The organism is Candidatus Poriferisodalis sp., from assembly GCF_965198245.1.
GTDB lineage: Bacteria > Actinomycetota > Acidimicrobiia > Acidimicrobiales > Poriferisodalaceae > Poriferisodalis.
Genome location: NZ_OZ240249.1, coordinates 1,892,662 through 2,008,004, shown reverse-complemented (window position 1 = coordinate 2,008,004; position 115,343 = coordinate 1,892,662). Strand labels below are relative to the sequence as shown.

Below are 115,343 nucleotides of genomic sequence, written 5' to 3'. Positions count from 1 at the left end.
ACCCCGAAGAGTTCGTCTGCGCCGCGCTCGCCCTGCGTCTGCGCCGGCCCACCAAGTGGATTCAGGACCGGTACGGAGCCCTGCTCACCGATGTGCACGCCCGTGACAACCACTACCGGGTGCAGGCCGCAATCGATGACGAAGGCATCGTCCTCGCGCTGAAGGCCGAGATTCGAACCAACGGCGGCGCCTACTCAGCGCTGCCCTTCGGCTGCACCCTGGAGACCACTGGCGGCGCCCGCATGATCGTCGGGCCGTACCGCATCACCGAGTACTCCTACACGGCCACCGCCGTCGCAACCCACACCGCGCCTGTTCTCGCCTACCGGGGCGTGGCCCAACCGGTCTGCTTCATGGCGATCGAGGGCATCATGGACCGGATCGCCCGCCGGCTTGAGCTCGATCCGGCGGAAGTCCGGCTGCGCAACATGGTGCCGACCTCAGAGCTTCCGTGGACCAACGTCGTCGGTGTCCGCTACGACACAGGCAGTTTCATAGAGTCGCTCAACCAAGCGATGGAGATGGCGAAATACGATGAGTTCCGCGCCCGCCAGAGGAAGGGCCGACTCGTCGACGGCAAGTACCGAGGCATCGGCATCTGCACGTTCACCGAGGTGAGCGGGACGGGCGCCCCAGGGTGGCGTGCCCGCGGGCTGACCCGTCTGCCCGGGTTCGACAGCGGGACCGTGAAGGTGGAGCCCACCGGCAAGGTGACGGCCTTCGTGAGCCACGCTCATTCGGGGCAAGGCCACTTCACGACGTTCGCGCAGGTCGTCGCCGACGAGCTCGGGGCCCGATTGGAAGATGTGACCGTTGTCGAGGGCGACACCGCCGCCGGGCCCTATGGCACGAACACCTTCGCCAGCCGCAGCGCAGTCACGGGCGGCGGCGCGCTGATACGGGCGTCGGAGAAGGCCAAGCTGAAGCTGGCGCGGCTCGCCGCGGCCATGCTCGAGTCCACGCCCGAAGACATCGTGGTCACCGACGGCCAGTTGCACGTCGCCGGCGTCCCGAGCCGGGCCCTTTCGTTCCAAGAAGTCGCCGAGACCGCTTACGCGATGAACACATTCGACCTGCCCGTAGGCGAGAGCTTCGGCATCGAGGAGACCGATTTCTACGACCCGCCCCTGGTCACCATGGCCAATGCCACCCACATTGCACAGGTGGCTGTCGATGCCGGAGACGGCACCGTCGACATCGAGGGCTACACCGTCGTGCACGACTGCGGTCGCGTCATCAACCCGATGATCGTCGACGGTCAGGTGATGGGCGGTGTGGCACAAGGCATCGGCGAGGCGCTCATGGAGGAATTCGTGTACGACCCCGACGGCCAGGTCCGCACGGCCACGCTGGCCGACTATCTCCTGCCCAGCTCGGTGGACGTTCCCAGCTTCCAGATCGCCCACATCGAGTCTCCCTCGATCGATGCCGTCGGCGGGTTCAAGGGCGTGGGGGAAGGCGGTGTAATCGGAGCGGTACCCGCGCTCGTCAACGCAGTCGCCGACGCTCTGTTCGATCTCGACGTCAACGTCAACACCAAGCCGCTCCGACCCGCGCTGCTGTCACGCCTCATTCGAGAGTCCGGAGGCTGACCACGCTTCTTCGTGTCGGAGGGGGGACTGTGTTTCCGCAGGTCAGAGGCGGGGTTGAGTCTGAAGTTCCCCCTAGCTCCACCCGAGAGACTTGCCAGGAATTCTCAGAAGTTCCCAAAACTGCAGGTCAAAGAGCATTTCTGGCAAATTGCTTGCTTCGGCAGTTCCCATGCCATAGCGTCAGTTCCCTAGAAAAAGGGAACTGAAAAAGGGAACTCGTGCGACGCTCCAAGCGCCTCACCGCCAAGACAGTCCAACACGCACCGCCTGGCAAGCACGCGGACGGGGACGGACTCACGCTCGTCGTCAAGCCCAGCGGCACCCGATCATGGGTGGTGCGCTTGACCCTCGACGGCAAGCAGCGCGACATCGGGATAGGCGGCTACCCCAGGGTAAGCCTCGCCGATGCCCGACTGCGGGCGGCAGAGATGCGTGCTGACGCCATCGAAGGAAACGATCCGACAGGCTCCGAACGCACCGGCGATGCCCCAACATTCGCGGCCGCTGCCAAGGTCGTCCACGAGATGAACCTGCCTCGGTGGCGCAACAAGCACGCCGCGAATGAATGGCTCGCCAGTCTCGAGCGCTACGCATTCGACCGAATCGGCAACGTTCCACTGCAACACATCCAGCGCAGCGACATCATCGCTGTTCTCTCGCCGATCTGGACCGCAAAGCCGGAGACGGCGCGGCGCGTGCGACAGCGCATCCGCAAGGTCATGCAGTACGGCATGGCACACGGATGGGTGGAGACCAATCCGGCCGGAGAGGCCATTGACGGCGCCCTTCCGTCGATGCCGAAAGTCAAGAACCATCAGCGAGCACTCCCGTACTGCGAGGTACCCGCAGCACTGGACAAGATCACGCAAACCCAAGCGAGCGAGGCATCGCGACTGTGCCTGCGCTTCTTAGTACTCACCGCAGTGCGATCCGGTGAAGCCCGCGGCGCCCGATGGACCGAAATCGACGTCGATAGCGCAACGTGGACGATTCCCGCTGAACGCATGAAGGCCAACGGTGAGCACCGCGTGCCCCTAAACCGCCAAGCCCTCGATGTGCTCGGAAAGGCCAAGTCGCTGGACGAAGGCAGCGGACTCATTTTCCCGAGTCCACTCCGGCAGGGCGTACCACTGAGTTGGCAAGCACTGCTCAAGCTGCTGAGCGCCCATGGAATGGACACGACGGTGCACGGCTTCCGGTCGGCATTCAAGACCTGGTGCATCGAGCAAACCGCAACTCCGTGGGCGGTCGGTGAGGCAGCTCTCGCTCACGTCGTAGGCAACAGTGTCGAAGCTGCCTACGTCCGCTCCGACCTATTCGACCAGCGCCGACAACTCATGCAGGACTGGGCCGACTACGTCGCACGATGACCGGCTAGCTGGTACGACATCGGCCTCGCTTGAGGCACCGAAGCCACCATGAACCGGTTGCACGCCGGCCACGACCACCACGTCATCTCCGAACTTGGCCCCAAGGTGGGACGCAGCTATTCCGTCCACCTTGAATTCGCCACCGTCTGTGAGCGCTCGCACCGTCGCCCCCACCTAGGACATCCGCGTCAGATTCGCCATTGACCGCCGCAACCACTCCACCAACAATCGCACCGTCGAGAACTGCAACCACGTCACCGAGCTGATCCCTCGCTGCCCCTCTGGCCTCGCCTGCTGAGAACCATTGGCCCCTTCGAGCAGGGACCATCCAAGTTCTGTTGTTACAGGGTCCGAATACAGTGGGCGCCTAGGAGGAGCAACTGATGGCAGATGAGATGCCCTACATGGCGTCGGTCAGCAATGTCGACGACATCATTCAGAAGATGCGTGGTGCTGGAACGCCGCCGCGCTTCACCCATGAATTCCTCAGCTCCACTCTGGGGTTCAGAAGTTCGAACGACCGCGGATTCGTCAAGGTCCTTCGCGCGCTCGGGATGCTCACATCGGACGGAACCCCGACGGGACGGTATAACGCGTTCAAGAACCAGCACAGCGGTGGGCGAACCATGGCGGACGCCCTACGCGACGGCTGGTCCCATCTCTATCTCGCCGACCAAGCGGCTCATGAGAAGAGTACCTCGGAGCCCCAGGAGATCTTCAAGACAGTGACGGGCAAGGGTGACGCGGTCGCACGAAAGATGGCCCTTCGTCTTTTGTTGGGATGAGGGTGGGTTGAGGGTCCGTTTGTAGGGGTCGAGGCCCTGCTGGGATCGGTGTTTGGAGACGCCGAACCCTGGAGGGCCTCGATGGCGAGTGATGTTATGTCGGTGCGGCTGTGGCTGCCGCGCATCAAAGTGGAGGGGGTCGTCGTCGACGCGCCGGAGGAGCTGGTGGTGCGGGTGTGCTCGACGGTGCGCCGCCCCGGATGCCCCGATTGCGGGGTCCCGAGCGGGAAGGTTCATGACCGCCGTGACAACAAGATCCGCGACTTGGAGGTGTCGGGGCGGCCGGTGACGCTGGTGTGGGATCGGCGGCGGCTGGTGTGGGTGCCGTGCGGCCGGCGTTTCGTCGAGGACCATCGGGCGTTCGAGGGATCGATTACGGCGCGTCTGGCGCGGCGGCTGGTGGCCGATGCGCGGGCGATGACGGTCAACGCCGCAGCCCGACGTCACGGGCTGAGCTGGAGGCTGGTCAACGCGCTGGTCGTCGCATGGGCGGGCCTGGTCGCCGACCGCCGCCGCCGTCGGCGATGTCGGGTGCTCTTGGTCGATGAGACCTCGATCCGCAAGCGGCACCGCTACGTGACGGTGATCGTCAACGGCGACACCGGCGAGGTGCTCGCCATGGTGCCCCACCGCGATGCCCAGGCGCTGTCGGGGTTTCTGGCCGCGCAAGGGCCCCGATGGTGCAAAGCCGTGAAGGTCGTGGTGTCCGACGGCTCCAAGGCGTACAAGGCCGCGATCGATAAGCGGCTCGGCCGCGCCCGCCATGTGCTGGACCGCTTCCATGTGATCCGCTGGTTCGCGGCGGGGCTCACCGCGGTGCGCCGCGACGTGCAGCGCCGCCCCGAGGGCTCAGTGCCCGCGTTCGACCGCGACGTGTTCAGGTCCAGGTTCTTGCTGATGCGCCGACCCGACAAGCTCGCAGCGGCCGAACAGGCACGCCTCGACGCGTTGTTCGCCGCCCATCCGCGGCTCAACCCAGCCTGGGAAGCGCTCGGCGAGCTGCACAACCTCTATCTCGCCACCGACCCCAAGGGCGCCCTCGAGGCGCTCGACCGGTTCGCTGACATCTACCGCACCGGCAACATCCCCGAGTTCAGCAGCATCGTCGACACGTTCTTGGCGTGGCACAACCAGATACTCGACTGGCACCACGCCGGGCGGCCCAGCAACGGCCGCATCGACCGCACCAACAACCTGCTCCAAGTCCTTCGTCGCCGAGCCCACGGCTTCACCAACTACGCCAACTTCGAAGCCCGCGGACTCCTCCTAACATGAACCCCGCCGAACCCAGCAGCCCGAATCCCAAAAAAAGACGAAGGCTCAGTTTGTTGGCGCTGTGGGTCGCGAACCGCAAGGTCTACGGGGCACGCAAGCTGTGGAAGGCCGCCCGGCGCGCCGGTCACGAGATCGGCCGGGACCAGGTCGCCCGGCTGATGCGCCGGCTGGGCATACGCGGCGTCAGCCGGCGACGCAAGATGTTCACTCCGCGTCAGAACCCGGACGCTGTTCGGGCCGCGGACCTGGTCAACCGCGACTTCACTGCTGTTCGCCCCGATGCGTTGTGGGTGACGGATCTGACCTATGTCCCGACCCGGGCGGCCATGGCCTATGTGTGCTTCATCGTCGACGCGTTCAGCCGTCGCATCGTGGGGTGGCGGGTCGCAGCCCACATGCGCACCGAGATGGTCCTCGACGCGCTCGAGATGGCCAGACGCTCACGCGGCGGCCGCCGCCTGGTCGGGCTGATTGCCCACTCCGACGCGGGGTCGCAGGCCGGATTCAATTGGTCGTCGCAACACCGGGTTGTTGGAGATGTGCGATGGCGACGATTCGGGAGCGCCAGCGGGAGGTCCAGCTGTATCGGGGGCAGATCCCGTCGCCGGGTCGGCCGACGGTGGCATGGCGAGAGGATCGGGTCCGGTTCTGGGCGGCGATCGCCGAGGGAGCGAAGACTGAGGATGCAGCTGGGGAGGCTGGGGTGTCGTCCCCGGTTGGGTTCCGGTGGTTCCGCCGCGCTGGAGGGGTGAATCCTTGTCTGTGCCCGTCAGTGTCGGGCCGTTGTCTGTCATTCGGCGAGCGCGAAGAGATCGCGCTGTTGCGGGCTCAGGGCCTCGGTGTGCGCGAGATCGCCCGTCGGCTGGGCCGGAGCCCGTCGACGGTGTCGCGGGAGCTTCGCCGCAACGCGTCGACGAGAACGTGGCGTCTGGAGTACAAGGCGACGACCGCGCAGTGGCACGCCGAGCGGCGCGCCCGCCGCCCGAAGCCGGCGAAGCTGGCTGTGAACGATCGGCTCCGCGGCTACGTGGCCGATCGGCTCTCGGGGGCTGTTCGAGTCCCAGACGGCCGAGCTGTCGGTCCGCCAGGGCCGGCGTGGCAGGGCCGCAACAAGCCACACCGTGGGGATCGCCGCTGGGTGCAGGCGTGGAGCCCCGAGCAGATCTCGAACCGGCTGCGGGTCGATTTCCCCGATGATGAGTCCATGCGGATCAGCCACGAGGCGATCTATCAGGCCCTGTATGTGCAGGGCCGCGGGGCGCTGCAGCGCGAGCTGGTCGCATGCCTGCGCAGCGGACGCGCCCTGCGGGTCCCACGAGCCCGGGCCCGCCAGAGGGCGTGGGCTCACGTCACACCCGAGGTGATGATCAGCCAACGCCCCGCCGAGGCCGCCGACCGCGCCGTCCCCGGGCACCGGGAAGGCGACCTGCTCATCGGCCTGAAGCGCTCCGCGATCGGCACCCTCGTCGAGCGCACCACCAGGTTCACCCTGCTGATCCACCTGCCACGCGAACACGGCTACGGCGTCATCCCCCGCACCAAGAACGGCCCCGCCCTGGCCGGCTACGGCGCCACCACCATGAAAGACGCTCTCGCAGCATCGATGACCACACTGCCCGAACAGCTCCGCCGCTCGGTGACCTGGGACCGCGGCAAAGAACTCTCCGCCCACGCCGCATTCACCGTCGAGACCAACATCCCGGTCTACTTCGCCGACCCGAAGAGCCCCTGGCAGCGAGGCACCAACGAGAGCACCAACGGCCTGCTGCGCCACTACTTCCCCAAAGGCACCGACCTATCCCGATGGGTCGCCGAAGAGATCAACGCCGTCGCCCACACCCTCAACACCCGGCCACGCAAGACCCTCGGTTGGCGCACACCCGCCGAAGCCCTCAACGAGCACCTACGCTCCCTCCAACAACCCGGTGTTGCGACGACCAGTTGAATCCGGCCTGGGTGCCCTGGTCGCTATGAATCACGGTCTCGCCGACCGTCGGCCGGCGGTTGTCGATCGCCATCCCCAAGGCGTTGGCCGCCAGCGAGGCGGTGGGCCGCGAGTCGATCGACCAGCCCACGACACGGCGGCTGAAGGTGTCCAACACCACCGCGCAGAACACCTTGCCCTCGCGGGTCGGGTGCTCGGTGATGTCGGTCACCCACAGCCGATCGGGCTCGGCCCGGGCGAAGTCGCGGTCCACGAGATCCGACACGGTGGCCATGTTGGGGACCTTGCGATGGGTGGGACGGCCCGAGACACCTCGCAGACCCGCTTGCCGCATCAGGGTCTCGACGGTCTGGCGGCACACCGCAATGCCTCGGCCCAAGGTGAGCTCGGCATGCACCCGAATGGCGCCATAGGTCTGCCGGGAATCGGCATGAACCTCGCCGATGACCCCGCTCAGCCAGGCGTGACGGATCGACCGCGCGGACCGCGGGCGACCCAGCCAGCCGTAATAGCCCGACACCGACACGCCCAACAGCGCGCACGCCCGCTCGACGGGAAGTCCTTCCGCGGCCATCACCTTGATGGCCGCGAACCTCCTCTTGGGTCGACGTCCCCCTACCCAGCTCAGACGCCCGGCGTGGATCGCCAGCTCGGTCTCCAACTCGCGGACCCGTTTGCGCAACACCACCAGCTCCGCGTGCTCAGCGGTGCTCATGCCTGGCTCGACCCCGGCGTCGATGCGCGCCTGACGGCGCCACGCATAGATCGACTGCCCGCTGATCCCCAGCTCAGACGCCACCGCAGCGACCCGACGGCCAGACTCGACCAAATCGATCACACGCCGCCGGAACTCTGCCGGATATCCCCTCGGTGCCAACAAGCCTCCCAATGGCTCATGACAGCAGAATCCAGCATCGCCCCCGCGCGAAACAGTGAAGATGTTCGCCGGGGGCGGGCCGTCGGCGTCTGACTTAGCGCGAAACTGGCCTCGAGCGTTTCGGGTGCCTTGCTTGGGACTCGTCGTCGTCGTCGGCCGGCTCCTTGGACTTGTCAGCTGCGGCCGGTCCGGAACGAGCGACGTGACCTCATAGGAACCTGTGCCCACAGATGCCTCATCACTGTTATGTCCGTCCCGTCCCGGCACGCGAGCCGCTCCGAGATGAAGGACTTCAGCATGCCAGACTCACAGCAGGCGGTGATCGGCGGGATTGACTGCCATACCGACTTCCACGTCGCCGCCGCGCTCGACCCTCTGGGCCGGGTGCTGGGCACCGAGTCGTTCCCCGCGACGTGTGTGGGCTATCGCTCGACTCACGGGTGGCTCGCGTCGTTCGGCCCGGTCGCCGCGGTCGGCGTCGAGTCGACCGGGTCCTACGGGGCGGCCCTGGCCCGCTCGCTGGCCGAGCGCGGCTGCCGGGTGATCGAGGTCAACCAGCCGCACCGGCACCTTCGCGCCCGACGCGGCAAGGACGACGCCATCGACGCCGAGGCCGCTGCACGAAAGGTGCTCTCGGGCGAAGCGACCGCGTCCGCGAAGGACACCACCGGCATCGTCGAGGCGATCCGCCAGCTCAGCGTCGCCCGCAACAGCGCCGTCAAGGCCCGAACGGCTGCGCTGTGCCAGATCGGCGACCTGTTGGTCACCGCCCCCGCCGCGCTGCGCGCCCAGCTCGACACCCGCCGCACCCTCGAGGGCAAAGCTTCCGCGTGCGCCCGGCTGCGACCCGACACCGACCGTCTCGCCGACCCCGCCCAGGCCGCCAAAGCCGCCCTGCGCAGCCTCGCGCGACGCATCGCCCAACTCGGCGCAGAAGCCGACGACCTCGAGCGCCGCCTCGACAAGCTGGTCGCCGCCGCCGCGCCCACAACCCTGTCGCGCCTCGGCTGCGGCACCCACCACACCGCAACCCTGCTCGTCGCCGCCGGCGAGAACATCGACCGGTTCAGCTCCGAAGCCTCCTTCGCCCACCTCTGCGCCGCCGCGCCGGTCCCCGCGTCGAGCGGGCGCACCAGCCGCCACCGGCTCAACTTCGCCGGCAACCGCGACGCCAACCGCGCCCTCTACATGATCGTCATCGTCCGGCTCCGCTACTGCGAACGAACCCGCACCTACCTCAACCGCCGCGTCGCCGAGGGCAAGACCAAAAAAGAAGCCATCCGCTGCCTCAAACGCTTCATCGCCCGAGAGCTCTACCGCACCCTGCGAGCCGACCTCGCCACCCTCACAACCCGCACTTGACATCTATAGGAACGTCCCAGGATGAATCAACATCGAGCCTTCTGTCGGGTACCGGAGGCAACTCGCAGCCGCCACACTCGCACAGGCGCCTCAGCCCATCACGCGGCCGCTGCTCCCAGTGTCCAGAACTTTGAGCGCAGCCCGGTCATGGCAAACCCCAGATCATGAGATTGGCCGCGATGTGCCTGCGCGCGTTCTCAGGTTGGGCTCCGTTCACCACGTCGTGTACCAAAGACGCACAGTCTTGCCGACGGCCTCAACGACGGCTTCCTCCATCCAGCTCCGATCGCCGAACGCCGGCAGATACTCGGGGTCTGCGTAGTTGTCGTGAGTGCCCGACACGTCGAAGATGCTGATCTCGTGATCGGGATCGGGATCGAAGCCGTTGCAGATCGGATCTTGGATGTCGCACCATGAGCCGATTCGCGAAGTCTCGCGGGAGCCGTACTGGCCTGTGATCATGTCCGCGGGCAGATAGATGTTCCGGCGCTCGAAGAAGGCGAGTACCCCGAAGTGCCCTTCGCATGAGACATTGCCTCTGCGGTAGGGCACAGAACCTTCGGCACAGTCACCGGACGGGCGAGACGATGGTGGAGCCGTTGAAATCTGTGCGGTCTGATGTTCGGAGCTCTTGGGGAGGAACAGCGTCGGATCGCCGAACAGGGCAACGAAGCCGACGCGGTCTCGCACCCACTTCGGGATCTCGACATCAACGTCAGCGGGATAGGTCTCAAACGTGTGACCGCTGAATGCCTTTGCGACCACGTGAGCGCCCTGCGAGTAGCCGCCGAGGACGAACACCTCGTCGGGACACGCTGTCGCTCGCAGCACAAGGAAAGACCTCAGCTCTTGCATGCCCTCGACCACCGAATCGACGTAACCGCCGGGCCTGATGAACTCTGCAGGCCATGCCGGCCGGCCGCGTTGGCGAAGGACTGCGATCACGTCGTCGCCCGTCAGCTCGTATGCCGGATAGCTGTAGCTGATCCCAAAGTCGTCGTTGTCACGGCCGAGTTCGTAGATGGCTCCGATCGACAGCCACTCCGGCAATCCGTAGGCAATTTCGGATTGGAATCTCAGACCTTCCCAGAAGGCGTCGTGATCTGGCCCGGAGACGGTGGGCTGGCCCGATCCGCGTGCCCACACAATGGTCACTTCGCCGCACTCGGGTTGTTCCGCGAGGGCTTGGCGGGCCGACCCGAACAAGGTGGCCGCGACGACGGCCGCAATCAGCAGCAGTGCACGAGCCCGTGGAATCCCCCGCTCACGCCTGCCGGAATCTGATGCGTTCAACGCCGACATAACCCACGATACCCTCGCCTGCCGACGCGACTTGGGCGGTATGAGGCGCCAGGAGCTCGAATCCGCCGACTTGGCAACTCAACAGCGCAGCCTGTTGACCATGGTTGACGGCGAGCGCCGCCGCGACCTAGCTGTGCTGCTGACGTAGGCGGTTGACATCAGGGTTGGCTGGTTTTCTGTTTGAGTCTTTCATAGGGGGTCTGGCCGTCGAGGCCTCCGTGAGGCCGTTCGAAGTTGTAGTAGTCCTCCCATTCGCGGAGGCGGTCGTTGAACATGTCGGTGTCGTCGATGGTGATGCCTTCGAGGAGTCGGTAGAACTCTTCGGCGTCGATGCGGTGCGAGCGTTCGACCTTGCCGTTGAGCCTGGGTGTGGCGGGCTTGATGTAGACGTGGCCGATGCCTCGGTCCAGGACATGCCAGTGGAAGCCGGCCCGGGAACTCGGCGCCGTTGTCGGTCTGGATCACTTCGATCGGGAACGGGAGCCGCTCTGTGAGGTAGTCCAGGAACGCGATTGCGGTGCGCTGATTCGCTCGGGGGTAGATGCGCAGCACTCGCAATCGGGTGCAGTCGTCGATGGCGGTGAACTGGTAGTGCCGCTTGGTCGTGACCCCGTCGATGGGGGCGACGGAGCTTGACGTCGATCTGGACCCGGTGGCCCGGCCGTTGCTTCTCGTAGCGCTTCCAGCGCTGGGTGTGGCGCTGGTAGCGCTGGTTCGCCGGCAGGCGGCCGAGCCCGAGGCGGTGCAGGACCCGCCACACCCCAGAGGAGGAGATCTCGACGTCGTGGTAGCGCTTGAGGTACATCGCGATCCGTGCTGGCCCGAAGTGGTAGTTCTGGCGCAGGTGCACGATCCGCTCGACCACTTCGCCCTTGGTGGCGGTCGGGCTGTGATGGGGTCGCGAGCTGCGGTCACGCAGCCCCTCGGCGCCCAGCTCGTCGAATCGGTTCCGCCACTTGTAGAACGTGGGCCGGCTGATCCCGTAGTAGCGGCACGTCGCCGCGACGTTGCCTGAGACTTCCTCGGCGTGGCGAAGCACCGCCAGGCGATGCCGGATCTTGCGTTGCTGCTCTCGATCGTCCATCAGGACTTCCTCTCACGAGAAACCCCGAGTGTCAACAACCTCCGTCAGTTTTAGAACTAGGGCCAACGACGGCGGCCTGACACGGATCGGCGAGGCAACCCACAGCGATCCGGTGTTGACCAACGAGCTCGTCGGCGACAACCTCCTCACGTTTTCCGAGTCGGAAATGGTCACAACGAACCTGCGGACGATGGAGCTCGCGGCGCGCTGGGAGTGGTAGCCGCGAACGTTGCCCGAAGCCATTTTCGAGAAGGGCGTTAGGTCCCACCACTGCGTCAGACGTTCAACGGTCTGTCCGCTCTCCCCTGCTCCCGTATCGAGGACCAGCTCATCGTGAACTCGCTAGGCGCAATAGGCGACTGCATAGGCTCGACCGCTCCACCAGGCCAACGACACGGATCGAGTACATGCACATTGAACGAGTCACGCTTACCAACTTTCGCTGCTTCGGGGCCGAGCCGACCACCATCGACCTCAACCCAGGCCTTACCGCATTCGTCGGCGCCAACGGCACAGGAAAGACCGCTGTCTTCGCTGCCCTGGGCCGCATATTCGGTGTCACCCGCGGCGATCGACAAGTTGTGCCCGAGGACTTTCATGTTCCGACCGACGAGCCGGAGGCGACGCTTGAGAGAATTCTCTCGATTGAGGTGTTGATTGCCTTCCCTGAGCTCACAGGGGCCGACGGTGCGGGCACCGTCGGCGGGGTCGATGACATCGGCACGGAGAAACCTCCGGACGAGGGGTCGGCGTCGGTGGCGGAGTTCTTCCGGCACATGGCAGCGTCTTGCGACGGCAACGTGAAGTGCCGATTCCGCCTCGACGCCACCTGGAACGACGACGATTCAGTCGCAGGAACAGTGACCGAAACGCTGTCCGTTGTTGAGACACTTGACAGCGACTATGGCGATGAAGACTGCAAACCGCTTAGGGCATTGGATCGCAGCCGGATACAGATGGTCTATGTGCCGGCATCCCGAGACGGCGCGCGGCATCTCACGACGTTCCTGAGATCACGGCTGTGGAGAGCAGGACGGTGGTCTGAAGAGTTTCGGACCGCCGTTGACGACGCAGCCTCCGAGATCGGTGATCAGTTCCGGGACGAACCCGTCGTGACCGCAGTCGAACAGGCACTGAGCAAGCATTGGACGCAGCTGCACAAGGGCGCCTTCGCTTCGGAGCCAACCTTTCGCCCGATCGACCGTGACCTCGTGCAGCTTGTCAACAAGGCACAACTCCTGTTCGCGCCGAGCGAGTCTGGTCGCGAGCAAACCGCGGACCAGCTCAGCGACGGCCAGCGCTCGCTGCTGCACATTGCCTTGACGGCGACGACGATCGACATCGAGAGCAAGATCGCTTCACGCGCATATCTCGACGAGTTCGACGACGAAGCCGTGCAGTTGCCATCTCTCACGCTGCTCGTCGTGGAGGAGCCAGAGAACAGCCTCTCGCCGCACTTCCTGTCGCGCATCATCTCCCAGATGCGCGACATCGGTGCCCAAACGCGAGCACAAGTTCTGATGTCAAGCCATTCGGCGAGTGTGCTCGGCCGGGTTGAACCTCGGTCTGTGCGTCACTTCCGACTCCATTCGAAGTCGCGCACCGCAATGGTCAAACCGCTTGAGCTTCCCGCCGATGCCGAGGCGGAGGCCACCTACGTTCGAGAGGCTGTTCAGGCCTTTCCGGAGCTGTACTTCGCCCAGTTCGTCGTCCTTTGCGAGGGGAGCTCCGAACAAGTCGTGATCCCCAGGTTGGCCCAGGCCGAAGGTACGTTGATAGATCAGTCCTTCGTCGCGGTGGTGCCGCTCGGTGGGCGCCACGTCAAACACTTCTGGAAACTCCTGTCCGGACTCGGGATCCCGTTTGTGACGCTTCTGGATCTTGATCGCGGACGGTCGGGCGGCGGCGAAGGACGGCTTCGGACGACATGCGATCAGCTCGAGGCGATCGGCCGCGACCCGCTTCGCGATCTCGACAAGTTCAAGAACGCCGAGGACCTCGTCGACCTTGACGATGGTGATCTCAAGGCGGTGCTGGCGGCCTTGGAGGCGCACGACGCATTCTTCAGTTCGCCGCTCGACCTGGACATGACCATGTTGACCGCGTTCCCCGACGCCTACAAGTGTCTCGAGGACGGGCGGACCGGGCCCAAGAAGACGCAGGCGTTCGATGCCGTCCTCGGAGCGAACGGTGACCGTGACTACTACAAACACAAGGGCTGGAAACGGAAAATGCGGTGGTACCGCTACCTCTTTCTCGGCCGTTCGAAACCGACCACGCACCTGCGTGCGCTGCACAGACTCGACGACGCCAGCCTGCGGGCCAATATGCCCGAGGAGTTGAGACACGTGATCTCGCACATTTCCAAAGCACTCGGCGACTGAAGTGAGCCGTGTGGCACCGGTCGACTGGCGGCCCGTCGGCATTGACCAACTCGAGCCGAACGCGTGGAACGCCCTGCGGCACGAAGGTTCTTCGTTCGTGGTCGCCGGCCCAGGAGCCGGTAAGACCGAATTCCTCGCCCAGCGAGCCGACTACCTGTTCTCGACTAGGCAGTGCCCACCTTCCCGCAGCATTCTTGCCATCTCCTTCAAGCGCGACGCCGCCCGGAATCTCGCCGCTCGAGTAGGAGCCCGCACGCCCGACTCAACTCACCGATTCGACTCTCTAACCTTCGACGCCTTCACTAAGGGCTTGGTCGACCGCTTCCGCTCTGCCTTGCCCGAACCGTGGCGGATTGAGGGCGACTACGAGATTTCGCTCCGGGAATCTGGGGAACCGCCGGATCTCGACGGGTTGGCTGCCAGACATCCGAAGCTTGCGGCCGAGTTTGCCGCTATTCCGCGCGACAACTTCGTCAACAAGGTCGTCGGGACGTATGCGCTGCCCATCGGCGGGTCGAATGCAAAATCGGCCCGCGAACTCGCGTCGCTCGCCTGGTGGAATCAGCGCTTCGGATCCACCGAGACGAAGCGCGTCAGTTTCGTGATGCTCAACCGGCTGGCCGAACTCATCGTTCGGGCCAATCCGGCTATCCGCCGCGCCCTCTTGGTGACCTATCCGTTCGTCTTCATCGACGAGTTCCAAGACACGACGTTCGCCCAATACTCGTTTCTGCGCTCGGTCTTCGGGTCCGGCCGGACGGTTGTGACCGCGGTCGGCGACGACAAACAACGCATCATGGGCTGGGCCGGCGCCCTCGACAACGCGTTCGCGGAATTCCAGAACGACTTCACTGCACAGCGATTCGAGCTCAACTGGAACTTCCGATCATCTTCTGCAATGACAAGAGTCCACCACGTCGTCGCCAAGGCCCTCAACGACGACGTGAGCCCGGCAGTCTCCCAAGTCGACGCCGACGTCGAGGACGATGCTGTTGTGGTCTGGCACTTCGACGACCTTGACGATGAGGCGCGTGGAGTCGCCCAGTGGATCAGCGAGGACACCGCTTCGTCGGGCCGCTCACCCGATCGCTATGCGCTCCTCGCCCGACAGAAGACAGTCGACCTTCAGCAGCGCCTCGAGGCAGAACTGGCGCAGCGCGGCATTCCGTTGCGCAACGACGATGAAGAGGTGGGTACCGTGCGCTTGCAGGATCTCTTGGCCGACGAATTTGCCAAAGGGATGCTCGACCTTCTCCGAGTTGCCGCCAGCTACGGCGGTAACGGCGACGCCTGGATGCGCACGTCCGGTCTGATCTCGCGGATGCATGATGGGCCCGCTGACGACGAGACTCTCTCTCGATCGCATCGCTCACTGGATGCATTTGTCGCGCGGCTTCGCCGGTGCATGCTCAGCAACCCGCCGGACTCACCAGCCATCGGGCAGGCCCTCGGAGACATTGTCTCCTACCTGGGAATTCCGGCGATCCAATCGGCGTTTCCTGCCCAACGACAACGGTCGTACCTCGAAGACACGGTCGCTGCGCTTACGGCCAGACTCGAAAAAGTGGTCGGCGGCGCCGAAGGCTGGGAGGACTTGTGCGACCGAGCCGAAGGCCGTGGGGCGGTGCCGCTCATGACGATCCACAAGAGCAAGGGTCTTGAGTACCACACCGTCATCGTCCTCGGACTCGACGATCGTCAATGGTGGTCGTTCGGAAAAGACCCGATCGAGGCAATCCGAACATTCTTCGTCGGCTTGTCGCGCGCCGAACAGCGGACGATCTTCACCCACTGCACAGCTCGCGGCGGGCGAAAAGGCATCGAGGCTCTCTACAGCCTCCTCGCCGAAACCAACGTGGCACACATGAGGCCGCAATCCTGAACTGCGCACTGAGTGCCCGCATCCAAGCGTCGGAGTGGTCCCTAATCCACGCCGGAAGATCGAGACAGTGTGTCTCGGTTCAAGCTGCATTATCTGCTGTCGAAGAATGGGCGGAGGATCGGCTCAGGCTGGCGCTAGCTGGGGACGTCGAGTGCTGCCACCAGCAGATTAAGCAAAGCCGGCACGAGCAGCACGGTAGCAAGGGCAGCCCAGCCAGCAGCCCGAGCGCACCATCGCACCAGAAGCCTCCAGATGACCCAGGGGCGCGGTTTTCTGGGGCTCTGTGCGCTCGGGCGGCACGCTGATTCCCCTCGCCGGAGCCTCTGCGTCGCGATACTGCTCGCAGCACTGTCCTTCGAAGGGCGCGCATGGCCGACAACGGAATCGTGGACTACCTGAGCTCCTCGGCTGGACGTGTCCAGGTCTTCTTCGGCGTGCTCTCGCTGGTGTCCGTGCTGCCGGTGGCGTGGAGACTGCTTGCGAGGGCGGGGAGACGGCTGGCGAGACGCATCCTCGGCATCGGGCGCCGACCGCGTGCCGACACGAACGGGGGCGCTGCTCGGCCCAGTGATCGGGTGCTCGCCCGACCGGCTCTGCGATGTGCGGGCGTGTCTGGCGAGGAACTTGCGACGCGGATGCGGCTGTCGGGCCGAGTGCCGCTGCGACGGCGCCGTCAAAGGCCGCGTCGGCCGCAGTTCTGGTCCAAGTTCCGGCTCAGCGCAGTCGAGTCCCAGACCGCCCCCAAGGGCGCCTTCGTTGTCTCGCAATGGCACTACCGGCCCTGCTCAGAACCCGACGCGCAGGACAAATCGCCGCTCGTCGGCGACTTCGAGCTCGAAGCAGTCGTGCATCCCAACGAAAACCGTCGGCACCTGAGGCGGTCGCTGATGGCGACGAGCCTCAAGGGGCGCACCAGACGCGTCGTCGTGATCGCCTCGGCATCGGATCTGCTGAACCCGAACGCCCCGGTTCGCCACCTCGTGATCGACGCCGCCTACAGGACCACCTTCGATCGCGATTCACCTGGCCGCATCACCATGCGTGCCGCGGCCGGGGCGTGCGATGCCGCCGAGACGGCCTACTCAGCGCCTGCGGTCGCCCAATACGACGCGATCTGGCTGGTGGTCCCCGTAGCGAACCATCGTGCGCCGTCCCGCCACTGGGGACTGCTGCGCGAGAGGTTCAGCGTGAGCGATGCCGTCCCCCAACACAGCGACCAGGCCCTCGAGGCGCACAAAGACGTAGAAGCGCGATTCCGCAGGGAACTGCGCCGCGAACGGTGGCTCACGGTCGGAGCCTGGATCTTCTTCGGGCCAGTCGCGCTCGTGGTCGCGGCGCTGTCGTATCGCTTGATCTTCGGCCTCATCGACGAAGATGCTCGCACCGCCAGTCCTGCAGAGGCCGTCGACACCGCCGTGCTGTGGATCCTGTCGATCTACACGAGCCTCTATCTGTGGGCCTCGGCTGCGGCGGTAGTGCATCTGTGCTGGGAGTCGATCGTCGCCCGCTATTGGTGCCGCAAGGAGGGCCAGTCGGCGCGGCCACAGTCCGGGGGAGGCGCCGCAGCGATCTTCGAGGCACTGGCGCCGAGACGCTGGCACGGTCCTCGCGACGCACCGACCTGGCACGGAGGCACGCGGGCGGGGCTCCTGTATCGCCGGATCGTGACCCGTAGTGCAGCAGGTCGCCGAGACGGGCACTAGCGCACGCCGCCAAACACGCTTCGCAGCGCGCTGATCCGCCGACGCCACACTGGGGTCGGCGGCCCGACTGCACGACTTCACGCGCACCGACACGGGTGCCGGCCAAGTGTCCCAGCTCGTGTCGTTCTGAGGCGACATGTCGCGGTGGGCCGGCTCGGCGGACGATCCCTCGACGGTTGACGGCCCAGTTGTCCCTGTAGCGCTGCCGATGCTGCATGACTCCGTTTCTTGGAGTTCACCGGCAGCCGCCGTGGTGGGGGTCCCACCGGCAGCTCTGCGTGTCACCTGCCACGTCGATCGTGTCGCCGATCGTTTGCCAAGCTCGGGTGCGGGCGTCATACCTGGAGATGTCCGATCCCTCGATGGGGAACGGGTCGGCGTTGCCGTCGAGTCGGAACTTGATGCCGTCCATCAACATCGGATGGTCAATATCGAGGGCGCGCACTGCGAGGATGAAGTTCGTGCGGGTCAGGCCTCCGGGAAGATCAGCCGCAACCCGTAACGCTTCCACATAGGGAAACGCGTACACATAGCCCACTCCATAGAGCGAGAGATTCGCGTCGAGTCCTGCGCTTCGCAGATTGCTGTTGACGAACTCAATGAACGGCTCGGCGGAATACGCGGGATCGGTGCAGTCCTTGGTGCCGCCTCCGACGATCAGCCAGCCGTCGCCTGCCATGCCTGCTGGGGCCATGTAAGCAGCGACTCCCTTTCCTACCGACGACGTGAACAGGGCCCCACCCCGCGCGCGGATGTCGTGGGTCAGACCACTCGCATGGGCTTCTTGGACAGCAAGCAGACACGGGTTGCCGGCCGTCATCGAAATGTGCACATCGGGACTCAATCGCCTGATGATCTCCATCTCAGGCAGCAGAGTCGCGGCTGCCGGATCGTGACGCACCGGAATGAACTCCGCCACTATCTCCGGATTCATGGCCGCCCATCGGTCGAACGCCTGCTCGTACGCGAGGCCGAAGTCATTGTCCGTCACCGCCGCCGCAACCCGCACCGGCAGCTCGCTGCCCATGTTCCGCTTGATCCACTCGCCCCACAGGATCGCCTCAGTGGAGTAGGACATCTGCAGGCCGGTAGTCCAGGGGTGATTCACAGGATCTCCCCAAGCAGGATGACCGCTCATCACGAATGGATGGGGAATGCATGCGCGATTGATCTTGTCGTACACCGCGAGAGTGTTCGGCGACCCGAGCGTCAGGATCGAGAAGACGTTGTCGGCTTGTATCAATCGGTCCACCAGAGCGATGGTGCGCACAGCCGCGTATCCGTCGTCCCGCACCACGAGCCCGATCTCGCGCGGTCTTCCGTCGACGACGATCGGGTCATTAAGATTGACCCAGTCCAGGTAATTCTTGAAACCGTCGGCGATCAGGCCATAGGCAGCAAGGTTTCCCGACATCGCGGTGGTGTAGCCGATGCGGATCTCTGCGCCAGCAATGCCCGACGTGTTCGACCAGCTGTCAGGACGAGACCTGAGGTCGGCCTTGAACGCTGACGGGCCGAAGAGAGTGTCGTTCTTGATTCCATAGGCACCGTTCTCGATGCCGGCGGACAGCAGCGAGACGATCTCGTCTCGGCGCACTGCTGCGGCCTGCAGGACGCCGTCAATCGTCAACGGCTCGCTTGCCGCGCCGCTTGCCGGCGCAACGCTCGTCGGGCTGTTCGTGCGCAACGCGGCGCTGCCCGACTGCGCAGCCGGGATTCTTGATCCGATAGCCGATTCGCCGGCGGCCCCGAGCGCGGTGTTGATGTCATTCGCCAGCCGCGTGACGCTGCGCCGATAGCCGCTCGAGTCCGGGTCTTCATGGCGAAGCTCGGTCCAGTCGGCATATTGAATGCTCCTCAAGTAGCCGGCCACAGCATCGTGCTCGATGTGCGGGCCGAACGCATCGATGTAGAGAATTGGGAAAATGGGAGGCGGCGCGCCTTCGTGCTGTCGAAGACTGCGGAAGCGCGCGATCTCCCTGCGGCAATAGGTGCTCGTCAGCAGCGACGGCGTCACGAGCACCAAGAGCGCATCCGCGCTGTCAAGCACCGAGCCGATCTCGAGGTCGAACGACGAGCCGATTCTCAGATCCGCTGTGTCTTGCCAGATCCTGAAATCGCGTCCGCTGACTGCCCGAACCTCGCCTTCGATGCGACCGCGAAGCTGCGAGACACGGCCGCTCTCATTGTCATCGTCATGCCTCGCGTAGCAAAAGAACGCCAGCAGCGGAGGCGGCAACTCGATTGAAGGAAAATCCACGAAACTCATGCTGCCTTTCCGCTCGACGGCACCGTGGGCGACGGCATGCGCAGGCCGCACCGACACCGCATCGCAGCAGCGAGCGCCTCGTCCCGGCGGGGCCTCGCGCCCATTTCAAGCCTGCAGCGCCCGGCGACACTGCAATCCCCGTCGGCACTTATACCACCGTGGGTTATATCGGGTGCCGGCATTCGTCGCCCAGCTCCTGATCGACCCACGCCCAGAATCCCTCGCCGCTGTGCAGCACAACCCAGAAGCGCCCCCAACGCGAGCGCCGTCGTCAAACAGACGAGCCACAGTCCGCATCGCCGCATCAGCGTGCACAGCCACCCCTCGTCGCTGCATTGCTGTGCGCGAGAAGCCGGGACCATCAGCCAGCACAAGCGAAGCCCGCGCGACGCCGCTTCGTTCTCATTGCCACAGGTAGCCGCACTTGGTGGACGATGACGGCCGGTGTCGGTCTTTCGGTCGAGCCTTATCGCTAACAGCGCCACTTGATGCCGCAGCAAGACTCCTTCTCCCGACGCTCTATCCAAAGCGTTCAAAGGGAACTTCTAGGGAACTGGAGACATAAATTGCTGCTGGCCAGCATCTATGCGTTCCCCTTAGCTCCACCCGAAGAACTTGAGGGAGACGATCCCGCAGGCGCTCATCGCACCGGTGATGCCCCGACATTCGCTGCCGCCGCCAAAGCCGTCCACCAGATGAATCTGCCTCGCTGGCGCAACAAGCACGCTGCCAACGAATGGCTCGCCAGCCTCGAGCGCTACGCGTTCGCCAGCATCGGCGAGGTACCACTGCAATGCATCGAGCGCAGCGACATCATCGCCGTCCTCTCCCCGATCTGGACCACAAAGCCGGAGACGGCACGGCGAGCCGTTGAGCTGGCAAGCACTGCTCAAGCTGCTGCGCACCTACGAACTGGACACGACGGTGCACGGCTTTCGATCAGCGTTCAAGACATGGTGCATCGAGCAGACCGCTACCCCGTGGGCCGTGGGCGAGGCAGCTCTGGCTCATGTCGTGGGCAACAGCGTCGAGGCCGCATATGTCCGCACGGATCTCTTTGATCAGCGTCGCCATCTCATGCAAGACTGGGCGAACTACGTCGCCCCCTGACCGACACAGCCGTTCACGGCCCGGCCAGCACCTTTGCTCCGCGACGAAGCCGGCATTGAACGCTGCACGGGGTTCCTGGGCGGCTCCGCGATCCGCGCGGCCGCGCGCATCGCGGTGATCGGACCCTCGATCAGGTCCAGCCTCCTAGCTGCAGCAGGTGTCGGCCAGGGAGTCGGCCCGCCAGGTGGCGACGGCCGCATAGGCCGCGGCGGCGGCGATGCACAACCCGGCCAGCGGGTCGGCCCACCACCAGCCCAGCGCGGCGTTGGCGCCGAGCCCCACGAGCAGAGCGCCCGACATCAGCGAGCACAGGATGGTCTGGTTCGCCTCGGCCTCGACGGCCCGCGATCCCATGAGCGGGGCCAGCCTCCGCTTGGCCCTGGACAGCAGAGGCATCGTCGCCAGCGACAGCGCCGCCATCACGATTCCCACCAGCGATTGGCCGGGATGGTCGGCCAGTACCAGGTCGCGCACCGACTCCACCCCCACATAGACGGCCAGGGCGGCGAAGCTGACCGCGATTAGGCGCTGGGCCAGCCGGTCCGCTTCCTGCTTGCAGCCCGTGCGGCGCTCCTGGGCCAGCCGCCAGGCGAGGATCAGCGCAGCCGACACCTCGATGCCGGAGTCCAGGCCGAAGCCGATGAGGCTCACCGAGCCCGCGGCCAGCCCTGCGGCGATGGCGATCACGCCCTCGACCCCGTTCCAGCCGATGGTCGCCGCGGTGAGCCACTTCTGGCGGGTCACGGCCTGTTCTCGAGTGGTGGGCTCAGTAAGTGCCATCAAGTCGCCGTCTCTTCGCGAGTGCTCTCTTCGCGAACCGTACTGCGGCCGCCACTATTCCATTGGAGCGGTGGCGCCACGGGAGGCGTCCTCGGGTTTGCCTGCTCCACTGATCTCGATCAGCGACTCCGCAGCCGCGGGATCGACCTCCTGGCGATCATGGGGACCACCGCGGACTGCTGCGTGAGCGCGACGGTTCGCGAGGCCAACGACCAGGGCTACGACTGCCTGGTGCTCACCGGCTGCGTTGTCGACGTGTCCGAAGCCCGCACCGCGTCGACTCTCGAGTCCTTCCGCATCAACCCACTCGGCGCAACGGCGGAACGTTCGGCCCTGCTGGCCGCGCTCCGATAGCCGCGCGGGCCTCCCTGGCCTGCGCGGTTGCGAAGCTAGGCCTTCTCGGTCGTTGGATCGATGATCTTGCCGATCTCGGTGACCACCGTCGCCGGAAACCCGCTGCGTTCCGCGTGCTCGTCGATCAGCTCCGGGCCGTCGGAGACATAGATGCAGAAGGTCTTGTCACCGGCCACGTAGCTGTGCTCCCACTGGATGTGTTTGCCTTCGGACTGCATCGCCCGCAGAACCGCGTTGGATTGTCCGGCCGCGGCGCGCAGTTGCTCGCGTTCGGCAGAGCCGATGTCAGGGATGTCCCGTTCGATGACGAAGCGCCGCATCGTCCCTCCCTTGGTACTTCTGGCCTCTGACTCTAAACCCTCTGGGGGTGTCCCCGGGGGCTCGACAAGCGCGCCGAGCACCTCCCCGTCGGCCGCGCGCCGAGCCAGTAGCGCCCTCGCAAGTATCGAGTGCCTTCGAGAAGCTGCGCCCAGCGGCACGGACCGCAGACCCCGCTGGCTCAGTGTCGGAGGGGGGACTTGAACCCCCACACCCTTTCGGGCACTAGATCCTTAATCTAGCGCGTCTGCCAATTCCGCCACTCCGACGTGTGGTCCGAAATCGCTCTAAGCGCAACCATTTCGGGGCGCATCAGCATAGCGCTGCGCGCCCGTTTCTTCGGCGGGTTCAGGCCTCGTCGATTGCCGTTGCCAGCGCGTCGAGGCGCACGGGATCCAGCTCGCCTCGCCACGACCAGACGGCGATGTCGACACCCGCGTCGAAGAATTCCTGCGCCTCTGCTACTGCTTTGTCGACGTCGTCGGCCTCGAAGCTGAGGTGGATCGACCGGTCGATCTCGGCCTCGTCTCGTCCGACGCGTTCGCAATGCGACCGCAGCACCCCGTCGAGCTCCCGCCATGCATCGACATCGGCGGGAAAGAGCATGTCCCACTGGTCGGCGTACTTGGCTGCGGTTCGCAGTGTCCGCACCCGGCCCAGGCCGCCGATGACGATCGGGATGCGCTCTTGGAGCGGCTTGGGTTCGCACCAGGCATCGGTGAGCTCGAAGAAGCGTCCCTTGTGGGTGGTCGTCGCCTGGGTCAGCAGCTTGACGATCACCTCCATGCCTTCCTCGAGCCGGTCCGAGCGATCCCTCAGCGGCCCCAGGTCGATGCCATAGGCGTCGCTCTCCATGAAGTTCCAGCCGGCACCCATCCCCAGCTCGAAGCGGCCGTTCGAGATGTGATCCAGCGTGGCGGCCATGTTGGCCGTGACCGCCGGATGGCGGTGGTGCATGCCGTTCACCATGGCGCCCAGACGGATTCTCGTCGTCGCCTGCGCCAAGCCCGCCAGCATCGTCCAGCCCTCCAGGTTGGGACCGTCATAGGGGGGTGCCAAGGGATAGAAGTGGTCCCAGTTCCACGCCGACTCGAAGACCTCCATCTCGTCGGCCGCCTGCCAGATGGCCAGATACTCGGGCCAAGTGGCGTGGTGCGGCGCTGTCTTGATTGCGTGACGTCCCATGAGGGCTCCTTGTTGCGGGCGAGCCGAACGATACGTCGCCGATCTGTGATGAACTCGCGCACTTGACCGAGTTGGGAAGGGGCCAACGGCAGCAGTGATCGACACAGCGGACCTGATCATCCGCGACGCCCGCTTGATCGATGGAACCGGCGCGCCGTCGACCCATGGCGACATCGCAGTTACCGATGACAGGATCGTCGGGCTGGGCGACCTCGGCCACGCCCAGGGCGCCGTGGAGATCAATGCGGGCGGCAAGGCGGTGGCACCCGGCTTCATCGACGTGCACACCCACGACGACCGAGCGCTGCTGGTCGATCCCCTCATGACACCCAAGGTCAGCCAGGGCGTGACCACGGTCATCACCGGCAACTGCGGGGTCAGCTTGGCGCCGCTGCGGACCACCGGACGGCCGCCGGCACCGCTCGATCTCGTCTGCCCCGACGGCGAAGGGTTCTTCGCCGACTTCGGTGACTACCTCGCGGCTCTTGACAATGACCCGGCGGCTGTCAACGCACTCTGCCTGGTCGGCCACGCCTCCCTGCGTGTCGAGGCCATGGACACGCTGGACCGACCGGCGACCGGCGACGAGATCGCGGCCATGCGCAGCCGCCTGGAACGGGCGCTGGAGGCCGGTGCCATCGGCCTTTCGACGGGTCTCTACTACGCCCCGGCCGCAGCTGCGCCGACTCCCGAGATCATCGAGCTGGTCACAGCGGTCCGGGTAGCGGGCGGCATCCACACGACGCACATGCGGGACGAAGCCGACCGTGTCAGCGAGTCGTTGGAAGAGACCTTCACCATCGGCCGCGAAGCGGGCGTGCCGGTGGTGATCTCACATCACAAGTGCTCCGGGCAGGCCAACCACGGCCGCTCAACCGAGACCCTGGCGCTGATCGAAGCGGCTCGCCATCGCCAAGAAATCGGCCTCGACGCCTACCCCTATATCGCCAGCTCGACCACTTTGGGCTCAACCAAGCTGTCGGACGCCAGCAAAGTGCTGGTGACGTGGTCCAAAGCGCAGCCCGAGGCGGCAGGACGGGATCTCGCCGAGATCGCGGCCGAGATGGGTCTCGACCCCGAAGCCGCCGTGGACGCCTTGATGCCCGCCGGCGGGATCTTCTTCATGATGGACGAGCAGGACGTGCGCCGGATCCTGGCCTACCCGGGCACCATGATCGGCTCCGACGGCCTGCCGCACGACGAGTTCCCCCACCCGCGCCTGTGGGGCACCTTCCCAAGGGTGCTCGGCCACTATGCGCGCGAGCAGGGCCTGTTCTCTCTGGAAGAAGCAGTGCACAAGATGACTGGGCTGCCGGCCCAACGTTTCGGTCTGGCGGATCGGGGCGTGCTGGAGGCCGGAGCGATGGCCGACCTCGTTCTCTTTGACCCAGAAACCGTGATCGACACCGCCACCTTCGAACAGCCGAAGCAGCCGGCCCGCGGCATCGAGCTCGTCATGGTCAACGGCAGGGCGATCTGGCGAGACGGCGCCAGCACCGATGCTCGGCCGGGCCGGGCAATCAGGCGAGGAGCAAGCCCAGAATCAGCGTGGTGAAGCCGAACGAGACGGCAACCACGACCGTGATGCGGCTGAGGTTCTTCTCGGCAACGGTCGAGCCCGCAGCAGCGGTCCCGACGCTGCCGCCGAACATGTCGGACACGCCGCCGCCACGGCCGCTGTGCAACAGCACCAGGCCAATCAATCCGAAGGCCGACAGCAGGTGAATGCTGCCGACGATCCACGTCATCACGGGCAACGAGGCTACCGGCGCACAGGCGCGGCACCCATGGCCGGCAGGTTGTTCGGGTTGTGTCGCTACGGGCGGATCGGGTGGGTGATCGGAATGCTGCCCTTCGCGCCTGGCACCCAGCCTTCGAGGATGGCGCTGAAGCCACCCGCTCCCCCGCCGGCACGCACCACCATTGGCGACCACGGGGGCAGCTTGCGCAGGTTCCCGCCCGAGGAGCCTTCGGATGACCCGAACACGAGCCCACCGTCAGCGGACCCGCCCCCATCGTCGGCACCTGCGGTGCCCTTCAGGTGCTGCAGGAACTCGGCGGGAAGGCCCTCTTCAATGCCTCCCGCGTCGCGGGCTGCGAAGTTGAGGTCCATCTGCAGCAGTGGCTCGAGTTCGTCGTAGAAGCGCTGCTTGGTCCAGCCCGAATCGGCGAACGTCGCCATGTGCTCGGGCGTCATCACCAGCATCGCCTCGCCCGGCAGCTTGCGATTTCCGACGCACAAGAGCTGCTGAGCGATCGTGCGGATCAGGGAGTCCGGCGTGCGTGAGATCTGGTCGATGCAGCCGATCGGGCCGTGCCCAGCGAACAGCGTCACCGTGTCCTGGCCGGGCTCGAAGTCCTGGGTCACCGACAGCGGCGGCCAGCCGTCGGGCAGGCCCTCCTCGTCCTCGGCGAAGCACCACCCCATTTTCGACGGCGACCCCAGTGCGGAGCGGTCGATGCCGCCGATGCCGGGCTTGCCGCCGCCCACGTTGCGGATCACCAACTGCAGCGCTCGCCCGATGGTGGAGTTGGCGCGATTGCCCTGGCCGAGCGCGTTCTTGTCGGTGTTCATGCCGATGCGGCGCCGGATCGGCCCGTTCACGATCACGATCGGTCCCGAGAACCACAGCGTGCACAGCAGGCCGTGCATATTGAACGTGTCAGTACACACAGCCTCGACGGCCGCAAGTACCACCGGCAGGTACTCGGGCTTGCAGCCGGCCATGACCGCGTTCACCGCGATCTTCTCGACCGTGCACTCGGCCAGCGTCGGCGGCACGACGGCCACGATCTCGTCGGGAGCCCGAGTGGTCCCCGCCAACATGGCGGCCACTCGTGCCTCGGTCGGCGGTACCACTGGCAGCCCGTCGGACCAGCCGCGGTCATAGGCCACCTCGACGGGATCTTCAGCAGAGGCCAGCTCCACACGGCGGCTCGTGAACGACGTCGCCCCGAAGCGCAACGCCAGCTCGTCGGCCAGCAGCGGGTCAACCGAGAGCGAACCACAGCCGGGTCGCATCTCGGCCAGACCGGGGCCCAGATCTTCGGCCCCGCTGAGCGCCTCCCAGCTGCGACGATCCCACCCCACCGTGCGGGCCATCTCACGGCCGTCCATCACCGCCATGAGCGTGGGCACCGTCTCGATCTCGTGATGCCACGACACGGAGAGGTCAGCATCGTGAACAACATCCGCCGACGATCCCGTCACACCCGCCGGAAACTCGGGGTCGTCCTGGGTGAACACGGTGAGTCGGATTCCGCTGCGTGCCGCATGGTCGACGAGCTCGGCGAGCACCGGCTCGATATCGCGGCACGTCGGGCAGTCGCGTTTCACGAATGCCACGAGGCCGTCCGAAAGGGACGGGCGCCCACCACCGGAGTCAGCGGCTGGAAACTGGCTTTCAGGAGACACGCCGTGACTCTAGGTTCGGCCCCCTGGCCGCCGCTGCCGGCGCCGCACACGCCTCATTTCGTTTGCGATCCGCGCGCCGTGCAGGCACTATCTGGCCGCGTTGACGATTCGGGCGAATTGGGTGGCGTCAAGGGAGGCGCCGCCGACGAGGGCGCCGTCGATATCTGTCTGGCCGAGCAATTCTGGGGCGTTGACGGGCTTGACCGATCCGCCGTATTGGACTCGCACCAGCGAGCCGGTGCCGGGGCGAATCTCGTCGATGACACGACGCGCCCTGGCGCACATGTCCTGGGCATCCACGGGTGACGCATTGCGGCCCGTACCGATTGCCCACACTGGCTCGTAGGCCACCACCAGCGTTTCGAATTGCGCCCGCGTGAGCTTGGCGAGGCTGCCCCGGAGCTGTGTGGTCACGACGTTGGTGGCGCGGCCGGCTTCGCGGTCTTCGAGTGTTTCGCCGACGCAGACAATCGGGGTCATGCCCTGCTTAGCCACTGCTGCGGCTTTGGCTGCGACGATCTCGTCGGTCTCGCCAAAGAGGGCTCGCCGCTCGCTGTGGCCGACGATGACATAGGTCACGTCGAGCTTGGCCAGCATGGTTGGCGAGACCTCGCCGGTGAAGGCGCCCTGATTCTGGTCGTGGCAGTTCTGTGCGCCGAGCTTGAACTCGAGGCGGTCGACGTCAATGACGGTCTGGCATGATCGCAGGTCCACAAATGGCGGATGGAGGCTCACTTCGACCTGGTCGTAACGATGCCGGGCCAACTCGTAGCTCAGCTTCTGGCAGAGCTGGATGGCCTCGAGGTGGTTGAGGTGCATCTTCCAATTGCCCGAGATCAGTGGCGTTCGGCTCATCGTCTACCCCCTCACTTCGATTGCCCGCCGAGACGGCGGGTCGTGCCCGAGATCAGTGGCGTTCGGCTCATCGTCCCTCTCCCCGACTGGCTCACCGCTGTGGCGAGTCTCGCAGCGCCGCTAGGCCGGGCAGGTCGCCGTGCTCGATGAGTTCGAGGCCTGCGCCTCCCCCGGTCGAGATGTGATCCATGTACGGCGCCAGGCCGAATTGGGCCACGGCGGCCGCGCTGTCACCGCCCCCGACCACAGTGAAGGCCCGGGAGTCGGCCATCGACTGGGCGACCGCACGGGTTCCGGCGGCAAACCGGTCGTCTTCGAACAGCCCCATCGGGCCATTCCAGAACACCGTCCGGGCTCCAGCGATCACGTCGTCGAATTCCGCCGCCGAACCGGGTCCGATGTCGAGGCCGCGGCAGCCGTCGGGCAGGCTGCGCCCCATCTGGCGGACCGTGCCGCCGGCATCCAGCGCAGTGATGTCGTTGGGCAGAACGATGTTGGCGCCGCCCACAAGCAGGCGCTCGCAGGTCTCGATGAAGTCGGGTTCGCAGAGCGAGTCGCCGATGGGGTGGCCCATTGCGGCCAGGAACGTGAAGCACATGCCCCCGCCGATGACCAGCGTGTCCACCACCGAGAGCAGCGCTTCGACCGCGCCGAGCTTGTCGCTCACCTTGGCTCCGCCCAGCACGGCCACGAACGGCCGCTTGGCGTCGGTGCGCAGGCCGCCCAGTACTTCGGCTTCCCGGTGCAGCAAGCGGCCAGCTGCGCTCGGCAGGTACTGCGGCGGACCGACGATGGAAGCGTGCGCCCGGTGGCTGACGCCGAAGGCGTCGTTCACGTAGCCATCGAAGGGAGCGGGGCTACCAGCGCCGAATGGGGCAGTGACTGCGCCGCCTACCAGAGCGTCGACGAACGCGGGGTCGTTGGCGGTCTCGCCGAGGCGGAAGCGGAGATTCTCCGCCAAGGCAATGCTGGGCGCCAGCTCTAAGAGACGCTCGGCGACCGGGGCCAGCGAGAAACGCTCGTCGGGTGCGCCGCCGGGGCGGCCCAGGTGCGAGCACGCCGTGACGGCAGCGCCCCGCTCGATCAGCCAGCGCAGGGTCGGCAGCGCCGCACGGATGCGCAGATCGTCAGCGATCTCAGGCGTGCCGTCGGGTCCGTCGCGCAGCGGAAAGTTGAAGTCGCAACGCACGAGGATCCGCCGGCCGTCGAGGCCACCGAGCCGTTGCTCGAGATCCTCGAGCAACGGCAGCGTGCCGACTTCGCTCATCGGCTGCAGATGATGTCCACGAGATCCACCAGCCGGTTCGAGTAGCCCCACTCGTTGTCGTACCAGCCGAGGACCTTGACCATGCTGCCCATCGCCATGGTCAGGCCGGAATCGAACACGCAGCTGGCCGGGTTGCCCACGATGTCGCTGCTCACGAGCGGGTCCTCCGAGTAGTCGAGCACTCCTGCCAAGGGTCCGTTGCCAGCGGCGGCGGCGAAGGCCTCGTTCACCTCCTCGACGCTCGGGCTGGCGTCGAGGGTCGCTGTGAAGTCGGTGATCGAACCGTCGGGAATCGGAACACGCAGCGAGGTTCCGTCCAGCCTGCCCGCCATCGACTGCAGCACCAGCCCAGTCGCACGGGCGGCACCGGTCGAGGTCGGGATGATGTTCACCGCTGAGGCGCGGGCCCGGCGCAAGTCGGAGTGCGGTCCGTCCACCAGCGACTGGTCGCCTGTGTAGGCGTGAATGGTGGTCATGAGGCCCTGCTGCACACCGAAGGCCTGATCGAGCACCTGCACCATCGGCACGAAGCAGTTTGTGGTGCAGCTCGCGTTCGAGACCACCTTGTGCGCTTCGGGGTCGAAGTCGGCGTCGTTCACGCCCACCACGAAGGTGGCGTCGGCGCCCGACGCAGGCGCCGACACGACCACGAGCGGGGCGCCAGCTTCGAGATGCATGGCCGCTTTGTCGCGGGACGTGAAGATGCCGGTGGACTCCACCACCACATCCACCCCGTAGTGGGCCCACGGCAGATCGGCAGGGTTCCGCTCCGACAGCACCGGCAGCACCTTGCCGTCGATCGAGATGCCGCCTTCCGTGGCGGCGATGTCGTGCGGCAAGTTGCCCAGCACCGAGTCGTACTTCAGCAGGTGGGCCATCGTCGCCGTGTTTCCGAGGTCATTCACCGCCACGATCTCGATGTCGCGGTCGGGGCGGTTGGCCGCCCGGTAGAAGTTGCGTCCGATCCGGCCGAAACCGTTGACGCCCACGCGCACGCTCATCTGCTGCTATCCCCTTCGCTCCACGAACCTCGCGGGCTGCCTGTGCCCGGGCCCGATCTACCGTTAGCTGTCTAGCGGGCTGGCGACGCTTAGCGGGCGATGTCGCGGTGGCGGCAGTGGAGATCGTGGCCCTGTTCCGCCAACAGGCGAGTCACTTCTTCGGCGATGGCGACGCTGCGGTGCCGACCGCCTGTGCAGCCCAGCGCAATCGTCAGGTACGACTTGCCCTCGGTGCGATAGGACGGCAACAGTGCATCGAGCAGCGGCATGAGATGCTCCAAGAAGGTGCCAGTAGCCGGCTGGCCGAGCACCCACTCCCGTACCCCGGGATGTAGCCCGGTGTACGGCCTCAGCTCGGCCACCCAGTGCGGGTTCGGCAGGAAGCGGCAGTCGAACACCAGGTCAGCTTCCCGCGGCACACCGTGCTTGTAGCCGAAGGACATGATCGCAGTTCGCATCTGAGGCTCGTCGCCGGATGCCCTGAACTCGTCACGCACTCGGTCGCGCAGCTCGTGGACGTTGAGATCACCCGTGTCGATGACCACATCGGCGGTCTCGCGCACATCGGCGAGCAACTCCCGCTCGAGCTCGATGGCATCGAGGACCGAGTCGGCCACCGGCTCGGCGCCAGACGGTTCCTCTGGAGGGTCCACCGCGGGCAGATCGCCGGTGTGCAGGGGATGGCGGCGCCGAGTGTCGTCGTAGCGCCGCACCAGCACGTCCGCGGGTGCATCCAGGTACACGACCCGCACCGACGCGTTCCGCTCGCGCAGCTGCGTTATCGCCGTCACCAAGTCCTCTCGGTATTCCCGGGTGCCTGCCACCAGCGCGACGCGGCGCAGCCGGGCACCAGGGCGGGCCACCATGTCGGCAACATCGCCGATGAGATGCGGCGGCAGATTGTCGATGACGAACCAGCCGACGTCCTCGAGCGCATTCGCCGCCGTGGAGCGGCCTGCACCCGACAGGCCAGCCACGATCACGAACTCTGGCCCCTCAGCCACGATGCCGATCGTATTGGGCCGATCGTATTGGGCCGCGGGTACGGGTTACGCCGCGGGCCTCAGGAGTCCGTCAGCGCCTCGGCAGGGTGCGTAGCGGCGTACACCGCCTCCCCAACAGCGTCCGGCAGCCAGCTCAAGGCCCGTAGCTCCTCCAGGGTGGCCGACTTGACTGCGCCGACGCTGCCGAACTCACGCACCAGGCGCGCCCGTCGCTTGTCCCCTAGGCCCGCGATCCCGTCGAGCACCCCGCGCTTCATCGCCTTGCCCCGCAGCCGCCGGTGATACGACACGGCGAACCGGTGGCTCTCGTCGCGCACCCGCTGCAGCAGGTACAGCGCCTCGGACTGGCGAGGGATCCGCAATGCCTCGGACCGGCCCGGCACGAACACCTCTTCGAATTGCTTTGCCAGCGCACACACCGGGATCTGCTCCCGCAATCCCAATTCGTCGAGAACCGCGGCCGCAACGCCAAGCTGCCCCTTGCCGCCGTCCACCACGAGCAACTGGGGCGGGTACGCGAACCGCCCCTGTTCGGATGCCGGCAGTTCCCGTTCGGTCAAGTAGTTCCGCAACCGGCGGCGCAGCACCTCGTCCATGGCGGCATAGTCGTCATTGCCCGGGACGTTGCGAACGCGGAAGTGGCGGTACTCGCTGCGGCGGGGCAGGCCGTCTTCCAGCACCACCATCGAGCCGACGTAGTTGGTGCCCTGGAGGTGGCTCATGTCGTAGCACTCGATGCGCAGCGGCGGCCGCGGCAGCTCCAAGTGCTCCGCCAGCTCGTTCAGTGCACGGGCACGGCTGTTGTGGTCGGTTCCACGGCGCAAGCGGTGCCGCGCGAGCGACTCACGTGCGTTGTGTCGCGCGGTTTCCATCAGCGCTCGCTTGTCGCCGCGTTGCGGGATGCGCAGCGTCACCCGAGATCCGCGCTGCCCGCTCAGCCATTCCTCGTAGAGACCCGCCTCCGCGGGGGCCTCAGGCACCAACACCAGCTTCGGCCAACCGAGCGGATTCTCCTCGTGGTACAGCTGCTCCAGCACACGTGCCACCAACTGTGGACCGTCAAGCGCTTCCACCTTGTCCACCACAAAGCCCCTCTGGCCCATCACCCGACCCTTGCGCACAAAGAACAGCTGCACGGCTGCTTCGAGCTCGTCGTCGCTGATGCCGATGACGTCGAAGTCTTCGTTGCGGGTTCCGGCGAGCTGCTGCTTCTCGATCGCCCGACGAACGCTGGCGAGGCGGTCTCTCAGCCGGGCGGCGAGTTCGAATTCGAGTTCCGCCGAGGCGTCGGCCATGCGCTGTTCAAGGTCGTTGACGATGGCGTCGGTGTCGCCTTCGAGGAAGCGAACTAACTCCCGGACAAGCCGGTCGTATTCGTTCCGCCCAATTTCGCCCACACACGGTCCGGCGCATTGCTCGATGTGGTAAAGCAGGCAAGGGCGGCCGAGCCGCTGATGGGTTGCCAGCTTGCTGTCACTGCACGTGCGGATCGGGAAGGTTCGCAAGAGCAAGTCGAGTGTTTCCCGGATGGCGTACGCATGGCCATACGGTCCGAAGTACCGATTGCCTCGCTTGCGACGCCCGCGCATGACCATCGCTCGCGGCCACTCGTCGAGCAGTGTCACCGCCAGGAATGGATACGACTTGTCGTCGCGCAGCCGGACGTTGAACCTTGGTTGATGCCGCTGAATGAGGCTGTACTCGAGCATGAGCGCCTCGACCTCGGTGGAAACCTCGATCCACTCGACCGAAGCAGCCGCGGCGACCATCTGGGCGGTGCGATGGTGCATCCCCGCGGGATCGCCGAAATAGCTGTTCAGGCGCGAGCGCAGGCTCTTGGCCTTGCCTACGTAGATGATCCGTCCGTCCGCGTCCAAGAACTGGTAGCTCCCCGGCGTATCCGGTACCGATCCCCCCTCAGGACGCAGGCCCACACTCGCAGGCTAAGAGACGGGGGCGCACGCCGCGAATCCCCGGTGAGAAGCGGCCCGCTCCGTTCTCTGTGCAGAAATGCCGCCATAGGCGGCAAAATTGCGCAGAGAAGACGTGGAACACCCGTGCAGCCACGCATAGGTGGATACCGCGGGGGCGTGTAGTAAGTTGCGCCGACGTAAGGCCGAGTCTTGGCGCGCCTGCCTTGGCGTGCCCAGGGGTTGGCATGGTGCGGTCATTCCGCATCACGTAGCTGCGCAGGAGGCTGCAAAATATGGAACTCGCACAGGAGCGGGACGCAGGCACGAACGTGATCAGTCCCGCGGGCCGGGTGGATGGATCGAATTCCGCCGAATTCCACGAGGCGCTGATGGCAGCTCTCTCGGGCGATGACAGCCGCGTCATCCTCGACATGGGCGGCATCGACTACATCAGCAGTGCCGGCCTGCGTGTGCTGCTGCTGCTCGCACAGCATCTCGGCAGCAGTTCGACGCCATTCGCCGTTTGCTCCCTTGCAGCCTCGGTCGACGAAGTGTTCCGGATCAGCGGTTTCAATCAGATCATCACGGTGCACGGGACGCTCGACGAGGCGAAGGCACAACTGGCGTAGTCGCGCCCATGTCCCAGCCCTGGCGCATCCTCGTCGTCGACGACGAGCCTGATCTCGAGCCGCTCGTCCTGCAGCGGATGAGAAGGCACATCCGCAGCGGCAAGTACGAGTTCGTGTTCGCGGGCAACGGCCTGGAGGCGCTGGCGAAGCTGCGGGCGGACGACACCATCGACCTGGTGTTGTCGGACATCAACATGCCGCAGATGGATGGGCTGACCCTGCTGTCGCAACTCGGCTCGCTCGATCACGACCTGCGAGCAGTGATCATCTCCGCCTATGGCGATATGGCGAACATCCGCACCGCCATGAATCGCGGTGCCTTCGACTTCGTCACGAAGCCTGTCGACTTCGACGACCTGCAAATCACGATCGAGCGCACCGTCGAACACCTGAGGCAGTGGCGAGACGCCACCGCATCACGCGACAAGCTCGTCACGCTCCAGAACGAGCTCGACATCGCTTCGAACGTGCAGCAATCGATCCTGCCCGACGATTTCCCTGCGACGTCGGCATATGAGATCAACGCCAACATGGTGCCGGCTCGCAACATCGGCGGCGACTTCTACGACTACGTCGCAGTGCCGAACGACCGGATGTTCGCAACGGTTGCCGACGTGTCCGACAAGGGCATCCCTGCAGCGCTGTTCATGATGTCGAGCAGGACAGCCCTCAAGGGCGCTGCCATCGGCACCGGCTCGCCACGACAAGCACTGATCGAAGCGAACCGTGTCCTGCAAGCGGACAACCCCACCTTCATGTTCGTGACCGTGATCATGGCGGTCTACGACCCCAATAACGGCGAGGTGGTATACGCCAGTGCGGGGCACGACCCGCCAGTCGTCGTCCATGCTGACGGCAGTGCGCAGCAGATGCCCGCAACCGGCGGCATCGCCTTGGGCATCGCCCCCGAAGCGGTCTTTACGAAGAACCTGGCAGAGAACAAGATGACACTGGCCCCCGGCGAAACCCTGGTCCTGTACACCGACGGCGTCAGCGAGGCTATGAACGTTGACCAAGAAGAGTTCGGCACCCAACGACTCCTGCAGATCTTCAACGGCAGACCGCCCCAGAACGCCAAGAAAGCAATGACCGCGATCTTCGACGCGGTAGCGGAGTTTGCCGGCGAGGCTCCCGCCTCGGACGACATCACCTGCCTGGCCTTGCACCGGAGCGCGTCGTGAAGCACGCGAACCAACCCACCGAGGACTCGACTGTCCTGCCCCCAGGCGCCCCGCGCTGGGGGGCCGCCATCACGGAGCATCACTCATGCGGCGTTCGTTGAACATCACCCCCGTGCCGGGCGCTGCGGCGGCCGAGGCGCTCCCACGAATCGTCGCGTTCGTGGAGGAGATGGCCGAGCTGGACGACTGGGCGCCGGATCTCGTCTTGAGGTCCAACTTGATCCTCGAGGAACTCATCCTGAACACGCTCACGCACGGGCGCACCAGCGGGCTCAGCGATATCGAGATCACGTTGGAGAGTGGCGAGAACTCGGTCACCATCACGATTGTCGACGACGGCGCAGCGTTCGATCCCCTGACCGACGAGCCATCACCGGATACCGAGTTGCCCCTGCAGGAGCGGTCAATCGGCGGGCTGGGCCTGCACCTGGTTCGCACCATGGCAGAAGATCTCGCGTACAAGAATGCCGATGGCAAGAACCACCTGACGCTGGTCGCCCGGGCTGGTGCCTGACAGAGCGCCGCCGCGCCTGCGCCTGTCATCGCTGTGGCGTGCCGGCGCCTCGGCTGCGGTCCTTGCAATCTTCGCCGCCGCGCTGCTCGGCGCCTGCAGTGGATCGGAACCAGGCGCCCCAGATGACGGCGGGAGTTCCGGCGACGTGACTGCGACACTGGCTCGCCCAACCGTTCCGGAGACGCTGAACATCGAGACCGGTGTGTACGACGATCGGGTGGTGTTCGGCCAATCGGCCGCGCTGAGCGGACCTGCCCAAGCACTTGGCCGTGGAATGGAACTCGGGATTCTGGCGGCGTTCAACGAGGTCAACCGGGCTGGCGGCGTGAACGGGCGCCTCCTCGAACTCGTGTCACTCGACGACGCCTACGAGCCCGAAGCAGCCGTCGCCAACACACGCGAGCTCATCGAACGCGAGGGAGTGTTCGCCCTGATCGGCGCCGTAGGGACGCCGACGTCCCGTTCAGCAACCCCTGTGGCTGCTGGGGCCGATGTGCCGTATGTGGCGCCGTTCACTGGGGCCGGATTCCTGCGGAACGACGACTGGACGAACATCATCAACCTCCGTGCCTCCTACGCCCAGGAGACCGAGGAGATGGTGGAGCGGCTGACGGTGGATCTGGGCATCGAACGCATCGCCGTGCTCTTCCAGGACGACTCGTTCGGTCGGGCTGGTTACTTCGGCGCGCTCGCCGCCTTGGACCGGCGTGACATGGAGCCCGTAGCGATCGGCTTCTACCCCAGAAACACCATGGCCATCAAGTCGGCTCTGCTGGACTTGAGATCAGGCAACCCCGAGGCCGTGATCATGGTTGGCGCATACGGACCCGTAGGCACTCTCATCACCTGGGCGCGAAACACCGGGTTCGACCCCGTCTTCATCACGCTCTCGTTCGTCGGTGCGAATGCACTCGCAAACCAGCTCGGTGCCGACGGCGAGGGCGTGCTCGTCACCCAAGTCGTGCCGTTCCCGTTCGACGAATCCACGCCGATCGTGGTCGCCTATCAGGCCGCCTTGCGTCAGGAGGACTCCGAGGCAGTACCGGGCTTCGTGTCGCTTGAGGGCTACATCGCAGGCAGGCTCGCGATCGCAGGATTGGAGCAATGCGACGGCTCGGTGACGCGCGAGTGCTTCCTGAAGGCGATCTTGGGCGCCGACGAACTCGACATTGACGGTTTCACCATGAACTTCGGCGACGGTGAGACGATCACCGAGGACAACCAAGGCTCCGACGCCGTCTTCGTCACTCAGATCGGCCCCGACGGTTTCTACCGCTCCCTCGACGCGTTGACGAGCACAGATCAATGACCGACGCAGCGACCACCGAAGAGACACCGCCACCCAACGGCGCCGCAGTCGAGCCTGACGCGGCCTCCCAGACCGACGGGTCTGCTGTTGACGCGCAGACTCTCGCCACATCCGGCGACGGATCTGGAGGCAACAACGGCGCACATGAACACCGCAAGCCCGCAATTCACCACCGGATCTCGACCCAGATGTACGCGGGCATCGCCGCCCCGCTGTTGCTGACGCTGGCCGCCAGCGTCGTCGCCTGGATCTCGTTCACCCGTGTCGGTGAAGCAGAGGAAGAGGTCACCGAAGGAGCCATCCCAGAGCTGAGCGCAGCGTTCGGCGTTGCCGAGTCCAGCAACCGCCTCGTGGCAGGCGGCCCGCGGCTGGCGTCCTCGACGCCCGAGGACTTCGAGACAGTGGTTGGTGAGATCGCAGCTGCGCAAGGCGAGTTCGAGACGCAGCTGGACTTGCTGTGGCAGCGCGGCACCGGCTCGATTTGGCTCGGCGAGATGCGCGGATTCGCCGCGCAGCTCAGTTCGAATATTGATGCCATCGAGTCCGAGATGCCCGAGTACTTCGCGCTCGGGCAGCAGGCAGACGAGCTCAGGTCCGAGGCCGATGCCGCCGTGCGAGACCTCGAGCGCCTCATCGTGCCGGCGCTCGACGACCAGCTCTTCTACCTGGTCGCCGGACAACGGGATCTGGACACACCGCCCGTGTCCGAGGCCATCCACAGGTCCGACGAGGAAGTGCGGCTGTACCGCCACTGGTCCGCCTTGGGCGGCGACGTCGCACGGTCGGCAGAGCTGCTGGCCAGCGCATTCAGTGCCTCCCAGTCGGCATTGATCGAGCCGCTGCGAGAGAGCTTCGAATCAGCGAGGGATCGCATTGAGATCAGCGTCGCCACGCTCGACGACGCCGCTGGCCCCGAACTGCGACCAGCGGTCGACCGCCTGTTCGCTCTGGGACTCGATGAGGGGAGCGTCTTCGACGTCACGCAGCGACGCCTGCAGATCGAAGAATCCCAGCGCCGGCTGCTCGCAGAGAACCAGGACTTGGGAGTGGCGCTGGTCGGCGAGATCGAGTCGCTCGTCGGCGCCGTGGAAACCGATGTGGATTCGGCCACCGAGGCCTCGGCTCAAGCCGTCAGCACAGGGCGCCTGCTGCTGGTCGTCATCAGCGTCGTCGGCATCCTCGGCGCGCTGGCAATCAGCTGGCTGTTCGTCGGCAAGCGGATCCTGCGACGCGTCGGCCAGCTGTCCAACCGCATGCGGGCCCTGGCGGGAGGCGACCTCGAAACTCCCGTCGACACGCGGGGCAGGGACGAAGTGGCCGAGATGGCCGACGCGCTCGAGCAGTTCCGCAAGGCGGCGCTGGAGGTGCAGCGGCTCAACCTCGTCGAAGAGCTCGCCAACCAGCTCAGCGAGCGCAACGAGCAGCTGTCCCAGACACTCGCCGACCTGGACCGTGCGCAGGACCAGATCGTGGCCAACGAAAAGCTGGCGGCCCTCGGCGAGGTGACTGCTGGCGTCGCCCACGAGATCCGGAACCCGCTGAACTTCGTGAAGAACTTTGCCGAGTCGTCCGACGAGCTTCTCGAAGAACTGCTCGAGGCGGTCGCCGACCCCGAGCCACCTGACGACCAGGCCGACTACATCACCGAGATCACAGGCGACCTCAAGCAAAACCTGAATCGCATCCGCTCACACGGCGACCGGGCCAATCGCATCGTCGAGAGCATGCTCATGATGGGTCGGGGCGGCGGCGAGTCACGCCCCGTGGAGATCAACGCGCTGCTCGACGAGCACGCCATGCTCTCGTACCACAGCGCGCGGGCGCAGGATCCCGACTTCAACGTAACCATCGAGCGGGACTTCGACCCCGAGGTGGGCGAGTTGCAGGTCATTCCGCAGGACATGGGCCGGGTGTTCCTCAACTTGGTCACCAACGCTGGCTATGCCGCGAACCAGCGGTGGCGGGAGCTCGGCGGCGAACCGGGCAAGATGATCTCGATTGGCGACGCTGACGACACGCCCTATTTCCCGACCATCTGGCTCAGCACCCGCCGAACCGATGAGTCGGCGGTGATCTCCGTACGCGACAACGGCACCGGCATCCCGCCCGATGTTGCTCAGCGGATCTTTGAACCCTTCTTCACCACCAAGCCCACGAATGAAGGCACGGGGCTGGGCTTGGCGATGTCGAACGACATCGTGCGAGGTCACGGCGGTCAGATCACGGTGGACAGCGAGCCGGGCGAGTACACCGAGTTCACCGTGGAACTGCCGCTCGTGCCCGTGGCGCGATCCGAAGCAGAGGACGCCACCGCGGCGACCTGATCAGAGCGAACCGATCAGGTCTCGTCCCCGAAGGGATCCTCCCACCCGGGCGGCAGCGGGATCTCGAAGACATTCAGCGTCAGCGAGATCAAGCAGTAGTAGCCCACCGTCGTCACGAGTTCGATGACGCCCTCAGCCCACCAGCGGCGCCAGATACCGGCCGGTGTGAGATTCCGGTGTCGCCGCCACCTGTTCGGGAGTTCCCGCTGCAACGACGGTGCCGCCGCCGATGCCTCCCTCGGGTCCCATGTCGATGATCCAGTCGGCGGTCTTGATGACGTCGAGGTTGTGCTCGATGACCACGACGGTGTTGCCGCCGGTGACCAACCGATCGAGCACGCCCAGCAGCCGTCGGATGTCCTCGAAGTGCAGACCGGTCGTGGGCTCGTCAAGGATGTAGATGGTGTGGCCTGTCGAACGCTTTGACAGCTCGCTGGCCAGCTTGACCCGCTGAGCCTCGCCCCCCGACAGCGTGGTTGCGGGCTGACCCAACCGGATGTAGCCGAGGCCCACGTCGACGATCGTCTGCATGTGACGCCGGATCGGCGGCTGCGCCGAGAAGAACTCGAGGGCGTCCTCGCACGGCATATTGAGCACGTCGGCAATCGTCATGCCCTTGAACCGGATCTCGAGCGTCTCTCGGTTGTAGCGAGCGCCCTTGCACACCTCGCACGACACGTACACATCGGGCAGGAAGTGCATCTCGATCTTGATGTTCCCGTCACCCGAGCAGGCCTCGCACCGGCCGCCCTTGACGTTGAAGCTGAACCGGCCCGGCAGGTAGCCCCGCACCTTGGCCTCGTTCGTGGCGGCGTACAGCTTGCGGATGTGGTCGAAGACGCCGGTGTAGGTGGCGGGATTGGACCGAGGCGTGCGCCCGATCGGCGACTGGTCGATGTCGATGACCTTGTCGAGAGCCTCGACGCCTTCAATCGACGTATGCAAGCCGGGCACCTGGCGGGACGAGTAGATCCGCTGCATCAGCGACTTGTAGAGGATCTCGTTCACCAGCGTGCTCTTGCCCGAACCCGACACACCGGTCACGCAGATGAAGCAACCCAGCGGGAACTCCACGTCGATCTTGAGCAGGTTGTGTTCCCGTGCGCCGCGCACCAACAAGCGGTCGGCGCGGCGCGGGCGGCGCTGCGACGGCATCGGGATCTCGCGGACACCTGAGAGGTACTCCCCCGTCACCGAGCCCGGTGCGCCGCTGAGCCCGTCCACCGGCCCGCTGTAGACGATCTGCCCCCCGTGTTCCCCGGCGCCGGGGCCGATGTCGACGACCCAGTCCGCCACCGAGATCGTCTCGAGGTCGTGCTCCACGACCAGCACGGTGTTGCCGAGATCGCGCAGATGCAGCAACGTGTCGATCAGGCGGCGATTGTCGCGCTGGTGCAGCCCGATCGACGGTTCGTCCAGGACATACAACACACCTTCGAGCCCGCTGCCGATCTGGCTCGCCAGACGGATGCGCTGGGCCTCGCCCCCGGCCAGCGTCGCCGCCGAACGGTTGAGCGTGAGGTAGTCCAGGCCCACATCCAGCAGAAAGTTCAGCCGAGCGTCGATCTCCTTGACGATCGGTGCCGCAATGATGCGCTGGCGATCGGTGAGTTCGAGGCCGTCGATGATCTTCGCCGCTTCGCCGATGGAGGCTGAGCACAGCTCGAAAACGTTGCGACCGGCGACGCGTACCGCCAGCGACACCTCGTTGAGTCGTGCACCATCGCAGGTTCCGCATGGAACCTCGCGCATATATCCCTCGATGCGGTTGCGCGACCAATCGCTTTCGGTATCGGCGTGGCGGCGGCGCAGGAACGGGATGACGCCCTCGTAGCGAGTCGTGTAACTGCGCGAACGGCCATACCGGTTGCGATAGCGAACTGTGATCTGCTCGCCGGGCGGTGCACCTTCAAGCAGCAGCTTGCGCTGACCCGCTTCGAGCCGGGACCACGGCACGTCAAGGGGGATGCTGTGCTGTTCGCCGACCGCCTCGAGCAGCCGGATGAACCACTTGCCGGTGGCGCCAGCCCACGGGGCAAGCGCTCCGGCGGCAACCGACAGCTCGTTGTTCGGAACGACCAGCTCGGGATCGACTTCATATCGAGTGCCGAGGCCATCGCACGTGTCGCAGGCGCCGTACGGGGAGTTGAACGAGAAATTGCGCGGCGCCAGTTCCTCGAACGAGCGGCCGGAGGTCGGCGAGTACAGGTGCTGGCTGAAGGTCAGGATCTCCGATTCGGCTGTTTCGCCGTTTCGGGGCGGGACCATGTGAATCCACACGTGACCGTCAGCCAGGCCCAGCGCAGCCTCCACAGACTCCGTCAGGCGCTGCTCAATCTCGCTGCGCATCACGAGTCTGTCGACGATGACCTCGATGTCGTGGTTGACATAGCGGTCCAGGCGCTCGATCTCGTCGGCGTCGCCGAGGTCCAGCACTCCGCCGTCGACCCGCACCCGTGCGTAGCCCTGCCGTGCAAAGTCGCCCAGCTGCGTGTGGTAGTCGCCCTTGCGCCCGCGCACGACCGGAGCGAGCACCTCAAAACGGCTGCCGGGGGGCAACTCCATGATCCGGTCCACGATCTGCTGCGCCGTCTGGCGCTCGACGATCTCGCCCGTCTGCGGATCGTGCTGGATGCCGATACGGGCGTACAGCAGCCGCAGGTAGTCGTACACCTCGGTGATCGTGCCCACCGTCGAACGCGGGTTGCGGCTGGCGCTCTTCTGATCGATGGAGATTGCCGGCGAGAGACCCTCGAGGAAGTCCACGTCGGGCTTGTCCATCTGCCCAAGGAACTGCCGCGCGTAGGCAGACAGCGACTCGACATAGCGCCGCTGGCCCTCGGCGTAGATGGTGTCGAAGGCGAGCGACGACTTTCCGCTGCCCGACAATCCGGTGAAAACGATCATGCGGTCGCGGGGCAACTCCACGTCCACATCGCGCAGGTTGTGCTCCCGCGCGCCGCGGACGATCAGTCGCTCACCCATGCAGGGCGATCCTACCCGTGCCCCTGCCGTGCATCCCGGGAACAAACAGAAGTTCGTCGGGCGCCATGTGCACGCCTTGAACGTTGCGTCAATTGGCAGAACTAGGGTCGCGGTCATGTCATACGAAGTACGAGGAGTCGTGGCGAAGGCTGTAGGCGAGCCGGTCAGCGTCGAGACCATCACGGTTCCCGACCCCGGACCTGGCGAAGTGATCGTCGACGTGCAGGCGTGCGGTGTGTGCCACACAGACCTGCACTACCGCGAGGGCGCCATCAATGACGAGTTCCCGTTCCTGCTCGGGCACGAGGCGGCAGGCGTGGTGTCCGAGGTCGGCGAAGGCGTCACGAGTGTCGCCGTCGGCGATTTCGTGGTCCTGAACTGGCGAGCGGTCTGCGGCAACTGCCGGTCGTGCGAACGGGGCCGCCCCTGGTACTGCTTCGCAACGCACAACGCGTCGCAGAAGATGACGCTCGACGGCGTCGAACTCTCGCCGGCGCTGGGCATCGGAGCATTCGCTGAGAAGACCCTGGTGGCAGCAGGACAGGCCACCAAGGTGAACCCTGCCGCCCCGCCCGAGGTGGCCGGGCTCATCGGCTGCGGGGTGATGGCCGGCTTGGGCGCAGCGATGAACACCGGCGGCGTCGGTCGCGGCGACAGCGTGGCCGTCTTCGGCTGCGGCGGCGTCGGCGACGCAGCCATCTGCGGTGCACGGCTCGCCGGAGCGCACACGATCATCGGCATCGACATCGACGACCGAAAGCTGGAATGGGCCAGCGAGTTTGGCGCCACCCACACCATCAATTCTTCGGGCATGAGCAACGACGAGGTCGTCGAAGCGATCCGCGAGCTGACCGACGGCAACGGCGTGGATGTTGCCATAGAGGCAATCGGACTGCCCCAGACCTACGAGCAGGCCTTCTATGCCCGTGACTTGGCGGGGACCGTCGTGCTGGTCGGCGTGCCGAATCCCACCATGAAGATCGAACTGCCGATGATCGAGGTCTTTGGCCGGGGAGGCCAGCTGAAGAGCTCGTGGTACGGCGACTGCCTGCCGAGCCGGGACTTCCCGATGCTCATCGACCTGCACCTGCAAGATCGGCTGCCGCTCGATCGGTTCGTCAGCGAGACGATCGGCATCGAGGGCGTCGAGGAGGCTTTCGAGAAAATGGAGCGCGGCGAGGTCCTGCGCTCAGTGGTCGTCCTGTAGCCCGACCTACTGTCGCCCGTTGTGGAGGGCGGAGGAGCCCTCTGCTCCGGGAATCCAGCAGGTTCCAACCTCGCAGAGTTCTCCTCCGCCCTCCACAATTATTCGCCTTGCTCTAGTGTCTCGAGTGTTGAGTTGGTCGCGTTTTGGGGTTTGGTGCGCCTTCATGGGGTCTTCGGCGTGGATCGGAGGCTGTGATGGGTGCTCGACGGGGACGGCCGGCGGTGCCGGCGGGGACGGCCGGCGCGGAGCGAGAGACGCTGGAGCGGTGGGCGCGGCGGCAGGCGTTTCCCAGACGGCTGTGAGCCAGACATGGCGCGCGTTCGGCCTCAAGCCCCATCTCGTCGACGAGCACAAGGTGTCCCCCGACCCGCAGTTCGTCGACAAGGTCCGCGACGTCGTGGGCTTGTACCTGAACCCGCCCGACGCGGCCGCGGTGCTGTGCGTGGACGAAAAGACCTCCATACAGGCCCTCGACCGCACCGCGCCGATCCTGCCGCTGATGGCGGGCACGCCCCAACGACAGACCCGCGAGTGCCGCCGCCACGGCACCACCGACCTGTTCGCAGCCCTCGACACAGCCTCGGAGAAAGCCGTCGCCTCCATGACCGCCCGCCACCGAAGCGAGGAGCTCCGCAAGTTCCTGAACCAGATCGACAAAGAAATCCCCGACGGCCTCGACATCCACATCGTGCTCGACAACGTCTGGCCCACAAGACCCCCGCCATCGGGCGCTGGCTCGTGCGCCACCCCCGCTTCAGCCTGCACTTCACCCCCACCTACAGCTCCCCGACGGACCTCGTCGAGCGCTGGTTCTCAGAACCCGCCACCAAACGGCTGCGCCGCGGAACCCACAGCTCAGCCGCAGAGCCCAAGGACTCCATCAACGCATGGATCCAAGACTGGAACCACAACCCGCGGCCCTTCACCTGGCACAAGACCGCCGACGAGATCTTCGACACCATGGCCGCATATATGCAACAAATTCCCCACTCAGGACACTAGATCGGCTCTTCGCCGGGCTGCGGACTCAACAGGACGTGGTCGTCCGTCACGACCCGTCGGGCGTGTTCTGCGAGGGCAACAGGTTTCGCTCGTGAACCAGCGGACCGATGTCGGCGAGCACCCAGCGATCAAGCACAGCCTTGGAGGCACCGGCGTGAATGTCTCATAGTTTGATGTGAATGGCACATAGAGTGGGCCGGCGACGAGGGGGGTATCTGCATGACGCTCGACAGATCGGTCCATCCAGTTGAGACGGGGGACGCAACGATGGTTCCGGCCATCGCTTCTGCGTTCGCGCTGACCCCCCCCCCCCCGCGAACTTGGGGGTAGGTCATGACCGCCTCCCGGCGTCTTGTGACGCTCCCGCTGCTGGCCTTGGCGCTGGTCGCCGTGCTCCTCGTGCCGGTGCCGCCGCCGGCGGAAGCGCAGACGATGAGCATCCTGACGACCACCCTGGTCAGCAACACGGGCAAGAGCGTGTCGGGCAGCCGTCAGCCGTCGAATGTCGGCCATTTTGCCCAGTCTTTTGACACAGGGTCGAATCCTCTCGGCTACAGCCTGGAGAGCATCGTCGTGAGAATCGGAGTTGCTGGGTCTTCTGCTGACAAGACATTTACTCTCACGGTGAGGGAGGATGCGTCAGGCAATCCGCATTCGACCGCGCTCTATACGCTGACAACTCCCGCAACGATGGCGATCGGGCTGAACGAGTTCGCTGCTCCGTCAGGCGCGACGCTGGATGCGAACACCACCTATCACGTGGTCGCGCAGGGCAGCTTTGGCGGGGAGCCCCAGTGGGCCAGAGCATTGATAGCCGACGGTCTGGACTCCGGCGCCGCCGAGGGCTGGGACATGACAACACCGGCCAAAACAACCAGCGACTCAGGCGCGAATTGGTTTACCCACAATTTCGCCCGAACCTTTCAGATGCAGGTCAGAGGCGAAGCTGTCGCTGTGTCGCCGGAGCGGGTGACGGGCTTCGGCCTGGACAGCGGCAACATTGCTCCTACCGGCATGTGGGGCAACGAAGACACTTTCTGGGTCGCCAACGACGGCGGTTTCTTCGACAACAAGATCTACGCCTACAACCGCTCCGACGGATCCCGCGACAGCGCCAACGATTTCGACAGCCTGAGCGGTGCCGGCAACATTGCTATCGCCGGCATCTGCTCTGACGGCACGACCATGTTCGTGGCGGACGACGACGACGGCAAGCTCTACGCCTACAAGATGTCCGACACCACCCGCGACTCGGCCAAGGACATCACGCTGGACTCGGACAACGGCGATCCCAGGGGCGTGTGGTGCGACGGCACGACCGTGTGGGTGGCCAACGACGGCTCCGCCAGCGCGGACAACAAGGTCTTCGCCTACACCATTTCCAGCGGCGCCCACGACTCCGCCAAGGACTTCGAGGAGCTGTACGTGTCGACCGACACCGCGGCCCAGAACGCCGAGGAACCGTTCGGCATCTGGTCGGACGGCACCACGATGTTCGTGGCGGACAGCGACGACGACAACGTCTTTGCCTACAAGCACTCCGACGAGTCCCAGGACTCGGCCAAGAACCTCGCCCTGAGCAGCGACAACGACGATCCCACGGGCATGTGGTTCGACGGCCGGGTGCTTTGGGTGGTCGACGAAACCGACGACAAGATCTACGCCTATGACCTGCCCGGCGCTCAGCCCGACAACACCCCCGCCGACGGCGCCCCGGCAATCAGCAGCCCGTTCACCCACGACGTCTTCACGGCAACGGTTACGCCTGCGGAAGTGATCGTCGGTTCGTCATTCGAAGCAAGTGGATACGCCACGGCGGAAGCAACTGCGCACTCTCTCGGTTTCGGATCCATCTCTGAGTCGCTGTTCACCGTGGATGGGGTCACGTACACCGTTCTCGCCGTATTCGACGATGAACGCGCCGTCAACTCCGGTGATCTGGTCATTGTGCTGGACAGGGAACTGCCAAGCGGGTTCACCTTCACGGTGAACAGTGTGTCTTACTCCTCCGACGACGCCGCTGAGAGCGAGCCGGGCGCAGGCCTCTATCAGTACCAGTGGGCCGCCAGCCCCCTCCACTGGCCCGGCAACGTGACGGTGGTTCTGAGCGTCGAGACGCCGAAGGAGGGCGTGGAGGTGTCCGCCGACGTCTCGGGCATCACCGACTCCAGCGACGGTGTCGCGAGCGCTGCCTACGACTACCAGTGGATCCGGGTGGACGGTACCGACGAGGCCGACATCGACGGCGAGACCGGCGCCGCGTACACGCCGACCGCCGACGACGTGGGCAAGCACCTCAGGGTGCGGGTGGTCTTCGACGACGACGCGGGCAACCGGGAATACCCCCGCACCAGCCCCCGGCTCGGCCCCGTCGCCGGCCCGCCGCCGGAGATCACATCGGTTGCCATCACCTCAGACCCGGGCCCCGACAAGACCTACGCCATCGACGACGACATCGTCGTGACGTTCACCTTCGACAAGGACATCACGCTTACCGACGCCAGCCCACACTCACCGAACATCTTCCTCTACTTGGGAATCGGATTTGCAGATGAGAAGGAACCGGAATGCGCGCTCGGCACGGCGCCGACGAAGGTCTTGACCTGCACCCACACCGTCGGGGAAAACGACGAGGACACCGACGGCATCGTCGTGAGCGGCGTCGCCGTACAGCACTTCAATCGGATCGTCGGTCCTCTCGGGCAGATAGCGGACGGCAGTCATTCCGGTCTCGCCGCCGACTCGGGCCACAAGGTCGACGGCGTGCGGCCGACGCTGACGGGGGCCAGGGCCTCTGCGGACAAGACGAAGATCACCCTCACCTTCAGCGAGGCCATCGCCAGCGTCGACAGCACGGAGATCGCCTTCGCGTCGGACGGGACGACGCTGGCCCACACGGCGGCGTCGGCGAGCGGTTCCGAGGTCGAGGTCACCCTCGCCGTGGCGCTCGCCGCCACCGACACCGACGTGACCGTTTCGCTGGGGGCCGACGCGGTCACCGACGCGGTCGGCAACGGCAACGCCGAGCTGTTGGGCAGCCCGATCGTCGACGAGACCCCGCCCACGTTGTCGATGACGTCCACGCCGTCCAACACGGAGGTGCTGCTGGCCTACGACGAGCCCCTGGATCCGGATTCGGTCCCGGCGGCGTCGGCGTTCACCGTGGTGGTGAATACCGGCAGGACCGCCCGGACCGTTTCCGCGGCGGCGCTCAGCGGGACCTCGGGCATCGTGCTCACGGTGAGCCCGGCCTTCCGCCCCGGCGACATTCTGACGGTCGACTACACCGTGCCGGGGACGAGTCCCATCCGCGACATCGCCGAAAACGAGGCCGCGGCCCTGGACATCCTGTTCGTCGACAACACCCTCGCGCCCACCGCTCCGGAGGCTGTGACGGGGATGTCGTCCGCGAACACTTCGACGTTCGGCGAGGTGGGTCTCCAGTGGGACGGCGGCACCTGGGCCAACGGCAGCGCCATTACCGGCCACGAGGTGCGCTACCGGACGCCGCCCATATGGTCGGCAACGCTCACGGTCGGCGACCTGGGCTCCAGCTTCCTGGGATGCGACACCTCGTTGGGCAATAAAGGTTGCGAGCCGAGCGAGCTTCTGACCGACGCTGCTTTCTCCTATGACTCGGTGAACTACCGGATCGTTTTAGTAGACCTCATCGGCGGGCAGCTGAGACTCGAAATCAACCGCGCCAGCATCCCCGCGGCGGCGCTCGCCGACCTGACGTTCAACGTGGGCGCCTCCTCGTTCGCGTTCGCGGACGCAACCCACTCGGCGGGCAGGCTCACCTGGGCCGGCACCGGCCTGAGCTGGAGCGAGGACGATATGGTCTCGCTGGGGATCAGCGTTCTCTCCGGGTGGACCGCGGTTCCCGACAGCGCTCCGGGCGGGGCCAACGAGACCAGCCACACGCTGGAGGGCCTGGTTCCGGGCGCGCAGTACACGTTCGAGGTCCGCGCCGTGAACGACGTCGGCGGGGGCGGTGAGGCCAGTGACACGCTGAGGCTGCTCGCGCCGGTGTGGGAGTTCACGTTGCGCGACTCTGGTGGCAGCGACGTGACAGGGCTGGTCGAGGGCGGCGCTTCGGCGACCGCGACGGTGACGATCGCCAACGCCGGCGAGGCCACGTTCGGCGCCGACCAGGAGATCGCCTTGGAGTGGGGCGGCATCCCGCTGACCAGCCGGATCCGGGGCGCAGGCGACACCTCGGCCATCACCATCGCGGCCGGAGCGTCGTCCGGCAGCCTCGTCGTCAGCGCGCCCGACAACGACGTGAACCCGGTCTATGTCCCCGAGACCCACGACCTCACCGCCAAGTGGGCGGGCGCGGTCATCGGAACCATCGAGCAGTTCCGCCGCATCGAGGACGAGAGCCCGCCCGTGGCGCGCATCGCCGACGCCCCGGAGTCGGTGAACGAGGGCGACACGTTCGACATCGACATCGAGCTGTCCGTGCGCTACCCGGCGCCGGGAGCGCTCAAGTTCGCCGTCACCGACAGCGACAGCGCTCTCAGCGGGACGCTGCCCGACAGCGCATTGCTGGTCTCGGGCCTTTTGGACGCCACCGTCACTTTGACCGCGGCGGAGAACACGACTCAGAACGACGGCGCCCGCGAGGTGACGTTCGCCCTCGGGACGAGCACGGATATCCCCTACACCCTCGGCGCCCCCCACACGGTGACGGTCATCGTGCGCGACGACGACACGGCGCCGCTGGCGGTGGGGAACCTGCGGGCGCAGGCGGGCAACACCGAGGCGACCCTGAGGTGGAGTGCGCCGGCGGCGCCCGCGCCGGACCACGGCCAGCCCGTACTGCATTATGAGTACCGGGTGAAGGAGGGGACAAACGCCTTCGGCGCCTGGACGATGGTCCCGGGCAGCGACGGCGCCACGACGAGCCACAAGTTCACGGGCCTGACCAACGGCACGGTCTACGCCTACGAGGTGCGGGCCGAGAACGTCGCCGGCGACGGGGCCGAGACGTCGGTGACGGTGACGCCGCGGGTCGGCGTTGCGGTCTCGTTCGCCTCGGCGACGGCATCGGTCACCGAGGGCGGCGCGTATTCGGTGGTGGTGCTGCTGGACGAGGCGCCGGCGACGGGGGTGACGGTGGTGGTGCCGATCACCGCGACACGCGGCGCCGGGCTCGGCACGACCGAGTATTCGGGCGTGCCGGCGAGCGTGACGTTCAACGCGGGCGACACCTCCGAGGTCTTCGCGGTCACGATGTTGCAGGACATGTTGGACGAGGACGACGAGGTGCTCACGCTGGGGTTGGGGACGCTGCCGTCGGGTTACGTGCCGGGGACCAACGACGAGATCGCCATCACGGTGGCAGACGACGACACAGCGCTGTTGGGGCTCACCCTTCGCGACTCGGCGGGCAACGACGTCACGCAGCTCGTCGAGGGCGGCGCTTCGGCGACGGCGACGGTGTGGATCACCAACAGCGTGCGGTTCGAGACCGACCAGACGGTAACCCTGGAGTGGGGCGGCCAGGAGATCACCAGCGGGCCCCTCATCCAAGGCGCCGCCGGGAGCGCGACCGTCACCATCGCCGCCGGGCAATCGAGCGCCACGCTCGCCGTCAGCGCCCCGCAGCGCCCGGGCGACCTGTACCGCCCGCCGGTGACCGAGACGCTGACCGCCGCGCACGGCGGGACCCGGATCGGCGGCGGCATCGACCTCAGATACGTCGACGACGAGGACCCGCCGGTGTTCACCATCAGCCTGGAGGACTCTTCGGGACGGAGCGGAACCAGAGTCGTCGAGGGCGGAACAGTGCGCCTGGTCGGAACGCTCTCGCGGGGATACGACCTGGGCAACGTCTTTCTGCACGCCTTCGCCATGGGGGCGACGACCAGGATCCCCGCGCTCGGGGCCGTCCCCATCGACGGGCAGCCGAACGCTGTCTTCGCATTTTCATCAACAGAATCCGGCTACGGTCTGACGCCTACCGGCAACTCGGCGGCGGGGGACCACGCCACGGTCACCTTCGCGATCCCGTCGAACCCGGACTACTACACCATCGGCACTGCGTCGACGGCGACGCTTTTGATCCTCGACGACGACGCCGCGCCGGGCGCTCCCCGCAACATCGCCGCAAGGCCGGGGGACACCGAGGCGACGCTGGGCTGGGACCGCCCGACGACCTACGACCAGATCTGGGCCGGCGACTACCAGTACCGCCGACGCGCCGGGACCGGCCCCTGGACGAGCTGGGCCGCGATCGGCGGCAGCGACGGCGAGACTGTCGGCCACACGTTCACGGGCCTCACCAATGACATCGAGCACGCCTTCGAGATCCGGGCGCGCAACGCCAACCACAACGGTGCTGTTGCCCAGGTGCAGGTCACGGCGCGCGAAGGGATAGCGGTGTCGTACGGCGCGGCGTCGGCGTCGGTGGTCGAGGGCGGCTCGGCTGTGGTGACGGTGACGCTGGGCGAGGCGCCCGGCGCGGGCGCGACAGTCACCGTGCCGATCACGGCCACGCCCGGCACGGGGCTCGACGCGAGCGGGTACTCCGGCGTGCCGGCGAGCGTTGTGTTCAACGCGGGCGATACCTCCAAGACCTTCACGGTGAGCACGGTGGACGACACCGACGACGAGCCGCACCGCGCCTTGACGCTGGGCCTGGGGACGCTGCCCGACGGCTACGTGGCGGGGACGCACCACGAGTTCGTGCTGACGCTGCTCGACGACGACGTGCCGGTGGTCTCGGCGACGTTCGACCCGGCGTCGGCGTCGGTGCCCGAGGGCGCCCAGGTGAGCGTCACGGTGCGCCTGAGCCAGGCGCCCGAGCGCGAGGTGGCGCTGACGCTGTCGGCGGCGCGGGGCGCGAACCTGGACGCGGACGAGTTCTCCGGGGTGCCCGCCGGGGTGACCTTCGCGGCCGACGCCACCGAGGCGGCGTTCACGGTGACGTTCGGCGACGACGCCGCGGTGGAGGGCAACGAGACGTTGACGCTGGGCTTCGCGGCGCCGCTGCCTGAGCGGGTGACGACCGGGGCGAACCCGCAGATGGTGGTGACGGTGACCGACGACGACGGCCCGCCGGCGGCGCCTGATGTGTCGGTGGGGACGTCGGGGGACGGGTTCGTGGTGCTGTCGTGGGCGCCGGTCGTCAACGACAGCCCGGTGCTGCGTTATGAGGTGCGCTGGCGGCGCACCGACGGCGCGACGTTCAACGCCTGGGAGTCGGTGGGGCTGGTGACGGGCTACCGGGTGGAGGGGCTGACCAACGGCGTGGCTTATGTGTTCGAGGTGCAGGCGGTGAACGCGCACGGCGGGGAGAACGCGGCGCAGGTGCAGGCGATGGCGACCGAGCGGCTGACGGGGACCCCGAAGGGGATTCAGGGCCTGTGGGTGCGGGCGACTGACAGCGGCCGTGCGGAGCTGAGCTGGGGCCGGCCCTCCAATGCCACCGACAGGGTCACCGCGGACAGCGCGACGGCGACGTTCTCGCAGATCCAGGGCTACCGGATCGAGGTGTGCCGCACGACGTGCGTGGGCGATGAGGCCCACTGGTATGCGCTGGTGGCGAACACGGGCCGCTTCGAGCACCGCTACACCCACCAGGTGCTGGCGCCGGGCGTGATCCGGGAGAACCGCTACCGGGTGCGGGCCATCAACATCAACGGCGTGGCGGGGCCGTGGTCCAACGTGGCGACGCTGGATGACACGGTGGTGGAGGGCGTCTATTTGGCGACGCCGGACGACTCGACGCTGTGGGTGCGCTTCGGGGTGCGCAACCCCGACGGCAACCCGCTGTATGTGCGCTACACCGACACCGGCACCGGCGCGGTGGGCTACGCCGACCCGTACCCGCTGTTGAGGAAGGAGGCGTGGCAGGCCGTGAGGCTGGTGCTGGGCGGTCTGGACGCGGACAGCTGGTACCGGGTGGATCTGGACTTCTCGCCGGACTTCGACTCTCCGCGCCGCCAGACGTACTGGCACGCCACGGCCCGTGAGGGCCAGACGCCGCTGACGAGCCCTTATGCGCGTGACCTGGTGGAGGCGCAGGTGTTCAACGACGGCGCCTGGCACGACGCGTCGACCACCGCGCTGCGGATCCGGATGGGCGAGGAGGGCAAGTACCGGGTGCGCCTCAAGCCGTGCACCAGGAAATACAACGTGAACCCCCAGCGTGTCTCGTCGCCGGCGGGGCGGCTCGCGACGAGCCCGATCGACACCGCCCCGACGCTGTTCACGAACCTGTGGTGCGAGGTGGAGGGCATCGGCTTCCGCACCGATGAGAACGGCAACGAGCTCACCATGAGCGATGTCTACGACATGACGAACTTCCCGGACCGGGCCAACGACCGCATCCCGATCTTCGGGGGCACCCCGAACGACTGGCACGAGGTGACGGTTACCGCGGCCGCCCTGGAGGACTACCCGTGGGACCGGCGCTACGACGCGTTGTTGAGCGCGCCGTTCGAGGTGAAGTACAACCACCGGGTCTCCTATGCCCGCGACGACACCCGCTCGGGCCTGGTGTCGGGCGGCACCGGTTGGGTGCGGATCCTGGTGGACCGCCCCGCCGATGCGGTGCTGGCGGTGCCGGCCGGTGTGGAGATCGGCTCGGACCGGGTGATGAGCTGGGACGCGGTGCCCGGCGCGTGGGGCTATCTGGTGGTGTGGCGCCACGGATTGCATTACAGCAACCGGGCGAACCAGAACCGCAGCCTGCAGGCGGGCACGAGCATCACGCTGCCGCCGGGCCCCTCGGGCCGGGGCCCGGTCACTGCCCGGGTGCGCGCCTACAGCAACGCAGCGGTGAGCGGATGGTCGTCTGAGCACACCTGGGACTCCCGGGCGCCGACGCTGAGGGTGTTCGACGCGGCGGCGAACGAGGCCGACGGCTCGGCCGGGTTCCTGGTGACGCTGGACCCGGCTGCATCGGGGACGGTGACGGTGGACTACACCACCGCCGACGCCACCGCGGTGGCGTCGGCGGACTACACGGCGACGAGCGGGACGCTGACGTTCGCGCCGGGCCAGACGCGCAAGACGGTGTGGGTGCCGATCGCCGACGACGGCGAGGAGGACAGCGGCGAGACGTTCGGTCTGGTGCTGAGCAATCCGGCGGGGAGCGATGCGAACAACGGGGCGGCGGTGATCGGAGACGGCTCGGCGGTGGCGACGATCCTGAACAGCGAGCGCGAGGTGGCGTGGCTGACGGGGTTCACGCTGGTGGACGCGGGCACGAACGCGGACCTGATGGCGCTGGCGGACGGCTCGACGGTGCAGCTCGGCGAGCTGGCGGCGGCGAGCTACGGGATCCGGGCCGACATCAGCCCGGGCGTGGTGCCGGGGAGCGTGCGGTTCGCGCTCTCGGGCGCCAAGACGGCGACGCACACCGACGACGCGGCGCCGTACTCGCTCTACGGCGACGGGGCCGGCAGGGTCAACGGGCAGGCGCTGCCGGCGGGCGCCTACACGCTGCGGGCGACGGCGTACGCGGATCCCGGGGGCCAGGGCGATGTGCGGGGCTCGCTGGAGGTGTCGTTCACGGTGACCGCGGGCGCCACGACGGCTGCGACGCCCGGCGCATCGGACACCGGCACCGGGAACACGGCGAGCGGGTCGACCCCGGTCGGTGCGGACGACGACGGCGATGCCGGCGGCGGCGGCTCTGACGGCGGCGGCGGCGGCGGCGGCGGTGATTTCGATGTCGGTGTTGCGACGTTCGTGGTGGCGAACGGGTGGAGTGCTGCCGATGTGGGCGTGGCGTCGGTGCTGGCGGCTCGTACCGACGGCGCGGTGGTGGTCTATACCGCGGGCGGCGAGCTGTCCTCGGAGACCAGGGCGCTGTTGAGAGAAGCACTGCCCGCTGAGGTGGTGATCGTGGGCGGCAATTCGGCGGTGTCGCGTGATGTGCGGACCCAGATCCGTGCTGCGTCGCCGGATTCGGGCATCTCGCGGGAGTCAGGGGTGGATCGCGCTGACACCGCGGCGGCGACGGCGCGACGCATTCTGGGCGCGCCCGCTGCGGCGGGTCGGGTCACGCTGATTGTGGCCAACGGCTGGTCGCCGCCTGATATCGGTGCCGCGGCGGCGTTGGCTGCGCGCAGCGGCCGTGCCGCGGTGCTGTACACCGAGGCCGCCACGCTGTCTGAGGCGTCCGCTGCGCTGCTGCGCGACTACGAGGTGGCGCGGGTGATCCTGGTGGGGGGCACCGCCGCGATCGGCCCTGACGTGGCCGACGCGGTCGCTGACGCGGCAGACGGAGCCAGCATTTCGCGGCTCACCGGCGATGACCGCATCGACACTGCCGCACAAGCAGCACGCCGCGTGCTGGGCAACCCCGCTGCGGCGCCCGCCGACGTCACCTTGGTGATCGCGAACGGCTGGTCCGCGCCCGACGTGGGCGTCGCGGCTGCACTGGCGGCGGCGACCGACAACGCCGCGGTCGCCTACACCGCGCAGGGCATGCTGCCCGAGGCGACAGCAGCGCTGATACGCGACTACCGGCCGACCCGGGTGATCATCGTGGGCGGGCGCACAGCAGTCGCCGAAGACGTGCGCACCACCGTCACCCAAACAGCGCCCGACAGCGCCGACATCCGACGCATCACCGGCCAGACCCGCACCGACACCGCCGCACGAGCAGCCCGACGCACCCTCGCTAACCTCTGACTCCGACTCAGCAGCGAAGGCACCTGCTCAGATCTGCAGGCTGCGAATCGGTATTGCGTGGGTGTGAGCCGCGTCGATGAGCGGTTCGTTCTCGTTGGCCTGCGCGTAGCAGATCTCCGCATCCAGAAAGCGAGCGGCAGCCAGTGCTTCGAGTGAGAGCAGGTTGAGGCGGGCCCCGTCTCGTACGAGTTCGCCCATCGGCCAGCCGATCGTGCGAAGCGGCACCAGCTCGATTGATTCCGGCAGCTCGATGACGGCGGCGATGACCTCGGCTGCGACTTCGGGCGACACACCTCCGAGCCGGCGCGACATCGAGCCGACGACAGCCTGATCGGCGAGTGCACGGCAGAGACGGTGGTACCACAGCCCCGTCGTGGCGACGCCGCCGCCTCGGGGCCGCAACTCGCGTGGCTCCTCGCCGAGCAGCATCCTCAACAGGATGTGGTCGTCCACGAGGACGCCTTCGCTCATGGAAGCTGCGGGCTCATCGAAGCTGCGGGCTCATCGCAGATGCGGGCTCATGGAAGCTGCGAGTTCATGGAAGATGCGGGGCGAACTCCATCGGTGGATGCTCCTATGTTTGTCAACTCCCGGTGTGTGCGAGATGGTGAGTTCCAAGGGGTGGGGTCCACCGGTTGTGGGGTGAGGGTGTCCAGGCTCGGGGTGTGTATTCACGCTTCGATCTTGGAGGTTCTCAGCATGGGCCCGGACTTGGACACCCTCGCGACCGCACTGTATGTGAGGATCGATGGCCTGTTGGCGCAGAACCCTGGGTGGGTTCCCGAGCGGCCTGTGGTGGGGTTCGCCCCGAAGCTGACCGACGCGGAGCTGGTCACCTTGGCGGTGATCTCGGCGCTGCTGGGGTTCGACAACGAGTCGCAGTTCGTGCGCTTCGCGCACGCGCATCTGGTGCCGTGGTTCCCCTGTCTGCCGAACCGTGACGGCTACAACAAGCGGCTGCGGCGCAGCGGCGAGATGATCGCTCGTGTCATGGGATGGCTCGCACGCGAGTGGTGGCACGACGACGTGTGGCTGGTGGACTCCACCGCGGTCGAGTGCGGCACCAGCCGCGAGACCCAGAAGCGCTCCGGCCTCGCCCGATGGGCCCAATAGGGCTGGTGCGCGTCGCATTCGCGGTACTTCTGGGGTCTGGGGCTGCACCTTGTCGCCACCCCGGCGGGGCTGCCGATCGCGTTCGCGGTCGCCGGCGCGAAAGCCGACGAGCGCGACGTCTGCGCCGACATGATCGACGCGGCCCGGATCGCCCGGCCGGGCCAGACCCTCATCGCCGACAACCGCTACCGCTCCACAGCGTTCGAAGCCGACCTCAGCGACGTCGGCATCACCGTGGCGCGCCCCGCCACCCGATCCGAGGCCCCACGGCCCGGCGCAAGATTCCTGCGGCCCCTGCGCCAGATCATCGAATCGATCAACGAGACCCTCAAAGGCCAGCTCAGCCTCGAACGCCACAAAGGACGCACCAAAGCCGGCGTCGCCGCGCGCATCGCGACACGGCTCCTCGCCCTCACCGCCGCCATCTGGCACAACGAGACCTACCGAGTGTCACTGTTGGGTTTGCCGGCGCCTTCTGCCAGGGGGTTACGGTCCGGTTCCATGCTCGACGGTGACTCCACCAGACTTGTGGCCTTGTGCCTGTTGTCAGACGTGTCGCGTCGAGTGTGGGGCCGGCAGGAGCGCTCCTGTCTTGAAGGGAGCCTGACTGTCTCGACTCGGTTGTGACGAAGCGCCCCTGCCGTTCCCGGACCCACCGGAGTTTCACTTCCAGCAGGAGCACAGCATGACACCGCCAGTCGGGGGAATCGACCCCCACCAGGACACCTTCACCGCAGGGATCGTCGACCATCGCGGCGTCGAGATCACTCACGAGACGTTCGACAACACCGCCGCCGGGTACGGCGAAGCGATCGATCTGCTCGACGCTCACGCCGTCTGCCAGGTCGGCGTGGAGGGATCAGCCAAGTGGGGAGCGCACGTCGCGATCGCGCTCACAGCAGCCGGGTTCGACGCCCGTGAGGTGCCGGCGTCGCGCTCAGCGGCCCAGCGCCGCTCGCGTCAGCTGGGCAAGACCGACGCTGTCGACGCGGTCGCCTCGGCCCGGGCGCTGTTGGCCGAGCCGACGCTGGGACCCGTCCAGACGCTGGAGGTCTATGACCCTGCCGTGGCCGAGATCGAGGCTGTGCTCGAGCATCGCCGGGCCCTGGTGGCCGCACGCACGCTGGGTTTGCACCATGTCGCGGACCAGATCTCCAAGCTGCCGACCGAGATACGCGACCAGCTCACCACGAACGGCAAGATCGAAGCCAGGCTGCGCCGCCTCGAACAGATCGACCCCGACACCTGCTCGACCCCCGCCGGCAAATATCGGCTCGAATGGCTCCAGGCGTTCATCGGCCAGGACCGCACAGCTCGCCGCGAGATCCGCCGCCTCGAACGCCTCATCGACGAGCTGCTCGACCGCCACGGCACCACCCTGCGCGACGAACCAGGCATCGGCCCGATCGCAGCTGCCACCCTGCTGTGCGAAGTCGGCGACCCGACCCGGTTCGACCGCGAGTCCAAGTTCGCCCGCTGGTGCGGCACCGGCGCCGTCGCCCTGTCCTCAGGCGAAGGCGCCGCCAGCCCCGTCAAGCACCGGCTCGACTTCAGAGGCAACCGGCGCATCAACAGCGTGCTGCACATCGCGTCGGTCACCCAACAGCGCAGCCAGCCCCAAGCGATTGCCTACCTCGCCAAAAAAGCCACCGAAGGCAAGACACGACGCGAAGCCAGACGAGCCCACAAACGCCAACTCGCCAACCGCGTCATCCGACGAATGTGGCGCGACGAACAGACCCAAAAACAGTCGCACGCACTCGCCGCTTGACAAGGGAGCGTCCGACACACCCGACCAGCACGCTCACTCACCGCCTACGACCACCAAAACCTTGGAACTAATCATCTAGGAGGGTGGTCGGCAATAGCTGTCAGACCCGGATCGCAAAGGCCCTGACCTGCGGTTTCGCGTGCATCAAACACCCGAAATGCGACTTTCCGACCACGCTCCTAGGCGCTGGCGTCGCGTGGATCTCGGCGGAGTTCGCTCGGAGGCGGGCAGTGGCCAGCCCGGGGGTGGGGCTATGGGCTGCGGGCGGTGGCTGGTTCCCGGGCGGGCGGCCCGTTGCTGTTTGGAGCGGGTGGCAGCAGGCGGGGTCGGCCGTCGGGTGGGGTGTGGATCTTTCGGTCGTGCTGGTGGAGGTCTGTGTGGCAGTCCCAGCACATCGATGCCAAGTTCGGAACTTCGGTGAGACCGCCGTTCTCGAAATAGTCGATGTGGTGGGCTTGGGTGTGCTCAGAGGTGAGCTCGCAGCCGATGCAGCCCCCGTCGCGTGCGGCGAGGATGAGCCGCTGAGCATCGCTGGCGTTGCGGGTACGCCCCAGGGCCAGGTCGGACCAGTCGGCCTTGAACACCGCGGGCAGCACCTTGGCGTCGATGGCGTACTCGGCGAGCATCTGCGCTGATAGCGGCGTGCCGTCGTCGAGACGAGGGTTGACGAGCCGGTCGTTCACGACGTCGTAGTCCGCGATGATCATCAGGCTGGTGTTCGCCCGCCGCGCTGTGGATGTGCCGGCGATGAGGTCGCTGATCGCGTCAGCAGTGAGCTGCGTCTGCGTGGGCTCGACATCACCGCTCACGTTGCCGTCGACATCGATGCCCACACGGCCTCCGCTGCCGCCATTGCTGCCGCCGCCGCCATTGTTGCTGTTGTCCTGGGCGCGGCGGCGCGCCGAACGCACGGCGGCCTGGATGGCGCTGTTGAGGTGGCGGCCGGTCATGAAGTCGAACGTGGCGAACAGATGCCACATGCCGTCGCTGCCCTGCCGCATCGACCCCGACCGTTCAGCGCGCTGCAACTCGAGTTCCGCGTCGATCGGACCGAGCCCCTTCGCAGCGGCCTCTGCCTCAATGTCGGCGTACACCTGCTGGCTCACATAGGCGAACGGGTGACGCGCCACCTTGTCAGAGGGATACGCCCGGCACAGCTCCAAGAAATCTTCCTCGCTGCGACGATGCTTCTTGGGCGCCTCACGGGCGATCACCTTCGCATGAGACGCCAGGATCTCTCCGGACTTGAGCGCATCGAGCGTGGCTGTCATCTCGTGGGAGACGAGGCTCTCGGCCAGTCGGGACTCCGACCGTGCCTGCGGAGAGTTCATGCGGGTCAGTTCTCGCAGCTGATGCGCCGCCGCCTGAGCGCCGACTCGCGACGTCATCTCGCCCAAAGCAGCCAGATACTCCCCCTCGACACGGGCCCGCTCACCGGCCAACGCCATCACCCGATCCTTCAGGTCCCGATAACTCAGCTCACCGAGATCGGAATCGCCAGCCGCAGCCTGATGCTGAAATGGCTGAACGTCCGGGACCTGATAGCTGAGCCCGCCGAGTTCGGCATCGGCCGCGCTGTCGTGCCAGGCGTCAACCTCACGACAAGAGCCAGGGTCATGCCGCCCGGCGCCTGTTTCATCGACAAAACCGGGCGTGCCGGTTGCCGATGTTGCGCCGCAATTGCGGTGTGCAGACGGGTCGATGAACACAAAGAAAGCATACACTCGTACGCCAGCGATCGCAACCATTTGCGCGCACCAATTTCAGGGACTTTCCGAGAACTACGGCGAGATTCCTGGAAATAACAGATTGCAGAACTCAGATGCTTCATGCGTCGAAGTACGAGTCTCAATACGTTTGACAGTGCTCTAGCGAATGCCGACAATGACGCATGACTACAGGACATTCGCTTCCGCGATCAGTGGGAGGTCGTGAATGGCCGGACGTGATGGCGACAACCGTGACGGTGATACCTCACTACACCCCCCAACCTCCGAACCGCATATGAATTCGCCAGCGAGTCGCCGCGACTCAGAGCCGAACTGCTATAAACCATCTCAACGTTTTGCTCTGAAACTTAGAATAGCTCAGACTCGCCGCCCCTCATTACGTATAAATCAGGGCGGCGGGTCATTCGGAGCGTAGCTGAATGAAGAAGTTGATTACTGACGCCAGCATACTATTCCGGCTAGCCACCAGCCTTCAGGACAAGCGAGTCTGTTCCTCAACTCAGTGAGTTCTCCAAGACTCATATCAGAGCACTTACCGAACTCTATAGAGAAATCACAGCCATAGAACTCGGACTTCATTTGCTCCAGAGCCCGAGTGTCTTCGGGATCATCACATTCTCTGTAATCAGAATTTGTAGTGTCATGCCAGCCATATTCTTCCGCAAACTGAACTGACGCAGCACTGCGCGCAATATATGCTGGGGATGCCGCTATGGACTCCTCCTCGGTCACGGTCTCTTCTTCAGAGCCGGTCTCCTCGGGTTGAGTGGTAGTCGGTACAGCGCTGGTTGTCGGCACCATCTCGACCGCCTCGGAAGTGTCCGTCTCGACCTGCTCGCTTGACGGAGTCGCTGCGTCGGTTGTCGGCGCCGGCTGGGGCACGGTCGTCGCTGAGGGCCGCTTCGACCGATTCCTGCGCATCCTGTCCCCCGCCGCTCTGGCCTGTGATCACTGGCACAGCCGGAGCGGCGTGGCCAGCATGTTCAGATGAGCGAGCCTATTCGCGAGGTGCGACAGCCAACCGGTCTTCGATTGCGATCGGACTATCTGCGGTAGTTCTCAATCCAAGAATTCAGCAGTGGCAGCGGCGAATTGCAGCAGCCGTCGTGCTCAGGCGCTGGCGTCGCGTAGGTCTCGGCGGAGTTCTCTGAGTTCGTCTCTGAGGCGGGCTGCGTACTCGAATCGCAGGTCGGCGGCGGCTTCGGCCATCTCTTCTTCCAGCGAGGCGACGAGGCGGGTGAGATCGTCGGGCGGGAGGTCGCCGTAGGCGGCTCGCATCCGCTCGGCGTTGACGCGCCCTGACGCCAGCTTCTCGGGCACAGGAGCGGTCTGGGCAGGGCCCCGCAGAACCTCCAGGATGTCGGTGACGGCCTTGCGAATGGTCTGCGGATCGATGCCGTGCTCGGCGTTGTACGCCTGCTGGCGACCGCGGCGGCGATTGGTCTCCGACACCGCCCGCCGCATCGAGGGAGTGAACTGGTCGGCGTACATCACGACCTGCCCGTCGACGTTGCGTGCGGCTCGGCCGATGGTCTGGATGAGCGACGTCTCGCTGCGCAGAAAGCCTTCCTTGTCGGCGTCGAGAATTGCCACCAGGCTCACCTCGGGCAGGTCGAGGCCCTCTCGCAGCAGGTTGATGCCCACCAGCACATCGAATTGCCCAAGCCGCAGGTCCCGGAGAATCTCGATCCGCTCGATGGTGTCGATCTCGCTGTGCAGGTAGCGAACCCTCACACCCAACTCCAGCAAGTAATCGGTGAGATCTTCCGCCATCTTCTTTGTGAGCGTGGTCACGAGCACCCGCTGGCCCTGCGCAGTGACCCGCTCGATCTCGCCCATCAGATCGTCGATCTGGCCCTTGGTCGGACGCACGACAATCTCGGGGTCGACCAAGCCGGTCGGCCGGACGATCTGTTCGACCACTTGGGAACTCGTGCGCAGCTCGTAGTCCCCCGGCGTGGCCGACAGGAAGACGACCTGGTTCAGCCGGTCCATCACCTCGTCGAAGCGCAACGGCCGATTGTCCCGGGCCGAGGGCAGCCGGAAGCCATGTTCGACAAGGGTGTCTTTGCGCTTCCGGTCGCCGGCGAACTGCCCGTGCAGCTGGGGCACCGCGACATGACTCTCGTCGATGACCATCAAGAAGTCATCGGGGAAGAAATCCAGCAATGTGTACGGCGGCTCGTCGTAGGTCCGCCCGTCCAGGTGCATCGAGTAGTTCTCGACACCGTTGCAATAGCCCAGCTCGCCCATCATCTCGAGGTCGTACTCGGTGCGCATGCGCAGGCGCTGTGCCTCGAGCAGCTGGTTGTTCTTCTCGAAGAGCTGCAATTGCTCTGCGAGCTCGACCTCGATCTTGCCGATCGCGACCCGCAGCTTGTCCTCCCCGGTGACGTAGTGCGACGCAGGGAACACGGTGACCTCTTCGAGTTCGCCCAGACGCTCACCAGTCAGCGGGTCGATTCGGCTGATGCGGTCGATCTCGTCGCCGAACAGCTCCACCCGCACCAGGAACTCCTCGTAGGCGGGATGGATTTCGAGCGTGTCGCCGCGCACCCGGAACCGGCCTCGAACAAGGTTCATGTCGTTGCGCTCATACTGCATATCGACGAGACGACGCAGCACCGCACGCTGGTCGACCACCTCGCCCACACGCAGGTACAGCATCTGGCGCAGGTACTCGGAGGGCGCGCCGAGCCCGTAGATGGCCGAAACCGATGCCACCACGATGACATCCCGGCGGGTCAGCAGTGCCGCCGTGGCCGAGTGGCGCAAGCGGTCGATCTCGTCGTTGACGCTGGAGTCCTTCTCGATGTAAGTGTCCGAGGCCGGCATGTAGGCCTCGGGCTGGTAATAGTCGTAGTAGGAGACGAAGTACTCCACACGATTGTCGGGGAAGAATTCACGGAACTCATTTGCAAGCTGCGCCGCCAAGGACTTGTTCGGAGCGAGCACCAGCGTCGGACGCTGCGTGCGTTCAATTGTCCACGCGATCGTGGCGCTCTTGCCCGAGCCGGTGATGCCCAACAGCGTCTGGAACCGGTCCCCGCGGCTGACGCCGTCTGCCAACTCTGCCACCGCGCGCGGCTGGTCTCCGGCGGGCTCGAAGCCCGCCTCGACCCGGAACGGATAAGCGGCGGTTGGCTTCGGCAACCAGGGACGGGTTTGACCGGTCTCGTCCCATCCTGGATCCCCGCGTGTCGGGGCCGCCGAAACCGATGCCATGATTCCGAGGCTAGGGCCGGGACGCGTCGCCATCCCGCCAGCGCCAGCTCGTCCGAAGGGGGACACTGTTGCGGCGACCCGCGCCGTGGTGGCCCCCTGCGGCCAGCCGGCGTGGTTATCCTGCCGCGCTGACCACCGACCTGATGAAACTCGACCACACCACCGCACGAGACCGCCCATGAGCCGCGACGAATCCGACGCCCCTGCGCCACCCGAGGACGCGCTCGACGACGCCTCGATCGACGACGTCATGCTCGACGACGACATCGAGCCGATGGAGGAGGATCTCGAGGCCGCAGAGCTGGGGGTCGGGGATCCCGACGATGACCTGGCCGACGACGTCGACGACTTGGATGTCGATGGGACGACCCCTGACGAAGAGGACTCGGAGTCGAGCCGCGAGGTGCCCGCTGGTGTGGGCCCGGCCGACGACGAAGACGACGACGATGACGACGAGGAACTCGAGGCCGACCTCGGCGAGATTCTCAAGGAACGGCTGGCGTCCGAAAACGACGACGAGGACGACGAGGACGACGAGATCGGCATCGTCACCGGCTCGCGTTCGTCCTCCAAGCAAGAAGACGAGATCCTCTGCGAGGGCTGCTTCCTGCTCGTCAAGCCGTCGCAGTACGACACACGGTCGCCGGAACCCAGCTGTCCGCACTGCGGAACTCCGCTCGCCTACTGAGTTGACGCGAGGGCCTGGTCGACCGGGGACGGCCCTCGTCGAGCGCTTCAGGCCGCAGGTTCGCTATGCGGCAGCGCCTTCGCCCATGCGAAAGCCTCATCGATTGCGGTCTCCAGCTCAGCCAGACCACTTGAGTTGTCGATGACCCAGTCGGCGATGGCGAGGCGCTCTGCCCGCGGCAATTGCGCGGCGATGCGCGCACGTGCGTCATCGGCAGAGAACCCCCGAGAGCTCACGAGACGCTCGACCGCGACGTCGGTCGGTGTGTCCACGACCAGGATCCCGCTCGTGCGATAGCGGGGCCGTTGCCCCTTCGCCAATCCCTCTCCGAGCAGCGGGATGTCGAGCACGACCAACCGGTCCGTCCCGTCCAGCTCGCTGAGCCGGCGACGAATCTCACGACCGACCGGCGGATGGGTGATCGCATTCAGGTCAGCGAGCGCGCCAGGGTCAGAGAACACGATTGACGCGACTGTGCCGCGGTCCAGCGTGCCATCGGGAGCCACGATGTGGTCCCCGAAGCGCGCCACCATCTCAGCGAAGACCTCGCCCTCGGGATCTTGCTGCTCGCGGACAATTGCGTCTGCATCGATCAGCGCAGCCCCGCGCAGCACAAACCCTGTCGCGACAGTGCTCTTGCCACTGCCGATGCCGCCGGTCAGTCCGACTGCGATCATCAGACCGCGTTCGCAGGGGTGCGGACGGGCTAGCCGTCACCCTCAGGGGCGGCCGCGGCGGGCTCACCGTCGGGACCCTGAGTCTCATAGTGCGCGAGGGCCTGGCGGTAGGCCTCTTCGCCATGTTCCTCGTAGTACTCGCGCCACGCCCGCTCGGCTTCTGATTCCTCGCCTGCGGCCGGCGTCTCATAGCTGAACTCGCCGATGAAATTGCCTTCCTCGTCGTAGGCATGATCGCCGAACGCTTCGCGGTATTCCTCCGCAACCACGCCGCCCTCAGCCGCTTGCTTGATCGACAGGCTGATGCGCCGGCGCTGCAGGTCCAGATCGATGATCTTCACCCACAGCTCCTCGCCAGGGGTGACGACCTGCTCAGGAAGCTCGACGTGGTGCGCGGACATCTCGGAGATGTGCACCAGGCCCTCGATGCCGTCGCCGACCTGCACGAATGCGCCGAAGGGCACCAGCTTCGTGACGCGGCCATAGACCAACTCTTCCACCCGGTGGCTGCCGGCAAAAGCTTCCCAGGGATCCTGCTGTGTCGCCTTGAGCGAGAGCGAAATGCGCTCGCGGTCGCGGTCGATCTCGAGTACCTCCACCGTCACCTCGTCGCCGATGCTGACGACCGAGCTCGGGTGATCGACGTGCTTCCACGACAGCTCCGACACGTGGATGAGGCCGTCCATGCCGCCGAGGTCCACGAATGCGCCGAAGCTGACCACCGAAGAGACACGACCGGTGCGTCGCTCGCCTCGCTTGAGGTCGCGCAGGAAACCCTCTCGCTCCTCCTTGAGGCTCTCTTCGAGCCATGCACGCCGGCTGAGCACCACGTTGTTGCGGTTCTTGTCGAGCTCGATGATCTTCGCTTCGAGTTCGCGGCCCACATAAGGGGCCAGATCGCGGACTCTCCGGAGCTCGACCAGCGACGCCGGCAGGAAACCCCGCAAGCCGATGTCGACGATCAGTCCGCCCTTCACGACTTCGATGACTGGGCCCTTGACAACGCCGTTGGACTCGCGAATTTCCTCGATGCGGCCCCACGCTCGCTCGTACTGAGCTCGCTTCTTGGATAGCACCAAGCGGCCGTCGGGGTCTTCCTTCTGGAGGACGAGCGCTTCGATCTGGTCGCCGACATCGACGACCTCGGACGGGTCGATGTCGTGTCGGATGGACAGCTCCCGTGACGGGATGACGCCCTCGGACTTGAAACCGATATCCAGCAGCACCTCATCGCGGTCGACTCGCACGACGGTGCCGGCCACGATGTCGCCGTCGTCGAACTCGACGATGGTCTGCGCGACGGCGTCCTCGAAGGAGATGTCAACCAGGTCGTCGAGAGTGACGGTTCGCGGCACGTACTCGCCTGCATCGGTAAAGGTGCCGAAGTCGCTCTTCGAAGCTCCGTTGGCCCCTTCGTCGCTTGCACCGTCACCGCCCGGCCCCTCCGGTGGGGCCTCGGCAGAATCTTCGAGTTCGGGAGCGGGGGCAAGTGCGTCGGTCACGGAGGGAATGCTCAGGTCGGCAATACGGGCGCAGGCGGCCGAGCGAGCCGCACACAGCGCACGGGAAGGCTACCGGTTTGGTGCTGTTCAGCCCTTGGCGTCTGCCCAGGTGGAGCCCATCGCGACGTGAACTTCCAGCGGAACCGCCAGATCGGCGGCATGCCGCATTGTCTCAACCGTCAGCTCGGTCACTTCGGCGGCCTCAGCGGGGCGCACTTCGAGAATCACCTCGTCGTGCACTTGCAGCACCAACCGGCTCGCTGGGGAAAGGTCCCTCAAGGCCGCATCAAGCCGGACCAGCGCGACCTTGAAGATGTCCGCGGCGAGTCCTTGGATCGGAGCATTCATTGCCTGACGCTCAGCAGCCTGGCGTACGCGGAAGTTGCGAGAGCTCAACTCGGGAAGCGGGCGGCGACGTCCGAAGGCCGTCTCGGTGTAGCCCCGCTCACGACTCTGCTTCACCACCCCGTCCATGAACGAACGCACACTGGGGAACGCTTCGAAGTACGCGTCCAGTATCCCTGCCGCCTCGTCCGTGGGCACGCCGAGGCGCTGGGAGAGGCCGTACGCCTCCATCCCGTAGGCCAGGCCGTAGCTCACCATCTTCGCCGCCGACCGCTGCTGCGGGTTGACATCGCCCGCGCCGATGCCGAACAGCGAGGCCGCCGTTGCGCTGTGGATGTCTTGTCCCGCCTCAAAGGCTCCCACCAGGCCCGGGTCGCCGGACAGGTGGGCAATCACGCGCAGCTCGATCTGGTTGTAGTCGGCGATGAGAAGCTCGAATCCATCGGCAGGCACGAACGCACGCCGGAACAACCGGCCCTGTTCGGTCCGCACCGGGATGTTGTGCAGATTCGGGTCTTCGGAACTGAGCCTGCCGGTGCGAGCGACCGTCTGGTTGAACGTGGCGTGGATGCGATCATCCGGGGCGACGCACTCGAGCAAGCTGACGCCATAGGTGGATCGCAGCTTCTCCACTTCCCGGAAAGCCAGCAGTCGGTCCACGATCAGGTGCTCCGCCCGCAGCGACTCCAGCGCTGCTGCGCTCGTGGAATACCCGGTCTTCGTCTTGCGCTGCGGCGTCAGCCCGAGGTCCTCAAAGAGCACCTCAGCTAACTGCTTGGGCGAATTGACGTTGAGTTCGTCTCGGCCGGCCAGCTGTCGCACTTCGGCTTCCAGCGCGAGCACTTCGCCGGTGAGATGATCACGCAACGACTCCAGCTCGCCGCGGTCGACGCCGATCCCGATGGTCTCCATGCGAGCCAGGACTGAGATGAGCGGACGCTCGATGTCCTGATACAGGTCGGACATTCCCAGGTCTGCGAGTTGCCGGTCGAGCATCGGCGCCAGCATCGCCACCGCCAAGGAATCTTGAGCGGCGGCGATGCCGCCTGTCGACCCTTCGGCTTCGACCTCCTCGAAGCCCAGCTGGCCCTCGGTGTCGCCTCCGGCAAGCTCGATGCCGCAATGCCGGGCGAGCAGCGTGCCCAGCTCGTCGCGTCCCTCGGATGGCTGGATGAGGTAGGCGGCAATCGCGGTGTCCACGGCGAGCCCCGCGAGCGTCGCTCCGGCATCGAGATCGCCCGCAAGGCGTGCGAGTGCGCGCATCAGCGACTTCGCCTGGTGAACGTGGACGCCTGGTCCATCGCTCCCGACCAGATGCGCTACTGCCCGAGCAACGTCGGGCAGCACGAGATGCTCGGAACCGAGAGCGAGCACGGTCCCCTGCGAGGGGTCGATGGCGACCGCAAGCACACCCAACGTGCCAACACCCTCGATGGCGAACCCGAGTGCGACAGGTTCGCCTCGTTGGGCCAGTTCGCTCAGCAGTGCTGTGGCGTCGGCGCTTGAGGCGATCGGCAGCAACTTCGCGTCCGCAAGCCGAGCCGTGTCGGGCGAGCTCGTGTCCGGCGTCAGCAGGCCGTCCAGCGGTGTGCCGACCAGGGCGTCCCGGAGTCGGGTCTGCAGGCTGCCGAACTCCAAGAACTCGAACGTGCGCGTGACGAGCTCGGCGTCGAAGCTGTCCCATTGGAGATCTGCTGATGTCACTTCGATCGGCGTATCCATCCGCAAGGTCATGAGGTCGATGTTGCGCCGCACGACATCGTTGTGCGCCGCAAGGTTCTCGGCCAGCTTCGGGGTCTGCTCGGCGGCCGCGGACAGCAGCGCCTCGACGCTGCCGTACTTGTTGAGGAGCTTGGCGGCAGTCTTCTCTCCGACCCCAGGCACCCCTGGCAAGTTGTCGGACGGATCGCCACGAAGTGCGGCGTACTGCACGTACAGATCCGGGGTGACGCCGGTGCGTTCGGCGATGCCCGCTTCGTCGTAGAGCGCATAGTCAGTGACGCCACGCCGGTTGTACAGCACCCGGATCCTGGGATCGTGCACGAGTTGGTACACATCGCGGTCCCCGCTGACGATCAGCACCTCGTCGCCGCGTTGTTCGGCCTCAGACGCGAGAGTGGCCAGCAGGTCGTCGGCCTCGAAGCCGGCGCAGTCGACGGCCGAGATGTTGAGCGACTCGAGAACTTGCCGCACCAGACCCATCTGGTCGATGAGCGTCGAGGGGGTTTCATCGCGGTGCGCCTTGTACTGCGGCTCCGCGGTGTGGCGGAACGTCGGCTCGCGACGGTCGAAGCACACTGCTATGGCGTCGGGACGGTGATCCCGTATCAGGTTGATGAGCATGGACGTGAACCCGAAGACGGCGCCGGTGGGCTGTCCCGAGCGGGTGGCCATGTCCTCGGGGACGGCGAAGAACGCCCGGTAGGTGAGGGAGTTCCCGTCGAGCAACAGGAGCTTCGACATCGGAAATCTCCCAACGGGGTCGGTGGCGGTCGCCTCAGGCTGGCAGATCCGGCTGGCAGCTTCAGACTGGCAGCTTCAGGGGGTCAGCAACCCATCGACGATCTGTTGAGCGATGTCCCGCATCTTCGCGCGGTTGGCCATCGCCGTACTCCGGATGAACTCGAACGCGTCCTGCTCGGAGAGCTGGAAGTCGTCCATCAGCAAGCCCTTCGCACGTTCCACGGCTTTGCGCGTCTCCAGCTTCTCCTCGAGGCTCTCGACCGTGTCTTCGAGCTCTCTCATTTCCGTGAAGCGACCCCATGCCACCTCGATGGCCGAGACCAGCTCTTCACGCTGAAACGGCTTCACCAGGTACGAGAGCACGCCGGCGTCTCGGGCTTCGGAGATGAGATCGCGCTTGCTGAACGCGGTCAGGATGAGCACAGCGGAGGTGCGGTCGCCCGCCACCTCCCGCGCTGCGTCCAGACCGTCGCGACCGGGCATCTGGATGTCGAAGATGCACACCTCGGGCTGATGTTGGCGAGCCAACTCCACTGCCTCGTCACCGCGACCGGTCTCGGCCACGACCACGTAGCCCTCGTCTTCGAGCATCTCGCGCAGATCGAGCCGGATGATGGCCTCGTCCTCTGCGATCACGACACGCTTGGACACTCGGCTCCCCTGGCGGAAGAAGGTCGCACCGGCGGGCAGGACCTGCCGGGCTGCTGCGGATCGGCCAGCCTACCGGCGCGCCCCGGCAGCCTCCCTGAAAATCCTGCCGAAGGGGGCTCTTGGGCTCGCATAGGCTTGGAATGCGCGCACTGGTGAGACGGTGCCGCACTTGGCAGACACCACCCGGGTGAACCGGCGCAGTCTCGCAGCGCACCCTAGAGATGCGCGCGAGATGTACTCGCTGTTTTTTCGCGGGTGCCCGGGGCGGGCACCAATACCCGCAGGTCAGCCCGTTTATTGCGAACCGTTACCCATCTGCTGCCCATAACCCCGCTGGCTTAGCTCCTAGGCCACCTACAGGCACCCGACGACGCGCCGCGTGCCTCTGCTGCGCCCCACCCCCTCCCCGGTGCCTGCCCCGAGGCGTTCGCCGGTCGGTGCCATACGTGGCAAGTCATGCGCGGCCTGCTTCGACTGCTGCTCGGCGTCGCTCAGAAGGGCTGACGCCGCGAACACCCCGCCGCTGGCACGCCAGCGGCGAGGCTCGGTGACACGTCCGTGAGCACCAATCCGATGCGTTACCGCGGCAGCGCGTCGGCCTGGCCGTAGTCGTTGCGGCCCCAGCAGACAGCGGTGGCGTCGCTGCGCACCCCGCACGAATGCAAGCTGCCTCCTGCGGACACCGAGGTGAACTCGCCCGACGGCGCATCCGCCTACACATAGATGACGCTGCCCCAGCAGACCGCCGCGCCGTCGCTGCGGACCCCGCACGAGTGGTAGTACCCGGCCGACACCGAGGTGAACTCGCCCGACGGCGCATCGGCCCGGCCCTGGCTGTTCTTGCCCCAGCAGACCGCGGTGGCGTCGCTGCGCACCCCGCACGAATGGTAGGCACCGGCCGACACCGAGACGAACTCGCCTGCGGGCGCGTCGGTCTGGCCGTGGTAGTTGTAGCCCCAGCAGACCGCCGTGGCGTCCGTGAGCAGCCCGCACGAATGGAACCCCCCGGCGGAAACCGACACCGAGTCGTACCAGTGCCTCGACGGCGGGCTCGCCTGCCTGTTGCCGTCGTCGCCCCAGCAGACCGTCATGGCGTCGCTGCGCACCCCGCACGAGTGGTATTGCCCGGCGGAAACCGACACGAACTCGCCCGACGGCGAACCCGCCTGCCCGCTCCCCTCGCCCCAGTTGTTGCCCCAGCAGGTCACGGTGCCGTCGCTGCGCAGCCCGCACGAATGCCACAGCCCGGCCGACACCGACGTGAACTCGCCCGCGGGCGCGTCGGTCTCCCCCAAGCCGTTGTTGCCCCAGCAGACCGCCGTGGCGTCGCTGAGCACCCCGCACGAATGCGCCCGCCCGACCGACACCGACGTGAACTCGCCCGCGGGCGCGTCGGTCTGCCCTTCGCTGTTGTCGCCCCAGCAGGTGACCGTGGCGTCGCTGAGCACCCCGCACGAGTGGTACCGCCCGGCGGACACCGAGGTGAACTCGCCCGCGGGCGCGGTGCGCATCGGCGGCACGTCGGCCTGTCCGTGGCTGTTCAAGCCCCAGCAGACCGCTGCGCCGTCGCTGCGCGCCCCGCACGAGTGGTACCCCCCGGCGGACACCGACACGAACTCGCCCGCGGGCGCGTCGGCCCGTCCGTGGTCGTTGTAGCCCCAGCAGGTCACCGTGGCGTCGCTGAGCAGCCCGCACGAGTGGAACTGCCCGGCTGAAACCGAGGTGAACTCGCCTGCGGGCGCGTCGGCCCGTCCGTGGTCGTTGTTGCCCCAGCAGACCGCCGCGCCGTCGCTGAGCACCCCGCACGAATGGTCGTGCCCGGCGGACACCGAGGCGAACTCGCCTGCGGGCGCGTCGGCCCGTCCGTGGTCGTTGTTGCCCCAGCAGACCGCGGTGGCGTCGCTGAGCACCCCGCACGAGTGCCACTTCCCGGCGGACACCGAGGCGAACTCGCCCGACGGCGCGTCTGTCTCCCCGTAGCCGTTGTAGCCCCAGCAGACCGCGGTGGCGTCGCTGAGCACCCCGCACGAGTGGTACCGCCCGGCGGACACCGAGGTGAACTCGCCCGACGGCGCGTCTGTCTCCCCGTAGCCGTTGTAGCCCCAGCAGACCGCGGTGGCGTCGCTGAGCACCCCGCACGAGTGGTATCCCCCGGCAGACACCGAGGTGAACTCGCCCGACGGCGCGTAGGCCTGGAAGTTGTCGTTGTTGCCCCAGCAGACCGCCGTGGCGTCGCTGCGGACCGCGCACGAGTGCCCGTACCCGGCGGCCACTGTGGGCAATGGGGGCGATGGGGTTTGGTCTGGCGGGGTCGTGTCCTCGGTGGCGGGGGTTGCTGGGGGGGTCGAGGCGAACTCGCCTGCGGGCGCGTCGGCCTGGCCGTAGAAGTTGTTGCCCCAGCAGACCGCCGTGGCGTTGCTGCGGACCCCGCACGAGTAGTAGTGCCCGGCGGACACCGCGGTGAACTCGCCTGCGGGCGCGTCTGTCGCTCCGTGGTCGTTGCTGCCCCAGCAGACCGCAGTGGCGTCGCTGAGCAGTCCGCACGAATGCCAGACCCCGGCCGACACCGAGGTGAACTCGCCTGCGGGCGCGTCGGCCCGTCCGCCGCGGTTGTTGCCCCAGCAGACCGCGGTGGCGTCGCTGAGCAGCCCGCATGAGTGGTAGGCACCGGCGGACACCGCGGTGAACTCGCCTGCGGGCGCGTCGGCCCGTCCGCCGCCGTTGTTGCCCCAGCAGACCGCGGTGGCGTCGCTGAGCACCCCGCACGAATGCGCCCGCCCGGCCGACACCGAGGTGAACTCGCCTGCGGGCGCATCGGCCCGTCCGCCGCCGTTGTTGCCCCAGCAGACCGCGGTGGCGTCGCTGAGCACCCCGCACGTGTGGAACCGCCCGGCCGACACCGACGCGAACTCGCCTGCGGGCGCATCGGTTTGCCCGTGGCTGTTGCCGCCCCAGCAGACCGCCGCGGCGTCGCTGCCCAGCCCGCACGCGTGCAGCTCCCCGACCGACACCGCGGTGAACTCGCCTGCGGGCGCGTCGGTCGTCGGGTGGTCGTAGCCGTAGTTGCCCCAGCAGGTCAGCGTCGCGTCGCTGAGCACCCCGCACGAGTGATACCGCCCGGCCGACACCGCGAGCAACGGCGAGGGCAGCGCCGACGCGTCCGCCTCGGGCAGCACCTCGGGCGCCTGGAGCACCGGCGAGGTCTGCGCCGACACCGAAGCGGGCAGCACAAGCGGGGTCAAGACCAGCACAGCGAACAGTGCCCCGACCAGCCGCCGGGACAGCTGCGACCCCTTCCTAGACGACGCCCTCACAGCCCGTCTGCGCCGCAGTGCACACAAACGGAGGGGGGGGGGGGGATCAGACATCAAGAACTAGCTCCAAAACGACTTGCGGGCCCGCACAGACACCGCCCGCCACCCAGCCGAACAGCACCAGACACGAACCGACAATGGCGGCTGACCACCGGACACTACAACGCTCATGAACGACACGCCAACAACCCATGAAACGCATGCAACCGCTCCCCAAGGCTCGCCGGGGCAGCGAGCCCCCAACCCCAAAGAGCCCCCAAGCAACGACGCGGCCAGCCCCCAAGCCCGCCCCGCTGCGGGTCTAGCAACTCGGTGCAACCCGTGATGCGCAAGCCGGTGCCCGGGGCGGGATTCGAACCCGCACGCCCGCGAGGGCAGAGGATTTTGAGTCCCCCGTGTCTGCCGTTTCACCACCCGGGCTACGGGTTGCCCAGCGTACTCAGCGACGCGGTCGCCCTTGCGCCGGATCGCCACCTACCCTTTGCGCTGAACCCCGATGAATGTTCACCGCGTCGTTGCCCGGGCACGCGCCCGTCTCGCTGCACCGGCGTTCCCGAGGAGGCCGAGTGCTCGCATTCACATTTCCGGGTCAGGGCTCTCAGCAGCCCGGCATGGGTGAGCCCTGGACTTCGCACGAGTCGTGGGAGCTAGTCGAAGAATCATCTGACGCCTGCGGACGCGATGTCGCGACGCTGTTATGCGAGGCCGACGCCGACGAGTTGCGCCATACCCGCAATTCGCAGCTCTCCACCTTCGTGCTGTCGATGGTCGTGCTCGATGCAGTCGAGCGCACCGGTGCGACCTTGTCGTTCGCCGCAGGGCACTCGCTCGGCGAGTACAGCGCGCTGACCGCGACCGGCGCCTTGGCCTATGACGATGCCGTGCGACTCGTCGCCGAACGCGGCGAGGCCATGCAGGTTGCCGCCGATGAGCAGGAAGGAACGATGGCGGCGGTGCTCGGTCTCGACGACAACCTGGTGGCGGAGGCGTGCGAGGCGACCCCGGGCGACGTCTGGGTCGCGAACTACAACGCTCCGGGACAAGTCGTCATCGCAGGCTCTCCTGACGCCGTCGCCGTCGCTGGCGACGAAGCGAAATCGTCGGGGGCGAAGCGCCTCATGCAGCTGCCCGTCGGCGGCGCATTCCACACACCGTTCATGCAGCCCGCCCGAGACCGGCTGCGCAAAGCGCTGGCAGAGGTCGAGATCCGCGCTCCGAGCGTGCCGGTGGTGGCCAACGTCGATGCGCGCCCGCGTTCGGATGCCGACGAGTGGCGCACGGTGCTGGCCCAGCAGCTCACGAGCCCGGTGCTGTGGCGGGCCAGCCTCCATGCGTTGGCCGATTTAGGAGTCACGACGTTCGTGGAACTCGGCCCCGGCAAAGTGCTCACCGGCATGACCAAGCGCACGCACAAGGGTGCGAGCGTGCTGTCGGTCAGTGCCCCCGCCGAGATCGACGCCTTCATGGAAGCCCTGGCGACTGATGCCCCCGCGGCGCCGACGGTCATGGGGGGCGAGAACCTCTACGTCACCGAGCGACTCATCGTGAGCCCGTGCGCAGGGATCTTCACTCTTGGCGCTGGTGTGAGCGACGGCCAGCAGATCCGCGTCGGCGATGTGATCGGGCACGTGGCCGAGGAGGAAGTTCGCTCTGCATTCGCGGGTACTGTCATGGGGATCATGGCCGTCGAAGGTGAGCGAGTCACCGCACGACAAGCCGTCGCATGGCTGCGAACGGCAGACGGCACCTGAAGGGGAGGCCACAGATGACGCTCACCTCGGGCAGCGCCTCGAGCGCGCGCATCGTCGGAATCGGCACGGCACTCGGAGAGCGCGTCCTGTCCAACGACGACCTGGCAGAGATGGTCGACACTTCCAATGAGTGGATCCTCGAGCGCACCGGCATCAAGCAACGGAACATCGGCGGAACGACTGCCGGCTTGGCGGCGCGAGCAGGCGCAGCGGCGATGGAGGTCGCCGGCGTCGATCCTTCCGGCATCGACATGCTCATCCTGGCGACCACCACACCGGACCGCTGCGTTCCGGCGTCGTCGTCGAGAGTGCAGGAGGCTCTCGGCCTCGACTGCGGCGCAATGGACGTCAACGCCGCGTGCTCGGGCTTCGTGTACTCGCTGGTTGCGGGTCACGGCATGATTGCCATGGGTCACGAGCGTGTGCTGGTCATCGGTGCTGAAGTGCTCTCCCGGATCACCGACTGGACTGACCGGGCCACCTGCATTCTCTTCGCCGACGGTTCTGGAGCCGCGGTGCTCGAGCGCAGCGAAGAGGGCTCTGATCTCCTCGGCTGGCATGTCTCCAGCGACGGCTCCATGGAGGAACATCTCTACTGCGAGCACGACGGCTACATCCAGATGGCCGGCCAAGCCGTCTTCAAGAAGGCCGTGCTCGTGATGGAAGAGTCGGCACGCCAGTCGATGAAGCAGGCCGGACTGACGCCCGACAAGATCGACGTGGTCGTTCCGCACCAGGCAAACATCCGCATCGTCGAGACCGCCTGCAAGCGGCTGGGCATTCCCTTTGACAAGGCTGCGATGGTCATCGAGCACACCGGCAACACCTCATCAGCGTCGATACCCCTGGCGCTCGACGACGCCGTGCGCGGCGGGCGGATCAGCGAGGGCGACCACGTACTGCTGGTCGGATTCGGGGCCGGCATGACGTCTGCCTCGGCGTTGCTGCGCTGGTCGGGTGCCCCGGCCCAGGCTTCGTGAGCCAGGAAATTCCCGCACGACCCGGCGACCAGCACCACTTACTCGGCACACGATGAACGCCCCGACAGCGCGCCCCTCAACAGCACGCACGGTGCTCGTCACCGGCGGCAGCCGCGGCATCGGCTTGGCGACAGCGCGGCTGTTCGCCGACGCTGGCCACCATGTCGCTGTCACGAGCCGCACCGAGGCGCCTGACGACGAGCGACTGCTGTGGGTGGCGTGCGACCAGGCCGACAGCGACGCGGTCGACGCCGCCTACCGTGACATCGAAGCAGAGCTGGGACCGGTCGAGGTCTTGGTCGCGAACGCCGGCATTACGCGTGACCAGCTCGTGCTCCGCATGGCCGACGAGGACTTTGCCGCTGTTGTCGACACGAATCTCATAGGCGCGTACAGGATGGCCAAGCGGGCAGCGCGGCCGATGCTGCGGGCGCGTTGGGGACGGCTGATCTTCGTGTCCTCGGTAGTCGGGCTGCTGGGGTCTGCGGGACAGGTCAACTACGCCGCATCCAAGGCTGGCCTCGTGGGGATGGCCCGATCGCTGGCGCGCGAACTTGGCTCGCGTGGCATTACCGCGAATGTCGTTGCCCCCGGGCCGGTCGCCACCGAGATGTTCGGTGCCTTGAACGACGAGCAGCAGGCCGCGATCACCGAGGCTGTTCCGCTGGGCCGAGTGGCAAAGCCGTCCGAGATCGCCGCTGCAGTGGCGTTTCTGGCGTCCGACGACGGCGCCTACATCACCGGGGCCGTAATGCCCGTCGACGGCGGCCTGGGGATGGGTCACTGAACGATGCAGTATGCGAGCAGGACGTTGACCGTCCGCGATCTACACTTCGCACTCGCACGGCCGTCGCGGGATCGTGCGGGTGAGAACCCACACATGAGGGGATCAGCATGAGTGACACGTTGGATCGATTCCGGGACTGCGCCGTCGAGGTGCTGGCCGTGGATCCCGAGCAAGTCACGCCCGAGGCCAGCTTCGCTGACGATCTCGACGCCGACAGCCTGGATCTCGTCGAGTTGGTGATGGCCCTCGAAGAAGAGTTCGACATCAACGTGGACGAGGAAGAGCTGGAAGGCGTGACCACCGTCGCCCACGCGATCCAGCTGGTCGAATCCAAGCTGTGAGCGTCGCCCTGTGAGCTGCACCCAGTGAGCGACAGCCGTCGTGTAGCTGTCGTCGGCCTCGGCGTCATTTCGTGCGCCGGGACCGGCGTGGACGACTTCTGGCAGGGTTTGAACTCCGAGCCGCCAGAGGGCGAACGTCGCGTCACCGACTTCGACCCCGCGATGTACTACGACAACCCCAAGGAGGCGCGGCGGGCTGACCGGTCAACTCAGCTCGCCATGGCATCGGCTGCGCAAGCCGTCGCCGACGCAGGCGACTTGGCATCCGATCCGGCGCGTTGTGGCGTGATCTACGGAACGGGTGTCGGCGGACTGCAAACCTTCGAAGACCAGGTTCTCGTGCTTGACCGCAAGGGTGCACGCCGGGTGTCGCCGTTCATGGTCCCGATGATGATGCCCAACGCTCCCGGTGCTGCGATTTCGATGCGGTATGGCCTGGCTGGCCCCTGCGAGGTTCTGACCACAGCCTGCGCAGCAGGGACTCACGCGGTCGGGTACGCAACGCGGCTGATCCGCGTCGGCGCCGCCGACGTGATCGTGGCCGGCGGCTGCGAATCGGTGATGACTCCCGTGGGCACAGCGGGCTTTGTCAACATGACCGCGCTGTCGACGAGCGGCGTCTCGAGGCCGTTCGACAAGGAACGCGACGGCTTCATGATGGCCGAGGGCGCCGCCACTCTGATCCTCGAGGACTGGGACTCGGCGGTCTCGCGGGGCGCAACCATCCACGGGGAAGTCCTCGGCACCGCTTCGAACGCCGACGCCTACCACATCACTGCACCGGCACCCGGTGGCGCGGGTGCGTTGCGCTGCATGCAACTCGCCATCGAAGATGCCGGATTGACACCAGCCGACATCACCCATGTGAATGCTCACGGAACGTCCACCCCACTGAACGACGCTGCAGAAGCCGAGGCGCTCAACAAGCTGTTCGGCCCGGGCGGGCCGCTGGTGACCTCAACCAAGGGCGTCACGGGCCACGCGCTCGGGGCCGCAGGAGCGTTCGAGGCCGTGGCGGTGCTGATGTCGATGCGACATCGCAAGATCCCGCCGACAGCCGGCTGGACCACACCAGATCCCGAGATCGCGGAGTTCCGCCTGGTGACCGGTCAGGCTGCCGACTGGGAGCCGGGCCCCTCGCTCAGCAACTCGTTCGGTTTCGGCGGCCACAACGGCTGCCTGGTGCTGGGCCCCGCGACCGCCTGAGCCGCAGCGCGGATAGGTGGTGGCTCGGAAAGTTGCTGTCACGCCTTCTGTGCGCAGATTTGCCGTCTGTGGCGGCATTTCTGCGCAAAGTCCAAGCCGTCGGGGCTGCCGGGCATCGCCTCCTATCCGCTAAGGCTTCTATCTGATGGACGAGTCCACCACCGCCGTACTTCAACAGAGCGGCGCGCCGGCCATGGGCATCGGGATGGTACGACACGGCCAGCCGACGAAGTTCCAGGTGCTCGGCAATTGCGTCCGAAACACTGCCGAAGATGTCGCCGTTTCGGACGCTTGGCATCTCGGTTCGTGCACCAAGCTCTTCACCGTCGCACCCTGGGCACGGCGCTCGATTCCGGCTTGGATCCATCGCTCTCGGCCGAAGCCCTCGAAGGCTCCCCGACGACATGTACAGCGACAACCCCCGGGTCTACTCGTCAGCAGGGACGATGCACATGAACCTTCCTGATCTGACCACATTTGTTTCGACTCTCCTCGATTCCGAGCAGAACTTATTGGGAATGGAATCGCGAAATCGGGTGTTGGAACTCGTGTGCTCGCACGAGCCGGCGCCACCCGTCAGCGCTGCGACGCCAGCAAGGAACTCGACACAGACGAAGCGACGAACCGGTCACTACGAGATCGTCGGTTCGAACACTCTGTGGGCATCAGCAGTAGCCATCGATGGGACGCTTCGGCGGGCATCTGTCGTAGTAGCGAACGACGGGCGAGCCCGAGTCGTCGCCGCGGTTTCGCTGCTTGCGCGGCAACTCCTGCAAGGGACACGCCACGCCAGCTGACGTCGGTGCTCAATTCGTCGGCTACAAGCTGTCGTAGGTGGCGGTTTCGATGTCTTCGTACAGCTGGTACGAACGCGCATCCGCGAACGGCACGACCTGGCTGATGTAGCAGCCGGCCACCTGGTTCTGCAGATCGATCCAGAAGAACGAGTTGGCCAGCCCGGCCCACATGAGACCGCCCGCCGGGCGGCCCGTCGGCGCCGTCTCCTCATTGATCTGGAAGGTGAGACCCCAGGACTTCTCGAGTCCAGGGAAGAACTCGGCATCGTTGGAATACGGCGGGATCGCGGTGTGCAGCATCGTGACCCGCAGGTCGCCCATGGCGTTGGAAACCATCTGCTGGTGCGTGTCAGCCGAGACGACCTGGCGGCCATCGAGGCTGCCGCCGCTCAGCATCATCGCCAAGAAGCGGCAGTAGTCGTTGATCGTGGAGTACAAGCCGCCCCCGCCCATTTCCATCTCGGGATCCTGGGGGATCTCGAATGGCATCTCGACCAGCGAGCCGTCCTCGATCCGGGCATGCATGGCCGAGAGTCGCGACCGCATGTCGTCGCTGATGCGAAACGCCGTGTCGGACATGCCAAGCGGTCCGGTGATGTTCTCTGCGAAGTACTCCCCCAGCGACATTCCTGACACTGTCTCGACCATTTGGCCGGCGTAGTCGATGCCTGTTCCGTACATCCAGCGTTCGCCCGGATCGAAGAGCAGCGGAATGCTGAGCGTCGACTTCTGGCACTCGGTGATGCCGGGCGTGCCCGTGGCTTCCTGGTACTGGCCGAGCTCTGCGCTCCAGATGTCGTAGCCCATGCCGGCGGTGTGGGTCAGCAGCTGTCGCAGCGTGATGTCGCCATTGCGGGCCCGGGTGACGGGTGCACCGCTGTCGTCGAACCCGGTGAGCACATCGAGCTCGTCCAGCAACGGCAGCGTTGCCGCCGCCGGGCCATCGAGCGAGAGCATCCCTTGTTCGACGAGCTGCATTGCCGCGGTGCCGGTGAGAGCTTTGGTCATCGAGGCGATCCAGCACACCGTGTCGCTGGACATGGCGACGTCGCTGTCAGCACTGCGTGTGCCGGCTGACCCGGAACAGATCTCGCCATCTGGTCCGACGATCTTTGCCACCGCCCCGACGACATCACCATCGGCCACGCCCCGGTCGAGAATCCCCTGAACTGTGTCTGCAAGTGCCATGAGCGTCTCCTTGTCCGCAGCCAGACGTGGCCCGACGCCGGGCGGCCCAGCGTGCGCGACGCTAGTTCGCGCTCCGGACTGCGTGACACCGACGTGACCTCATCTGGCGGCTGAGCGAGACGCGGCCGCGCTGAACGCTGCGCGAGACTCGGCCTCACGCAATCGGACCCAAGGGGACGTCTCATGGCAGAACCACAGCAGCTTCCGCTTACGCAGACCCACATCGTCCATTCCGACCTCATGGACTTCGCTTTCGAGATCACCATGCAAGGCCCGCCGATCGACTGGCCCGAACCGCTGCCGGTCGTGTACCAGACCGATGCCAACTTCGGCATCGGCTTCGCCGCCGACGTCGGCGATTCGATGGGTGGGCTGTTCGGCTGCTACACGCTGTTCAACCGCGGCGGATTCTTCAACCGCTATGTCATCGGCAGCCCGTGGATCTGCTGGGATCACCCGCTGGTGTTCGACTACGAGGCGGCGTATGCCGACGCCAACGACGACCTCGATGCGGTCGTGTACCTAGCTGCAGGCTGAGGCGCTGCTGAACTCGACCGCGGACCGGAGGCGGCGCCGAGCGGACGTCTTGGAACGCGCATGGGTGCTCGTAGCGGGCGCTGCTGTGCTGGCCGCAGCCTGCAGCGCCAGCACCGTGCAGGTGGCCCCGCCGACGACGACGGCCACGGTGGCACCGGTCCCAGCGACGAACGACGCCATGGATGCAGCCGCGAGTCACGGGCAGCCGGCCGCGTCGCCTGTGGCCACGACGATTTCGTCGCCCGCTGGTGAAGCGGCGCCTGCTGCGACAACCACCGCAACACCGTCGACGGCTGAGCCCGACCTGAGATGGACCCTGCTCGCAGGTGGAGACGTGCTGATGGACCGCAGCGAGGCCGCCGGCATCGATCCGTTCGCCGGCATTGAGCCACCGCTGGACACAGCCGACATGGCGGTCGTCAACGTGGAAATGGTCATCAGCGACCGAGGCGAGCCCGCTGACAAGGAGTTCGTCTTCCGGGCGCCGCCGTCCGCCGCCGAGCGCATCGCTGCCGCCGGCGTGGATGTCGCCAACTTGGCGAACAACCATTCCGGCGACTACGGGCCTGATGCGCTCGTCGACACGGTTGACCTGCTCGAGGCCGAAGGGGTGATCGCGCTCGGAGCGGGCGCCACCAGTCCCGACGCCTACCGGCACCGGGTCATCGAGGTGCTCCCGGGCGTGCGAGTGGCGTTCGTCGGTGCCTCAATGGTCGTTCCGCTTGGCTTTCCGGCCACCCAGACGCGCGCCGGCATCGCGTCGGCCTATCAGCGCGACCGAGTGCTCGCAAACGTCCGGGTGGCTGCGGGGGACGCCGACATCGTGATCGCGGTCGTGCACTGGGGCGTCGAGCGGATGACCTGTCCCGATGGGCGGCAGCGCGACTTCGCCTTCGAGCTGCTGCGCAACGGTGCCGATGCCGTGATCGGCCAACACCCTCATGTGCTGCAGCCCGTCGTATTCGGCGACGGGAAGCTGGTGGCCTACTCGCTCGGCAACTTCGTGTGGCACCACCGGTCTGGCATCACCGGCGAGACCGGCGTGCTGCAGATCGACTTCGACGGCGATGAGATCGTGGGCTGGTCGTTCCACCCGCACCTGCTCGACATCAACGGTGCTCCCGTTCCCTCCGCTGAGGGCGGCCGAGTGGACCGGATCAACGACATCATCTCGGGCGACTGCGCCCGCCACCAGCCCCCTCCCATCGCCACTCCCCCAACGCCAGTCAGCGGCGCTGGATGAGGAGTGGGATCTCCTGCGGGTAATGTACTTCTCGATGTACATTTCTGAATTTGCGATAACGGATCACCAATCCATCGCCGAGGCACGGCGCAATCTGTCGACGCTGGTCCGCGAGGCAGAGAGCGGCAAAGCAGTCCAATTGACCCGCAGGGGTGAGCCCGTGGCAGTCCTGATCAGCTGCCGGGCTTTCGAACGGCTCGCTGCCAGCCATCGGAGTTTTGACGAGGCGTATCGGGAATTCGCCGACAGCGCCAGACTCACCGAGCTGGAACTCGACCCTGACGAGCTCTTCGGAGATCTGCGCGACGATGTACCCGGCCGCGACGTGTCGCTGTAGCCGATGCAGTACCTCCTCGACACGAACATCGTCTCAGAACCGTTGCGGCCGCAGCCGAATGCGGAGGTGCTGCGCCGTCTTCGTGAACATGACGGTGAAATCGCGATACCGGCACTGGTCTGGCACGAACTTCGGTTTGGCTGTTGCCGACTTCCCCAATCGCGGCGACGCGAGGTGATCGAGCGCTATGTCGAGGAAGTCGTGCTGGAACGCTTCGAAGTGGTGGATTACGACCGCAGGGCGGCTGACTGGCACGCTCGGGAGCGCGCACGACTGACTGCTGTCGGCACGACGCCGCCTATTGTCGACGGCCAAATCGCGGCCATTGCCGCTGTCAACGGGCTGACCCTCGTGACTGCAAACACGTCGGACTTCGCAGCCTTCGATGACTTAGACATCGAACACTGGATATGAAACCGCCGCCCCAATGTCAGCGATGCGCTCCACTCGCGCGCTCAGCCGAGCACTTCGGCTGCCGCGAGATCGGCGATGCGGTCGGCGTCGTAGCCCAAGAACTCGGTGAGCACCTCGAAGTTGTCCTCGCCCAAGCACGGCCCACCGCGCCATACGACCGGAGGCGTACGTGACATACGCGTCCGGCAGTTCTGCGTCCACATTGTCCCACGATGGCTCTGGGGAACATTGATGTGGTGCTCACGAGCTGTGAGCTGCACGTCGTCGCAGCAGCCCTGCGCGTTATTGACCGGGTAGGCGTCGATGCCGTGGGTCTGGAACGCCTCGGCGGCCTCGACGTTGCTGCACTCGGAGGTCCACGCCGAGATCGCCTCGTCAATCACCGCAGCACGCTCGCGCCGAACGGCCTGGTCCCAGCCAGCGGCCTCGTCACTGTCCAGTCCCACTGCGCCGGCGAGTGCTGGCCACCGGTCGTCGGTACAGGCGATCGCCACCCACTGATCGTCGCCAGCACTCGGGTACACGCCGTGCGGGCTCATGTGCGGATCTTCGTTGCCGCAGCGCTGCGGATCGCGGCCGTTGACCGAGGCATCCAAGATGGCCGGAGCCAGGTAGTGCAGGGCTGCCTCGGTCTGCGACACGTCGATGTAGCAGCCGTCACCGGTGCGGTCCCGGCGCTCGAGGGCGGCCATCAGGGATGCCACGATGACTCGTGGCGCCAAGAAGTCGGTGTACGGGCCATACGGGCCGGCGGGGCCGCGATCGGGCCAACCGGTGATCTCGTAGAAGCCGGCAATGGCCGCTGCCATGAATCCGTAGCCGGCGAGGCTCGAATAGGGCCCGCTCTGGCCCAGCAGCGAACTCGACAGCATGATGATCCGGGGGTTGATCGCCGACAGATCCTCGTAGCCGTAGCCCATGCGCGCAGCCGCTCCCGGCGCCCAGGACTCCGTGGCGATGTCGGCCCAGCGGATCAGATCGGTGACCACCTGGCGGGACTCGGGCTTGCTGAGATCGAGGCTGAGGCTGCGCTTGCCTGCGTTATACACGCCGTAGCCGACGCCGTTGTCGGGGTGCGGATCCTCGTCCACGAACGGGTTGACCGTGCGCATCGTGTCCGGCCGGCTCTCGGTCTCGACCTTCACCACGGTGGCGCCGTAGTCGGCCAGGATGCGCACCGCCGAGGGCGTGGCGATGACCCACGAGAACTCCACCACCTTCAGGCCCGCAAGCGGCAGTGCCGCGCCGCCGGAGACTCTGCCTTCGGAGACGGTGCCATTGGATCCAGCGTCGCCCGATGCGGAGCCGCTGGCCCCAGGACCGCCGGAGGCAGCGACCACGATTGCCGCATGGGGTTGCCGGTCGGTGTCGATCGCGTCGTCGTGGGCTCCGAGCTGTGGCACGACCGGTGTGCGCTCGGGCGCTTCGTCACTGAAGTGCACCAGCGGGCCGCAAAATCGGGCACTTCGCCCATCGTCCAGCTCGGAGTCTCGCCAGAAGTCACGACTGGCGAAGTGCACATTCGTGAGGAGATCACTGACCAACGCTGATGGCGTGATCAGCAGATTCCGGTCGAATGCCGCGGCCCACAATTCCTCGGTTGTCTTGGTTGCGAGGAAGCGGGCGTGAGTCGCGAACGACTTGCCGATAATTTCGGGCGAGCGCTGGCCGCTGAGAACCTCGACTGCGATGGTTTCCCAGTCCACCGCCTGAAGCTCCTCGTCGGCAAAGCCCTCCCCTGCCTCCCACTCCACGAGCCGTCGCGTGAAGGGCGCGAATGCCACGCCCATGAGCGCCACGCAGATGGTGTTGCCGTCAGCGCAGGGGAACATCATCGGAACGTCGATGCCGCCGAGGCTGAGGCCGCCGGCGAGGCGATCGATGGGGTTGGCATTGACCCGTGGCGACATGTTCTGCGGCTGGCCGTGGGTCATCGACTCCATGGCAGAGACATCGACGTGCTGGCCGAGGCCGCTGCGCTGGGCCTCACGGAGTGCAATGAGCGTCGCCGCAGCGGCGTCGCCGGCGGCCTGCAGGAAGCTCTGGGGTACGCCCGAGACTCGCACCGGCGAGCGGTCCTTGTCACCGCTGGCGTGAAGGAACCCGCTGCCGGCAACGGCCGTGAGATCCGAGCCTGCCCAAGTGCTGCGCGGACCGGTCGAGCCGAACGGCGTCACGGACGCATGGACGATGGCGGGATTGACGGCGGCGAGCTCGTCATAGCCGAGACCCAGTGCAGACATGTGGCCGACCGGCGCGTCCTCGATGAGCGAGTCCGCGCCCCTCACCAGCTCCAGCAGTCGCTGCCGACCCTTCGCAGTGCTCAGGTCGGCTGTGACGCTGCGCTTGCCCTGGTTGTAGGCCCAGTGGCCCAGCGAGCGTTCCAGGTCCGGCTCGTCGTCGACAAATGGACCCAGATGGCGGCTGCGCACGCCGCCGGGCGGCTCGACAGCAATCACCTCAGCTCCCAGGCTGGCAAGCAGGTAGCCCGCGAACTGGCTGATTCCCTCGCAGAGATCCAAAACCCGGTAGTGCTGCAACATCGTGTGATTCACCCCTCGTCTGCGCCGGCACGAAGCGCGGCCCGATGCCGATTCTTCCCTGTTCGGGCGATTCATGCGAACCCCCGGCAATCCGAACCGCCCAACGGTGTGCCGAACGGCATGACTACCGGGCTGCAATGGCCCGCCAGGGCAAGGTGCTGCTGCGCTTACGCATCGAGTCATGGGGGCCCATCTCGAAGGGCGGCTTCCCAGCTCGACTCGTCGAGGGCCAATAGCCCTTTAGCCACTGTCGAACGGGCGGTACCGTCGAGGCGATGGCACTTGCCGACAACGACGCGCCGGTGGGACGGCGGCTGTTGAAGGACTTCGCCTTGCGACTGCGTGGGTGCGACGACGAGATGCGGTTGCGAATCGTGCTCCATGAATTCGGATTGGTGTGGGAGGACACGCCGCTCGTCGCCCGCCTGAGACTCGTAGCCGACGAGCCGGGACCGGTAGATGCGCGTTGGGACGCATTCTTGGCCGCTTATGTGGAGCATCGCTGCATGCATGAGGGGATCACCGCCCCTGCATGGGTCTACGACGACGCCCGCTATTTCGACCAGTTTTGGTTTCCCGGCCCCGATCTCGATTTCTTTCGCGTCGAAGCCATCGTCCATTCCCCTGCAGCGTTTGAAGCTCGGCGCGTCTTCCTGCCCGCTCGCGAACTGCTTGTGGTCTGAGATGTCACCTCCTCCACCAGCAGCAATGCTGCCCAGCATTGGGCCATCTGCTCGACGAGGCAGCGGCCTACCGGACTTGGACGACACGGCCCGCAGACCCCCAGGCCCCATCAGCAGTGAGGACGGGCAGTTCGAGACGCTCCCCGAGAGCCATGCAGAGCCGATCCGCGAGCGACAGACCCTCGCCGTGCTGGTAGCGATGCGCGGCCCATTCAGCATCTGCTGCAGTCACGGGCTCGATCCGCAGGTCGTAGCTGAGCAAGAGCGCTCTCGCCAGATCCCAGTCGCCACCTGCGGCGATGATCCGTTGCGCAACCTCGGACCAGTTGGCCGCACCGCAGCAGGGTTCATCGCTCAGCGCGGCGTCGACGGCCTCGGCGCCGTCCTCCCCCTGCATGAACGCCAGCACCGCCGATGCGTCCAGCACAGCGCTCACGCTGCGTCCTCGCGTGCTGCGGAATGCCGGCGTCCCGACAGCAGTTCGGTGACGAGATCCAGCCCGGCCAGATTCCGTCGAACGCGCTCTTTGAGCTGGTCCCGGGTCAGCAGCACCAACCCGTCCTCAGACTCGACCAACACCATGGGGGTGCCCTCGGCGAGACCGGCACGGCGCCGCACCTCCGACGGCACGACGATGCGTCCCCGGTCGCCCATCAGGACAGTGTGTGTGCCACTCATAGGATTAACATACCACTTAACTATCAATAGTGGGACAGCGATTTATGGGACCCACGGCGGCCGTGTCGTCAGAGGCCGTCGTTGTTGTCGACGTCGAGCTGCCGAATCAGTGTCGGAGGCGCTCGGTGCCGGTAGCTGTCCTCGAGCCAGTCGGCCAAGTCGTCGAGATCGACGTCGGCCATCCGGACGAGCACCGCGCCGTAGCCGTCGTAGTGCGGGACCGTGAACAGCACGTCGGGATGGTTCTCCAGCAGGACCGACTTCATCTCCAGCTCGCAGAACACCACCAGCACCTCGGTGTCGTGCACCGAGTCGCGGTTGTGCTCGCGCTCGCCCCACATCCGACAGACGAGCTTCTTGCGAACCTTCAGTGCCGGCGTCCCGTACGACGTGGACTCGGCTACCTCGGGCAGCTCCCCGCCGAGCCGCCGTGCATCCTCGAACGTCGCCATCTCAACGCTGACTGCCTTCTTGCCCGCTGATGCGCACACCGACCCCCTTGAGCGCGTCCAAGGCAGCTTTCGCCTCGGAGGTCACGAACGTGAGACTGCGCGCGCTGAAATCGTCGTCGATGTAGTGGATACGCGCTGCGTACCCGTGACCGTGTCCGTAGACCCGGTCGAGATCGGCTGCCTGAGTGCGCGAAACCAGGATGCGTCCGGGTGATCGGAGCAGCACGTGCTCCGCAGATTGAATCGAAGTGATCGGAATGGAGTGCTTGGGTCGATAGCCGAGCTGCACCGTCACAGCGTCGGGACTGACCTGCAGGACCCTCTCACTCGGCAAGAGGAAACCGATCAGCGCCGCGTAGAACATGAACCAAGCGACGATCAGCACGACCCGTGGGGTGTTGAGATTCACTGCCGATGCCACCCACGTCACAGCAGAGGCCGCGCTGGCCGCCCCAAGAATGTGCAACCCAACGTGGGCCAACCGGCGCACGCCCAGGCCCTGCGACTCAGAGATGATCAGATCGCCATTCGAGCGCCGCTTGAGGCGTGTTCTGGACTTCGACTGAGGATCGGCCTCCATCACTCACCCCTTGACCGAGGCATTCAGCTTGCCACTGTGGGATCTCACGACTCGTCGGGGTCGCCGTGCAGGATGACGATGCCGGTTGCCACGACATCACCCCGCTGGTTGCGCACCTCCACGCCTCGATCGTGCTCCCCGAAACTCACCGGCGACACCGTCAGGTCATCGCCAGGAAAGACCGGTCCGCGCAGCCGAACGTCGAGATTCAGAATCGCATCAGCACCGAACTGCGCGGCCAGCGCATCGAGCGCGATCGCCGTGGTGTGGGAAGCCTGCACCACCACGTCGGGCAGCCCGGCCTTGGCTGCAAACTCGGGGTCGGTGTGCACCGGATTTCCGTCATGCACGCCGTCGACGAAGCTGCGCATCGCCTCGCGGGTGACCGTCGGAGCGGCCGCCGGGGTGAACTCGAAGTCAGTCACGTGCTCGCCTCCCCCGCCGAGCGCTCGTCAACGGCCGCGTCGGAGTCCTCGGAGGAATCCGCCGGCTTGCGTTCGACGAAGACCGTTCGCTGGCGCTGAATCAGCTCCCCGTCGGCGTCGCGGTACTCCGACAGCACAGTTGCGAGATGCAGCGTTCCCTTGTCGATGATGTCCTCCACCGACACCACCACGGACACTTGCTCGCCCAGTCGGAACGAACGGTGCCACTCGAACGACTGGCCGCCGGCGAGGCCTCGCTCCAGGCTGAGCCCGATGGGCCCCACCACCGAATCGCTGCCACCGACGGTCGGACCGAAGAACGGCAGCCGCAGCGCTACCTCGCCTGCGGTGGGCGTTCCGAGCGCATCGACCAGCAGCGCGACTGATTCGGGTTCGACGACCACCTCGGTCTCCACCAACACTTGGCCCAGCGTCTCGAGATTCACGCCGCTACCTCGCTCCGCACGCTCAATTCGAACTCAGCAGATGCCACACCTGAACCAACAGGTCCTCATCGTCGCCGGCAGACGGCGGATCAGAAGCCGGCTGCATGTCCCATCCGTACGGCTTGTTCATGACGTGGATGCGAGGCTCCGGCGATGACTTGTCGCCTCGGTCGAAGGCTCCCACGACGAGCGTGTGGTCGCCCTCGGCAACCCAGAAACACTCCCAGTGCACCGACGACGATGTCTCGATGATCGCGATCTCGGGTGCCGGCCGTGAGACCTTGACCGCGAGCCCTGTAGCTCCAGGATCCATGGCCAGCTAGAGGAACCGGCGGTTCAGCCGGTTCGGCGGCACCTCGATCCCCAGCTCTTCAAGCAGCGGCCTCGTGTCAGCGATGTACTGCCTGCGGAGGTCCGCGTTGTTCTTCTTCCGCAGGCCCCACCGCACGTAGGCGTCGCCGAAATCGGAATCAGACCGTCCGAACATGTCCAACGCCGCCGGCCACCAGACCCCGATCCGCTCGTTCGCCTCCTCCAGGCCCTCGGGCGTCGAGCAGACGAGGCGCAAATTGCGCAGTCCGAGCGTGCAATGAAACAGTTCTTCCTTATGCACGCGTGTGGCGATGTCTGCCAGCGGCTTGTAGGGCACGCCGTCCCATGTTTCGCCGATGTACACGCCGACCCGGTCGATCAGCGCATGGAAGTACGACAGGTCGCAGAACGTGTCCATCGGCAGCCGGAACGCGTACTGCTCGATCGGGCGGTCAACCTTGTCGACTCCCAGTCCGGCCAGGATGTGAGCGTTGATGATCCCGTGCTCGACCTCTTGCTGCATCAGCTTGACCAGGAGCCCTTTGGTCGCTTCGTCGGGCGCGAACCGCAGGCAGCGATCCCACAGTTTGGTCAGCAGGTCGGTGTAATGAGGATTGGTGCTGTTCTCGACGTGGTAGCTCAGCATCCGCACGAGCAGATCAGCGAACTCGGCCGGCATGTCGGGGTCGCCCTCGTCCCAGATTCGCTGCGGTTCGTCTGTTCGTTCCAGCGTTGCCGTGCTCATGTCGCTCCCGCGTCGTCGTGATCTCGGTGGCACATTTTCAGCAGCATCCCAGCAGCATCCGAGAGTACTCAGCCTCAGGTCTGCGCGCCGGTCTCGGTGCCGAGGTACGCGGCACGCACGGCTGGGTCGGCCTGCACCTCGTCGGGGGTGCCGATGCTGATCACCTGGCCCTGATCGAGCACGTATATCCGATCGCTGATGCCGGTGATGAAGTTGAGATCGTGGTCGATCACCAAGACGCCCGCGTCGACCGCCGCAGCCATGTGGCGAATCCGCCGGATCATTTCGGTTGACTCCGCATCGCTCATGCCGCTGGTGGGCTCGTCCAGCAGCAGGAACGCCGGCGCCATGGCTGCAGCGCGAGCCAATTCCAGCCGACGGGCGCTGCCGTAGTCGAGTTCGCGGGCGCGGCGAGCCCTCACCTCCCACAGGCCAGCCTCGGCGAGGAGCGCGTCCACCGGCGGATGGGTCCCCGGCCGGTGCCGGGCTGCCACACGGCTGGCCAGCTCCACGTTCTGGCGCACGGTCAGCGCTCCGAAGAGCCGCAGGTTCTGGAACGTACGCAGGAGACCTGCACGAGCGATCTCATGGCTCGGCTCGGCATTCAGCTCGCGCTCGCCCACCCTGAACCAGCCTTCAGCAGGAACAACTATCCCGGTGATCACGTTGACCAGCGTCGTCTTGCCGGCCCCGTTGGGGCCAATCAATCCGACGACCTCGTCAGGCGCAACGGTAAGGCCTGCGCCGTCGAGGGCACGAAAGCCGCCGAAGTTGACAACAACATCTCCCACCTCGAGGGCTGCACCCTCATGGGCCACCTCGGCGTGCAAGCCCACCGGCGCTACTTCGGCCAGCGGTTCGGGTCGAACCTCGGGCTTACGGCGCTGCCACCGACGCCACAGCCAGGCATCCAGCTCCCAGTCCCCGAGGAGGCCGTCCGACCTGAAGATCATGAAGCCGAGCATGGCCAGGCCCAAGAAGACCGTCTGAAGGTTTTCTCGGAAGATCCAATCCAGCGGTCCAGCGTCCAGGCTGAGTCCGAACACCTCGAAGCCGTCCTGTCCCAAACGCCGGGCCAACTCGCGCCCGACGGTCATCACCGCCACTCCAACGAGCGCTCCGGTGACGCTGTTGCGGCCGCCGACTATGAGCATGGCCAGCGTGAGCAACGTATAGCTGAAGAAGAAATCGTCGGGAAGGATCGAGCCGTTCTCGTACACCCGCAGCGACGACCCGACGCTGACGATCATGACGGAAATGAGCAGCGCCGCTGTCTGCTGCACGAGCGGGTTCACGCCCATGGCGCGTGCAGCCAAGTTGTCTTCGCGGGCCGCCACCGCGAGCTTGCCGCTGCGGCTCTGCCCATAGAGCCGAGCGATGATCAACGCCGCTAGCAGGCAGAGATAGATCGGCAGCTTGCTGTCGAGCGCCGCCCCGACCTTGAACGTGAGACCTGCACGGTTGCCACCAGTCAGGTCAGGCCAGTTGCGAGCCACCTCATGGGTGACGAACAGCAGAGCCAAGGTGATCACCGTGGCCGCGACAGCACCCGATTCCGCGCCCGAGCGCGCCAATCCGATGCCCACCACGAGCGCTACCACCACGGTCACCCCGATGGCCACGGCACCGGCCAGCAACGGGTTCAGCAGCACTTCCTGCAATCCGAATGGGGAATCTGGAATGCGCTTGAGCTTCTCCTCGGGACTGATGGCAAAGATCGCGAAGGCGTAGCCGGCGATCGCGCCGAAGCCGATGTGGCCGAACGACAGCACACCGGTGTTGCCGACGTAGATCTGGATGCCGAGCACGATGATGGCGTCGATCAGCATGACCGTCACCAGACGTTCGGCGGCTCGGGCTTGCAGACTCTGGTAGATGAGGCCACCCGCCACAAACACGGCGAAGAGCACGGCGCATCCCGCGATGGGGAAGCCGATGTCGCGTCCGAAGCGAGGAAACATCAGACCCGCCCAATCAAACCCGCACAGCGTGTGCCACCCGAACGAGGCCCTGCGGTCTGAAGATGAACAGCAGGGCGATCAAACCGAACACCACGCCTTCGGTGAGGCTGGCGATGCTGTCGGGCAGGCGCGAGCGAAGGATCACTTCAGCCAAGCCCAGGACCAATCCCCCGATGACGGCCCCACGCAGACTGCCCAGACCGCCGATCAGTGCGGCCAAGACGCCCTTGAGCATCGGAGTGATGCCAGCGCTGGGGTTGATGCTGCCGGCTCGCATCAGCCAGAAGACCCCGGCAATGCCGGCCAGCAGACCCGACAGGGCGAATGCGCCCCGGATGACGGTGTCGGAACGCACGCCCATCAGCCGGGCAGTATCGAAGTCGGCTGCGGCGGCACGCAGCGACAGCCCGAACATGGTTCGCTGCAGCAGCAGGGTCGTGCCGATCAGCGTCAGCACGGTCACAACGATGACGACGGTGTCGTACACCTCGATCCGCAGCGGACCGACCGAGTAGGTGTTCGTCACCCACGAGGGCCTGTGGAACGGCTTGACCGACGCCGACACGTACAGCAAGAAGATCGCGGAGATGACGAAGTGCACGCCGAAGGAGGTGAGCAGCAGCGTGAAGTCTGAGCTTCCCCGCACCCGTGAGAAAGCGACCCGCTCAATCACCAACGAGGTCAACACCGCTCCCACCACGATCAGCGGGGCCACGACGTACCACGACCAGTCGCGTCCCAGGGTCCAGAGCGCGATGTAGCCCCCGACGGTGATGAGTTCACCGTGGGCGAAATTCAGCAGGTGCATGACGCCGAAGACGACGGCAACGCCCAGCGCCAGCAGTGCGTAAATGCTGCCCCGGCCAAGGCCGTCGATGAGGTTCTGCGCCAGCTCGGTCACCCCGTGGGACCCCCGGCACTGCGAGATTCATGCGCGCCTGTGGCGGGCAGCCCCTCATTCGCAGGCATGACATGGCCTACGAAAGTGTCGAACAAATCGTCTTGTTGACTCAGCTCAGCACCGGTGCCCGAGGCCACTACCTCGCCGCTGCGAAGCACATAAGCGCGGTCAGCCACAGCGAGCATCCGTGCTGCGTTTTGCTCCACGACGAGCAGCGTGCGTCCCTGTGCACGAAGCGTGCCAATGAGCTCAAATACGAGGTCGACCAGCAATGGCGCGAGCCCCAGCGAGGGTTCGTCCATCATCAGCAAACGGGGAGCCGACATCAGCGCTCGCCCAATGGCCAGTTGCTGAGCCTCACCCCCCGACAGATAGCCGGCCGAGACATCCCACTTCTCCCTCAGCACCGGAAACCGGTCTGCCATTTCATCCAGCAGTTCTGCGCGCTTCGCCGCTGGCACCGTCACGCCGCCGATTCTCAGGTTCTCCTCCACGGTGAGGTCGGCGAAGATGCGTCGGTGCTCTGGCACGAGCGCCACCCCCGAACGCAACAGCTTCTCTGGCGAGTGGCCAGTGATGTCGTGTCCTTCGAAGGTGACGCAGCCCTCTGCCGGAGACATCAGCCCGGAGATGGTCGACAGCAAGGTGGTCTTGCCCGCGCCGTTGGGCCCGATGAGGCCGACGACTTCACCGGACCCGACGCTCAGGGACGCGCCGCGCAATGCAGCTATCGAGCCGTACCGTGCGGTGAGGCCTTCGACTTCGAGCATTGGAGATCGCGAGGCCGCCGAGGCCGCCGCTTGTACCCGCTCCTGCGGCGCCGAGACGGACCTATTCGATTGTGGCGACGAGTACGTCCTCGCCGTTCACAATGCGATTGATCGGCACCGCCTTTGGCGGGATGCCGTTCGTGCCCTCGTAGGTGATCTCACCCGACAGTCCCTGGAATCCAGAGATCTGCTTGACGGCCTCGCCGATCTCGGCAGTGTCGTCGCAGCCGCAGTCGAGCATCCCCTGGATGCCGATGAACATCGAGTCGACATAGAGCGCCATGAAGCCACGACTGTCGAGCGCCTCGCCTTTGGCGGCCTCGAACGCGGCGAGCATCGAATCGATCCGGTCGCCCGCAGTGATGCTCGTATGCGGCGTATGGGCGATGCCCTCGTTGTTCGCCTCGACCTGGATGCCGGTGGCGTCCAAGGCGTCGGTGCCGATGTAGGTGAGACCGTCGAGACCTTGGCCTTCGAGCTGGCCACGCAGGGCAGTCACCTGGAAGCCCAATGCGGCCGAGAAGACAGCCTCGTTGTTCTCTGAGATCTGAGCGATCTCATTCACTTGGGACGAGAAGTCAGTGTCGACGAACCACACGTAGGTCTGAACGCTCACCACCTCGCCGCCACCGGCTTCGAAGGCGGCGATGAACGCATCGGGGTTGACGCCGGTGTAGGGGATGCCCTCGCCCTCGGTGAACACGATCGCCCGAGTGATGCCCTGGTCGAGCGCCCACTTGGCCGCCGCACCCGACATCTGGTGGTCGTCGAAGGTGACCAGGTACGAGTTGATGGAGGCGTCTGCCAAAGTCGGCTCGGTCGACGCCGCTACGAACAGCGGAACATTGCCGCCTGTGGTCTGCAGGATCGGCAGCGCGAAGTCAGCGAACGGCGGGCCGATGAGGAAGTGTGCGCCCCAGTCCAGCAGGTCTTCGGTAGCGAGCGCAGCGTCGGTGCCGACTTCGGATACACGTACTTCCACCGGCCGGCCGTTGAAGCCGCCGCGACAGTTGGCGAGTTCCGCGACGTACGGCACCACCTTGGAGCCCGGGATGTCGACGAAGCCGACGACATCGCTGAAGTCCATTGCCATGCCGACCCGGATCGCGTCGCCAGTCGGCGTTTCTTCGCAGTTCGCCAGATCGGCGCTCAGAATGTGGTCGACATCGATACTGGTCATCGTGGCGGCGGGCGGCGGCGCATCGGTGGCAGCCGGTGCCTCGGTGGCATCCGGTGCTTCGGTGGCTGCTGGCTCGCTCTCGGTGGTGTCGTCGTCGCTCGCGCATGCAGCGCCGAGCAGCGCGACTACGGCCAGCAAAACCAAGATGCGTCGTTTCATGGTGGGTCCCTCCCGTGGATCGGATCGATGCTACTCCTCCAGACCGATCCCCTCAGATAAGTTCTGCTGATCATTCCGGAGGAGACACCCGTGGCCAATGATCGCGTCCGCATGCTGTGGCCTGACCATCTCGGAATAGCGCGGGGAAAATACGTTCCTGCGGCCCTGGCCCATGAAGGCACCGGCCACGCGGCAGCCGTCTTCAGCCTCGCCTACGACCGCTCGTTCGTCGCTGCGCCTGGATCAGGCGTGCTCGAAGGCTTCCCCGACATGCACGCCACCTTCGACCCCGCGGATCTGCGACCGGGCTGGGACGACGACCGGACCCAGGTAGCAGTGTGCGACCTGTCCCAAGCGGGCGAGCCGTTCCGTTATTCGGCCAGGTATGCCCTGCGCAAGGCGATCGCCGACTGGGAGGCGTTGGGCTACCGCCCGATGGTCGGAATCGAATTCGAGGCCTACGTGCTCGAACTCACCGACGAGCACGGCTGGCAGCGCTGGGACACACCCGAGTCGTACGTCTACGGCACCGGCCGCTTCGTGGATCCCGTCGGCTTGATCGACCAGGTGGTCGATCTGGCAGCCGGGAGCGACATCATGCTCGAATCGGTGAACGCCGAGTTCGACTCGGGCCAATTTGAGCTGACGCTTCGCTACGGCGATGCGCTGCGGGCCGCCGACGGCGCCTTCCTGTTCAAGGTGCTGGCCCGTGAGTGCGCCATGGAGCACGGTTTGCGGCTCACGTTCTTGGGCAAGCCCTATGAGCAGTTCGAGGGCAACGGCGTCCACGTCAACTTCTCGTTGATCGACGCGGACGGCGCGAATGCGCTCGTCGACACCAGCACCGACGACGGGCTGTCCGAGCTGGCGAAGTCATGCCTGGCCGGGCTGTGTGCCCATCATCAGGGGCTCACGCCGTTGTGCGCCCCCACGGTGAACGCCTACCGGCGTCTGCGACCGTTCACGTTCAGCGGCCGGCGAGCCAACTGGGGCTACGACCACCGCGTGGTCGGCACCCGGGTGCCGCCGGAGCGAGGCGAACGCACACGCATCGAGTCGCGCCTCGCAGATGGCACCTGCAATGTCCACACGGCGATTGCCGCGGTGTTACAGGCAGCGCGTCTCGGCCTGGTTGACCAGCTCGACTGCCCCGAGCCCGAGACCAACGACGGCATGGAGACGTGGAACACCGAGGTCACCTCGGCGCTCAACCTGGCGGACGCGCTCGGGGACCTGCGTGCAGACGCTGCGCTCGCCGAGGCCGTGAGCAGCGACCTCGTCGACAACTTCCTTGCCATCAAGGAAGCGGAGTGGGGGCGCTACGTCGCCGCCGTAGGCGAGCCTTCAGACAGCATCAGCGAGTGGGAGGTCAACGAGTACCTGCCGTTCCACTGAGCTGTTCAGATGCTGTTCAGGTGAACTCGATGTAGCGGTCGCGCTCCCAGTCGGAAACGTCATCGCCGGCCGGGTCGCAGCCGGCTTCGAGGAACTTCTCCAGCTCGGCCTTGGCCATCAGCACGAAATTCGTCGAGAACTCCTCCCCCAGCGCGGCCGCCAGCGCGCTTCCCTCGTACGCCGCGATGCCGTCAGCGGCAGTGGCAGGCAGGAGAACCGCATCGCCCGGGTCGTCGTACATGTCGCCCTCGCTCATCGGCCCGGGATCAGCACCCCGCTCGAGCCCGTCGGCTCCCGCCGCGAGCAGCCCGGCGATCATCAGGTAAGGGTTGGCGTCGGCGCCTGGTGCGCGGAATTCGACCCGGTTCGCATTCCCCGCACCCACCGTGCAACGGCACATCACCGACCGGTTGTCGAGCCCCCAGTGCACATGGGTGGGCGCGAACGTGTAGGGGCGCACTCGCTTGTAGCCGTTCGGCACAGGGCTGCCGAGCAGCGACAGCGCCCCGGCATTGTCGAGCTGGCCGCCCAGCCATTGAGCCATGATCTCGTTCGGTGTGTCGTGCGAGGAAGCGAACACGTTCTCGCCACCCGATGACAGGCTCGTGTGCACATGCATCCCGCTGCCTGAGGGCTCGGTCCACGGCTTGGGCATGAACGTGGCCTTGAGGCCAGTCTCTTCGGCGATCTCCTTGACGATGCTCTTGTAGAGTGCCGTGTTGTCGGCCGTGGTCATGGCGTCGGCGTGCGCCACGTTGATCTCGATCTGACCGGGTCCGTACTCGGGGTTCGACGACTCGACCGGTATCCCTGCGTCGATCATCGCGAGACGCATGGCGAGCAGCACGGCTTCGATATCGCCCCGATCGGTCAGCGACGAGTACTGGATGTGACTCTGCACGTGCGACCAGTCCGCCTCGCAGAGGTAGAACTCCATCTCGGTGGCCACCTCAGGGCTGTAGCCGAGCGCCTCGCATCGCTCGATCTGGCGAGCCAGCACGGTGCGCGGCGCTATCGGGTGCAATTGGTGGGACGGATCGAGGCTGTCTGAGAACACCAGCGCGTAACCCGGGCGGTGCCCGAAGATCCTCAGCGTGCCGAGATCGGGAACAAGATGGGTGTCCAGGAAACCCTTGGCCATGTTGATGTAGGGGCTGTCGACGAGGTCGTTGTGCAAGTCGAAGATGTAGATGGCATCGGCAAGGTGGCAGCCGTTCTCCGCTGCGGACCGAAGGAAGTGGTCCGCGGGAAAGCGCTTGCCGCGCAGGTGTCCGTAGGTGTCGACGATGGCGACCTCGACGGTGTGCGCGTCAGCCAACCGCAGAGTGCTCTCGAATTCGGCGAGGGTTGTCACAGGTTTGCCTCCTCAGTCCACCGAAACGTCTGCACAGACTTACCATTCACCCATGACATTGGGGGCCGATCCGGCCACGCAGATCGACGTCGCCGATGCTCGCCGGTATGCGGATGGCATCCCCTGGGACGATTTCCGCACGCTGCGCCAGCGTCCCGGGCTGCACTGGAACCCCTACGAGGACCACGGCTTCTGGGCCGTGACGCGCCACGCCGACGCGTGCGAGGTGTCCCGCCACCCTGAACGTTTCTCGTCGGCGATCGGGCACGTGAACCTGTGGGATCTCGAAGCCGACGCGCTCGAGGCGCGCCGCTCGATCCTCGAACACGACCCGCCGGCACACACGCGTTTGCGCCGGGTGGTCAGCAAGGCGTTCACACCTCGCCAGATGCGCCGCTACGAAGAACGCACTCGTGCTATCGCCGATGAGCTGCTCGACGCTGTGGTTCGCCACGGCGGGGGCGACTGGGTCGATCTGGTGGCGGCGCCGCTGCCGATCCGGGTAATCATCGCCATCTTGGGAGTGCCACCCGAAGACGCCGACTACATGGTGGAGCTGTCGAATCACTTGGTGGAGGGCACCACCGAGAGCCAGTCGCTGCCGCCCGATGCCTTCGGCAACACCACACCGCTGCGCTTGCTGCCATTCGGCAGCCCCGCTGCATGGGGTCTCTACGAGTACGGGGCGAAGCTCGGCAACCAGCGCCTGGACCGTCCCACTGAGGACCTCGTGAGCCTTCTCGTGCATGCCGAGGTCGGCGGCGACCGGCTGACCGCAGCCGAGTTCCGCAACTTCTTCCAGGTGCTGGTGTTCGGCGGCAACGAGACGACACGCACGGCGATCACCCACGGGACGATCGCGTTCGCTGAGCATCCTGACCAGTGGGATCGGCTGGTGGCCGATCGCGAACTCGTGCCCAACGCAGTCGAAGAGGTCATCCGCTGGGCGTCACCGATCCTGCACATGCGCCGGACCGCCGCCGTCGACACCGAGTTGGCGGGCACCCAGATCTCGGCGGGCGACAAGGTCGTGATGTGGTACCCGTCCGCCAATCGGGACGAGCAGGTGTTCGAGCGGCCCGACGAATTCGACATCGGCAGGTCCGACAACGCACAGATCGCCTTCGGAGGCGGCGGGCCGCACTTCTGCCTGGGTGCCTATCTGGCGCGGATGGAGCTGACGGTGCTGCTCGAGGCCATGCTGGACCGTGGTATCCGGCCCGACAGCGCTGCCAACCTGGAGCGCATCCCATCGAATTTCGTTCACGGCGTTACATCGGTTGACATCTCAGTCGCCGATTCGTCTGCACCTGCGACCGCCCCTGTGCGAGTCTGAAGCCGTGAGCACCTGGGTTGAGCCGTATCTGGACGATCTCGGTCCCGACGACGCCAACATCTCCGACCACGACGTGTGGACCCGCGGCGTCCCCCATGCGACGTTCGCCCGTATGCGACGCGAGGATCCCGTCGCCTGGGTCGACGAAGTCGACGGGCGCGGCTACTGGGCGGTCACCAAGTACGACGACGCGTTCCGCATCAGCCGCGACACCCAGACCTTCACCTCATCGCAGGGCATCCGACTCGAGGACATGGCGCCTGACGAGCTGGAAGCCCGCACGACGATGATGGAGATGGACCCGCCCTCCCACACCCGCTACCGCCGGCTGGTGAGCCGCGGGTTCACGCCGCGGGTCGTCAACACCTACGAAGCCGCCATCCGTGGACTGGCGTGCGAGGTGCTGGACCGGGCACTGCCGCAAGGCCGGTTCGACTTCGTCACCGAAGTTGCGACGGAGCTGCCCATGCGGATGCTCGGCCGCATGCTCGGCACCAGCGACGAAGACGGCCACCAGCTCGTGGAGTGGGGCGACGCCCTGCTCGGCAACACCGATCCCGATTTCACTGACTATCCCGTCGGGCTCGTCGACACCGACGAGTTCCGCTTCATGCCGTTTCGCAGTCCCGCCACAGTTGAGATCTTCGAATACGCCGCCGAGCAGGCCACCAAGCGCCGCGAGTGCCCGGCATCCGACGTGATCAGCCAGCTACTGGCCCCCACCACCGACGGCACACCGCTGACAGACCTGGAGTTCAAGAACTTCTTCACGCTGCTCATCGCGGCGGGCAACGACACGACCCGCTACACGATGACCCACGGCCTGTGGGTGCTCATGGCTCACCCCCATGTATTCGACGCGTGGCGCGCCGCGGTTCTGGCCGGCGACGAGGCTCTGACCGCCACCGCCAGCGAGGAAGTGCTGCGCGCCAGCTCGGTCACGACGCACTTCCGGCGGACAGCAACCACCGACACCGAGATTCGAGGCACCAAGGTGCGGGCGGGCGACAAGGTGGTCCTGTACTACGTCAGCGCAGACCACGACGAGGATCGTTTCGCCCACCCGTACAGGTTTGATTTGGCGCGTCAGGACAACGAGCACATGGCCTTCGGTCGGAACGGACCTCACCTGTGCCTGGGTGCGTGGCTGGCGCGCACCGAGATCAGGGTGGTGTTCGAGGAGCTGCTGCGGCGAGTGGTCAGAATCGAACAGGACGGTCCGATCGAGTGGCTGCGGTCCAACTTCATCTCTGGCATCAAGCACCTGCCGGTGTCGGTCGTCGAGCGCGCCCCATGAAGGCGCTCATCGTTTCGCACGAGGCCGGAACCAAGCCCGGTTTCGTCGGCGATCGCCTCACCGAGCGCGGCGTGACATGCCATTCCCACGTGATGGTGCCCGAGACGTCTCTGCCCGACTGGTTCGAGCCCCCGCCCCAAAACGGCTTCGACCTGCTGGTGATCATGGGCTCGTACTGGTCGGTGTACGAGGACGCGATCAGCGCATGGATCGGGAACGAACTCGACCTCATACGCCGCTCCCATGAGGGCGGCACGCCGGTGCTGGGCATCTGCTTCGGCGGCCAGGCACTCGCAGCAGCGCTCGGGGGCTCCGTAGAACTCTCGCCGGAGACCGAGATCGGCTGGTACGAGATCACGCCCGCTGATGGCACCGAACTGCCGATCTCAACTGGGCCATGGATGGAATGGCACCACGATCGCTTCGCGCTGCCGCCGGGCGCCGAGCTGCTGGCCAGCACCGAGGCCTGTCCACAACTGTTTCGCGTGGGCCGCAGCGTGGGCACCCAGTTCCATCCCGAGATCAGCGTGGAGCTCGCCAGCCACTGGATGCGAGAGTCGAGCGACAGTTACCTCGACTCCTGCGGTGTCACCCGCGAGGGCATCCTCGCCGACGTCACGCGCAACGAGGCCGCAAACCGCCGCAACTGCTTTGATCTGGTCGACTGGTTCCTCGACGACGTCGCCCCGTCCTAGAGGAACGCAGGCGAGCCCAGCGGCCTAGACGCTGAGGTGCTCGCCGAGGTACTCGGCCACCCGTGCGATGCCGTCGTCGGCCTCGGGGAACAGGCCCGCCATCGAGTGCCAGACGTGGATCATCTCGGGCCAGACCTCGAGGGTCACATCGACGCCCGAAGTGCGGGCTTTGTGGGCGAGCCGCTCGCTGTCCGACAGCAGGACCTCGTCGTCGCCGACATGAATCAACAGCGGCGGCAGCCCGGACAGGTCGCCCTCCAGCGGTGATGCCAATTGATCAGCAAGATCACCGTCAGGGCCGACGAAGACACCAGCAAGGCGCCGGATGTCGGGTCCGCTCACCATCGGGTCACGGTCCGAACGGGTGACCATGCTCTCCCCTGTACCCGCCATGTCGACCCACGGCGAAATGGGCACAGCTGCTGCTGGCAACGGCAGCCCGAGATCGCGCAGCTTCAGGAGCGTCGACATGCTCAGCCCGCCGCCGGCGGAGTCGCCGGCGATGGCGATCCGGTCGGCCGCCACAAGGTAGTCAGGCACTGCGCCGTAGTGTCGATGCGCCGTGTCCGTCTGGAGTGGTGACATGGCCGGAGCCCGAAGAGCGAGGAGGCCCCATGCTGCTGGAGAACAAGATCGCCGTAGTGACCGGTGCCGCGTCTGGCATCGGCGCCGCCAGCGCCCGCCGCTTTGCGGCCGAGGGTGCGTCAGTGCTGGCCGTCGACATCCGGCGCGAGCGTGTCGTCGGGGTCGTGGAGGACATCATCGAGGCCGGCGGCGAGGCGCACGGCTTCCGTGCCGATGTGTCCCAACCGGACGATGTCGAGGCCATGGTGGACGCGGCGGTCGAGCGCTGGGGCGGGCTCGACGTGCTGTTCAACAACGCCGGCACGTTGCGGCCCGGCACCGCGGTGGAGCTTGAGCCCAACGATTGGGACCTAGTCATGAACGTCAACGTGCGCTCGGTGTACCTGGGCGCCAAGTACGCGGTCCCGGTGATGGAATCCCGCGGCCACGGCTCGATCATCAACACCGCGTCCGTCAGCGGGCTACACGGTGACGGCGGCTCCGTGGTCTACGCCGCCTCAAAAGCGGCCGTGATCAATCTCACCCGCGCACTGTCGACTGATCACGCCCCCGCCGGCGTGCGCGTCAACGCCATCTGCCCCGGCACCATCGAGACACCTCCGGTGCAGCGGATGATGAGTGACCCAGCCATCCTCGAACGCAACATCAACGCGCACGCGCTGCGGCGTCTCGGCCATCCCGACGAAATCGCGAGCGTCGCAGCATGGCTGGCCAGCGAGGAATCCTCGTTTGTTACCGGTGAGGCCATCGTGGTGGACGGCGGACTGCGAGCGCAATCGCCGCTGGGTCGCCTGGCCGATCCCCGCCCCGCCCACCTGCGCTGAGGAAAGGCGCTGGGGACGCTCAGGCGCCAGCGTCGGCGTCTGCGATGAGGAACATCATCGAGGCTTCACAGGCCATCTGACCGTCCGCGCTCGCCGTGCCCGATGCACGGACGGCTCTGGCTGACAAGCGATCGATCGTGGCTTCGAGCCGCAGCGTGTCGCCCGGAATCACCTGACGGCGGAATCGGGCCTTGTCGATGCCACCGAACAATGCGAGCTTGCCTTCCAGCGACGAAGCCGAAGCTGCCGCGAGGCCGGCAGTCTGGGCGATCGCTTCGACCATCAGGACTCCGGGCAGTGTCGGCCTGCCTGGAAAATGACCGGCGAAGAAATTTTCATCGCCGCTGAGGTGCCACAGTGCGACACAGCGCTCACCGGGCTCAAGTTCCACGATCTCGTCGACGAGCAGGAACGGCGCCCGGTGCGGCAACAGCTTGTCGGGACGTGGGAAATCAGACTCGCTCGGCGCGTCACGTGTCGGGTCGCTCACTGGGGCGAAGCTACCGCTCGTCCGCACCGAAGGGCCGGACGCGTCGTGAACCCACCGGCCAGCGGGGGCCGGTGGGCGACCCGATGTTCACCCGTCGCCGAACGTGCTCCGCTGATAGGCGACGACGGCGGCGATTTCGGCGTCGGTGAGGATCCCGCCGAATGGGGGCATCGAGCCACGGCCCGTCCACACCACCGACAAGTGGTTCCGAATACTCAGACGCTCGTCGACACCGCCGAGTGCTGCGCCGACACCGCCACTGCCGTCGCTGCCGTGACACACCGAGCAGCTGTCGCCGAAGACCTCGCTCCCGAGCGCCGCATCAGCGCTGGCGAACGCCTGCTCCAGCCGGTCGAGGTCGGCCTCCGTCACGTCTGTGCCACCACAGCTCGCGAGACCGAGTGCAACGGCGAGGGCGAGCGCGAACACCCCCCATCGAGAGCGCTTCGCGTTGACAATTCGGCGAGGGAACGCGGTGTTCATCGAGTCTCCCGGGCGGTGCCGACTCCGGTGTAGCGGCTCGGCGGCTCCTGCCAGCGGCGGGACATCCAGTCGGCATCCCGGTAGTGGGCGTGGAAATGGTCCGGTATCTGGCGCATCACCTGGTCCACGATTCCGCCGTTGGGTCCGAAGCGTTGCTCGCCTGCATCGGTCAAGCAGGCCAGCATCGCATCTAACTCCGGGGCGGGCGGTTCGGTTCCGTGCCGCTTCCACACCACCATCGGCGTGGCGCACACCTCGCAGTCCGCCACCCAGCAGAGCTCATCTTCGAAGTACCAGTGCGTGAAGCGTGCCGCCTCGCACAGTTCGCAGTCGGGATCGAGCTCGGGCGGATCCGACGGCGCGTCACCACAAGGTGCCGGTGCAGCGGCGTCAGGTTCGGCCGGAGTCACCGCTCAGCCGTGATCGAGCGCCGTCCGATACGAGGCCACGAGCTCGCCCACCGCCTCGGGACCGTCGGACATCAGCGTCCGGACGACTGCGGAGCCGATGATGGCGCCGTCGGACACCTCGCAGGCCTCGACGGCTTGAGACGGCGAACCGATGCCGACGCCGGTGAGCACGGGTCGATCGGTGACGGCCAGGCACCGTGCGGCAATCTCGGTGGCTGTGCGGGCAAGTGATGCCCGCTCGCCGGTCACGCCGAGCAGGCCGACTGCATAGACGAACCCCCGCGACGCTCCGCACAGTTCCGCAAGCCGGTGGTCTGGCGTGGTGGGCGCTGCCAGCAGGATCGCCTCGATGCCGGCCTCGGCGGCGTCGTCGAGCCACGACCCAGCCTCGATGTACGGCAGGTCGGGGAGGATTGCCCCCGACACGCCCGCCTCGACGAGCGCGGCGGCGAACCGCTCGTGGCCCTGGTGGTGGCAGATGTTGTAGTAGGTCATCACCGCGTGAGGCACACCGGTGTCGAGCTCGCGGGCTTCTTCCAGTACTGATGCTGGTGTTGCGCCCTCGTCCAGCGCAGCAGTGGAGGCCCGCTGGATGACCGGACCGTCAATCACCGGGTCCGAGAAGGGAATACCGATCTCGATGGCATCGGCCCCGGCCGCCGCGGCCGCCTCGACCGCACGCTGCCAGCCCTTGTAGCCACCGGTGACGTAGGGGATCAGCAGCTTCGCGCCGCTGTCGCGCCGAGCCCGCAACCGTGTCTCGAGCGTCCCGAATGCTTGGGTCAGCGGGCTGCCGGATGCGCCGGTCACGAGACGGTTCCCTGCATGCCGAGCACATCCATCATCTGGTCGACGTCCTTGTCGCCACGGCCCGAGAGGTTCATGAGCACGGTCTGACCCTGCATCTGCGGCGCCTCGCTCACGATCCACGCAAGCGCGTGGGCGCACTCCAGCGCCGGGATGATGCCTTCGGCCCGGCTCATCAGTGTGAACGCCTCGACCACCTCGTCGTCGGTCACGCTCGGGTACTCGGCACGGCCGATTGCCGCCAAGTACGCGTGTTCTGGCCCGACGCCGGGATAGTCGAGCCCGGCCGAAATCGACTCGGCTTCGAGCACCTGACCCACTTCGTCTTGCATGAGGTAGCTCGTCATGCCGTGGACCACTCCAGGCACGCCCCGCCCGACGGCTGCCCCTCCGGCGGGCTCGACACCCACAAGGCGGGCATCGCCGTCAGCGAAGCCCGAGAAGATGCCGGCGGCGTTGCTGCCCCCGCCCACGCATGCCACCACGACATCGGGACTGCCGCCCATCAGATCCTTGCATTGGGCTGCAGCCTCGTCGCCAATCACATGGTGGAAGGTGCGCACCATCCATGGGTATGGATGCGGGCCCATCACCGAACCGAGGCAGTAGTGCGTGTTCTCCACCGTCGCCACCCAGTCCCGCAGCGCCTCGTTGACGGCGTCCTTGAGCGTGCGGCTGCCCGAGTGCACGGCCTCCACCTCTGACCCCAGCAGCTGCATGCGGAACACGTTCAAGGCCTGACGGTTGACATCCACCGCACCCATGTAGACCTTGCACTCCATCCCCAGCAGTGCCGCCGCAGTGGCGGTAGCAACGCCATGCTGGCCGGCCCCCGTTTCGGCGACGAGCCGGGTCTTGCCCATGCGCTGGGCCAGCAGTGCCTGTCCGATCACGTTGTTGATCTTGTGGGAACCGGTGTGGTTGAGATCCTCCCGCTTGGCCAGCAAGCGCACGCCGAGCTGGCGGGACAGATTGCTGCACTCGGTGAGCGGTGAGGGGCGTCCCCCGTAGTCGCGCAGCGTGGTCTCGAACTCGGCGATGAACGCTGGGTCGGCCCAAGCCTCGCGAAACGCTGCTTCCAGCTCCTCGCACGCCGCAACCAGCGTCTCGGGAACGAATCGGCCTCCGAAGTCGCCGAAGCGGCCATCGGTCGTGGGCTCGCCCATGACCGACCTGGTACTCGGCGTGGGCTCACCCATGTCCGACCTGGTACTCGGCGACAGCTCGCCGCCCTCTGGTGCCATGTCGTCCCTCGCTCAGTCGTCGCGCCAGTCGTACGGCGCGCTCGGCTCTGGCAAATCTGCCTCGTCAGTGTCGTCGTACAACGCCCCTGCGTCATTGGCGTTCGCAATGAATTCGCGCATCTTGAGCACGTCCTTGCGGCCCGGCTCTGACTCGACGCCCGAGGCCGCATCGACTCCCCAGGGACGCACGATCTCGATGGCTTGGGCCACGTTGGAGGGGCGCAGCCCGCCAGCCAGCAGCAGCCTGATGCCGCGATCGCGGCCCTCGAGTTGACGCCAGTCGAAGACGCGTCCACTGCCAGGTTCGGAGCCGTCCAGCATGAGCACCGAGGCGCCGTAGTCGCGCACTCGCTCCACGTTGGGATCGCCTGCCACGAACGCCTTGATGAGTCCCGGCACGCGCTCGGCGATCCAGCGGCTGTCGGCGGCGGTCTCGTTGCCGTGTAGCTGTGCCAAGCGCAGGCCGGCTCCGTCCATCACCTGCACGACGCGCTCCGCCAGCTCATTGCGGAAGACGCCGACCGTGACGATCCCGCCGGGCAACCGGCGCACGATGTCACGCGCGAGTCGCGGAGAGATCTGGCGAGGCGAGCCCGGCACGAAGTTGAAGCCGACCGCGTCTGCGCCCATGCCCACGGCTACCAGCGCGTCCTCCTCGTTGGTGACACCGCAGATCTTTACGAACACGTCAGGTGACCTCTCGCCGCTTGGGGCCCCGGGTCATCGGGCGCTGGGGTATCGGGCCCAGCGTCAGAAGTCGACGCCTTTGGCGACGATCGGGTCCAGGAAGATGAGCTCGGGCCGGCCCGCCATGTAATCGCGCATTGCCCGTCCGAAGACCTTCATCTCCTCCGAACCGCCATGCGATTCAAGCGCGGATTGGTCGGTGTACAGCTCGTAGAACCACACGACATCGGCATCGTTCTGGTCCTTGTGCGCGGCATAGACCTCGGTGCCCGGTTCTCCGGCAGCGTTGCTCATGCCGATGTCGGCAATCACGGCGAGCAGATCGTCGCGCTTTCCTGGTTGGGCGGTCAGCTTGGCCAGCAGTGCGGTCTTTGCCATGTCGAAACTCCCTGCGATCCAGTCGTGTCAGCGACAGCCTGCGAGCGTACCGGTGAGGGCCTCTGAGCGGGCCGATCAAGAGGGCTCCGTCAGAACAGCTCAGCGAGCAGGACCGGTTCGCCTGCGGTCGTGTATGCCGTGTTGCCGGCATCCCGGCGCGCCAGCGCGAACCCCACCACGGCGTCACCGAGCGCTGCCGCATTCCGCACGGTGGCGATCGCAGTGCCAGTGCCGTCGTGCAAGCGATCGTCGGGCGCGAGCGGAACGGAAGCCCGGAGCCGGCACACGCTGCGGCGTCCACCCGTCCGCGAGTCGATCCGCTCGACCAATTCCTGGCCGCGGTAGCAGCCCTTGGTGAACGACGCCGCGCGATCCACGAGTCCGGTCTCGTTGGGAATGTCGCCAGGCAGGATCTCTGTGCCCATCGCCGGCAAGCCGAATGCCATGCGCAATATGTCGTACTCGTCTGCGGAGATGACCTCCACCGCCGCGAAGTCGGGCCTCTCCGCACTCTGCGCCGGTGCCAGGACGTCGAACCCGGCTGCAAGCGGCCAATTCGAACGCCGCACAACGAGCGACGACGATGCCGTTGCGTCGTTCACGGCGTCTTGCAGTGCGTCGACGGCTGAGGCGGGACCTCGAAGCGAGTGCATCTGCCACTGCTGGGGAGTGAACTCGACTCGGGTGCGCAGCTTGAAGCGCTCCAGTGACGTGGCCATGGCCTCACCGAAGCCGGGCTCGGTGTCGGCGACGTAGGTGTCGGGTCCGGTACGGCAGATGGCGAAGAGCGCTTCAACGCGCCCCCGCGGTTCCAGCAAGAAGGACAGGGTGCTCTCGCCCGGGTCCAGCGCTGTCACGTCGGCAGAGATCTGACCGTGGAGATACACGGTCGCCTCTGGTCCGGACACCGCCACGACGTCGCGCGGGATGGTCGCCACAACAAGCCGATCAAGCTGAGGCTGCAGGGTCATCCGTTCCTCCAGCCGGGCAGCAGCCGATCCACTGCATTGCGAATCAGCGCTAGCCCGACACCGTCGTCGAGCGACATGATCGACTCGGGGTGGAACTGCACGGCCGCGACGGGCAGTTCGCGATGCTCCACGGCCATCACGATGTCGTCGTCGAGGCTCACTGCGGTCACTTCCAGCACGTCAGGCACCTCAGCACGATGGGCGAACAGCGAGTGATAGCGGCCCGCCCGGAACTCCTTCGGCAAGCCGTCGAGCAACTGCCCGCCGAGGGTGCGGATGGCAGAGGGCTTGCCGTGCATCGGCGTGGACAGCTGCCCGAGTTCGCCCCCGAAGTACTCCACGATGCCCTGCAGGCCCAAACAGACACCGAAGAGCGGCAGGCCGGCATCGATCGTGGCGCGCACCACCGGGCCGATGCCGAAGTCGTCGGGGCGGCCCGGTCCCGGCGACAGCACCACGAGGTCGAACTCGTCGGCACTGATCTCCGCTGCCGGGAAGCCAGCCCTGCGCGTCACCACGGTGGCGCCGGTCTGGCGCAGGTAGTTCGCGAGCGTGTGCACGAACGAGTCCATGTGGTCGACGAGCAGGACACGCCGATGTCTCGGCTGGACCGCAACAGCCCCCGCGGCCGGTGCCGAGCGCGGCCGCCGGATCGCGTCGAGGAATGCGGATGCCTTCAGCTCGGTCTCGGACTCTTCATCGTCGGGAACCGAGTCCCACAACAACGTGGCACCGACCCGCACCTCAGCGTGGCCGTCCGTCATCCGGATAGTGCGCAGCGTGAGCCCCGTATTCAGACTGCCGTCGAAACCGACCTTGCCGACCGCGCCGCCGTACCAGGCCCGGGCGGTGCGCTCGTGTTGCTCTAGGAACATCATGGCTGCCGTTTTGGGTGCGCCGGTCACCGTCACCGCCCACGTATGGGACAGAAAGGCGTCCAGCACATCGAATCCGGGGCGCAGACGGCCTTCCACATGGTCGACGGTGTGGATGAGGCGCGAATACATCTCGATCTGGCGGCGACCGATCACCCTCACCGAGCCGGGCACGCAGATGCGGCTCTTGTCGTTGCGATCCACGTCGGTGCACATCGTCAGCTCGGACTCGTCCTTCGCCGAGTTGAGCAACGCCAAGATCTGCGAGGCATCGTCGATGGGGTCTTGACCGCGAGCGATGGTGCCCGAGATGGGGCAGGTTTCGACGCGGTCGCCCTCGACACGCACGTACATCTCCGGGGAGGCTCCCACCAGCCACTCGCCGGATTTGCCTGCACTGCCCAAATTGATGAGAAATCCGTACGGCGATGGGTTTTGCTCCTTGAGACGGCGAAACAGCTCCGAGGGCGGTTCGACACACGGCTCGGAGAACATCTGGCTGCTGACAACCTCGAACAGGTCGCCCCGGGCGAAGTACTCGCGTGCAGCCCGCACGCCAGCCGAATAGCCACCCGGCTCGTGGTCCCGGCGCGCTTCGAGATCGAGATCAGGCTCGAACGGGACGCGCTCGCCACCGCCCGCGAGTCCGGCAGTGCTGCGAGAGGCCGCGGCGAACTCGTAACGCAGTCGCTGCGCAATTCCGCCCTGGTGATCCACGATGAGCAGGTCGTCTGGCAGGTACAGCACCAGATCGCGCTGGTGGGGCGGGCGCGGCAGCGTCAGGGGAATGGGCTCGAACTGGAAAGCGAGGTCGTAGCCGAATGCGCCGTAGAGGCCCAGGTGCGGATCGTCACAGCTGAACAGGTCGACCAAGGACCGCAGGACTGTGAACGTGGACGGCTGGCGGCTGCGCTCCTCTTCCGCGAAACGCCGTTCCGGACGCTCGATCGTGCAGGCCACTTCGCCGCCGCGTTTGCTCAGGTGGTGTCGCAAGTCGACGATGCCCGCAGCTGCTCCCAGCACCGCCAGCGCCTCATGGACAGGCTCGAGCAGCACCGTGCCCCGTTCGTTCAACGCCCGAACCGATACGTCCTGGGCCCGGCTGGTGATGACCAGCGGCGGATCGGTGAAACCCATGTCCCAGCGGGTATAGCGACCGGGATACTCGTAGCTCGACGAGAGCAGCACGCCCCGGGCCTCGTCCAGCCGATCCACGAGATCTTCGACCTCGGCATTGCCATCCACGGTGGTCGTTGCCAGCGAGATCGTGATGCCCCCGCCCGTGCGAAATTGCGTGTCGGCGGTGGTCATAGGTCCAGGGTCACCGATTGGTCACAAGTACAGGCCGGTGCTGCCAGGCTCGATGCGGGGCGCCGCAATCGCGTGGACATCGCGCTCACGCAGGATCAGGAAATCGTCCCCGTGAACTTCGACCTCGTGGCGATCATCGGGACTGAACAGCACCCGGTCGCCTTCCTGGGCGCTGCGGACGTTCGGCCCCGCTCCGACGACTTCGGCCCACACGAGGCGCTTGTTCTGCTGAGCGGTCGCGGGAATCAGAATCCCGCCGCTTGTGCGGCGCTCCGAACCATCGTTGGGGAGTCGCACCAACAGGCGGTCGTGCAGCATCTTGATCGGCCGCCGCTCGTCGTCGTCGTGGTCGACCGCAACGGGCGTCTTGGCCTTGCGAGCACCGGTCTTCGGACTCTTCGAGGGTCGGGCGGCCTTGGTCGCCGATCCGGCCCCGTGCTCATTGTTTGTCTCAGGAGCACTCACCGCCCGCACGGTACCGTTCACCAGCGTGAATGACGCAGCGAATTCAGCGGTCGCACACCAGCCAATCGCCGTGGTGGCGGCCGATGGCACAGAGCTCGAGGCCCAGCTGGCTTGGCCATCCGCAGCCACCGCTGTTGTTGTGCTGTCGCACCCGCACCCGCTCTACGGCGGGGACATGTGGAACCCGCTCATCGACCATCTCTTCAGAGCCCTGCCCGCAACCGGCGTGGCAGCGCTTCGCTACAACTTCCGCGGCACGGGCGGTTCCGGCGGCAGCCACGACGATGGAAAGGCGGAGCAGCTCGACGCGGCAGCGGCTTTCGACGCGGCAGCGCGTTTCGCCACGGAGCAACCCGGCAGCGATCCCGCGCCAGCGGTCGTATCGGCCGGCTGGTCCTTCGGCGGCGACGTGTCGCTCGCAGCCAATCATGACGAACTAGCGGCATGGATCGGAATTGCCGCGCCCCTGAGGATCGCGGACCCCGACACGATGTCGGCTCCAACCGACCCGCGTCCCAAGCTGCTGCTGGTGCCCCAGCACGATCAGTTCCGCTCCCCCGCCGAGGCAGCTGAGATCACCGAGAGCTGGACCAATACCCAGCTCGAGGTGATCGCGGGCGGCGATCACTTCCTGATGGGTCATGCCCGGGCGGTCGCCGAAGAGATCACTTCGTTCGTTGCCGGCCTGTAGCAACGCCAAGGCCTACACGATGCGGGAGGACCGGTCGCCCCAGTACTCGTCTCGCAGGACGCGCTTGTAGAGCTTGCCGGTGGGAAGACGGGGCAACTCGTCTCGGAAGTCAACCGAACGCGGCATCTTGTAGCCCGCGATGTGCTCGCGGCAATATGCCAGCAGCTCGGACGCCAGAGCACCGCTCGCCTCGACACCTGCGAACGGCTGCACGACGGCCTTCACCTCTTCGCCGAAGTCGTCGTTGGGCACACCGAACACCGCCACGTCGGCAACCTTGGGGTGCAGTACCAGGCAGTCCTCGATCTCTTGGGGGTAGATGTTGACCCCGCCCGAGATGATCATGAAGGCCTTGCGGTCGGTCAGGTAGAGATAGCCGTCTTCATCGACGCGTCCGACATCGCCCAGCGTTGACCACAGCTCGTGTTCGCCATGGCGGGAATCAGCGGTCTTGGCTGGATCGTTGTGGTACTCGAACGCCGGAACCTCCCGCTCGAAGTAGATGGTGCCTGACTCGCCTACTGGCAGCTCGCTGCCCTCGTCGTCGCAGATGTGAATGACCCCGATGAGCGGCTTGCCCACCGTGCCTGGGCGCTCGAGCCATTCTGGCGAGTTCACGTAGCAGAAGCCGTTCAGCTCAGTGCCGGCGTAGTACTCGTGCAGGATCGGCCCCCACCATTCGATCATCTGACGCTTGACCTCGACCGGGCAGGGCGCTGCGGCATGCACGGCGACCTCATGGCTCGACAGGTCGTGGCGGGTGCGGGCGTCGGGGGGCAGCTTCAGCATCCGGCTGAACATGGTCGGCACCCACTGGCTGTGCGTGACGCCGTACTGCTCGATGTACGAGAGCGCCTCGACGGCATCGAACCGGTCCATGACCACCGCCGTGCCACCCATCGACTGGGTGCCGGTCGTGAACGACAACGGCGCCGAGTGGTACAGCGGCGCGGGCGACAGGTAGACGCTTCGGTCGCCGATGCCGAAAATGCCTCCGACGAGCCCGACGCCGATCAGGTCAGGATCGGTGATCGAGGTGCCGTCGAGCGGCCGCATGATGCCCTTCGGCCGACCGGTGGTGCCCGAGCTGTAGAGCATGGCCGAACCGCGTGGCTGTTTCGCCAACGGCTCGGCAGGGTGGGCTGCGATCGCATCGGTGAACGAGTCGAAGCCGTCGGCGACTTCGTCCAGCATGAGCCGAACGTCACAGTCGCCGATGAGCGGCAGCATCTCGGTTGCAGCCTCAGCAACCGCCGGCGACGCCACCAGAACCCGAGCGCCGCAGTCGTTGACGATGTACGCCGCCTCTTCCGCAGTCAGGTACCGGTTGACCGTCGTGAAGTACAGACCGCTGCGCATCGCGCCCCAGTAGGCGTCGAAGTAGCCGATGTTGTTGTCGGCGAAGATCGCCACATGGTCGCCAGGGCGCAGATCCGCTGCCCACATGAGCTGAGCAAACTGTGAGCTGCGGGCTTCGAGCTCGCCGAAGGTCCGCACCTGACCGTCGCGGGCCATGATCACGGCGGGACGGTCAGGATCGGTCTTCGAGAACGTGCCGGGATAGCTCATTGTGCCGAAGCTACTTCAGCGCCTTCAAGTACAGACTGAAGCTATCCGGCGTCCTCGCACTCCGGCCTGAAGCGAAGGTCAGTCAGACGGAGGGCGAACGGCGACGCCTGCATCCAGGAGGGCCCGTTTGGCGTCGGTGATGGTGTGCTCACCGAAGTGGAAGATCGACGCAGCCAGAACAGCATCGGCGCCGGCAATCACAGCGCCGTCCACCAAGTGCTGGAGCGTGCCGACGCCGCCGCTGGCCACGACAGGGATACCGACGGCGTCGACGACCGCCCGGGTGAGCTCCAGGTCGAAGCCCGCCTTGGTGCCGTCGGCGTCCATAGAGGTCAGCAGGATCTCACCGGCCCCCAAGTCGGCTACTCGACGTACCCATTCCAGCGCGTCGATGCCAGTGTCCTCGCGCCCGCCCTTGACGTAGACATTCCACGTTGTGTTCCCGTTTGCATCGGCAGGGTTCGACTTGGCGTCCACGGCCGCCACGGCGCACTGGCTGCCGAACTCGTCGGCAATCTCGCGCACCAATTCGGGGCGGGCCACGGCAGCCGAATTGACCGACACCTTGTCAGCGCCCACCCGCAGCAGGGCCCGGGCATCGTCGACGGTACGGATGCCGCCACCAATCGTGAAGGGAATGAACACCTCCTCGGCGGCGTGGCGGGCGAGCTCGATGATTGTGTCGCGGTCGTGAGCGGAAGCGGTGATGTCGAGAAAGACAATCTCGTCGGCGCCTTGGCGGTCGTAGGCGGCCGCCAGCTCGACTGGATCCCCTGCGTCTCGCAGGCCGACGAAGTTGACGCCCTTGACCACCCGCCCGTCGTCCACATCCAAGCAGGGAATGACCCGCACGGTCTTCATGAGAAAGCCTTCACGATTGGCCGGCCTCGGGGATCGGCTCGTCATGGGCTGCGCTCCCGCGTGCCACCACCACGGCGGCGCCGGGCGAGATCGCGCCATCGTGGAGCGCTTTGCCGACGATGGCCCCAGCGAGCGTGTGGCCATTCGCCGAACGCAGGTCACGCAGGTCGGCAATGTCGGCGAGACAGCCGACCCCACCGCTGGCAATCACCGACATGGACGGCGGGCGCTGAGGTGCGTCCAGCACGTTCCGCAGGCCAGACAGGTCGCTCCCGCCGCCCATGCCATCGCGGGCGATCTGGGTGACGACAACCGCCTCGGCACCGCTGCCAGCCAGCCGGGACAGCGCCTCGGACAGGCTCACACCGCTGCGATGCTCCCAGCCGCGCGTCGCGACTTCGCTTCCCCGCACGTCGAGACCGACGGCGACGCGGTGCCCCGCAGAACTCAACTCCCCCACGAGGTCCGGGTTCTCGACTGCCGCAGTGCCCACCACGCAGCGCGTGACTCCCGCGTCGAAGAGCGCCTCGGCGCTGGCGCGACCGCGTACGCCTCCGCCGCATTGCACGCGAACCCCAGCATCGCCGATGGCGGCAACGACCGACCGGATCACATCCCGGTTGGTGCTGTCGACAACGCCCGATCGGGCTGCGTCAAGGTCGACCATGTGAATCCAGCGCGCGCCTGCCTTCGCGAGTTCGTGCGCTACGTCGACCGGGTCGACGTCGTAGCGCACCTCGCGGTCGTAGTCGCCTTGCAGCAGGCGCACGCAGCGGCCCTCGCGCAGGTCGATCGCCGGATACAGCTCGAAGCTCATCGGCTGCACCGGTCTGCCGCCACTGCAGCCAGGAAGTTCTGCGCCAGCAGCTTGCCGGCGTCGCCGGATTTCTCGGGATGGAATTGCGTGGCCCAAGTGCGGCCGCTCTGGGTGACCGCCGTGATCGGTGTCGGATAGTCGCAGGTCGCGACCACCAGGCCGGCCTCGGTGTCGGGCGCGTAGCTGTGGACGAAGTACATCCAGGCGCCGTCTTCCAGACCTGCCAGCAGCGGGCAGCCCGGCCGCTGCACGTCGAGGCGGTTCCACTGCATTTGCGGGCGCACCATGCCGTCCGGCAAGAGCCGCACTGTCCCAGGCATGACGCCCAATCCGGGTATTCCTGGGGCCTCTTCGGAGGCTTCGAACAGCATCTGCATGCCGACACAGATGCCCAAGAAGGGCCGTCCGCTCTCGATGGCCTGGAGAGCCGGCTGTTCCAAGCCGGTCGCGCGGAGTTGCTTCATGCAGGTGCCGAAGTGGCCAACACCCGGCAGCACCACTCCATCAGCGTCATCGATGAGTCCTGCATCTGCGGTGAGGCAGGCATCGGCACCCACGCGCTCCAGCGCCTTTTGCGCCGAGCGCAGGTTGCCGATGCCATAGTCGAGCACGGCGACCAAAGGGCGATCACGCAAGGCCACGGGACACCTCTCGCCGGGCTCGCCCAACGACACGGTCAAGCCCGGCCACCAGCGGTCGGCCTGGAGCCGTCTCGTCTTGCGCGGTCACAGTGCGGTCGCCTTGGTATCTACCCGAAGCGGGCGTGGCGGGGTGCCGGTCACCGGGTGCCCGTCATAGGACGCCCTTCGTGGAGGGCAGCACGTCGTCAGCAATACGGATGGCGTCATAGAACGCCCGCGCCGCGCCCTTGAAGCTGGCCTCGATGATGTGATGGGTGTTACGGCCGCGCAGCATCACCAAGTGCAACGTGATGCCTGCCGACATGACGAGCCCGCGCCAGAACTCTTCACACAGCTGTGGGTCGAAGGGCGGGTCGCCCAGGATCTTCTCTCCCGGCGGATCGATGTCGTAGTGCAGGAACGGGCGACCTGACAGGTCGAGCACGACCTCAACGGCCGCCTCGTCGAGCGGCACCGTGTACGACGAGAAGCGACGCACGCCTGCCTTGTCGCCCCAGGCCTGCCGCATGGCCTCGCCGAGCGCGATGCCGGTGTCTTCGACGGTGTGGTGGGCGTCGATTTCGAGGTCGCCGACGGTGCGCAGTCGCAGGTCGAATCGAGCATGCTTGGCCAGTTGAGCGAGCATGTGGTCAAAAAACGGCAGGCCCGTCGAAATGTCGTTTTGGCCGGTGCCGTCGAGATCCAGCGTCAGGTCGATCTGGGTCTCCTTGGTGTGGCGCTGCACGGTGCCAGTCCGTGAGGAGACAGGGCGAGCAGTCATAAGGACCCCTCTGCATCGATCGGCATCGGTCGCATCAGCCTGCGGCCTGTGCGGCGGTTTCGCACCCTCCGGCTGGACAAGCTCATGCGATCACCTCTGCGAGGGCCTCCAGGAAGCGGTCGTTCTCGGGAGGCGTTCCGACGGTGACCCGCAAGCAGTCGGCGAGGCGAGGCCACCCTGAGCAGTTCCGCACGAGCACCGAGCGATCGACGAGTGCTTGCCAGACATCGTCGCCACTGCGCCCGGTGGGACTGGTGCGGAACAGGATGAAATTGGACTGCGAGGGCCAGACGTCGAGGCCCAGCCGGCCCAGGGTCGTCTCGATCCGCTCGCGCTCGGACACGATCGCAGCCACACGGTGCTCCATCTGGTCCGCGAACCGCAGAGCGACGCGCCCGGCAATCTGTTTGAACGTGTCGACGTGGTACGGCAGCACGACCTTCTCGAACTCAGCAGCCATGCCTGCGGGAATCACCGCGTAGCCCAGCCGCGCCCCCGCCATCGCCCACGTCTTCGAGAACGTGCGGGTGACGACGAGATTGGGGGGCCCTCCTGCATCGTCGCAGAGGTCGATGGCGCTCCAGTCGGCGAATTGGCCGTAGGCCTCGTCGACCACTACGAGGCCCGGCGCAATCTCCAGTGCTCGTTCGAGCACCTCAAATCGCT

Annotated in this window: 95 protein-coding genes, 2 tRNA genes and 5 pseudogenes (2 of these 102 only partly in view); 44 read left to right on the top strand and 58 right to left on the bottom strand. The window is 66.3% G+C overall.

From position 1 onward, the window contains the following. The 6 genes and pseudogenes from ACOCMM_RS09210 to ACOCMM_RS09185 form a co-directional block, all read left to right on the top strand. Positions 1 to 1,592, top strand: partial view of a xanthine dehydrogenase family protein molybdopterin-binding subunit gene (locus ACOCMM_RS09210; protein WP_419552862.1) — the 3' portion only. 772 nt of this gene lie to the left of the window's left edge; 1,592 of the gene's 2,364 nt are visible here — the last part of the coding sequence; the start codon falls outside the window, past its left edge; its stop codon occupies positions 1,590 to 1,592. Between the two features lie 218 nt (positions 1,593 to 1,810). After that, on the top strand, positions 1,811 to 2,962 hold the full coding sequence (locus tag ACOCMM_RS09205; protein WP_419552861.1) for a tyrosine-type recombinase/integrase: 1,152 nt from the start codon (positions 1,811 to 1,813) through the stop codon (positions 2,960 to 2,962). Between the two features lie 383 nt (positions 2,963 to 3,345). After that, on the top strand, positions 3,346 to 3,747 hold the full coding sequence (locus tag ACOCMM_RS09200; protein WP_419552860.1) for a DUF5343 domain-containing protein: 402 nt from the start codon (positions 3,346 to 3,348) through the stop codon (positions 3,745 to 3,747). Between the two features lie 81 nt (positions 3,748 to 3,828). Further along, complete coding sequence (locus ACOCMM_RS09195) at positions 3,829 to 5,022, top strand: ISL3 family transposase (RefSeq protein WP_419552859.1); 1,194 nt, start codon at positions 3,829 to 3,831, stop codon at positions 5,020 to 5,022. A 59-nt stretch (positions 5,023 to 5,081) separates the two neighbouring features. Beyond that, a pseudogene (locus ACOCMM_RS09190) lies at positions 5,082 to 5,519 on the top strand (DDE-type integrase/transposase/recombinase); the annotation flags it as partial. Between the two features lie 47 nt (positions 5,520 to 5,566). After that, positions 5,567 to 6,967 carry an IS30 family transposase gene (locus ACOCMM_RS09185; protein ID WP_419552858.1) on the top strand — a complete coding sequence of 467 codons (1,401 nt, stop codon included), beginning with the start codon at positions 5,567 to 5,569 and terminating at the stop codon, positions 6,965 to 6,967. On the opposite strand, the gene ACOCMM_RS09180 is transcribed toward ACOCMM_RS09185, so the two are convergent. Further along, positions 6,915 to 7,844 (bottom strand): IS3 family transposase, encoded by a 930-nt coding sequence (locus ACOCMM_RS09180; protein ID WP_419552857.1) that lies wholly within the window; start codon positions 7,842 to 7,844, stop codon positions 6,915 to 6,917. The two genes, ACOCMM_RS09185 and ACOCMM_RS09180, sit on opposite strands and share 53 nt — an antisense overlap. A gap of 297 nt (positions 7,845 to 8,141) precedes the next feature. Here ACOCMM_RS09180 and ACOCMM_RS09175 point away from each other — a divergent pair, with 297 nt between their 5' ends. Further along, positions 8,142 to 9,206, top strand: coding sequence for an IS110 family transposase (locus tag ACOCMM_RS09175; RefSeq protein ID WP_419552856.1), 1,065 nt, complete (start codon positions 8,142 to 8,144; stop codon positions 9,204 to 9,206). Between the two features lie 213 nt (positions 9,207 to 9,419). On the opposite strand, the gene ACOCMM_RS09170 is transcribed toward ACOCMM_RS09175, so the two are convergent. After that, complete coding sequence (locus ACOCMM_RS09170) at positions 9,420 to 10,508, bottom strand: cutinase family protein (protein ID WP_419552855.1); 1,089 nt, start codon at positions 10,506 to 10,508, stop codon at positions 9,420 to 9,422. A 158-nt stretch (positions 10,509 to 10,666) separates the two neighbouring features. Next, positions 10,667 to 11,592 (bottom strand): annotated as a pseudogene (locus ACOCMM_RS09165) (IS481 family transposase). A 28-nt stretch (positions 11,593 to 11,620) separates the two neighbouring features. On the opposite strand from ACOCMM_RS09165, the gene ACOCMM_RS09160 reads away from it, so the two are divergent. From ACOCMM_RS09160 to ACOCMM_RS09145, 4 genes are all read left to right on the top strand, one after another. Continuing rightward, positions 11,621 to 11,812, top strand: a complete 192-nt coding sequence (locus ACOCMM_RS09160) for a hypothetical protein (protein ID WP_419552854.1) — start codon at positions 11,621 to 11,623, stop codon at positions 11,810 to 11,812. Between the two features lie 187 nt (positions 11,813 to 11,999). Further along, a complete protein-coding gene (locus ACOCMM_RS09155) occupies positions 12,000 to 13,976 on the top strand; it encodes an ATP-dependent nuclease (RefSeq protein ID WP_419552853.1) in 1,977 nt (658 codons plus the stop codon). Between the two features lie 10 nt (positions 13,977 to 13,986). After that, positions 13,987 to 15,858: a UvrD-helicase domain-containing protein gene (locus ACOCMM_RS09150; protein WP_419552852.1), complete on the top strand. Its 1,872-nt coding sequence runs from the start codon at positions 13,987 to 13,989 to the stop codon at positions 15,856 to 15,858. A gap of 368 nt (positions 15,859 to 16,226) precedes the next feature. Beyond that, positions 16,227 to 17,561: a hypothetical protein gene (locus ACOCMM_RS09145; RefSeq protein WP_419552851.1), complete on the top strand. Its 1,335-nt coding sequence runs from the start codon at positions 16,227 to 16,229 to the stop codon at positions 17,559 to 17,561. A 235-nt stretch (positions 17,562 to 17,796) separates the two neighbouring features. Here the strand turns inward: ACOCMM_RS09145 and ACOCMM_RS09140 are convergent, their stop codons facing one another. Next, the gene (locus ACOCMM_RS09140; RefSeq protein ID WP_419552850.1) at positions 17,797 to 19,821 is read right to left on the bottom strand and encodes an ABC transporter substrate-binding protein; all 2,025 of its coding nucleotides are present in this window, start codon (positions 19,819 to 19,821) and stop codon (positions 17,797 to 17,799) included. 497 nt (positions 19,822 to 20,318) lie between these two features. Between ACOCMM_RS09140 and ACOCMM_RS09135 the strand changes: the two are divergent. Then, positions 20,319 to 20,657 (top strand): annotated as a pseudogene (locus ACOCMM_RS09135) (phage integrase central domain-containing protein); the annotation flags it as partial. A gap of 43 nt (positions 20,658 to 20,700) precedes the next feature. Next, the gene (locus ACOCMM_RS09130; protein ID WP_419554926.1) at positions 20,701 to 20,940 is read left to right on the top strand and encodes a hypothetical protein; all 240 of its coding nucleotides are present in this window, start codon (positions 20,701 to 20,703) and stop codon (positions 20,938 to 20,940) included. 144 nt (positions 20,941 to 21,084) lie between these two features. Here ACOCMM_RS09130 and ACOCMM_RS09125 read toward each other — a convergent pair whose 3' ends face one another. After that, entirely contained in the window at positions 21,085 to 21,720 is a 636-nt protein-coding gene (locus ACOCMM_RS09125; protein WP_419552849.1) for a cation transporter, read from the bottom strand. A gap of 21 nt (positions 21,721 to 21,741) precedes the next feature. On the opposite strand from ACOCMM_RS09125, the gene ACOCMM_RS09120 reads away from it, so the two are divergent. Then, positions 21,742 to 22,074, top strand: a complete 333-nt coding sequence (locus tag ACOCMM_RS09120; protein ID WP_419552848.1) for a cysteine hydrolase family protein — start codon at positions 21,742 to 21,744, stop codon at positions 22,072 to 22,074. A 35-nt stretch (positions 22,075 to 22,109) separates the two neighbouring features. Here ACOCMM_RS09120 and ACOCMM_RS09115 read toward each other — a convergent pair whose 3' ends face one another. The 3 genes from ACOCMM_RS09115 to ACOCMM_RS09105 form a co-directional block, all read right to left on the bottom strand. Next, positions 22,110 to 22,394, bottom strand: a complete 285-nt coding sequence (locus tag ACOCMM_RS09115; RefSeq protein ID WP_419552847.1) for a DUF4242 domain-containing protein — start codon at positions 22,392 to 22,394, stop codon at positions 22,110 to 22,112. A 183-nt stretch (positions 22,395 to 22,577) separates the two neighbouring features. After that, positions 22,578 to 22,661, bottom strand: a tRNA-Leu gene (locus ACOCMM_RS09110). Between the two features lie 79 nt (positions 22,662 to 22,740). Continuing rightward, the gene (locus tag ACOCMM_RS09105) at positions 22,741 to 23,577 is read right to left on the bottom strand and encodes a TIGR03560 family F420-dependent LLM class oxidoreductase (protein ID WP_419552846.1); all 837 of its coding nucleotides are present in this window, start codon (positions 23,575 to 23,577) and stop codon (positions 22,741 to 22,743) included. 94 nt (positions 23,578 to 23,671) lie between these two features. On the opposite strand from ACOCMM_RS09105, the gene ACOCMM_RS09100 reads away from it, so the two are divergent. Continuing rightward, positions 23,672 to 25,132 (top strand): N-acyl-D-amino-acid deacylase family protein, encoded by a 1,461-nt coding sequence (locus ACOCMM_RS09100; RefSeq protein WP_419552845.1) that lies wholly within the window; start codon positions 23,672 to 23,674, stop codon positions 25,130 to 25,132. Here the strand turns inward: ACOCMM_RS09100 and secG are convergent. From secG to uvrC, 7 genes are all read right to left on the bottom strand, one after another. Continuing rightward, complete coding sequence (gene secG, locus ACOCMM_RS09095; RefSeq protein WP_419554851.1) at positions 25,098 to 25,325, bottom strand: preprotein translocase subunit SecG; 228 nt, start codon at positions 25,323 to 25,325, stop codon at positions 25,098 to 25,100. The two genes, ACOCMM_RS09100 and secG, sit on opposite strands and share 35 nt — an antisense overlap. Before the next feature lie 68 nt (positions 25,326 to 25,393). After that, the gene (locus ACOCMM_RS09090; RefSeq protein ID WP_419552844.1) at positions 25,394 to 26,992 is read right to left on the bottom strand and encodes a thioredoxin family protein; all 1,599 of its coding nucleotides are present in this window, start codon (positions 26,990 to 26,992) and stop codon (positions 25,394 to 25,396) included. An 87-nt stretch (positions 26,993 to 27,079) separates the two neighbouring features. Then, the gene (gene tpiA, locus ACOCMM_RS09085; RefSeq protein WP_419552843.1) at positions 27,080 to 27,847 is read right to left on the bottom strand and encodes a triose-phosphate isomerase; all 768 of its coding nucleotides are present in this window, start codon (positions 27,845 to 27,847) and stop codon (positions 27,080 to 27,082) included. Positions 27,848 to 27,938: 91 nt separating this feature from the next. After that, positions 27,939 to 29,096: a phosphoglycerate kinase gene (locus ACOCMM_RS09080; protein WP_419554850.1), complete on the bottom strand. Its 1,158-nt coding sequence runs from the start codon at positions 29,094 to 29,096 to the stop codon at positions 27,939 to 27,941. 14 nt (positions 29,097 to 29,110) lie between these two features. Then, positions 29,111 to 30,115: a type I glyceraldehyde-3-phosphate dehydrogenase gene (gene gap / locus ACOCMM_RS09075; protein ID WP_419552842.1), complete on the bottom strand. Its 1,005-nt coding sequence runs from the start codon at positions 30,113 to 30,115 to the stop codon at positions 29,111 to 29,113. An 89-nt stretch (positions 30,116 to 30,204) separates the two neighbouring features. Next, positions 30,205 to 31,119: an RNase adapter RapZ gene (gene rapZ, locus ACOCMM_RS09070; RefSeq protein WP_419552841.1), complete on the bottom strand. Its 915-nt coding sequence runs from the start codon at positions 31,117 to 31,119 to the stop codon at positions 30,205 to 30,207. 59 nt (positions 31,120 to 31,178) lie between these two features. Beyond that, on the bottom strand, positions 31,179 to 33,053 hold the full coding sequence (gene uvrC, locus ACOCMM_RS09065; RefSeq protein ID WP_419552840.1) for an excinuclease ABC subunit UvrC: 1,875 nt from the start codon (positions 33,051 to 33,053) through the stop codon (positions 31,179 to 31,181). A 272-nt stretch (positions 33,054 to 33,325) separates the two neighbouring features. On the opposite strand from uvrC, the gene ACOCMM_RS09060 reads away from it, so the two are divergent. The 5 genes from ACOCMM_RS09060 to ACOCMM_RS09040 all read left to right on the top strand — a co-directional run bounded on the left by ACOCMM_RS09060 (position 33,326) and on the right by ACOCMM_RS09040 (position 38,989). Then, complete coding sequence (locus ACOCMM_RS09060; protein ID WP_419552839.1) at positions 33,326 to 33,661, top strand: STAS domain-containing protein; 336 nt, start codon at positions 33,326 to 33,328, stop codon at positions 33,659 to 33,661. Positions 33,662 to 33,669: 8 nt separating this feature from the next. Then, positions 33,670 to 34,842, top strand: a complete 1,173-nt coding sequence (locus ACOCMM_RS09055) for a PP2C family protein-serine/threonine phosphatase (protein WP_419552838.1) — start codon at positions 33,670 to 33,672, stop codon at positions 34,840 to 34,842. 85 nt (positions 34,843 to 34,927) lie between these two features. Continuing rightward, on the top strand, positions 34,928 to 35,356 hold the full coding sequence (locus ACOCMM_RS09050) for an ATP-binding protein (protein WP_419552837.1): 429 nt from the start codon (positions 34,928 to 34,930) through the stop codon (positions 35,354 to 35,356). Further along, entirely contained in the window at positions 35,349 to 36,665 is a 1,317-nt protein-coding gene (locus ACOCMM_RS09045) for an ABC transporter substrate-binding protein (RefSeq protein ID WP_419552836.1), read from the top strand. Before ACOCMM_RS09050 ends, ACOCMM_RS09045 begins: the two co-directional genes overlap by 8 nt. Beyond that, on the top strand, positions 36,662 to 38,989 hold the full coding sequence (locus ACOCMM_RS09040) for a sensor histidine kinase (RefSeq protein WP_419552835.1): 2,328 nt from the start codon (positions 36,662 to 36,664) through the stop codon (positions 38,987 to 38,989). The genes ACOCMM_RS09045 and ACOCMM_RS09040 overlap by 4 nt, the downstream gene beginning before the upstream one ends. A gap of 132 nt (positions 38,990 to 39,121) precedes the next feature. Here the strand turns inward: ACOCMM_RS09040 and uvrA are convergent, their stop codons facing one another. Further along, positions 39,122 to 41,974 carry an excinuclease ABC subunit UvrA gene (gene uvrA, locus ACOCMM_RS09035; protein WP_419552834.1) on the bottom strand — a complete coding sequence of 951 codons (2,853 nt, stop codon included), beginning with the start codon at positions 41,972 to 41,974 and terminating at the stop codon, positions 39,122 to 39,124. Positions 41,975 to 42,089: 115 nt separating this feature from the next. Between uvrA and ACOCMM_RS09030 the strand changes: the two genes are divergently transcribed. The 3 genes from ACOCMM_RS09030 (at position 42,090) to ACOCMM_RS09020 (ending at position 54,836) form a co-directional block, all read left to right on the top strand. Then, positions 42,090 to 43,181 (top strand): S-(hydroxymethyl)mycothiol dehydrogenase, encoded by a 1,092-nt coding sequence (locus tag ACOCMM_RS09030; RefSeq protein ID WP_419552833.1) that lies wholly within the window; start codon positions 42,090 to 42,092, stop codon positions 43,179 to 43,181. A gap of 738 nt (positions 43,182 to 43,919) precedes the next feature. After that, complete coding sequence (locus ACOCMM_RS09025) at positions 43,920 to 44,183, top strand: hypothetical protein (protein ID WP_419552832.1); 264 nt, start codon at positions 43,920 to 43,922, stop codon at positions 44,181 to 44,183. 333 nt (positions 44,184 to 44,516) lie between these two features. Then, a complete protein-coding gene (locus ACOCMM_RS09020; RefSeq protein ID WP_419552831.1) occupies positions 44,517 to 54,836 on the top strand; it encodes a Calx-beta domain-containing protein in 10,320 nt (3,439 codons plus the stop codon). A gap of 27 nt (positions 54,837 to 54,863) precedes the next feature. Here the strand turns inward: ACOCMM_RS09020 and ACOCMM_RS09015 are convergent, their stop codons facing one another. Beyond that, the gene (locus ACOCMM_RS09015) at positions 54,864 to 55,307 is read right to left on the bottom strand and encodes a hypothetical protein (protein ID WP_419552830.1); all 444 of its coding nucleotides are present in this window, start codon (positions 55,305 to 55,307) and stop codon (positions 54,864 to 54,866) included. A gap of 228 nt (positions 55,308 to 55,535) precedes the next feature. On the opposite strand from ACOCMM_RS09015, the pseudogene ACOCMM_RS09010 reads away from it, so the two are divergent. Both ACOCMM_RS09010 and ACOCMM_RS09005 read left to right on the top strand, forming a co-directional pair. Beyond that, a pseudogene (locus ACOCMM_RS09010) lies at positions 55,536 to 56,387 on the top strand (IS982 family transposase); the annotation flags it as partial. 247 nt (positions 56,388 to 56,634) lie between these two features. Continuing rightward, a complete protein-coding gene (locus ACOCMM_RS09005; RefSeq protein WP_419552829.1) occupies positions 56,635 to 57,720 on the top strand; it encodes an IS110 family transposase in 1,086 nt (361 codons plus the stop codon). Between the two features lie 251 nt (positions 57,721 to 57,971). Here the strand turns inward: ACOCMM_RS09005 and ACOCMM_RS09000 are convergent, their stop codons facing one another. Then, entirely contained in the window at positions 57,972 to 59,429 is a 1,458-nt protein-coding gene (locus tag ACOCMM_RS09000) for an HNH endonuclease signature motif containing protein (RefSeq protein ID WP_419552828.1), read from the bottom strand. 787 nt (positions 59,430 to 60,216) lie between these two features. Here ACOCMM_RS09000 and ACOCMM_RS08995 point away from each other — a divergent pair. Continuing rightward, the gene (locus ACOCMM_RS08995) at positions 60,217 to 60,441 is read left to right on the top strand and encodes a hypothetical protein (RefSeq protein ID WP_419552827.1); all 225 of its coding nucleotides are present in this window, start codon (positions 60,217 to 60,219) and stop codon (positions 60,439 to 60,441) included. 119 nt (positions 60,442 to 60,560) lie between these two features. Here ACOCMM_RS08995 and uvrB read toward each other — a convergent pair whose 3' ends face one another. After that, entirely contained in the window at positions 60,561 to 62,675 is a 2,115-nt protein-coding gene (uvrB, locus tag ACOCMM_RS08990; RefSeq protein WP_419552826.1) for an excinuclease ABC subunit UvrB, read from the bottom strand. A gap of 178 nt (positions 62,676 to 62,853) precedes the next feature. Between uvrB and ACOCMM_RS08985 the strand changes: the two genes are divergently transcribed. Beyond that, a complete protein-coding gene (locus ACOCMM_RS08985) occupies positions 62,854 to 63,363 on the top strand; it encodes a hypothetical protein (protein WP_419552825.1) in 510 nt (169 codons plus the stop codon). A gap of 47 nt (positions 63,364 to 63,410) precedes the next feature. Here the strand turns inward: ACOCMM_RS08985 and coaE are convergent, their stop codons facing one another. The 7 genes from coaE to ACOCMM_RS08950 form a co-directional block, all read right to left on the bottom strand. Next, on the bottom strand, positions 63,411 to 64,040 hold the full coding sequence (gene coaE, locus ACOCMM_RS08980) for a dephospho-CoA kinase (protein WP_419552824.1): 630 nt from the start codon (positions 64,038 to 64,040) through the stop codon (positions 63,411 to 63,413). A 29-nt stretch (positions 64,041 to 64,069) separates the two neighbouring features. Then, complete coding sequence (rpsA, locus tag ACOCMM_RS08975) at positions 64,070 to 65,395, bottom strand: 30S ribosomal protein S1 (RefSeq protein WP_419554849.1); 1,326 nt, start codon at positions 65,393 to 65,395, stop codon at positions 64,070 to 64,072. A 234-nt stretch (positions 65,396 to 65,629) separates the two neighbouring features. After that, positions 65,630 to 68,350 (bottom strand): DNA polymerase I, encoded by a 2,721-nt coding sequence (polA, locus tag ACOCMM_RS08970; RefSeq protein WP_419552823.1) that lies wholly within the window; start codon positions 68,348 to 68,350, stop codon positions 65,630 to 65,632. 75 nt (positions 68,351 to 68,425) lie between these two features. Continuing rightward, on the bottom strand, positions 68,426 to 69,001 hold the full coding sequence (locus tag ACOCMM_RS08965) for an ANTAR domain-containing response regulator (RefSeq protein WP_419552822.1): 576 nt from the start codon (positions 68,999 to 69,001) through the stop codon (positions 68,426 to 68,428). 578 nt (positions 69,002 to 69,579) lie between these two features. Continuing rightward, a complete protein-coding gene (locus ACOCMM_RS08960; RefSeq protein WP_419552821.1) occupies positions 69,580 to 69,684 on the bottom strand; it encodes a hypothetical protein in 105 nt (34 codons plus the stop codon). Positions 69,685 to 69,714: 30 nt separating this feature from the next. Beyond that, positions 69,715 to 72,243, bottom strand: coding sequence for an RTX toxin (locus ACOCMM_RS08955; RefSeq protein ID WP_419552820.1), 2,529 nt, complete (start codon positions 72,241 to 72,243; stop codon positions 69,715 to 69,717). A gap of 409 nt (positions 72,244 to 72,652) precedes the next feature. Continuing rightward, positions 72,653 to 72,735, bottom strand: a tRNA-Leu gene (locus tag ACOCMM_RS08950). Positions 72,736 to 72,815: 80 nt separating this feature from the next. On the opposite strand from ACOCMM_RS08950, the gene fabD reads away from it, so the two are divergent. The 5 genes from fabD to ACOCMM_RS08925 all read left to right on the top strand — a co-directional run bounded on the left by fabD (position 72,816) and on the right by ACOCMM_RS08925 (position 77,380). Beyond that, positions 72,816 to 74,066: an ACP S-malonyltransferase gene (gene fabD, locus ACOCMM_RS08945; RefSeq protein WP_419552819.1), complete on the top strand. Its 1,251-nt coding sequence runs from the start codon at positions 72,816 to 72,818 to the stop codon at positions 74,064 to 74,066. A 14-nt stretch (positions 74,067 to 74,080) separates the two neighbouring features. Then, on the top strand, positions 74,081 to 75,046 hold the full coding sequence (locus tag ACOCMM_RS08940; RefSeq protein WP_419552818.1) for a beta-ketoacyl-ACP synthase III: 966 nt from the start codon (positions 74,081 to 74,083) through the stop codon (positions 75,044 to 75,046). A gap of 52 nt (positions 75,047 to 75,098) precedes the next feature. Then, on the top strand, positions 75,099 to 75,833 hold the full coding sequence (gene fabG, locus ACOCMM_RS08935; RefSeq protein ID WP_419552817.1) for a 3-oxoacyl-ACP reductase FabG: 735 nt from the start codon (positions 75,099 to 75,101) through the stop codon (positions 75,831 to 75,833). A gap of 107 nt (positions 75,834 to 75,940) precedes the next feature. Beyond that, on the top strand, positions 75,941 to 76,174 hold the full coding sequence (gene acpP / locus ACOCMM_RS08930; protein WP_419552816.1) for an acyl carrier protein: 234 nt from the start codon (positions 75,941 to 75,943) through the stop codon (positions 76,172 to 76,174). Positions 76,175 to 76,198: 24 nt separating this feature from the next. Beyond that, the gene (locus tag ACOCMM_RS08925) at positions 76,199 to 77,380 is read left to right on the top strand and encodes a beta-ketoacyl-[acyl-carrier-protein] synthase family protein (protein WP_419552815.1); all 1,182 of its coding nucleotides are present in this window, start codon (positions 76,199 to 76,201) and stop codon (positions 77,378 to 77,380) included. An 818-nt stretch (positions 77,381 to 78,198) separates the two neighbouring features. Here ACOCMM_RS08925 and ACOCMM_RS08920 read toward each other — a convergent pair. After that, on the bottom strand, positions 78,199 to 79,365 hold the full coding sequence (locus ACOCMM_RS08920; RefSeq protein ID WP_419552814.1) for a serine hydrolase domain-containing protein: 1,167 nt from the start codon (positions 79,363 to 79,365) through the stop codon (positions 78,199 to 78,201). A 183-nt stretch (positions 79,366 to 79,548) separates the two neighbouring features. Here ACOCMM_RS08920 and ACOCMM_RS08915 point away from each other — a divergent pair, with 183 nt between their 5' ends. The 4 genes from ACOCMM_RS08915 to ACOCMM_RS08900 are packed head-to-tail and all read left to right on the top strand — an operon-like array spanning position 79,549 to position 81,896. Next, positions 79,549 to 79,902 (top strand): hypothetical protein, encoded by a 354-nt coding sequence (locus ACOCMM_RS08915; protein ID WP_419552813.1) that lies wholly within the window; start codon positions 79,549 to 79,551, stop codon positions 79,900 to 79,902. A 49-nt stretch (positions 79,903 to 79,951) separates the two neighbouring features. Beyond that, a complete protein-coding gene (locus ACOCMM_RS08910; RefSeq protein WP_419552812.1) occupies positions 79,952 to 81,145 on the top strand; it encodes a CapA family protein in 1,194 nt (397 codons plus the stop codon). Between the two features lie 34 nt (positions 81,146 to 81,179). After that, on the top strand, positions 81,180 to 81,482 hold the full coding sequence (locus ACOCMM_RS08905) for a type II toxin-antitoxin system Phd/YefM family antitoxin (RefSeq protein WP_419552811.1): 303 nt from the start codon (positions 81,180 to 81,182) through the stop codon (positions 81,480 to 81,482). A gap of 3 nt (positions 81,483 to 81,485) precedes the next feature. Further along, positions 81,486 to 81,896 carry a type II toxin-antitoxin system VapC family toxin gene (locus tag ACOCMM_RS08900; protein ID WP_419552810.1) on the top strand — a complete coding sequence of 137 codons (411 nt, stop codon included), beginning with the start codon at positions 81,486 to 81,488 and terminating at the stop codon, positions 81,894 to 81,896. 41 nt (positions 81,897 to 81,937) lie between these two features. Here the strand turns inward: ACOCMM_RS08900 and ACOCMM_RS08895 are convergent, their stop codons facing one another. After that, a complete protein-coding gene (locus ACOCMM_RS08895) occupies positions 81,938 to 84,451 on the bottom strand; it encodes a CoA transferase (RefSeq protein WP_419552809.1) in 2,514 nt (837 codons plus the stop codon). Between the two features lie 110 nt (positions 84,452 to 84,561). Here ACOCMM_RS08895 and ACOCMM_RS08890 point away from each other — a divergent pair. Both ACOCMM_RS08890 and ACOCMM_RS08885 read left to right on the top strand, forming a co-directional pair. Then, positions 84,562 to 84,675: pseudogene (locus ACOCMM_RS08890) on the top strand (PPOX class F420-dependent oxidoreductase); the annotation flags it as partial. Between the two features lie 39 nt (positions 84,676 to 84,714). Then, positions 84,715 to 85,122 (top strand): hypothetical protein, encoded by a 408-nt coding sequence (locus tag ACOCMM_RS08885; protein WP_419552808.1) that lies wholly within the window; start codon positions 84,715 to 84,717, stop codon positions 85,120 to 85,122. 67 nt (positions 85,123 to 85,189) lie between these two features. On the opposite strand, the gene ACOCMM_RS08880 is transcribed toward ACOCMM_RS08885, so the two are convergent. The 12 genes from ACOCMM_RS08880 to ACOCMM_RS08825 form a co-directional block, all read right to left on the bottom strand. Next, the gene (locus ACOCMM_RS08880; RefSeq protein WP_419552807.1) at positions 85,190 to 85,558 is read right to left on the bottom strand and encodes a PIN domain-containing protein; all 369 of its coding nucleotides are present in this window, start codon (positions 85,556 to 85,558) and stop codon (positions 85,190 to 85,192) included. Further along, complete coding sequence (locus tag ACOCMM_RS08875; protein WP_419552806.1) at positions 85,555 to 85,800, bottom strand: AbrB/MazE/SpoVT family DNA-binding domain-containing protein; 246 nt, start codon at positions 85,798 to 85,800, stop codon at positions 85,555 to 85,557. The genes ACOCMM_RS08880 and ACOCMM_RS08875 overlap by 4 nt, the downstream gene beginning before the upstream one ends. A gap of 68 nt (positions 85,801 to 85,868) precedes the next feature. Continuing rightward, positions 85,869 to 86,252 (bottom strand): MmcQ/YjbR family DNA-binding protein, encoded by a 384-nt coding sequence (locus ACOCMM_RS08870; protein WP_419552805.1) that lies wholly within the window; start codon positions 86,250 to 86,252, stop codon positions 85,869 to 85,871. A 1-nt stretch (position 86,253) separates the two neighbouring features. Beyond that, entirely contained in the window at positions 86,254 to 86,832 is a 579-nt protein-coding gene (locus ACOCMM_RS08865) for a hypothetical protein (RefSeq protein WP_419552804.1), read from the bottom strand. A 44-nt stretch (positions 86,833 to 86,876) separates the two neighbouring features. Further along, the gene (locus tag ACOCMM_RS08860; RefSeq protein WP_419552803.1) at positions 86,877 to 87,257 is read right to left on the bottom strand and encodes a MaoC family dehydratase; all 381 of its coding nucleotides are present in this window, start codon (positions 87,255 to 87,257) and stop codon (positions 86,877 to 86,879) included. Beyond that, positions 87,254 to 87,703, bottom strand: a complete 450-nt coding sequence (locus ACOCMM_RS08855; RefSeq protein WP_419552802.1) for an FAS1-like dehydratase domain-containing protein — start codon at positions 87,701 to 87,703, stop codon at positions 87,254 to 87,256. Before ACOCMM_RS08855 ends, ACOCMM_RS08860 begins: the two co-directional genes overlap by 4 nt. Positions 87,704 to 87,725: 22 nt before the next feature. After that, positions 87,726 to 88,016, bottom strand: a complete 291-nt coding sequence (locus ACOCMM_RS08850; protein WP_419552801.1) for a hypothetical protein — start codon at positions 88,014 to 88,016, stop codon at positions 87,726 to 87,728. Positions 88,017 to 88,022: 6 nt separating this feature from the next. Further along, the gene (locus ACOCMM_RS08845; RefSeq protein ID WP_419552800.1) at positions 88,023 to 88,760 is read right to left on the bottom strand and encodes a Phenylacetic acid catabolic protein; all 738 of its coding nucleotides are present in this window, start codon (positions 88,758 to 88,760) and stop codon (positions 88,023 to 88,025) included. Between the two features lie 74 nt (positions 88,761 to 88,834). Continuing rightward, on the bottom strand, positions 88,835 to 90,721 hold the full coding sequence (locus tag ACOCMM_RS08840) for an ATP-binding cassette domain-containing protein (protein ID WP_419552799.1): 1,887 nt from the start codon (positions 90,719 to 90,721) through the stop codon (positions 88,835 to 88,837). Between the two features lie 13 nt (positions 90,722 to 90,734). Next, positions 90,735 to 91,622, bottom strand: a complete 888-nt coding sequence (locus ACOCMM_RS08835) for a branched-chain amino acid ABC transporter permease (RefSeq protein WP_419552798.1) — start codon at positions 91,620 to 91,622, stop codon at positions 90,735 to 90,737. Next, entirely contained in the window at positions 91,619 to 92,392 is a 774-nt protein-coding gene (locus ACOCMM_RS08830; protein ID WP_419552797.1) for an ABC transporter ATP-binding protein, read from the bottom strand. The genes ACOCMM_RS08835 and ACOCMM_RS08830 overlap by 4 nt, the downstream gene beginning before the upstream one ends. Positions 92,393 to 92,453: 61 nt before the next feature. Further along, the gene (locus tag ACOCMM_RS08825; RefSeq protein ID WP_419552796.1) at positions 92,454 to 93,731 is read right to left on the bottom strand and encodes an ABC transporter substrate-binding protein; all 1,278 of its coding nucleotides are present in this window, start codon (positions 93,729 to 93,731) and stop codon (positions 92,454 to 92,456) included. A gap of 90 nt (positions 93,732 to 93,821) precedes the next feature. Here ACOCMM_RS08825 and ACOCMM_RS08820 point away from each other — a divergent pair, with 90 nt between their 5' ends. Beyond that, a complete protein-coding gene (locus ACOCMM_RS08820; RefSeq protein ID WP_419552795.1) occupies positions 93,822 to 95,126 on the top strand; it encodes a glutamine synthetase family protein in 1,305 nt (434 codons plus the stop codon). Between the two features lie 16 nt (positions 95,127 to 95,142). Here the strand turns inward: ACOCMM_RS08820 and ACOCMM_RS08815 are convergent, their stop codons facing one another. Further along, on the bottom strand, positions 95,143 to 96,480 hold the full coding sequence (locus tag ACOCMM_RS08815; protein ID WP_419552794.1) for a glutamine synthetase family protein: 1,338 nt from the start codon (positions 96,478 to 96,480) through the stop codon (positions 95,143 to 95,145). 52 nt (positions 96,481 to 96,532) lie between these two features. Between ACOCMM_RS08815 and ACOCMM_RS08810 the strand changes: the two genes are divergently transcribed. Genes ACOCMM_RS08810 through ACOCMM_RS08800 form a run of 3 tightly spaced genes read left to right on the top strand, consistent with a single transcriptional unit; the run spans position 96,533 to position 99,808 of the window. Further along, positions 96,533 to 97,816 (top strand): cytochrome P450, encoded by a 1,284-nt coding sequence (locus ACOCMM_RS08810; RefSeq protein WP_419552793.1) that lies wholly within the window; start codon positions 96,533 to 96,535, stop codon positions 97,814 to 97,816. A 4-nt stretch (positions 97,817 to 97,820) separates the two neighbouring features. Further along, positions 97,821 to 99,113 carry a cytochrome P450 gene (locus tag ACOCMM_RS08805; protein ID WP_419552792.1) on the top strand — a complete coding sequence of 431 codons (1,293 nt, stop codon included), beginning with the start codon at positions 97,821 to 97,823 and terminating at the stop codon, positions 99,111 to 99,113. Beyond that, a complete protein-coding gene (locus ACOCMM_RS08800; protein WP_419552791.1) occupies positions 99,110 to 99,808 on the top strand; it encodes a type 1 glutamine amidotransferase in 699 nt (232 codons plus the stop codon). Before ACOCMM_RS08805 ends, ACOCMM_RS08800 begins: the two co-directional genes overlap by 4 nt. A gap of 24 nt (positions 99,809 to 99,832) precedes the next feature. Here ACOCMM_RS08800 and ACOCMM_RS08795 read toward each other — a convergent pair whose 3' ends face one another. Continuing rightward, complete coding sequence (locus ACOCMM_RS08795) at positions 99,833 to 100,348, bottom strand: alpha/beta hydrolase fold domain-containing protein (RefSeq protein ID WP_419552790.1); 516 nt, start codon at positions 100,346 to 100,348, stop codon at positions 99,833 to 99,835. Between the two features lie 74 nt (positions 100,349 to 100,422). Between ACOCMM_RS08795 and ACOCMM_RS08790 the strand changes: the two genes are divergently transcribed. Next, entirely contained in the window at positions 100,423 to 101,217 is a 795-nt protein-coding gene (locus ACOCMM_RS08790; protein ID WP_419552789.1) for an SDR family NAD(P)-dependent oxidoreductase, read from the top strand. A gap of 19 nt (positions 101,218 to 101,236) precedes the next feature. On the opposite strand, the gene fabZ is transcribed toward ACOCMM_RS08790, so the two are convergent. The 10 genes from fabZ to ACOCMM_RS08740 all read right to left on the bottom strand — a co-directional run bounded on the left by fabZ (position 101,237) and on the right by ACOCMM_RS08740 (position 109,191). Continuing rightward, on the bottom strand, positions 101,237 to 101,707 hold the full coding sequence (gene fabZ, locus ACOCMM_RS08785; RefSeq protein ID WP_419552788.1) for a 3-hydroxyacyl-ACP dehydratase FabZ: 471 nt from the start codon (positions 101,705 to 101,707) through the stop codon (positions 101,237 to 101,239). Positions 101,708 to 101,794: 87 nt separating this feature from the next. Further along, on the bottom strand, positions 101,795 to 102,190 hold the full coding sequence (locus ACOCMM_RS08780; protein WP_419552787.1) for a c-type cytochrome: 396 nt from the start codon (positions 102,188 to 102,190) through the stop codon (positions 101,795 to 101,797). After that, positions 102,187 to 102,600, bottom strand: a complete 414-nt coding sequence (locus ACOCMM_RS08775) for a hypothetical protein (protein WP_419552786.1) — start codon at positions 102,598 to 102,600, stop codon at positions 102,187 to 102,189. The genes ACOCMM_RS08780 and ACOCMM_RS08775 overlap by 4 nt, the downstream gene beginning before the upstream one ends. 3 nt (positions 102,601 to 102,603) lie before the next feature. Next, positions 102,604 to 103,410, bottom strand: coding sequence for a tryptophan synthase subunit alpha (gene trpA, locus ACOCMM_RS08770; protein ID WP_419552785.1), 807 nt, complete (start codon positions 103,408 to 103,410; stop codon positions 102,604 to 102,606). Then, entirely contained in the window at positions 103,407 to 104,573 is a 1,167-nt protein-coding gene (gene trpB / locus ACOCMM_RS08765) for a tryptophan synthase subunit beta (RefSeq protein WP_419552784.1), read from the bottom strand. The genes trpA and trpB overlap by 4 nt, the downstream gene beginning before the upstream one ends. Before the next feature lie 90 nt (positions 104,574 to 104,663). Next, positions 104,664 to 105,338 carry a phosphoribosylanthranilate isomerase gene (locus tag ACOCMM_RS08760; protein ID WP_419552783.1) on the bottom strand — a complete coding sequence of 225 codons (675 nt, stop codon included), beginning with the start codon at positions 105,336 to 105,338 and terminating at the stop codon, positions 104,664 to 104,666. A 63-nt stretch (positions 105,339 to 105,401) separates the two neighbouring features. Beyond that, the gene (locus tag ACOCMM_RS08755; RefSeq protein ID WP_419552782.1) at positions 105,402 to 105,716 is read right to left on the bottom strand and encodes a putative quinol monooxygenase; all 315 of its coding nucleotides are present in this window, start codon (positions 105,714 to 105,716) and stop codon (positions 105,402 to 105,404) included. An 89-nt stretch (positions 105,717 to 105,805) separates the two neighbouring features. Beyond that, positions 105,806 to 106,687 carry a YgfZ/GcvT domain-containing protein gene (locus ACOCMM_RS08750; RefSeq protein ID WP_419552781.1) on the bottom strand — a complete coding sequence of 294 codons (882 nt, stop codon included), beginning with the start codon at positions 106,685 to 106,687 and terminating at the stop codon, positions 105,806 to 105,808. After that, a complete protein-coding gene (locus tag ACOCMM_RS08745) occupies positions 106,684 to 108,873 on the bottom strand; it encodes an anthranilate synthase component I (protein ID WP_419552780.1) in 2,190 nt (729 codons plus the stop codon). Before ACOCMM_RS08745 ends, ACOCMM_RS08750 begins: the two co-directional genes overlap by 4 nt. Positions 108,874 to 108,894: 21 nt before the next feature. Beyond that, entirely contained in the window at positions 108,895 to 109,191 is a 297-nt protein-coding gene (locus ACOCMM_RS08740; RefSeq protein WP_419554848.1) for a GroES family chaperonin, read from the bottom strand. A 172-nt stretch (positions 109,192 to 109,363) separates the two neighbouring features. Here ACOCMM_RS08740 and ACOCMM_RS08735 point away from each other — a divergent pair, with 172 nt between their 5' ends. Then, positions 109,364 to 110,029: an alpha/beta hydrolase gene (locus ACOCMM_RS08735; RefSeq protein WP_419552779.1), complete on the top strand. Its 666-nt coding sequence runs from the start codon at positions 109,364 to 109,366 to the stop codon at positions 110,027 to 110,029. A 12-nt stretch (positions 110,030 to 110,041) separates the two neighbouring features. Here the strand turns inward: ACOCMM_RS08735 and ACOCMM_RS08730 are convergent, their stop codons facing one another. From ACOCMM_RS08730 to hisC, 6 genes are all read right to left on the bottom strand, one after another. Continuing rightward, a complete protein-coding gene (locus ACOCMM_RS08730; RefSeq protein WP_419552778.1) occupies positions 110,042 to 111,598 on the bottom strand; it encodes an acyl-CoA synthetase in 1,557 nt (518 codons plus the stop codon). A gap of 78 nt (positions 111,599 to 111,676) precedes the next feature. After that, entirely contained in the window at positions 111,677 to 112,459 is a 783-nt protein-coding gene (gene hisF / locus ACOCMM_RS08725) for an imidazole glycerol phosphate synthase subunit HisF (RefSeq protein WP_419552777.1), read from the bottom strand. A 10-nt stretch (positions 112,460 to 112,469) separates the two neighbouring features. Next, on the bottom strand, positions 112,470 to 113,276 hold the full coding sequence (locus ACOCMM_RS08720; RefSeq protein ID WP_419552776.1) for a HisA/HisF-related TIM barrel protein: 807 nt from the start codon (positions 113,274 to 113,276) through the stop codon (positions 112,470 to 112,472). Beyond that, complete coding sequence (hisH, locus tag ACOCMM_RS08715) at positions 113,273 to 113,911, bottom strand: imidazole glycerol phosphate synthase subunit HisH (protein ID WP_419554847.1); 639 nt, start codon at positions 113,909 to 113,911, stop codon at positions 113,273 to 113,275. Before hisH ends, ACOCMM_RS08720 begins: the two co-directional genes overlap by 4 nt. A 157-nt stretch (positions 113,912 to 114,068) precedes the next feature. Next, a complete protein-coding gene (gene hisB / locus ACOCMM_RS08710; RefSeq protein ID WP_419552775.1) occupies positions 114,069 to 114,677 on the bottom strand; it encodes an imidazoleglycerol-phosphate dehydratase HisB in 609 nt (202 codons plus the stop codon). An 82-nt stretch (positions 114,678 to 114,759) separates the two neighbouring features. Next, positions 114,760 to 115,343, bottom strand: the 3' portion of a protein-coding gene (hisC, locus tag ACOCMM_RS08705) for a histidinol-phosphate transaminase (protein ID WP_419552774.1). Its footprint extends 490 nt past the window's final position; 584 of the gene's 1,074 nt are visible here — the last part of the coding sequence; the start codon falls outside the window, past its right edge — the gene reads right to left on this strand; it ends in the stop codon at positions 114,760 to 114,762.

Coding starts and splice junctions, on each gene's coding strand:
- ACOCMM_RS09200 (WP_419552860.1), top strand. CDS start 3,346: ATGGCAGATGAGATGCCCTACATGGCGTCGGTCAGCAATGTCGACGAC.
- ACOCMM_RS09195 (WP_419552859.1), top strand. CDS start 3,829: ATGGCGAGTGATGTTATGTCGGTGCGGCTGTGGCTGCCGCGCATCAAA.
- ACOCMM_RS09185 (WP_419552858.1), top strand. CDS start 5,567: ATGGCGACGATTCGGGAGCGCCAGCGGGAGGTCCAGCTGTATCGGGGG.
- ACOCMM_RS09175 (WP_419552856.1), top strand. CDS start 8,142: ATGCCAGACTCACAGCAGGCGGTGATCGGCGGGATTGACTGCCATACC.
- ACOCMM_RS09170 (WP_419552855.1), bottom strand. CDS start 10,508: ATGTCGGCGTTGAACGCATCAGATTCCGGCAGGCGTGAGCGGGGGATT.
- ACOCMM_RS09155 (WP_419552853.1), top strand. CDS start 12,000: ATGCACATTGAACGAGTCACGCTTACCAACTTTCGCTGCTTCGGGGCC.
- ACOCMM_RS09145 (WP_419552851.1), top strand. CDS start 16,227: ATGGCCGACAACGGAATCGTGGACTACCTGAGCTCCTCGGCTGGACGT.
- ACOCMM_RS09125 (WP_419552849.1), bottom strand. CDS start 21,720: ATGGCACTTACTGAGCCCACCACTCGAGAACAGGCCGTGACCCGCCAG.
- ACOCMM_RS09115 (WP_419552847.1), bottom strand. CDS start 22,394: ATGCGGCGCTTCGTCATCGAACGGGACATCCCTGACATCGGCTCTGCC.
- ACOCMM_RS09105 (WP_419552846.1), bottom strand. CDS start 23,577: ATGGGACGTCACGCAATCAAGACAGCGCCGCACCACGCCACTTGGCCC.
- secG (WP_419554851.1), bottom strand. CDS start 25,325: ATGACGTGGATCGTCGGCAGCATTCACCTGCTGTCGGCCTTCGGATTG.
- tpiA (WP_419552843.1), bottom strand. CDS start 27,847: ATGAGCCGAACGCCACTGATCTCGGGCAATTGGAAGATGCACCTCAAC.
- gap (WP_419552842.1), bottom strand. CDS start 30,115: ATGAGCGTGCGCGTGGGCGTCAACGGTTTCGGCCGGATCGGACGCAAC.
- ACOCMM_RS09060 (WP_419552839.1), top strand. CDS start 33,326: ATGGAACTCGCACAGGAGCGGGACGCAGGCACGAACGTGATCAGTCCC.
- ACOCMM_RS09055 (WP_419552838.1), top strand. CDS start 33,670: ATGTCCCAGCCCTGGCGCATCCTCGTCGTCGACGACGAGCCTGATCTC.
- ACOCMM_RS09050 (WP_419552837.1), top strand. CDS start 34,928: ATGCGGCGTTCGTTGAACATCACCCCCGTGCCGGGCGCTGCGGCGGCC.
- ACOCMM_RS09040 (WP_419552835.1), top strand. CDS start 36,662: ATGACCGACGCAGCGACCACCGAAGAGACACCGCCACCCAACGGCGCC.
- uvrA (WP_419552834.1), bottom strand. CDS start 41,974: ATGGGTGAGCGACTGATCGTCCGCGGCGCGCGGGAGCACAACCTGCGC.
- ACOCMM_RS09030 (WP_419552833.1), top strand. CDS start 42,090: ATGTCATACGAAGTACGAGGAGTCGTGGCGAAGGCTGTAGGCGAGCCG.
- ACOCMM_RS09020 (WP_419552831.1), top strand. CDS start 44,517: ATGACCGCCTCCCGGCGTCTTGTGACGCTCCCGCTGCTGGCCTTGGCG.
- ACOCMM_RS09015 (WP_419552830.1), bottom strand. CDS start 55,307: ATGAGCGAAGGCGTCCTCGTGGACGACCACATCCTGTTGAGGATGCTG.
- ACOCMM_RS09005 (WP_419552829.1), top strand. CDS start 56,635: ATGACACCGCCAGTCGGGGGAATCGACCCCCACCAGGACACCTTCACC.
- uvrB (WP_419552826.1), bottom strand. CDS start 62,675: ATGGCATCGGTTTCGGCGGCCCCGACACGCGGGGATCCAGGATGGGAC.
- ACOCMM_RS08985 (WP_419552825.1), top strand. CDS start 62,854: ATGAGCCGCGACGAATCCGACGCCCCTGCGCCACCCGAGGACGCGCTC.
- coaE (WP_419552824.1), bottom strand. CDS start 64,040: ATGATCGCAGTCGGACTGACCGGCGGCATCGGCAGTGGCAAGAGCACT.
- polA (WP_419552823.1), bottom strand. CDS start 68,350: ATGTCGAAGCTCCTGTTGCTCGACGGGAACTCCCTCACCTACCGGGCG.
- fabD (WP_419552819.1), top strand. CDS start 72,816: ATGTTCACCGCGTCGTTGCCCGGGCACGCGCCCGTCTCGCTGCACCGG.
- ACOCMM_RS08940 (WP_419552818.1), top strand. CDS start 74,081: ATGACGCTCACCTCGGGCAGCGCCTCGAGCGCGCGCATCGTCGGAATC.
- fabG (WP_419552817.1), top strand. CDS start 75,099: ATGAACGCCCCGACAGCGCGCCCCTCAACAGCACGCACGGTGCTCGTC.
- acpP (WP_419552816.1), top strand. CDS start 75,941: ATGAGTGACACGTTGGATCGATTCCGGGACTGCGCCGTCGAGGTGCTG.
- ACOCMM_RS08920 (WP_419552814.1), bottom strand. CDS start 79,365: ATGGCACTTGCAGACACAGTTCAGGGGATTCTCGACCGGGGCGTGGCC.
- ACOCMM_RS08915 (WP_419552813.1), top strand. CDS start 79,549: ATGGCAGAACCACAGCAGCTTCCGCTTACGCAGACCCACATCGTCCAT.
- ACOCMM_RS08905 (WP_419552811.1), top strand. CDS start 81,180: ATGTACATTTCTGAATTTGCGATAACGGATCACCAATCCATCGCCGAG.
- ACOCMM_RS08900 (WP_419552810.1), top strand. CDS start 81,486: ATGCAGTACCTCCTCGACACGAACATCGTCTCAGAACCGTTGCGGCCG.
- ACOCMM_RS08885 (WP_419552808.1), top strand. CDS start 84,715: ATGGCACTTGCCGACAACGACGCGCCGGTGGGACGGCGGCTGTTGAAG.
- ACOCMM_RS08875 (WP_419552806.1), bottom strand. CDS start 85,800: ATGAGTGGCACACACACTGTCCTGATGGGCGACCGGGGACGCATCGTC.
- ACOCMM_RS08870 (WP_419552805.1), bottom strand. CDS start 86,252: ATGGCGACGTTCGAGGATGCACGGCGGCTCGGCGGGGAGCTGCCCGAG.
- ACOCMM_RS08865 (WP_419552804.1), bottom strand. CDS start 86,832: ATGGAGGCCGATCCTCAGTCGAAGTCCAGAACACGCCTCAAGCGGCGC.
- ACOCMM_RS08850 (WP_419552801.1), bottom strand. CDS start 88,016: ATGGATCCTGGAGCTACAGGGCTCGCGGTCAAGGTCTCACGGCCGGCA.
- ACOCMM_RS08845 (WP_419552800.1), bottom strand. CDS start 88,760: ATGAGCACGGCAACGCTGGAACGAACAGACGAACCGCAGCGAATCTGG.
- ACOCMM_RS08840 (WP_419552799.1), bottom strand. CDS start 90,721: ATGTTTCCTCGCTTCGGACGCGACATCGGCTTCCCCATCGCGGGATGC.
- ACOCMM_RS08830 (WP_419552797.1), bottom strand. CDS start 92,392: ATGCTCGAAGTCGAAGGCCTCACCGCACGGTACGGCTCGATAGCTGCA.
- ACOCMM_RS08825 (WP_419552796.1), bottom strand. CDS start 93,731: ATGAAACGACGCATCTTGGTTTTGCTGGCCGTAGTCGCGCTGCTCGGC.
- ACOCMM_RS08810 (WP_419552793.1), top strand. CDS start 96,533: ATGACATTGGGGGCCGATCCGGCCACGCAGATCGACGTCGCCGATGCT.
- ACOCMM_RS08800 (WP_419552791.1), top strand. CDS start 99,110: ATGAAGGCGCTCATCGTTTCGCACGAGGCCGGAACCAAGCCCGGTTTC.
- ACOCMM_RS08790 (WP_419552789.1), top strand. CDS start 100,423: ATGCTGCTGGAGAACAAGATCGCCGTAGTGACCGGTGCCGCGTCTGGC.
- ACOCMM_RS08780 (WP_419552787.1), bottom strand. CDS start 102,190: ATGAACACCGCGTTCCCTCGCCGAATTGTCAACGCGAAGCGCTCTCGA.
- trpB (WP_419552784.1), bottom strand. CDS start 104,573: ATGGGCGAGCCCACGACCGATGGCCGCTTCGGCGACTTCGGAGGCCGA.
- ACOCMM_RS08755 (WP_419552782.1), bottom strand. CDS start 105,716: ATGGCAAAGACCGCACTGCTGGCCAAGCTGACCGCCCAACCAGGAAAG.
- ACOCMM_RS08750 (WP_419552781.1), bottom strand. CDS start 106,687: ATGACCCTGCAGCCTCAGCTTGATCGGCTTGTTGTGGCGACCATCCCG.
- ACOCMM_RS08745 (WP_419552780.1), bottom strand. CDS start 108,873: ATGACCACCGCCGACACGCAATTTCGCACGGGCGGGGGCATCACGATC.
- ACOCMM_RS08740 (WP_419554848.1), bottom strand. CDS start 109,191: ATGCTGCACGACCGCCTGTTGGTGCGACTCCCCAACGATGGTTCGGAG.
- ACOCMM_RS08730 (WP_419552778.1), bottom strand. CDS start 111,598: ATGAGCTATCCCGGCACGTTCTCGAAGACCGATCCTGACCGTCCCGCC.
- hisF (WP_419552777.1), bottom strand. CDS start 112,459: ATGAAGACCGTGCGGGTCATTCCCTGCTTGGATGTGGACGACGGGCGG.
- ACOCMM_RS08720 (WP_419552776.1), bottom strand. CDS start 113,276: ATGAGCTTCGAGCTGTATCCGGCGATCGACCTGCGCGAGGGCCGCTGC.
- hisB (WP_419552775.1), bottom strand. CDS start 114,677: ATGACTGCTCGCCCTGTCTCCTCACGGACTGGCACCGTGCAGCGCCAC.